107 protein-coding genes and 2 pseudogenes (1 of these 109 cut by a window edge) are annotated in these 113,188 nt (G+C 70.1%); 57 read left to right on the top strand and 52 right to left on the bottom strand.

Going from position 1 to position 113,188, the window contains the following annotated elements:
* The 6 genes in view from G6038_RS05130 to G6038_RS05105 are tightly spaced (at most 16 nt apart) and all read left to right on the top strand, a layout consistent with a single transcriptional unit that may run on beyond the window.
* Window positions 1–943: the 3' portion of an OB-fold nucleic acid binding domain-containing protein gene (locus G6038_RS05130; protein ID WP_165036242.1), read on the top strand. Its footprint begins 35 nt before the window's first position; the window shows 943 of its 978 coding nt (coding positions 36–978); the start codon falls outside the window, past its left edge; it ends in the stop codon at window positions 941–943.
* Window positions 944–959: 16 nt separating this feature from the next.
* Complete coding sequence (locus tag G6038_RS05125; protein ID WP_165036240.1) at window positions 960–2,021, top strand: thiolase domain-containing protein; 1,062 nt, start codon at window positions 960–962, stop codon at window positions 2,019–2,021.
* Window position 2,022: 1 nt separating this feature from the next.
* Window positions 2,023–3,198, top strand: a complete 1,176-nt coding sequence (locus G6038_RS05120) for a thiolase domain-containing protein (protein WP_165036238.1) — start codon at window positions 2,023–2,025, stop codon at window positions 3,196–3,198.
* Window positions 3,199–3,210: 12 nt separating this feature from the next.
* Window positions 3,211–4,089 carry a TIGR03619 family F420-dependent LLM class oxidoreductase gene (locus tag G6038_RS05115; protein ID WP_165036304.1) on the top strand — a complete coding sequence of 293 codons (879 nt, stop codon included), beginning with the start codon at window positions 3,211–3,213 and terminating at the stop codon, window positions 4,087–4,089.
* On the top strand, window positions 4,086–4,514 hold the full coding sequence (locus G6038_RS05110) for a nuclear transport factor 2 family protein (protein ID WP_165036236.1): 429 nt from the start codon (window positions 4,086–4,088) through the stop codon (window positions 4,512–4,514). Before G6038_RS05115 ends, G6038_RS05110 begins: the two co-directional genes overlap by 4 nt.
* Window positions 4,515–4,523: 9 nt before the next feature.
* Window positions 4,524–5,123 (top strand): nucleotidyltransferase family protein, encoded by a 600-nt coding sequence (locus G6038_RS05105; protein ID WP_165036234.1) that lies wholly within the window; start codon window positions 4,524–4,526, stop codon window positions 5,121–5,123.
* On the opposite strand, the gene G6038_RS05100 is transcribed toward G6038_RS05105, so the two are convergent.
* From G6038_RS05100 to G6038_RS05090, 3 genes are all read right to left on the bottom strand, one after another.
* The gene (locus tag G6038_RS05100) at window positions 5,104–6,540 is read right to left on the bottom strand and encodes an MFS transporter (protein WP_240918301.1); all 1,437 of its coding nucleotides are present in this window, start codon (window positions 6,538–6,540) and stop codon (window positions 5,104–5,106) included. The two genes, G6038_RS05105 and G6038_RS05100, sit on opposite strands and share 20 nt — an antisense overlap.
* Before the next feature lie 98 nt (window positions 6,541–6,638).
* Entirely contained in the window at window positions 6,639–8,240 is a 1,602-nt protein-coding gene (locus G6038_RS05095) for an FAD-binding protein (protein WP_346772746.1), read from the bottom strand.
* Window positions 8,241–8,619: 379 nt separating this feature from the next.
* Complete coding sequence (locus G6038_RS05090; RefSeq protein ID WP_165036230.1) at window positions 8,620–9,873, bottom strand: cytochrome P450; 1,254 nt, start codon at window positions 9,871–9,873, stop codon at window positions 8,620–8,622.
* Window positions 9,874–10,055: 182 nt separating this feature from the next.
* Here G6038_RS05090 and G6038_RS05085 point away from each other — a divergent pair, with 182 nt between their 5' ends.
* From G6038_RS05085 to G6038_RS05075, 3 genes are all read left to right on the top strand, one after another.
* Complete coding sequence (locus G6038_RS05085) at window positions 10,056–11,219, top strand: steroid 3-ketoacyl-CoA thiolase (RefSeq protein ID WP_165036228.1); 1,164 nt, start codon at window positions 10,056–10,058, stop codon at window positions 11,217–11,219.
* Between the two features lies 1 nt (window position 11,220).
* Window positions 11,221–11,694, top strand: a complete 474-nt coding sequence (locus G6038_RS05080; RefSeq protein WP_165036227.1) for a nitroreductase family deazaflavin-dependent oxidoreductase — start codon at window positions 11,221–11,223, stop codon at window positions 11,692–11,694.
* Between the two features lie 79 nt (window positions 11,695–11,773).
* Window positions 11,774–12,433 carry a GNAT family N-acetyltransferase gene (locus tag G6038_RS05075; RefSeq protein WP_165036225.1) on the top strand — a complete coding sequence of 220 codons (660 nt, stop codon included), beginning with the start codon at window positions 11,774–11,776 and terminating at the stop codon, window positions 12,431–12,433.
* 70 nt (window positions 12,434–12,503) lie between these two features.
* Here the strand turns inward: G6038_RS05075 and G6038_RS05070 are convergent, their stop codons facing one another.
* The gene (locus tag G6038_RS05070) at window positions 12,504–13,418 is read right to left on the bottom strand and encodes an SDR family oxidoreductase (RefSeq protein ID WP_165036223.1); all 915 of its coding nucleotides are present in this window, start codon (window positions 13,416–13,418) and stop codon (window positions 12,504–12,506) included.
* Between the two features lie 149 nt (window positions 13,419–13,567).
* Between G6038_RS05070 and echA20 the strand changes: the two genes are divergently transcribed.
* The 4 genes from echA20 to G6038_RS05050 are packed head-to-tail and all read left to right on the top strand — an operon-like array spanning window position 13,568 to window position 17,100.
* Window positions 13,568–14,329: a (7aS)-7a-methyl-1,5-dioxo-2,3,5,6,7,7a-hexahydro-1H-indene-carboxyl-CoA hydrolase gene (gene echA20, locus G6038_RS05065; RefSeq protein ID WP_165036221.1), complete on the top strand. Its 762-nt coding sequence runs from the start codon at window positions 13,568–13,570 to the stop codon at window positions 14,327–14,329.
* Between the two features lie 19 nt (window positions 14,330–14,348).
* The gene (gene ipdA / locus G6038_RS05060) at window positions 14,349–15,230 is read left to right on the top strand and encodes a cholesterol ring-cleaving hydrolase subunit IpdA (RefSeq protein ID WP_206024290.1); all 882 of its coding nucleotides are present in this window, start codon (window positions 14,349–14,351) and stop codon (window positions 15,228–15,230) included.
* Entirely contained in the window at window positions 15,227–16,003 is a 777-nt protein-coding gene (ipdB, locus tag G6038_RS05055; protein ID WP_165036219.1) for a cholesterol ring-cleaving hydrolase subunit IpdB, read from the top strand. The genes ipdA and ipdB overlap by 4 nt, the downstream gene beginning before the upstream one ends.
* On the top strand, window positions 16,000–17,100 hold the full coding sequence (locus tag G6038_RS05050; RefSeq protein WP_165036217.1) for a nitronate monooxygenase: 1,101 nt from the start codon (window positions 16,000–16,002) through the stop codon (window positions 17,098–17,100). The genes ipdB and G6038_RS05050 overlap by 4 nt, the downstream gene beginning before the upstream one ends.
* Here the strand turns inward: G6038_RS05050 and G6038_RS05045 are convergent.
* The 3 genes from G6038_RS05045 to G6038_RS05035 all read right to left on the bottom strand — a co-directional run bounded on the left by G6038_RS05045 (window position 17,061) and on the right by G6038_RS05035 (window position 20,631).
* Window positions 17,061–17,876 carry an NAD(P)H-binding protein gene (locus G6038_RS05045; protein WP_165036215.1) on the bottom strand — a complete coding sequence of 272 codons (816 nt, stop codon included), beginning with the start codon at window positions 17,874–17,876 and terminating at the stop codon, window positions 17,061–17,063. The two genes, G6038_RS05050 and G6038_RS05045, sit on opposite strands and share 40 nt — an antisense overlap.
* A gap of 129 nt (window positions 17,877–18,005) precedes the next feature.
* The gene (locus G6038_RS05040) at window positions 18,006–18,950 is read right to left on the bottom strand and encodes an alpha/beta hydrolase (protein WP_165036214.1); all 945 of its coding nucleotides are present in this window, start codon (window positions 18,948–18,950) and stop codon (window positions 18,006–18,008) included.
* 31 nt (window positions 18,951–18,981) lie between these two features.
* Window positions 18,982–20,631 carry an NAD(P)/FAD-dependent oxidoreductase gene (locus G6038_RS05035; protein WP_165036213.1) on the bottom strand — a complete coding sequence of 550 codons (1,650 nt, stop codon included), beginning with the start codon at window positions 20,629–20,631 and terminating at the stop codon, window positions 18,982–18,984.
* Between the two features lie 181 nt (window positions 20,632–20,812).
* On the opposite strand from G6038_RS05035, the gene G6038_RS05030 reads away from it, so the two are divergent.
* The gene (locus G6038_RS05030) at window positions 20,813–23,146 is read left to right on the top strand and encodes a LuxR C-terminal-related transcriptional regulator (RefSeq protein WP_206024289.1); all 2,334 of its coding nucleotides are present in this window, start codon (window positions 20,813–20,815) and stop codon (window positions 23,144–23,146) included.
* Between the two features lie 33 nt (window positions 23,147–23,179).
* Here G6038_RS05030 and G6038_RS05025 read toward each other — a convergent pair whose 3' ends face one another.
* Both G6038_RS05025 and G6038_RS05020 read right to left on the bottom strand, forming a co-directional pair.
* Window positions 23,180–23,449, bottom strand: a complete 270-nt coding sequence (locus G6038_RS05025; protein ID WP_165036212.1) for a DUF2277 domain-containing protein — start codon at window positions 23,447–23,449, stop codon at window positions 23,180–23,182.
* A gap of 22 nt (window positions 23,450–23,471) precedes the next feature.
* On the bottom strand, window positions 23,472–24,056 hold the full coding sequence (locus G6038_RS05020) for a TetR/AcrR family transcriptional regulator (protein ID WP_165036211.1): 585 nt from the start codon (window positions 24,054–24,056) through the stop codon (window positions 23,472–23,474).
* An 88-nt stretch (window positions 24,057–24,144) separates the two neighbouring features.
* Here G6038_RS05020 and G6038_RS05015 point away from each other — a divergent pair, with 88 nt between their 5' ends.
* Together G6038_RS05015 and G6038_RS05010 are read left to right on the top strand one after the other, a co-directional pair.
* On the top strand, window positions 24,145–25,542 hold the full coding sequence (locus G6038_RS05015) for a cytochrome P450 (RefSeq protein WP_165036210.1): 1,398 nt from the start codon (window positions 24,145–24,147) through the stop codon (window positions 25,540–25,542).
* Window positions 25,543–25,611: 69 nt separating this feature from the next.
* Window positions 25,612–26,016, top strand: a complete 405-nt coding sequence (locus tag G6038_RS05010) for a hypothetical protein (RefSeq protein ID WP_165036209.1) — start codon at window positions 25,612–25,614, stop codon at window positions 26,014–26,016.
* 66 nt (window positions 26,017–26,082) lie between these two features.
* Here the strand turns inward: G6038_RS05010 and G6038_RS05005 are convergent, their stop codons facing one another.
* The 4 genes from G6038_RS05005 to G6038_RS04990 all read right to left on the bottom strand — a co-directional run bounded on the left by G6038_RS05005 (window position 26,083) and on the right by G6038_RS04990 (window position 29,953).
* A complete protein-coding gene (locus G6038_RS05005; RefSeq protein ID WP_165036208.1) occupies window positions 26,083–27,231 on the bottom strand; it encodes an acetyl-CoA C-acetyltransferase in 1,149 nt (382 codons plus the stop codon).
* Window positions 27,232–27,264: 33 nt separating this feature from the next.
* Window positions 27,265–27,867 (bottom strand): TetR/AcrR family transcriptional regulator, encoded by a 603-nt coding sequence (locus G6038_RS05000; RefSeq protein WP_165036207.1) that lies wholly within the window; start codon window positions 27,865–27,867, stop codon window positions 27,265–27,267.
* 65 nt (window positions 27,868–27,932) lie between these two features.
* Window positions 27,933–28,733, bottom strand: coding sequence for an SDR family oxidoreductase (locus tag G6038_RS04995; protein ID WP_165036206.1), 801 nt, complete (start codon window positions 28,731–28,733; stop codon window positions 27,933–27,935).
* On the bottom strand, window positions 28,730–29,953 hold the full coding sequence (locus G6038_RS04990; protein WP_346772743.1) for an acyl-CoA dehydrogenase family protein: 1,224 nt from the start codon (window positions 29,951–29,953) through the stop codon (window positions 28,730–28,732). Before G6038_RS04990 ends, G6038_RS04995 begins: the two co-directional genes overlap by 4 nt.
* Before the next feature lie 44 nt (window positions 29,954–29,997).
* On the opposite strand from G6038_RS04990, the gene G6038_RS04985 reads away from it, so the two are divergent.
* The 9 genes from G6038_RS04985 to G6038_RS04945 all read left to right on the top strand — a co-directional run bounded on the left by G6038_RS04985 (window position 29,998) and on the right by G6038_RS04945 (window position 38,710).
* Complete coding sequence (locus G6038_RS04985; RefSeq protein WP_165036205.1) at window positions 29,998–31,545, top strand: FadD3 family acyl-CoA ligase; 1,548 nt, start codon at window positions 29,998–30,000, stop codon at window positions 31,543–31,545.
* Window positions 31,542–32,435 carry an enoyl-CoA hydratase gene (locus tag G6038_RS04980; protein WP_165036204.1) on the top strand — a complete coding sequence of 298 codons (894 nt, stop codon included), beginning with the start codon at window positions 31,542–31,544 and terminating at the stop codon, window positions 32,433–32,435. Before G6038_RS04985 ends, G6038_RS04980 begins: the two co-directional genes overlap by 4 nt.
* A complete protein-coding gene (locus G6038_RS04975) occupies window positions 32,435–33,595 on the top strand; it encodes an acyl-CoA dehydrogenase family protein (protein WP_165036203.1) in 1,161 nt (386 codons plus the stop codon). The genes G6038_RS04980 and G6038_RS04975 overlap by 1 nt, the downstream gene beginning before the upstream one ends.
* Window positions 33,592–34,557: an acyl-CoA dehydrogenase family protein gene (locus G6038_RS04970; RefSeq protein ID WP_165036202.1), complete on the top strand. Its 966-nt coding sequence runs from the start codon at window positions 33,592–33,594 to the stop codon at window positions 34,555–34,557. The genes G6038_RS04975 and G6038_RS04970 overlap by 4 nt, the downstream gene beginning before the upstream one ends.
* On the top strand, window positions 34,554–35,603 hold the full coding sequence (locus G6038_RS04965) for an acyl-CoA dehydrogenase family protein (RefSeq protein WP_165036201.1): 1,050 nt from the start codon (window positions 34,554–34,556) through the stop codon (window positions 35,601–35,603). Before G6038_RS04970 ends, G6038_RS04965 begins: the two co-directional genes overlap by 4 nt.
* Before the next feature lie 102 nt (window positions 35,604–35,705).
* Window positions 35,706–36,581, top strand: coding sequence for an aldo/keto reductase (locus G6038_RS04960; RefSeq protein ID WP_165036200.1), 876 nt, complete (start codon window positions 35,706–35,708; stop codon window positions 36,579–36,581).
* 188 nt (window positions 36,582–36,769) lie between these two features.
* The gene (locus tag G6038_RS04955; protein ID WP_165036294.1) at window positions 36,770–37,486 is read left to right on the top strand and encodes an acetoacetate decarboxylase family protein; all 717 of its coding nucleotides are present in this window, start codon (window positions 36,770–36,772) and stop codon (window positions 37,484–37,486) included.
* Between the two features lie 76 nt (window positions 37,487–37,562).
* On the top strand, window positions 37,563–38,189 hold the full coding sequence (locus G6038_RS04950; RefSeq protein ID WP_165036199.1) for a PRC-barrel domain-containing protein: 627 nt from the start codon (window positions 37,563–37,565) through the stop codon (window positions 38,187–38,189).
* On the top strand, window positions 38,186–38,710 hold the full coding sequence (locus G6038_RS04945) for a DUF4190 domain-containing protein (protein ID WP_165036198.1): 525 nt from the start codon (window positions 38,186–38,188) through the stop codon (window positions 38,708–38,710). Before G6038_RS04950 ends, G6038_RS04945 begins: the two co-directional genes overlap by 4 nt.
* 28 nt (window positions 38,711–38,738) lie before the next feature.
* Here G6038_RS04945 and hsaB read toward each other — a convergent pair whose 3' ends face one another.
* From hsaB to hsaA, 4 genes are read right to left on the bottom strand one after another with little or no spacing between them, the layout of a single operon-like run.
* A complete protein-coding gene (gene hsaB, locus G6038_RS04940) occupies window positions 38,739–39,314 on the bottom strand; it encodes a 3-hydroxy-9,10-secoandrosta-1,3,5(10)-triene-9,17-dione monooxygenase reductase subunit (RefSeq protein WP_165036197.1) in 576 nt (191 codons plus the stop codon).
* Complete coding sequence (gene hsaC, locus G6038_RS04935) at window positions 39,311–40,213, bottom strand: iron-dependent extradiol dioxygenase HsaC (RefSeq protein ID WP_100056577.1); 903 nt, start codon at window positions 40,211–40,213, stop codon at window positions 39,311–39,313. Before hsaC ends, hsaB begins: the two co-directional genes overlap by 4 nt.
* A gap of 1 nt (window position 40,214) precedes the next feature.
* Window positions 40,215–41,126: a 4,5:9,10-diseco-3-hydroxy-5,9,17-trioxoandrosta-1(10),2-diene-4-oate hydrolase gene (gene hsaD, locus G6038_RS04930; protein WP_165036196.1), complete on the bottom strand. Its 912-nt coding sequence runs from the start codon at window positions 41,124–41,126 to the stop codon at window positions 40,215–40,217.
* Between the two features lie 11 nt (window positions 41,127–41,137).
* Window positions 41,138–42,313, bottom strand: coding sequence for a 3-hydroxy-9,10-secoandrosta-1,3,5(10)-triene-9,17-dione monooxygenase oxygenase subunit (gene hsaA, locus G6038_RS04925; protein ID WP_165036195.1), 1,176 nt, complete (start codon window positions 42,311–42,313; stop codon window positions 41,138–41,140).
* 191 nt (window positions 42,314–42,504) lie between these two features.
* Between hsaA and G6038_RS04920 the strand changes: the two genes are divergently transcribed.
* On the top strand, window positions 42,505–43,647 hold the full coding sequence (locus tag G6038_RS04920) for a Rieske 2Fe-2S domain-containing protein (RefSeq protein WP_165036194.1): 1,143 nt from the start codon (window positions 42,505–42,507) through the stop codon (window positions 43,645–43,647).
* Between the two features lie 2 nt (window positions 43,648–43,649).
* Window positions 43,650–43,988 carry a hypothetical protein gene (locus G6038_RS04915; RefSeq protein WP_165036193.1) on the top strand — a complete coding sequence of 113 codons (339 nt, stop codon included), beginning with the start codon at window positions 43,650–43,652 and terminating at the stop codon, window positions 43,986–43,988.
* A 120-nt stretch (window positions 43,989–44,108) separates the two neighbouring features.
* On the opposite strand, the gene G6038_RS04910 is transcribed toward G6038_RS04915, so the two are convergent.
* Window positions 44,109–44,411: an MGMT family protein gene (locus G6038_RS04910; protein ID WP_165036192.1), complete on the bottom strand. Its 303-nt coding sequence runs from the start codon at window positions 44,409–44,411 to the stop codon at window positions 44,109–44,111.
* 14 nt (window positions 44,412–44,425) lie between these two features.
* Entirely contained in the window at window positions 44,426–44,635 is a 210-nt protein-coding gene (locus G6038_RS04905) for a DUF2945 domain-containing protein (protein ID WP_165036191.1), read from the bottom strand.
* Window positions 44,636–44,693: 58 nt separating this feature from the next.
* Here G6038_RS04905 and G6038_RS31790 point away from each other — a divergent pair, with 58 nt between their 5' ends.
* Both G6038_RS31790 and G6038_RS04900 read left to right on the top strand, forming a co-directional pair.
* Window positions 44,694–44,828 carry a hypothetical protein gene (locus G6038_RS31790; RefSeq protein ID WP_276613807.1) on the top strand — a complete coding sequence of 45 codons (135 nt, stop codon included), beginning with the start codon at window positions 44,694–44,696 and terminating at the stop codon, window positions 44,826–44,828.
* Between the two features lie 32 nt (window positions 44,829–44,860).
* Window positions 44,861–45,067 (top strand): zinc-ribbon domain-containing protein, encoded by a 207-nt coding sequence (locus G6038_RS04900; protein WP_346772742.1) that lies wholly within the window; start codon window positions 44,861–44,863, stop codon window positions 45,065–45,067.
* A gap of 256 nt (window positions 45,068–45,323) precedes the next feature.
* On the opposite strand, the pseudogene G6038_RS04895 reads toward G6038_RS04900, so the two are convergent.
* Window positions 45,324–45,419: pseudogene (locus G6038_RS04895) on the bottom strand (IS5/IS1182 family transposase); the annotation flags it as partial.
* Between the two features lie 209 nt (window positions 45,420–45,628).
* Here G6038_RS04895 and G6038_RS04890 point away from each other — a divergent pair.
* A complete protein-coding gene (locus G6038_RS04890) occupies window positions 45,629–46,273 on the top strand; it encodes a dihydrofolate reductase family protein (RefSeq protein WP_165036189.1) in 645 nt (214 codons plus the stop codon).
* 281 nt (window positions 46,274–46,554) lie between these two features.
* Here G6038_RS04890 and G6038_RS04885 read toward each other — a convergent pair whose 3' ends face one another.
* From G6038_RS04885 to G6038_RS04875, 3 genes are all read right to left on the bottom strand, one after another.
* The gene (locus G6038_RS04885; protein ID WP_165036188.1) at window positions 46,555–48,063 is read right to left on the bottom strand and encodes a protein adenylyltransferase SelO; all 1,509 of its coding nucleotides are present in this window, start codon (window positions 48,061–48,063) and stop codon (window positions 46,555–46,557) included.
* A gap of 195 nt (window positions 48,064–48,258) precedes the next feature.
* Window positions 48,259–48,744, bottom strand: a complete 486-nt coding sequence (locus G6038_RS04880; RefSeq protein ID WP_165036187.1) for a hypothetical protein — start codon at window positions 48,742–48,744, stop codon at window positions 48,259–48,261.
* A 153-nt stretch (window positions 48,745–48,897) separates the two neighbouring features.
* Window positions 48,898–49,299: a DUF6223 family protein gene (locus G6038_RS04875; protein WP_165036186.1), complete on the bottom strand. Its 402-nt coding sequence runs from the start codon at window positions 49,297–49,299 to the stop codon at window positions 48,898–48,900.
* A 230-nt stretch (window positions 49,300–49,529) separates the two neighbouring features.
* On the opposite strand from G6038_RS04875, the gene G6038_RS04870 reads away from it, so the two are divergent.
* Entirely contained in the window at window positions 49,530–50,786 is a 1,257-nt protein-coding gene (locus G6038_RS04870; RefSeq protein ID WP_165036185.1) for a sensor histidine kinase, read from the top strand.
* On the top strand, window positions 50,783–51,475 hold the full coding sequence (locus G6038_RS04865; RefSeq protein WP_165036184.1) for a response regulator transcription factor: 693 nt from the start codon (window positions 50,783–50,785) through the stop codon (window positions 51,473–51,475). The genes G6038_RS04870 and G6038_RS04865 overlap by 4 nt, the downstream gene beginning before the upstream one ends.
* Window positions 51,476–51,795: 320 nt before the next feature.
* Here G6038_RS04865 and G6038_RS04860 read toward each other — a convergent pair whose 3' ends face one another.
* Window positions 51,796–52,329 carry a hypothetical protein gene (locus G6038_RS04860; RefSeq protein WP_165036183.1) on the bottom strand — a complete coding sequence of 178 codons (534 nt, stop codon included), beginning with the start codon at window positions 52,327–52,329 and terminating at the stop codon, window positions 51,796–51,798.
* Between the two features lie 447 nt (window positions 52,330–52,776).
* Between G6038_RS04860 and G6038_RS04855 the strand changes: the two genes are divergently transcribed.
* The 4 genes from G6038_RS04855 (at window position 52,777) to G6038_RS04835 (ending at window position 56,228) form a co-directional block, all read left to right on the top strand.
* Window positions 52,777–53,004 (top strand): hypothetical protein, encoded by a 228-nt coding sequence (locus G6038_RS04855; protein ID WP_165036182.1) that lies wholly within the window; start codon window positions 52,777–52,779, stop codon window positions 53,002–53,004.
* A gap of 61 nt (window positions 53,005–53,065) precedes the next feature.
* Window positions 53,066–53,344, top strand: a complete 279-nt coding sequence (locus G6038_RS04850; protein ID WP_165036181.1) for a hypothetical protein — start codon at window positions 53,066–53,068, stop codon at window positions 53,342–53,344.
* Window positions 53,345–54,705: 1,361 nt separating this feature from the next.
* On the top strand, window positions 54,706–55,434 hold the full coding sequence (locus G6038_RS04840; protein ID WP_165036180.1) for a hypothetical protein: 729 nt from the start codon (window positions 54,706–54,708) through the stop codon (window positions 55,432–55,434).
* Window positions 55,435–55,538: 104 nt separating this feature from the next.
* Window positions 55,539–56,228: a ceramidase gene (locus G6038_RS04835; RefSeq protein WP_165036179.1), complete on the top strand. Its 690-nt coding sequence runs from the start codon at window positions 55,539–55,541 to the stop codon at window positions 56,226–56,228.
* Window positions 56,229–56,372: 144 nt separating this feature from the next.
* Here the strand turns inward: G6038_RS04835 and dmpG are convergent, their stop codons facing one another.
* Genes dmpG through G6038_RS04820 form a run of 3 tightly spaced genes read right to left on the bottom strand, consistent with a single transcriptional unit; the run spans window position 56,373 to window position 59,190 of the window.
* Window positions 56,373–57,440, bottom strand: a complete 1,068-nt coding sequence (dmpG, locus tag G6038_RS04830) for a 4-hydroxy-2-oxovalerate aldolase (RefSeq protein WP_165036178.1) — start codon at window positions 57,438–57,440, stop codon at window positions 56,373–56,375.
* 5 nt (window positions 57,441–57,445) lie between these two features.
* Complete coding sequence (locus tag G6038_RS04825; RefSeq protein WP_165036177.1) at window positions 57,446–58,375, bottom strand: acetaldehyde dehydrogenase (acetylating); 930 nt, start codon at window positions 58,373–58,375, stop codon at window positions 57,446–57,448.
* A 29-nt stretch (window positions 58,376–58,404) separates the two neighbouring features.
* Complete coding sequence (locus tag G6038_RS04820) at window positions 58,405–59,190, bottom strand: 2-keto-4-pentenoate hydratase (protein WP_165036176.1); 786 nt, start codon at window positions 59,188–59,190, stop codon at window positions 58,405–58,407.
* Between the two features lie 131 nt (window positions 59,191–59,321).
* On the opposite strand from G6038_RS04820, the gene kstD reads away from it, so the two are divergent.
* The 3 genes from kstD to G6038_RS04805 are packed head-to-tail and all read left to right on the top strand — an operon-like array spanning window position 59,322 to window position 63,748.
* Complete coding sequence (gene kstD, locus G6038_RS04815; protein WP_165036175.1) at window positions 59,322–61,034, top strand: 3-oxosteroid 1-dehydrogenase; 1,713 nt, start codon at window positions 59,322–59,324, stop codon at window positions 61,032–61,034.
* 50 nt (window positions 61,035–61,084) lie between these two features.
* A complete protein-coding gene (locus G6038_RS04810) occupies window positions 61,085–61,945 on the top strand; it encodes a MaoC/PaaZ C-terminal domain-containing protein (RefSeq protein WP_165036174.1) in 861 nt (286 codons plus the stop codon).
* Window positions 61,946–62,002: 57 nt separating this feature from the next.
* A complete protein-coding gene (locus tag G6038_RS04805) occupies window positions 62,003–63,748 on the top strand; it encodes a cholesterol oxidase substrate-binding domain-containing protein (protein WP_165036173.1) in 1,746 nt (581 codons plus the stop codon).
* A gap of 145 nt (window positions 63,749–63,893) precedes the next feature.
* On the opposite strand, the gene G6038_RS30890 is transcribed toward G6038_RS04805, so the two are convergent.
* Window positions 63,894–64,349, bottom strand: a complete 456-nt coding sequence (locus G6038_RS30890; protein ID WP_206024287.1) for a hypothetical protein — start codon at window positions 64,347–64,349, stop codon at window positions 63,894–63,896.
* A gap of 176 nt (window positions 64,350–64,525) precedes the next feature.
* Here G6038_RS30890 and G6038_RS04795 point away from each other — a divergent pair, with 176 nt between their 5' ends.
* Entirely contained in the window at window positions 64,526–65,134 is a 609-nt protein-coding gene (locus G6038_RS04795) for a TetR/AcrR family transcriptional regulator (protein ID WP_165036172.1), read from the top strand.
* On the opposite strand, the gene G6038_RS04790 is transcribed toward G6038_RS04795, so the two are convergent.
* Together G6038_RS04790 and zapE are read right to left on the bottom strand one after the other, a co-directional pair.
* Entirely contained in the window at window positions 65,126–67,744 is a 2,619-nt protein-coding gene (locus G6038_RS04790; RefSeq protein WP_346772741.1) for an AMP-binding protein, read from the bottom strand. The two genes, G6038_RS04795 and G6038_RS04790, sit on opposite strands and share 9 nt — an antisense overlap.
* 9 nt (window positions 67,745–67,753) lie before the next feature.
* Window positions 67,754–68,320: an AFG1/ZapE family ATPase gene (zapE, locus tag G6038_RS04785; protein WP_240918299.1), complete on the bottom strand. Its 567-nt coding sequence runs from the start codon at window positions 68,318–68,320 to the stop codon at window positions 67,754–67,756.
* 51 nt (window positions 68,321–68,371) lie between these two features.
* Here zapE and G6038_RS04780 point away from each other — a divergent pair, with 51 nt between their 5' ends.
* Together G6038_RS04780 and G6038_RS04775 are read left to right on the top strand one after the other, a co-directional pair.
* Window positions 68,372–68,986: a TetR/AcrR family transcriptional regulator gene (locus G6038_RS04780; protein ID WP_165036291.1), complete on the top strand. Its 615-nt coding sequence runs from the start codon at window positions 68,372–68,374 to the stop codon at window positions 68,984–68,986.
* A 9-nt stretch (window positions 68,987–68,995) separates the two neighbouring features.
* Window positions 68,996–69,775, top strand: coding sequence for an IclR family transcriptional regulator C-terminal domain-containing protein (locus G6038_RS04775; protein WP_165036171.1), 780 nt, complete (start codon window positions 68,996–68,998; stop codon window positions 69,773–69,775).
* Between the two features lie 247 nt (window positions 69,776–70,022).
* On the opposite strand, the gene shiA is transcribed toward G6038_RS04775, so the two are convergent.
* Entirely contained in the window at window positions 70,023–71,387 is a 1,365-nt protein-coding gene (gene shiA, locus G6038_RS04770; protein ID WP_165036170.1) for a shikimate transporter, read from the bottom strand.
* Window positions 71,388–71,633: 246 nt separating this feature from the next.
* On the opposite strand from shiA, the gene ligD reads away from it, so the two are divergent.
* Window positions 71,634–72,605 carry a non-homologous end-joining DNA ligase gene (ligD, locus tag G6038_RS04765; protein WP_165036169.1) on the top strand — a complete coding sequence of 324 codons (972 nt, stop codon included), beginning with the start codon at window positions 71,634–71,636 and terminating at the stop codon, window positions 72,603–72,605.
* 87 nt (window positions 72,606–72,692) lie between these two features.
* Here the strand turns inward: ligD and G6038_RS04760 are convergent, their stop codons facing one another.
* The gene (locus G6038_RS04760; RefSeq protein ID WP_165036168.1) at window positions 72,693–73,409 is read right to left on the bottom strand and encodes a MerR family transcriptional regulator; all 717 of its coding nucleotides are present in this window, start codon (window positions 73,407–73,409) and stop codon (window positions 72,693–72,695) included.
* Window positions 73,410–73,522: 113 nt separating this feature from the next.
* Between G6038_RS04760 and G6038_RS04755 the strand changes: the two genes are divergently transcribed.
* On the top strand, window positions 73,523–74,740 hold the full coding sequence (locus tag G6038_RS04755; RefSeq protein ID WP_165036167.1) for an erythromycin esterase family protein: 1,218 nt from the start codon (window positions 73,523–73,525) through the stop codon (window positions 74,738–74,740).
* A gap of 194 nt (window positions 74,741–74,934) precedes the next feature.
* Here the strand turns inward: G6038_RS04755 and G6038_RS04750 are convergent, their stop codons facing one another.
* The 7 genes from G6038_RS04750 to G6038_RS04720 all read right to left on the bottom strand — a co-directional run bounded on the left by G6038_RS04750 (window position 74,935) and on the right by G6038_RS04720 (window position 81,047).
* Window positions 74,935–75,441 carry a hypothetical protein gene (locus G6038_RS04750; RefSeq protein ID WP_165036166.1) on the bottom strand — a complete coding sequence of 169 codons (507 nt, stop codon included), beginning with the start codon at window positions 75,439–75,441 and terminating at the stop codon, window positions 74,935–74,937.
* The gene (locus G6038_RS04745) at window positions 75,441–76,187 is read right to left on the bottom strand and encodes a flavodoxin family protein (RefSeq protein ID WP_165036165.1); all 747 of its coding nucleotides are present in this window, start codon (window positions 76,185–76,187) and stop codon (window positions 75,441–75,443) included. The genes G6038_RS04750 and G6038_RS04745 overlap by 1 nt, the downstream gene beginning before the upstream one ends.
* A gap of 511 nt (window positions 76,188–76,698) precedes the next feature.
* Window positions 76,699–76,989 (bottom strand): hypothetical protein, encoded by a 291-nt coding sequence (locus tag G6038_RS04740; RefSeq protein ID WP_165036164.1) that lies wholly within the window; start codon window positions 76,987–76,989, stop codon window positions 76,699–76,701.
* 491 nt (window positions 76,990–77,480) lie between these two features.
* Window positions 77,481–78,077 carry a DUF3618 domain-containing protein gene (locus tag G6038_RS04735; RefSeq protein WP_165036163.1) on the bottom strand — a complete coding sequence of 199 codons (597 nt, stop codon included), beginning with the start codon at window positions 78,075–78,077 and terminating at the stop codon, window positions 77,481–77,483.
* A complete protein-coding gene (locus tag G6038_RS04730) occupies window positions 78,074–78,493 on the bottom strand; it encodes a phage holin family protein (protein ID WP_165036162.1) in 420 nt (139 codons plus the stop codon). The genes G6038_RS04735 and G6038_RS04730 overlap by 4 nt, the downstream gene beginning before the upstream one ends.
* Window positions 78,490–79,386: a hypothetical protein gene (locus tag G6038_RS04725; protein WP_165036161.1), complete on the bottom strand. Its 897-nt coding sequence runs from the start codon at window positions 79,384–79,386 to the stop codon at window positions 78,490–78,492. Before G6038_RS04725 ends, G6038_RS04730 begins: the two co-directional genes overlap by 4 nt.
* Before the next feature lie 227 nt (window positions 79,387–79,613).
* Complete coding sequence (locus tag G6038_RS04720; protein WP_165036160.1) at window positions 79,614–81,047, bottom strand: DUF4038 domain-containing protein; 1,434 nt, start codon at window positions 81,045–81,047, stop codon at window positions 79,614–79,616.
* A gap of 260 nt (window positions 81,048–81,307) precedes the next feature.
* On the opposite strand from G6038_RS04720, the gene G6038_RS04715 reads away from it, so the two are divergent.
* The 6 genes from G6038_RS04715 to G6038_RS04690 all read left to right on the top strand — a co-directional run bounded on the left by G6038_RS04715 (window position 81,308) and on the right by G6038_RS04690 (window position 86,563).
* Window positions 81,308–81,544, top strand: coding sequence for a hypothetical protein (locus G6038_RS04715; RefSeq protein WP_165036159.1), 237 nt, complete (start codon window positions 81,308–81,310; stop codon window positions 81,542–81,544).
* Between the two features lie 102 nt (window positions 81,545–81,646).
* Window positions 81,647–83,212: an FAD-dependent oxidoreductase gene (locus tag G6038_RS04710; RefSeq protein WP_165036158.1), complete on the top strand. Its 1,566-nt coding sequence runs from the start codon at window positions 81,647–81,649 to the stop codon at window positions 83,210–83,212.
* Window positions 83,209–84,246 carry a DUF5914 domain-containing protein gene (locus G6038_RS04705; protein ID WP_165036157.1) on the top strand — a complete coding sequence of 346 codons (1,038 nt, stop codon included), beginning with the start codon at window positions 83,209–83,211 and terminating at the stop codon, window positions 84,244–84,246. The genes G6038_RS04710 and G6038_RS04705 overlap by 4 nt, the downstream gene beginning before the upstream one ends.
* Window positions 84,247–84,422: 176 nt before the next feature.
* On the top strand, window positions 84,423–85,496 hold the full coding sequence (locus G6038_RS04700) for a patatin-like phospholipase family protein (protein ID WP_165036156.1): 1,074 nt from the start codon (window positions 84,423–84,425) through the stop codon (window positions 85,494–85,496).
* A 112-nt stretch (window positions 85,497–85,608) separates the two neighbouring features.
* A complete protein-coding gene (locus G6038_RS04695; protein WP_206024286.1) occupies window positions 85,609–85,956 on the top strand; it encodes a hypothetical protein in 348 nt (115 codons plus the stop codon).
* 205 nt (window positions 85,957–86,161) lie between these two features.
* Window positions 86,162–86,563: a TIGR02611 family protein gene (locus G6038_RS04690; RefSeq protein WP_165036155.1), complete on the top strand. Its 402-nt coding sequence runs from the start codon at window positions 86,162–86,164 to the stop codon at window positions 86,561–86,563.
* A 30-nt stretch (window positions 86,564–86,593) separates the two neighbouring features.
* On the opposite strand, the gene otsB (G6038_RS04685) is transcribed toward G6038_RS04690, so the two are convergent.
* Window positions 86,594–90,553: a trehalose-phosphatase gene (gene otsB, locus G6038_RS04685; protein ID WP_165036154.1), complete on the bottom strand. Its 3,960-nt coding sequence runs from the start codon at window positions 90,551–90,553 to the stop codon at window positions 86,594–86,596.
* Between the two features lie 342 nt (window positions 90,554–90,895).
* Entirely contained in the window at window positions 90,896–92,503 is a 1,608-nt protein-coding gene (locus G6038_RS04680) for a DASS family sodium-coupled anion symporter (protein WP_165036153.1), read from the bottom strand.
* Window positions 92,504–92,636: 133 nt separating this feature from the next.
* Here G6038_RS04680 and G6038_RS04675 point away from each other — a divergent pair.
* A pseudogene (locus tag G6038_RS04675) lies at window positions 92,637–92,990 on the top strand (pyruvate kinase alpha/beta domain-containing protein); the annotation flags it as partial.
* 111 nt (window positions 92,991–93,101) lie between these two features.
* Here the strand turns inward: G6038_RS04675 and G6038_RS04670 are convergent.
* The 10 genes from G6038_RS04670 to G6038_RS04625 all read right to left on the bottom strand — a co-directional run bounded on the left by G6038_RS04670 (window position 93,102) and on the right by G6038_RS04625 (window position 103,669).
* On the bottom strand, window positions 93,102–93,905 hold the full coding sequence (locus tag G6038_RS04670) for an ABC transporter permease (RefSeq protein ID WP_010594538.1): 804 nt from the start codon (window positions 93,903–93,905) through the stop codon (window positions 93,102–93,104).
* Complete coding sequence (locus G6038_RS04665; RefSeq protein ID WP_165036152.1) at window positions 93,902–94,885, bottom strand: ATP-binding cassette domain-containing protein; 984 nt, start codon at window positions 94,883–94,885, stop codon at window positions 93,902–93,904. The genes G6038_RS04670 and G6038_RS04665 overlap by 4 nt, the downstream gene beginning before the upstream one ends.
* A 77-nt stretch (window positions 94,886–94,962) precedes the next feature.
* On the bottom strand, window positions 94,963–95,781 hold the full coding sequence (locus G6038_RS04660) for an SDR family NAD(P)-dependent oxidoreductase (protein WP_165036151.1): 819 nt from the start codon (window positions 95,779–95,781) through the stop codon (window positions 94,963–94,965).
* Between the two features lie 57 nt (window positions 95,782–95,838).
* Window positions 95,839–96,558, bottom strand: a complete 720-nt coding sequence (locus tag G6038_RS04655) for a TetR/AcrR family transcriptional regulator (protein ID WP_165036150.1) — start codon at window positions 96,556–96,558, stop codon at window positions 95,839–95,841.
* 81 nt (window positions 96,559–96,639) lie between these two features.
* Complete coding sequence (locus G6038_RS04650) at window positions 96,640–97,812, bottom strand: lipid-transfer protein (protein ID WP_165036149.1); 1,173 nt, start codon at window positions 97,810–97,812, stop codon at window positions 96,640–96,642.
* The gene (locus G6038_RS04645) at window positions 97,809–98,216 is read right to left on the bottom strand and encodes a MaoC family dehydratase (protein WP_165036148.1); all 408 of its coding nucleotides are present in this window, start codon (window positions 98,214–98,216) and stop codon (window positions 97,809–97,811) included. The genes G6038_RS04650 and G6038_RS04645 overlap by 4 nt, the downstream gene beginning before the upstream one ends.
* Window positions 98,213–99,250, bottom strand: coding sequence for a bifunctional MaoC family dehydratase N-terminal/OB-fold nucleic acid binding domain-containing protein (locus G6038_RS04640; RefSeq protein ID WP_165036147.1), 1,038 nt, complete (start codon window positions 99,248–99,250; stop codon window positions 98,213–98,215). The genes G6038_RS04645 and G6038_RS04640 overlap by 4 nt, the downstream gene beginning before the upstream one ends.
* A gap of 14 nt (window positions 99,251–99,264) precedes the next feature.
* A complete protein-coding gene (locus tag G6038_RS04635) occupies window positions 99,265–100,416 on the bottom strand; it encodes an acyl-CoA dehydrogenase family protein (RefSeq protein ID WP_165036146.1) in 1,152 nt (383 codons plus the stop codon).
* The gene (locus tag G6038_RS04630; RefSeq protein ID WP_165036145.1) at window positions 100,401–101,459 is read right to left on the bottom strand and encodes an acyl-CoA dehydrogenase family protein; all 1,059 of its coding nucleotides are present in this window, start codon (window positions 101,457–101,459) and stop codon (window positions 100,401–100,403) included. The genes G6038_RS04635 and G6038_RS04630 overlap by 16 nt, the downstream gene beginning before the upstream one ends.
* Window positions 101,460–101,524: 65 nt before the next feature.
* On the bottom strand, window positions 101,525–103,669 hold the full coding sequence (locus tag G6038_RS04625) for an acyl-CoA dehydrogenase family protein (RefSeq protein ID WP_165036144.1): 2,145 nt from the start codon (window positions 103,667–103,669) through the stop codon (window positions 101,525–101,527).
* A 92-nt stretch (window positions 103,670–103,761) separates the two neighbouring features.
* Between G6038_RS04625 and kstR the strand changes: the two genes are divergently transcribed.
* Both kstR and otsB (G6038_RS04615) read left to right on the top strand, forming a co-directional pair.
* Window positions 103,762–104,424, top strand: a complete 663-nt coding sequence (kstR, locus tag G6038_RS04620) for a cholesterol catabolism transcriptional regulator KstR (protein WP_100057622.1) — start codon at window positions 103,762–103,764, stop codon at window positions 104,422–104,424.
* Between the two features lie 94 nt (window positions 104,425–104,518).
* Window positions 104,519–107,113, top strand: coding sequence for a trehalose-phosphatase (gene otsB, locus G6038_RS04615; protein ID WP_165036143.1), 2,595 nt, complete (start codon window positions 104,519–104,521; stop codon window positions 107,111–107,113).
* Here otsB (G6038_RS04615) and G6038_RS04610 read toward each other — a convergent pair.
* The gene (locus G6038_RS04610; protein ID WP_165036142.1) at window positions 107,101–108,210 is read right to left on the bottom strand and encodes a LacI family DNA-binding transcriptional regulator; all 1,110 of its coding nucleotides are present in this window, start codon (window positions 108,208–108,210) and stop codon (window positions 107,101–107,103) included. The two genes, otsB (G6038_RS04615) and G6038_RS04610, sit on opposite strands and share 13 nt — an antisense overlap.
* Window positions 108,211–108,385: 175 nt before the next feature.
* Between G6038_RS04610 and G6038_RS04605 the strand changes: the two genes are divergently transcribed.
* The 4 genes from G6038_RS04605 to G6038_RS04590 all read left to right on the top strand — a co-directional run.
* Complete coding sequence (locus tag G6038_RS04605; protein ID WP_165036289.1) at window positions 108,386–109,408, top strand: zinc ABC transporter substrate-binding protein; 1,023 nt, start codon at window positions 108,386–108,388, stop codon at window positions 109,406–109,408.
* A 135-nt stretch (window positions 109,409–109,543) separates the two neighbouring features.
* Window positions 109,544–110,356, top strand: coding sequence for an ABC transporter ATP-binding protein (locus G6038_RS04600; RefSeq protein WP_206024294.1), 813 nt, complete (start codon window positions 109,544–109,546; stop codon window positions 110,354–110,356).
* A complete protein-coding gene (locus G6038_RS04595) occupies window positions 110,353–111,267 on the top strand; it encodes a metal ABC transporter permease (protein ID WP_165036140.1) in 915 nt (304 codons plus the stop codon). Before G6038_RS04600 ends, G6038_RS04595 begins: the two co-directional genes overlap by 4 nt.
* A 52-nt stretch (window positions 111,268–111,319) precedes the next feature.
* Window positions 111,320–113,188 (top strand): hydantoinase/oxoprolinase family protein (locus G6038_RS04590; RefSeq protein ID WP_276613806.1); only part of this gene is annotated, 1,869 nt, incomplete at its 3' end.

Raw genomic sequence — 113,188 nt, 5'->3', positions numbered from 1 at the left:
GCTGAGCGCACCGCTGAACCTGAAATTCGACTACACCCGATCCACGGGGCCGACCGTCGGCGCGTTCGTCACGGGCCTGCGCGACGGACGCATCCTCGGCGCCCGCGGCTCGGACGGGCGTGTCCTCGTACCGCCCCCGGAGTTCGACGCGGTCACCCACGAACCCCTCACCGACTTCGTCGAGGTCGGCCAGTCCGGCACGGTGCGGAGCTGGACGTGGAACCCCGAACCACTGCCGGGCCAGCCGTTCGACCGGCCGTTCGCGTGGGCGCTGATCCAGCTGGACGGGGCCGACACGACGCTGCTGCACGCGGTCGACGTCCCCCACCCCGAGGACATGAGCACCGGAATGCGGGTACGCGTGCGGTGGGCCGACGACCGCATCGGTCACATTCGTGACATCGCAGCCTTCGAACCGGGCGAGGCCGAGACCGTCACGATCCGGACGGACGCCGCCGGCGAGCCGGTGACGATGATGATCACGCCGCTGGATCTGCACTACACGCACAGCGCGTCCTACGAGGAGTCCTACTACCTGCGCGCACTGGCCGAGGGCAAGCTGATCGGCGGGCGCACCGGACCGGGCGGCAAGGTCTACATCCCGCCGCGCGGCGCGAACCCCACCGACGGCATCCCCACCCGCGAGCAGGTCGAGGTGTCCGACAAGGGCATCGTCACCACCTTCTGCATCGTCAACGTGCCGTTCCTCGGGCAACAGATCAAGCCACCCTACGTCGCGGCCTACGTGCTGCTCGACGGTGCCGACATCCCGTTCCTGCACCTGATCCTCGAGTGCGACGCGTCCGAGGTACGCATGGGCATGCGGGTGGAGGCGAAGTGGCGCCCGCGCGAGGAGTGGGACTACACGCTGCGCAACATCGAGTACTTCCGGCCGACCGGCGAACCGGACGCCGACTACGAGACCTTCAAACACCATCTGTAAGGGAGCCGCGCCCACCATGACAGACATCGCAGTCGTCGGCTTCGCGCAGGCACCCCACGTGCGCGAGACCACCGGCACCACCAACGGCGTCGAGATGCTCGTCCCGTGCTTCCGGGAGCTCTACGACGAGCTGGGTATCACCAAGTCCGACATCGGTTTCTGGTGTTCGGGATCGTCGGACTACCTGGCCGGCCGGGCGTTCTCGTTCATCTCGGCCGTGGACGCGATCGGCGCGGTGCCGCCGATCAACGAATCCCATGTCGAGATGGACGCCGCCTGGGCGCTCTACGAGGCGTGGGTCAAGCTGATCACCGGCGAGGTCGACACCGCGCTCGTGTACGGCTTCGGCAAGTCCTCGGCCGGCACGCTGCGCCAGGTCCTCGGCCTGCAGCTCGACCCGTACCTGGTCGCCCCGCTCGGCCTCGATTCCGTCTCGCTCGCCGGGCTGCAGGCCCGGTTCGGGCTCGACGCCGGCAAGTGGACGGAAGAGGACATGGCGCAGGTCGCGGTACGCGCGCGGGCCGCCGCCAAGGACAACCCGAACGCGCAGATCAGCGGCGACGTCACGGTCGAGGCGCTGCTCGACCGGCCCTACGTCGCCGACCCGTTGAGGAGGCACGACTGCGCCCCGGTGACCGACGGCGCCGCCGCGATCGTGCTCGCCGCCGGCGACCGGGCCCGCGAGCTGTGCGAGAACCCCGCCTGGATCACGGGCATCGAGCACCGCATCGACACCCCGAACTTCGGCTCGCGGGACCTGACGCAGGCGCCGTCCGCCGCGGCTGCCGCCGCGGCGGTGACCGGCGGGGACACCGCGTTCGACGTCGCCGAACTGCACGCCCCGTTCACGCATCAGGAGCTGATCCTGCGCGAGGCTCTCGGCCTCTCCGACGCGACGGCGGTCAACCCGACCGGCGGCCCGCTCACGGGTAACCCGATGTTCTCGGGCGGCCTCGAGCGCATCGGCTGCGCCGCGCGGGCGATCATGGCCGGGCGGGCCGGGCGCGCCCTCGCACACGCGACGAGCGGACCTGTGCTGCAACAGAATCTGGTAGCCGTTCTGGAGGGACGTAACTGACATGGCCAAGCAACTCGCGGCTGTCCTCGGCACGGGGCAGACCTACTACGTCGCCAAGCGGCACGACGTGTCCATGTCCGGCCTCGTCCGCGAGGCGATCGATCGCGCCCTGGCCGACTCGGACGTCGGCTGGGACGACATCGACGCCGTCGTCATCGGCAAGGCCCCCGACCTGTTCGAGGGCGTGATGATACCCGAACTGACCATGGTCGACGCGATCGGCGCGACCGGCAAGCCGATGCTGCGGGTCCACACCGCCGGCTCGGTCGGCGGGTCCACCGCCAATGTCGCCGCCAGCCTCGTCCAGGCCGGCGTGCACCGGCGGGTGCTGGCCGTGGCGTGGGAGAAGCAGTCCGAGTCGAACGCCATGTGGGCGCTGTCCACCCCGGTGCCGTTCACCATGCCGGTCGGGGCAGGCGCCGGTGGCTACTTCGCCCCGCACGTGCGCTCCTACATCCGCCGATCGGGCGCCCCCGAGCACATCGGCGCGATGGTGGCCGTCAAGGACCGGCTCAACGGCGCGAAGAACCCGTACGCGCACCTCAAGCAGCCGAACATCACGCTCGAATCGGTGCAGGCGTCGCAGATGCTGTGGGATCCGATCCGCTACGACGAGACGTGCCCGTCGTCGGACGGCGCGTGCGCCGTGGTGATCGGCGACGAGGACTCGGCCGCGGCGGTCGAGGCGCAGGGCCGGAGGGTGGCGTGGATCCACGCCACCGCGATGCGTACCGAGCCGACCACCTACGCGGGACGCGACCAGGTCAACCCCGAGGCCGGCCGGATGGCCGCGGCGGCACTGTGGCAGGCCGCGGGCATCACCGACCCGCTCACCGAGATCGACTGCGCCGAGATCTACGTCCCGTTCTCGTGGTTCGAGCCGATGTGGCTCGAGAACCTCGGCTTCACGCCGGAGGGCTCCGGCTGGAAGCTCACCGAGGCCGGGGAGACGGCCATCGGCGGTCAGCTGCCGGTCAACATGTCCGGCGGTGTGCTGTCCTCCAACCCGATCGGCGCCTCCGGCATGATCCGGTTCGCCGAGGCGGCGATGCAGGTGATGCAGCGTGCCGGGGAGCATCAGGTCGACGGCGCGCGCAAGGCCCTCGGGCACGCGTACGGCGGTGGCTCACAGTACTTCTCGATGTGGGTCGTCGGCGCGGACCGACCGGAACGATAGGCGCGGACCGTGGTGGACTTCACCGTCGGCGTCGCGATGACGCCGCTCGACCAGCTCACCGGCCTCGCCCGCACCGCCGAGGAGTGCGGGTTCCGGTCGATCGCGCTGCCCGACTCCCTGTTCTACATGGAGAAGCAGACCGTCGACTACCCGTACACCCCCGACGGGTCGCGGATGTGGACCGAGGACACGCCCTGGGCGGACCCACTGATCGCCGCGGCCGCGATGGGGGCGGTCACGTCGACACTCCGGTTCTACACCCAGGTCCTCAAGCTCGGCTCACGCAACCCGGTGCTGCTGGCCCGGCAGGTCGGCTCGGTGGCCAACCTGACCGGGAACCGCTTCGGCTTCGGAGTGGGAATCGGCTGGGCCCCCGAGGAGTTCGAGTGGTGCGGGGTGCCGTACGCGCGGCGCGGCAAGCGGGTCGACGAGATGATCGACGTCATCAAGCTGATCCTCGGCGGCGGCATGGTCGAGCACCACGGCGAGTTCTTCGACTTCGACCGGCTGCAGATGAGCCCCGCCCCCAGCGAACCCGTGCCGTTCTACATCGGCGGCCACACCGACGTGGCGCTGCGCCGGGCGGCGCGCGTAGGCGACGGCTGGACCTCGGCGATGATCCGCTTCGACGACCTCGTCGACGTGATCGCCCGGCTGCGGGAACTGCGCGCCGAATACGGCCGCGCCGACGAGCCGTTCGAGATCCAGGCCGTGTGCGTCGACCGGTTCGGCGGCGCGGGGTACGCCGAACTCGAGGACGCCGGGGTCACCGACATCATCGTGGTGCCGTGGATCTTCGACGGGCACGGCTTCGACAGTCCCCTCGAGGCGAAGCAGGAGTCCCTGCACCGTTTCGCCGACAGGTACATCCACGGAAAGGCATCGGCATGAGCGAAGAGCACCCGGCCCGGGTCGCCGCGCGGGCGTCGCAGGCGGCGGCGAGCGGCAGACGCAAGGACGAGTGGCTCGCCCTGTTCGCCGAGAACGGCGTGGTCGAGGACCCGGTCGGTCCGTCCGGATTCGACCCGGAGGGCAAGGGTCACCACGGCCGCGAGGCGATCTCGCGCTTCTACGACATGACCATCGCGAACACCGACAAGCTCGAGTTCCTCGTCGACGACGTGCTGGTATGCGGCGACGAGTGCGTCAACATCGGCACCATCCGCACCACCCTCGGCGGCAACGTGATCGACGCCGAAGGGGTGTTCGTCTACCGCGTCGACGACGCGGGCCGGATCATGTCGCTGCGCGCCTTCTGGGAGGTCGAGCGGGCCATGAAGACGGTTCGTCCCGCGGCCGAGGAAGCACGCGGCTAGAGTCCGGCCATGACCGTCGCCGGGATCGTCCTCGCGGCAGGGGGCGGCACGCGGCTGGGCGGGCGCGCGAAAGCGCTGCTCCCCCACCGCGGCCGCCCCCTGTTGCACACCGTGGTGGCCGCGCTCACCGACGGCGGCTGCGACGAGGTCACGGTCGTCGCCGGCGCCTACGCCGGCGACGTGGTCGCCGCGTGTCCGCCCGGCACCCGCGCGGTCGTCAATCCGCGCTGGTCCGAGGGGATGTCGACGTCGCTGCGGTGCGGGGTGGACGCCACGACCGGCCACGACGTGATCGCGCTGACGGTCGTCGACTTCCCCGGCATCACCGCCGAACTCGTCCGTACCGTGCTGGCCGCGCACCGCCCCGGCACGATCACCCTGCCGGTGTTCGGGGACCGCCCCGGGCATCCCGTGGTGTTCGACCGCCGCGATGCCGAGGCGGCGGCCCGCGAGGCCGTCGGCGACGAGGGTGCCCGGCGGTTCCTTGCCCGCAACCGCGACCGGGTACGACGGCTGGACTGCACGCTCCTTGCCGATCCCGGGGACATCGACGCCCCAGAGGATCTGAGGCTGCTGGACGGGCCGGACGTCACGCCCGCCGATATCTGATCGCCGCGCCCAGCCCGATCGTCACGGCGCAGGAGAGGACCAGCATCGCGCAGACGGCTCCGAGCGCGGCCACCGTCGGTGTCGCCGTCCCGGGCAGCACCAGGGACGCGAGCAGGAGGGAAGCCACCGAGGTACCCACCGCCGACGCCGCGGTGCGCAGCACCGTCTGGCTGCCGGCCATCTCGCTCGTGTTGTGCTCCGGGACGGACTCGACGAGCAGGTTCGGCAGCGCCGTGTACGCGAACGCCGTCGCCACCGAGACGGCCACGACCAGCAGCGTCATCCCGATCACCGAGGCCCGGAAGAAGAAGAATCCGGCGCACGCCACGAGGAACACCACGCTGCCGAGCAGCAACGACGACCGTGCCCCCACCGCGGTGGCGATCCTGCCCGCGACCGGGGTGAAGGCCATGCCGATCATCGCGCCGACGAACGACAGCGTTCCGGCGTAGGTAGGCGAGAGTCCCAGGCCGAACGGCGCGGTGGCAGGGCTCTGCATGATGATCGGGATGATCATCGTCCCGACCCCGATCGGTCCGACGCCGAGCGCGACCCCGGCAAGCATCGTCAGCGCGACGTTGCGTTCGGCGAGCAGGCGCAGGTTCACGATCGGGGACGGCCGGCCGAGCTCCCACCACACCCACCAGGCGAAGATCGCCGCACCGACGACGATCGGCGCGAGGACGCGGCCGTCGCTCCAGCCCCAGGCGCGGCTCTGGGTCAACCCGAACAGGACGGCGGCCACGGCCGTCGCCAGGCCCACCGCGCCCACGACGTCGATCGGCTGCCGATGGTGGTTGCGGCGTCGCCACGGCAGCACGGCCTCGACCAGGAAGATGCAGACGACGGCGTACGCCGCGGCGACGACGAAGATGTACCGCCAGTCCCCGACGTCGATGAGAATGCCGGCGACGAGCAAGGATGCGGCCCCGGCCGCGACGGCGGACCCGGAGATCAGTGCGACGGCCATCGGGACGCGTTCCGCGGGCAGGTGCTCACGGGCGAGTCCGATGCACAGCGGCAGGATTGCGCCCGCCACCCCCTGGATCGCCCGGCCGGCGATGATGGCCTCGAGGGTCCCGAACGCCATGCTGACGACGGAGCCGGTGGCGGCGCAGGCCAGCACGAACATCAGCACCCGTTCGCGGCCGTACATGTCGCCGAGCCGGCCGCACACCGCCGCCGAGGCCGCCGCCACCAGCAGGAACGCCGTCACGGTCCATCCGACCGCGGAGGCGTCCGCCTCGAAGACGCGGGCGAACGTCGGCAGCGCCGCGTACATCATCGACGTCTCGAATGCGCTGATGATCTCGACGGCGATGAGGATCGCCACTACCGCCCACACGGGCCGGGTCCGCTCGTAGCGGCGTTCGGCACGGGTCGAGGGTGATCGTTCGGGTGCCAACGATGTACTCATGAAAACTCCTACGGTTCGTCGGATGTGAACCGTACTGACGGAGCGACACGAGTGTGACGCAGGACCCACTGAGCGGGACCGGCCGGCCGGCGGCGTCCTTACGCTCCGGCCATGTGCCGGACCGCCAGATGGGCGAACAGCGCGCTCGTGCCGATCGGGTTCCCGCCGCCGGGGTAGACCGTGCCGCTCGGCGCGGCCATCGTGTTGCCCGCCGCGTACAACCCGGCGATGGGCGTCCCGGCCGTGTCGAGCACGCGCCCGACGGTGTCGGTGCGCAGGCCGCCCTTGGTACCGAGGTCCGAGATCCCGAACTGCGCGGCGTGGAACGGCCCCTTCTCGATCGGGACCAGCGCCGAACCGCCGCCGGTGAACGCCACGTCGTACGGTTCGTCCCCGCGGCCGAAGTCCTCGTCGACGCCGCCGGCGGCGAGGCGGTTGAACCGCGCGACGGTCGCCTCGAGCGCCTCGGCCGGCACCCCGATCTGGCCGGCGAGCTCGGCGAGCGTGTCGGCGGTCTTCCACAGTCCCGCCGCCTCGTACATCTCGGTCGCCACGAGCGGGACGTTCGTCGCCGCGATCGGCGGCACCACCCCGCCCCGGTCGTCGTAGATCATCCAGAACGGCAGCGTCAGCTCGTCCTTGTCCATCCGGGCGATGATGTCGCGGCCGAGACGGTCGTAGGGCGCGTACTCGTTGGTGAAGCGGTGGCCGTCCTGGTCGACGAAGATGCCGCCGGTGAAGCACAGCGCGAAGGCGGACCGTCCGTCGGGGTGGGTCAGCCCCGGCGACCACCACGCCTCGCTCATCAGGTCGACGTCGGCGCCGATCGCGATGGCCGCCCGGTGGGCCTTGCCGAGGTTGGACCAGGGCCCCATCGAATCGCGGGCCGCGCCGGGGACGCCGTACTGCGCGCGCATCTCGTCGTTGTGGTCGAATCCGCCGGCGGCCAGCACGACGCCCTTGCGAGCGCGGACGGCGCGGCGCTCGCCGCCGTGGGAGACGACGGCACCCACCACGGCACCGTCCTCGACGACGAGTTCCTCGAGCGGGGTGTTCCGGTGCAGCTGCACGTTCGGGTACTTGCGCATGGCGATCAGGAACCGGCCGATGAGGGCGCGTCCGCCGATCAGTTTGTCCGGCAACGGATCCCCGTTGCGTTCGCGGCCCAGCGGTCCGCGGACGGACTCGTTGAGTTCCGGATCGTCGGCGACGGGCCGCGGGGTCGGGGCGATGTGCCGGCCCTTCGCGCTGGCCTTGGGAGCCTTGCCGAAGTAGTCCGGCCAGGGGTAGGCCGTGAACTCGATGTCCTCGTCGGCCTCGAGGTAGTCGATCAGGGGTGCGCCGCCGCGCACGTAGGCGTCCTGCAGTTCGCGGGGGGTGCGATCGCCGACGACGGCGTGGTAGTAGGTCAGGGCGTCGTCGAGGGTGTCGTCGTCACCGGCACGTCGCAGCACCGCGTTGGTGGGGAACCAGACCCCGCCGCCGCCGGAATAGGCGGTGGTGCCGCCGAAGTACTCGGACGCCTCGACCAGGACGACCGACAGTCCCTCCCGGGCGGCGGTGTAGGCGCCGCAGCAGCCGCCCGCGCCGGATCCCACGACGAGGACGTCGCATTCCTCTGCCCAATCCACCATGCTCGAAGCCTTTCGCCGATTCCGTTCCGGGGAGCACGTGACACTATTTCCGCAACCGCGGCGCACGGGAGAAGACGTCCCGCTGGGTGGAACAACAGGCACGGGCCCTGCTGCACGCGAGATCTCCGCGTACCGTCGTTCGGCACGCCCGGGCCGGCCCGGCACCGGCGGGGTCGGACGGACCGGTCCCGGTCAGCAGGACCGGACGCCGCGGGCACCTCGGCGGCCGAATACCGTGGGCGAGCACCCCGCCCTCACCCCCAATTTCGGCGGGGTGCACCCATGTCGCCGGCTCCTGCAGCATCCCACTCACCCCGCTGTCCGGAATCCACGGGTTCCGCGCGTCGATCCGTGAACGGCGGCCGGATCCGCAGAGTGCCCGGATCCTACTGAAAGCACCGCGGCGCCAGGTGATTCCCGATCTCCCGGCGCCGCCCCACCCGGGTCAGTGCTCGACCGGGCAGCCGCCCTGCGTCTGGTAGTCCACCCGGAACTCCTTGATGCCGTTGAGCCAGCCGGACCGCAACCGCTTCGGGTCGGCGACCTTGGTGATGTCGGGCATGTAGTCGGCGATCGCGTTGAAGACGAGGTCGATCTCCATCCGCGCCAGGTTGGCGCCGAGGCAGTAGTGCGCACCGGTACCACCGAAGGCGAGGTGCGGGTTGGGATCTCGCAGGATGTCGAACGTGCGGGGGTTCTCGAACACCTCCTCGTCGTTGTTCGCCGACGCGTACAGCATCACGACGCGGTCGCCCTTGTGGATCGTCTGCCCGCCGAGTTCGGTGTCCTCGAGCGCGGTGCGCTGGAACGAGGTGACCGGCGTGGCCCAGCGGATGATCTCGTCGGCCGCGGTCTTCGGCCGGTCCCGCTTGAAGATCTCCCACTGCTCCGGGTTGTCGAGGAACGCCGCCATGCCGTGCGTGATCGCGTTGCGGGTGGTCTCGTTGCCGGCGACGGCGAGCACGATGAAGAAGAAGCCGAATTCCTCGGGCGAGAGCTCGTCACCGTCGATGTCGGCCTCGATCAGGGTGGTGACGATGTCGTCGGCCGGGCACTCCTTGCGGGCGGCGGCCATCTGGTACGCGTAGCCGAGGACCTCCATCGACGCGGCCGCCGGGTCGGCGGTGTTGTCCGGGTCGTCGTAGCCGGTCATCTGATTCGACCACTCGAAGATCTTGTCGCGGTCCTCCTGCGGGACGCCGATGAGTTCGGCGATGGCCTGCAGCGGCAGCTCCGCGGCGACCTGGGTGACGAAGTCGCCCCCACCGGCCCGGCAGGCCTCCTCGACGATCTTCTTCGCACGGGCGTTGAGCTCGTCGCGAAGGCCGTTGATCGCGCGCGGGGTGAACCCGCGGGCGACGAGCTTGCGCAGCTTGGTGTGCTCGGGCGCGTCCTTGTTGAGCAGGACGTGGCGCTGCAGTTCGATGGCCTCGCGCGGGATGTCGTCGTTGAACCGCGGGATCGCGGTGTTCTCCCAGTTGGAGAACACGTCGCTCCGGCGGGAGACCTCACGGACCTCCTCGTGCCGGGACACGACCCAGAATCCCTCGTCGTGGAATCCGCCGACGTCGGGGGACTTCTTGTTCCACCAGACGGGGGCCGTCCTACGCAGCTCGGCGAATTCCTCGAACGGCATCCGCTCGGCGTAGAGATCCGGATCGGTGAAGTCGATGTCTTCGGGGATGTTGGGCTGCGCCACTGAATTCTCTCCTACCCTGACGAGTGCACCGGGTCGTGATGTGGAACACGTTCTAAAAGCATTCAAGCACAGGGCGGCCCGGAGGCCAAGGAATCGCCAAGTCCCGATCATTCGGACCACGTCTTGTCCGCCACGACAACCTGTTCTACTTTGCGAGGACAAGGACCAGAAAGGAGCCCACCGTGGGCACACCAGTCATCGTCGAGGCGGCACGCACCCCGATCGGCAAGCGCGGGGGCTGGCTCGCCGGCCTGCATGCTGCCGAGCTTCTCGGAGCCGCACAGAGCGGACTGATCGAGCGCGCGGGGCTCGATCCCGCCCTCGTCGAGCAGGTGATCGGCGGGTGTGTCACCCAGGCCGGCGCGCAGTCCAACAACATCACCCGCACCGCGTGGCTGCACGCCGGCCTGCCGTGGCAGGTCGGCGCCACCACCGTCGACTGCCAGTGCGGGTCGGCTCAGCAGGCCAACCACCTGATCGCCGGACTCATCGCCACCGGTGCCATCGACGTCGGCATCGCCTGCGGTATCGAGGCGATGTCGCAGGTGCCGCTCGGTGCGAACGTCGGCGAGCTCGCCGGCCCGCGGCGGCCCGGGTCGTGGAACATCGACATGCCCAACCAGTTCGAGGCGGCCGAGCGCATCGCCCGTCGTCGCGGCATCACCCGCGAGGACGTCGACGCGCTCGGCGTCCGGTCGCAGGCGCTGGCCAAGCGGGCGTGGGACGAGGGCCGCTTCGACCGCGAGGTGCTGCCCGTCGTCGCGCCCGTCGTCGACAAGGAGGGCACGCTCACCGGAGAGAAGCAGACCGTCGCCCGCGACCAGGGCCTGCGCGAGACGACCACGGAATCGCTCGCGAAACTGAAGCCGGTCCTCGACGGCGGCATCCACACCGCCGGCACCTCGTCGCAGATCTCCGACGGCGCCGCTGCGGTGCTGCTCATGGATTCCGACCGCGCCGCGGCGCTGGGCCTGAAGCCTCGGGCCCGGATCGTCTCGCAGGCCCTCGTCGGCGCCGAGCCCGAGTTCCATCTCGACGGCCCGGTGCAGGCGACGAGCCGCGTCCTCGACAAGTCCGGGATGACGATCGGCGACCTGGACCTGTTCGAGGTCAACGAGGCGTTCGCGTCGGTGCTGCTGTCGTGGGAGCGGGTGCACGAACCCGACATGGACAAGGTCAACGTGAACGGCGGTGCGATCGCGCTCGGCCACCCCGTCGGCTCGACCGGCTCGCGGCTGATCACCACCGCTCTGCACGAGCTCGAACGGCGCGACGGCTCCACCGCGCTGATCACCATGTGCGCAGGCGGCGCGCTGGCCACCGGCACGATCATCGAGCGGATCTGACATGAGCGGAGCCGCCGCCCCGAAGGGCCTCGACTCGAAGTGGACCGTGCCGATCATCAAGTGGATGTCGCGCGCCAACGTGGCGGTCTATCAGGCCACCGGCGGCCGGATCGGTGGAAAGTGGCGGGTGGGCAGCGCCTTTCCGTGGGGCATCCCCGTCTGCCTGCTGACCACCACGGGCCGGAGGACGGGACAGCAGCGGACCGTTCCGCTGTTGTTCCTCGAGGACGACGAGCGGGTGGTGCTCGTCGCATCCCAGGGCGGCCTGCCCCAGCACCCGCTGTGGTTCCGCAACATCCAGGCCGATCCGCGGGTGACCGTGCAGGTCCGGTCGCGGGTGCGGCAGATGACGGCACGGGTGGCGACGCCCGAGGAGCGGGCGCAGTACTGGCCGCGGCTGGTGGCAATGTACGCGGATTTCGACAATTATCAGTCCTGGACGGATCGGGTCATCCCGGTGGTGGTGTGCGAGTGACCCTCGCGGGAGCCGGCACGACCGGGCACGAACCAGTGGGGTGCCCGGTCGAGCTGCTCTCGAGAAGGGATGTCACCCGATGACAACCGCGAACCACGATCAGGTACTCGACAAGCGGGAGATCGCCGCGGCACTGCTGCGCGCGCTCGAACGCCGGCACGAGGTCCTCGATGCCATCGTCGAGAGCAACGACAGGGCCGAGGCCGTCGCGACCGTGGCGCAGCTGCTCGACACGAACGAGTTCTGCGCCGAAGCGGTGCTCAACCTTCCGTTCCGGCGGCTGACCAAGGCGGAGCGCAAGAAGATCCGTGAGGAGCTCGACGACCTCGACGCGGTACTGAAGTGGACGCCCGCCGAGCGCCCCTACGCCACCGGCGCCCACTTCCGGCTGCGTCAGTTCAGCGACAGCGAGCCGGACCGCGAGCTGTTCCGCGCCCGGTGCGAGGAGCAGCTCGACGACGCCGGCGCGGCGCGGGTCGAACAGGAGCGCGCCGCCGGCCTGTCGCGCATCGACGACGAGTCCGCCGTGTGGCTGGTCGCCGAGGACCTGTCCGGCACCGAACCCAAGCCGGTCGGCTTCGCGTTCGGTGAGCTGCAGGGCCATGAGGTCGACGTCGCGATCTGGGTCCAGCCCGAGCTGCGCAAGCAGGGCTACGGCACCGCGACCCTCAAGCACGCCCGCACCGAACTGGCCGCGTACTTCCCCGGGACCACCATCATCGTCCGCTCGCCCGCGTAGGCGGCTGCGCCGCCGGTGCGTCCTTCGGGTTGTTCCCGCCGCCCAAAGGACGCACCGGCAGCTTCGCTGCCTACGCGCCGTAGACGGGGGTCGGGGGCTCGCTGCGTGCGATCAGCTTCTCCACCACCGGGCCGAGTTCCTTCGGATCCCAGCGCTCCCCCTTGTCGGTCGCCTCGCCGTGCCGCCAGCCGTCGGCGACGGAGACCTTGCCGCCCTCCACCTCGAACACCCGGCCCGTGACGTCCTTCGACTCGGCGCTGCCGAGCCACACCACCAGCGGTGAGACGTTCTCCGGGGCCATCGCGTCGAAGCCCTCCTCCGGGGCGGCCATCGACTCGGCCATCGCGCCCCCCGCGCCCACCGTCATGCGGGTCCGGGCGGCCGGCGCGATCGCGTTGACGGTGACGCCGTAGCGGGCGAACTCGGCGGCCGCCTGGATCGTGAGGGCCGCGATTCCGGCCTTCGCCGCGGCGTAGTTGCCCTGGCCGATGCTGCCCATCAGGCCGGCGCCCGAGCTGGTGTTGACGATGCGCGCGTCGACCGGGTTGCCGGCCTTCGCCTCCCCGCGCCAGTACGCCATCGCGTGCCGCATCGGGGCGAAGTGACCCTTGAGGTGCACCCGGATCACCGAATCCCATTCCTCCTCGCTCATGTTGGCGAGCATGCGGTCGCGCAGGAATCCGGCATTGTTGACCAGGACGTCGAGCCGTCCGAAGGTGTCCAGGGCCGTCTGCACCAGGTTCTGCGCGCCGGCCCAGTCGGCGACGTCGTCACCGTTGACGACGGCCTCGCCGCCGGCCGCCCGGATCTCCGCGACGACCTGCTCCGCGGGGCTCTCCCCCGTCGCGGAACCGTCCGCGCCGGCCCCGATGTCGTTGACCACGACCTTTGCGCCCTCGGCCGCGAAGGCCAGCGCGTGGGCCCGTCCGATGCCGCGCCCCGCGCCGGTGACGATCACGACGCGCCCGTTGACCAGTCCACTCACTTGTCTTCTCCTCGAATAGATGTCGTTGTCGGGGAATCCGGGCGACACACTCGCCCCGCCTCCACGATTCCGCTCCCTGGGGTCTGCGCCCCGCATGTGCTAACTTACCAAGCAATCGCTTGGTTCGGTACAGACGTTAGGAACCTGCCATGGGCATCACCTCGACCACCGACGGCGCGGGCATCACCACGGTCACCGTCGACTACCCGCCTGTGAACGCCATCCCCTCCCAGGGCTGGTTCGAACTGGCCGACGCGGTCCTGGCCGCAGGCAAGGATCCGGCCACGCACGTGGTGATCCTGCGCGCGGAGGGCCGCGGCTTCAATGCCGGCGTCGACATCAAGGAGATGCAGGCCACCGACGGCCACGACGCCCTCATCGCCGCCAACCGGGGCTGTGCCGCCGCCTTCGCCGCCGTCTACGACTGCGCCGTGCCCGTCGTGGTCGCCGTGAACGGTTTCTGCGTCGGCGGCGGAGTCGGCCTCGTCGGCAACGCCGACGTCATCGTCGCCTCCGACGACGCCGTCTTCGGCCTTCCCGAGGTGGACCGCGGCGCGCTCGGCGCGGCCACCCACCTCGCGCGGCTGGTGCCGCAGCACATGATGCGCACCCTGTACTACACGGCGCAGAACGTCACGGCCCAGCAGCTCGAGCACTTCGGCTCGGTGTACAAGGTCGTCCCGCGCGCCGAACTCGACGCCACCGCCCGCGAGATCGCCGAGAAGATCGCGGCGAAGGACACCCGCGTCATCAGGTGCGCCAAGGAAGCCATCAACGGCATCGACCCGGTGGACGTGAAGCAGAGCTACCGCTTCGAGCAGGGTTTCACCTTCGAACTCAACCTCGCCGGCATCGCGGACGAGCACCGGGACGAGTTCGTCGCCACCGGCAAACCGCGCGCCAACCACTGACCAGGAGACATGAAACACCATGCGTGACAAGAGGATGTCGCTCGACGACGTGGTCGGCGAGCTGCGCAGCGGCATGACGATCGGCATCGGCGGCTGGGGGTCGCGGCGCAAGCCGATGGCGCTCGTCCGCGCGATCCTGCGCTCGGATGTGACGGACCTGACGGTCGTGACCTACGGCGGCCCGGATCTGGGACTGCTGTGTTCTGCCGGGAAGGTGAAGAAGGCGTACTACGGGTTCGTCTCCCTCGACTCGGCCCCGTTCTACGACCCGTGGTTCGCCAAGGCCCGCACGAACGGCGAGATCGTCGCGCGGGAGATGGACGAGGGCATGATCAAGTGCGGCCTCGAGGCGGCCGCCGCCCGGCTGCCGTTCCTGCCGATCCGCGCCGGCCTGGGCTCCGCCGTCGTCGACTTCTGGGAGGGCGAGCTGCGGACCGTCACCTCGCCGTACACCGACGAGTCGGGCGAGGCCGAGACGCTGATCGCGATGCCGGCGCTGAACCTCGATGCGGCCCTGGTGCATCTGAACCTCGGCGATGCGCACGGCAACGCCGCCTACACCGGCGTCGACCCCTACTTCGACGACCTGTACTGCCTGGCCGCCGCGAAACGGTACGTCTCGGTCGAACGCATCGTCGAAACCGAGGAGCTCGTCAAGTCCGTTCCCCTGCAGTCCCTCGTCCTCAACCGCATGATGGTCGACGGGGTCGTCGAGGCACCGAACGGCGCCCACTTCACCCTCGCCGGCGACAGCTACGGCCGCGACGAGAAGTTCCAGCGCCACTACGCCGAGGCGGCGAAGGACCCGCAGACGTGGCAGGCATTCGTCGACCGGTTCCTCTCCGGCAGCGAGGACGACTACCAGGCCGCAGTGCAGGCCTTCAGCGAGGAGCAGGCATGACCGAGACGACCACCCCGCAGATCTCCGGCACGGTGACCCGCGCCGAGTACTGCGCCATCGCCTGCGCCGAGATCTTCACCGGCGCCGGCGAGATCATGGCCAGCCCGATGGCGACGCTGCCACTGATCGGCGCCCGCCTCGCCCGGCTGACCACCGAACCGGACCTGCTCATCACCGACGGGGAGGCACTGATCCTCGCGGACACCCCCGCGCTCGGCGCGAAGGGCCCGATCGAGGGCTGGATGCCGTTCCGCAAGGTGTTCGACGTCGTCGCCTCCGGCCGCCGCCACGTGGTGATGGGCGCCAACCAGATCGACCGGCACGGCAACCAGAACCTGTCGGCGTTCGGGCCGCTGCAGCATCCGACCCGGCAGATGTTCGGTGTGCGCGGCGCCCCCGGCAACACGATCAACCACGCGACGAGCTACTGGGTCGGCAAGCACAATTCGCGGGTGTTCTGCAACCGGGTCGACATCGTCTCCGGTGTCGGCTACGACAAGGTCGATCCGGCCAACCCGGCCTTCCGGTTCCTGCACCTGCACCGGGTCGTCACCAACCTCGGCTCGTTCGACTTCGGCGGTCCCGACCACACGTTCCGGGCGCTGACCCTGCACCCGGGTGTCACCGCCGAGCAGGTCGCCGAGAACACCTCCTTCGAGGTGGCCGGCCTCGACGAGGCCGGCCTCACCCGGGAGCCCACCGCCGAGGAACTGCGCCTGATCCGCGAGGTCCTCGATCCGCGTGGGCTGCGAGACCGGGAGGTGGCGGTATGAGCCCGCGCCTGACGACGGCACTGACCGACCTCGTCGGCATCGAGCACCCGATCGTCCAGACCGGCATGGGCTGGGTATCCGGCCCCCGGCTGACCGCAGCCACCGCCAACGCGGGCGGCCTCGGCATCCTGGCCTCGGCGACGATGACGTACGAGGAACTCGAGGCCGCCGTCGCGAAGACGAAGGCGGCGACGGACAGGCCCTTCGGCGTGAACATGCGGGCCGATGCGTCCGACGCCGCCCGGCGCATCGACCTGCTCATCCGCGAGAACGTCAAGGTCGCGTCCTTCGCGCTCGCACCCAAGAAGGACCTGATCGCCAAGCTCAAGGACCACGGCATCGTGGTGATCCCGTCCATCGGCGCCGCGAAGCACGCGGTGAAGGTGGCCTCCTGGGGGGCCGACGCGGTGATCGTGCAGGGCGGCGAGGGCGGCGGGCACACCGGACCGGTGGCCACGACGCTGCTGCTGCCGAGCGTGCTCGACGCCGTCGACATCCCGGTCGTCGCGGCGGGCGGGTTCTTCGACGGCCGGGGCCTGGCAGCGGCGCTCGCCTACGGGGCGGCCGGCGTCGCCATGGGCACCCGGTTCCTGCTCACCAGCGACAGCGCCGTGCCCGACTCGGTGAAGCAGGAGTACCTGCGGCGGGGCCTGCAGGACACCACGGTCTCGGTCAAGGTCGACGGCATGCCGCACCGGGTGCTCAACACCGACCTCGTCGACCGCCTCGAACGCGGCAGCTACGCGAAAGGTCTCGTCGCCGCCGCCAGGAACGCGGCGAAGTTCAAAGCCATGACCGGGATGAAGTGGTCGACGCTCGTCAAGGACGGCATCGCGATGAAGCGGGCGAGCGACCGCACCTGGCAGCAGATCATCATGGCGGCCAACACCCCCATGCTGCTCAAGGCCGGGCTCGTCGAGGGCAACACCGACGCCGGTGTGCTCGCCTCCGGGCAGGTGGTCGGCATGCTCGACGACCTGCCGAGCTGCCGGGAGCTGATCGACCGGATCGTGGCCGAGGCCGTGGAACGGATCGACGCGGTGGCTGCGCTGCGTGGTCAGGACCAGGCCCCGCGTTCCGCCGCGTCGCGCGCGTAGGTCTCGAAGGACACGGGCGGCCGGCCCGCCACCTCGGCGACGACGTCGTTCGGGGTGGCGTCGCCGGTCGCCCGCAGCGCCACGAAGGCCTCGATCTCGGCGAGCACCTGCGCCCGGTCCAGGCCGAGTCCGGTCATCGCCTCGAGGTAGGCGTCCGGTTCACCGCGGTAACGGATCTCGCGTCCCGACGCGCGGGCGAGCACGGCCGCGGCCTCGCCCCACGACAGCGCGTCCGGCCCGCTCAGCTCGTAGGTCCGGCCGGCGTGGCCGTCCCCGGTGAGGGCGGCGACGGTGACGGCGGCGATGTCCCCGGCGTCGTTGAACGCCTGACGCATGTCACCCAGCGGCAGGACGATCTCGCCCGCGAGCACGGCATCGCGCAGGAAACCCTCGTCGAAGTTCTGATCGAACCAGTCGGGGCGCACCACGGTCCACTCCGCGCCGGACGACGTGACGGCACGCTCGGCGGCCAGCAGGCGCTCGTCGCCCATCACGTCGACCGCCTTGCTCGACAGCAGGACCAACCGCGAAACCCCCTCGGCGACAGCCACCTCGACGAATCCGTCCGCGACCGGCACGCCGTCGGGAGCCATGACGAACACGGCCCCGGCACCGGACACCGCAGGTCTCCAGGTGTGCGGGCCGAACCAGTCGAACGGCACGTCGCCCGAGCGGGAGGCGGCACGGACCGCGTGCCCGCGTTCGCGCAACTGCCGGGTGACCCGTCGCCCGACGGTGCCCGTGGAACCGAGAACCAGCACCGGTCGTTCGTCCATGCCGGCATCCTGACATCCGGCACCGACACGGTCACCGGTGCAGCCGACCGGTTCGCACGTCCGTCGCGTCCGGCGGACTCGACACCGCGCCCGGCGGACTCGGCGCCGCGCCCGCCGGGCGGAAGACCGTCAGGCCGCCGACGTGGTGACGAAGACGCTCTTGACGAAATCGGCGACGGCGGCGCGCAACTCGCGGCTGCGGGGAACAGCGCCGGACATCCAGTACACGCCGTGCACCAACCCGTCGAATCGGACGGTACGGACGTCCACACCCTCGGCGCGCATCCGATCGCCGTACTGTTCGGCCTCGTCGCGGGCGACCTCGTTCTCCGTCGTGAGGATGAGGGCCGGCGGGAGTCCGTCCACGCGGGCCGCCCGGGTGGGGACGGCATACGGGTTGTCGGCGTCCTCCGGTGCGGACAGGTACTGCTCCCAGAACCAGTCCACGGCCGCGGCGGTGATGAGGTAGCCGTCGGCGTAGTCGATTCGGGACGGAAGCTGAGCGTTCGGGTCGATCACCGGGTAGATCAGCACCTGTCCGCGAAGGGCCGGCCCTCCCCGGTCTCGGGAGCGCAGCGCGGTGACGGCCGCCAGATTCCCCCCGGCGCTGTCGCCCATCACCACTATGCTGCCCGGGTCCCCGCCGTGCTCGGCGATGTGCGCGGCGACCCAGTTCAGCGCGGCCCAGGCGTCGTCGGCGGCCGCCGGAAACCGATGTTCGGGGGCTCGCCGGTAGGCGGCGGTCACGACGACCGCCCCCGTCTCGTTCGCGAGTGCCCGGGCGGGTTCGTCGACCACCTCGAGATCACCGGCGACGAACCCACCGCCGTGGAAGTAGAGCACCACCGGACGCGGACCGGCGCCTTCGGGAATGTGGATCCGCAGCGGAAGCTCGGTGGTGTCGCTGACATAGTGGAGGTCCTCGATCCGGGCGACCGGTTCGGGCGGGGCCTGCAAGCCGGTGAACGTCGACACGACGGCCCGGGCTTCGTCGACGGACATGTTCTCGAACGATTTCAGTCCTTGCGCCTGCAGTCCCGCGAGCAGTTGCTCGACGTGAGGGTCGAGTGTCATGGCATTTCCTTCCGGGGAATGGACGGTGGGGTCAGGAGACGGCGGTCGCGACCACCGCGCGCGAACTCGTCGTGTCGAAGCCGGTGTAGCCGCCGGCGACGACCTCGGCGCAGGTCTGCCGGTAGGTCGGGGCACCGCCGAGGTAGACCATGCAGGCCCTCGGCTTGCCGGGGATGTTGGCGCCCATGTACCACGAGTTGGTCTGCGGCAGCAGGGTCTGTCCGGCGATCTCGTTGGTCAGGTGCAGCCAGTCGGTCTCGGCCTGCGCGGTCGGCTCGATCACGTCGAGGTCGTGTGCGCGCAGGTAGTCGATCGCGTCGGTGGCGAAGTCGACGTGGTCCTCGATGGCCAGCGGCATGTTGTAGAGCACCGACGGCGACTGCGGCCCGGTGACGGTGAACAGGTTCGGGAACCCGTGGATCATGATGCCGAGGTAGGTCCGCGGCCCGTAGGCCCATTTCTCGGCCAGCGTCTGTCCGCCGCGGCCGCGGAGGTCCATCGCCAGCAGCGGTCCGGTCATGGCGTCGAAGCCGGTGGCCAGCACGATGGTGTCCACCTCGTAGGTGCGCTCTCCCACCCGGACCCCGGTGGCGGTGATCTCGTCGACCGGAGTGTCCTTCACATCGACGATGTGCACGCTCTCGCGGTTGTAGGCCTCGTAGTAGTTCGTCTCGAGCGGGGGACGCTTGGTGCCGTAGGCGTAGCCCTCGGGTGCGAGCTTGTCGGCCTTGGCCGGGTCCTGCACCCGCTCGCGGATGCGTTCGCGGATGTACTCGGCGATGGTGTCGTTGGCCTTCTTGTCGAACAGGATGTCCTGGAAGCTGTCGATGAACAGCCGGAACCCGCCGGCGTTCCAGCGCTCGTCGAACACCCGGCGGCGCTCCTGCGCGTCGACGGCCAGTGCCGAGGGCTGGACCTGGTCGAACGGGACGCCGAGGAAGTGATTGCGGGCTGCGTCGCGCAGGCTCCGGTAGTTCTGCTTGGCCTCGGCCGCCGCCTGCGGGTCGAGCGGCCCGTTGCCCAGCGGGGTGGCGAACTGCGGGGTGCGCTGGAAGACGATCAGCTCCGCCGCCTGCTCGGCGATCAGCGGGATCGCCTGGATGCCGCTGGCGCCGGTGCCGATGACCGCGACGCGCTTGCCAGTGAAATCCACCCCGCCGTGGGGCCAGTTGCCGGTGAGCAGGACCTCGCCTCGGAAGTTCTCGATGCCGCCGAACTCGGGAGTCTTCGGGACCGAGAGGTTGCCGGCGCCGGAGATGAAGTACCGGCTGCGCACGCTGCGGCCGTCGTCGGTGTGCACCGTCCACATCGAGTTCTCGTCGTCCCAGTGCACGCCGGTCACACGGGTGTGGAAAGTGATGCCCTTGCGCAGGTCGAAACGGTCGGCGACGTGCTCGAGGTACCTCAGGATCTCCGGCTGGCCGGCGAACTTCTCGCTCCACCGCCACTCCTGCTGCAGCTCCTCGTCGAAGGAGTACGAGTAGTGGATGCTCTCGATGTCGCACCGGGCGCCCGGGTAGCGGTTCCAGTACCAGGTGCCGCCCACGTCGGCGCCGGCCTCGAACACCCGCACCGACAGGTTCATCCTGTCGCGCAGCTTGTGCAGGGCGTACAGGCCGGCGAAGCCGGCTCCCACGACGACGACGTCGACGTCGGGAGCGGAGAAATCGGTTTCGGTCATGGTGCGGGCTCCTCACGATCAAAGGGATGTCGGCCCCGTCCGGGGCGCTTCGATGCCTGACCACGACAATGACCCGCGTCACATCACCCCCACGCGGGGGGAATCACCCCTTTCGATACCTGTGTTGGGCGTCACACCACATTCGGGTATGTTCTGACCACTATCTCTGGGAAGCGTGAAGATGGAGTCCCCCCTGCCCCGCACCAAAGGACTGACCCCCTCGCTGACCAGCTTCGTCGGTCGTCGCCGGGAGATCGACGAGGCTCGGGCCCGCCTGCAGCAGGCCCGGCTCCTGTCGTTGCTCGGTCCGGGCGGGGTCGGCAAGACCCGGCTGGCGGAGGAGATCGCCCTCCGCTCCGCCCGCGCCTTCCGCGACTCGTTCTGCTGGATCGACCTCGCCGTGGTCCGCGATCCCGAGGCGCTCCCGTCGGCCGCGGCCGCGGCGCTCGGCGTCACCGACCAGTCCACCCGTCCCGCGACGGACAAGATCCTCGATCACCTGCGGGACCGCCACATGCTGATCGTGGTCGACAACTGTGAGCACCTGCTCGACGCGGCGGCCGCGTTCGTCACCACGGTCCTCACCGGCGCACCCGAGGTGCGCGTGCTGGCGACGAGCCGGGAGCCGCTCGGGGTCGGCGGCGAATTCACCTACGTGCTGCCGCCGTTGAGCACCCCAACGGAATCGACGGGCAACCGCGCCGCCGACCTGGCTCTGTTCGAATCGGTCACGCTTCTCGTCGAGCGCACCCAGAGTGTGGTCGCCGAATTCCGGATCACCGACGCCAACGCCGACGCCGTCGCCCAGCTGTGCATCCAGCTCGACGGCATCCCCCTGGCCATCGAACTCGCCGCGACGCGGTTGCGAACCCTGTCCCCCGCCCAGCTCGTCGAACGGCTCGACCGGCGCTTCGCCCTGCTCACCGGCGGCAACCGCGCGGCCGTGCCCCGGCAGCAGACGCTTCGGGCGCTGATCGACTGGAGCTACGAACTGTGCTCCGCACCGGAGCGCACGCTGTGGGCGCGGCTGTCGGTCTTTCCCGGCAGCTTCGATCTCGAAGCCGCCGAGTCGATCTGCGGGGACGAAGACCTTCCACCGGAACAGGTGATGGACCTTCTCGACGGCCTGGTGTCGAAATCGCTTGTCGCGGTTGATCGTTCCGCGGATACCTTCCGTTACTCGCAGCTGATGACCGTGCGCGAGTACGGGCACGAGCTGCTCGACGCCGGTGGGCACAGGAACGATCTGTACCGGCGGCACCGGGACCACTACCTCGAGCGGGCACAGCGTTACGCGGCGGACTGGTACGGGCCGAGGCAATCGGAACTGTTGTCGCGGTGGCGGATCGACCATCCGAACTTCATGGCTGCGCTCGACTGGTCGCTACGGGACGACAGCGACCTGCCGGCCGCGGCCGCCCTCGCCGTGGCGCTGCGGTATCACTGGATCGCAGGAGGCAACCTCTCCAACGGCCGCACCCGACTCGAGCGACTTCTGCAACGACTGCCCCGGTCCACTCGCGACCGGGGCAACGTCCTGTGGGTGACCGCGTGGACGGCCCTGATCCAGGGGGACCGGGAGGGAGCCGCACTTCGTCTTGCCGAATGCGGATCCATCGCAGCCGAACTGGAAGATGCCGAGTTGCAGGCGCATCACGACCACTGGGCCGCCCTGCACGCCTTGTTCTGCGGACGAACAACCGACGCGATCGATCTCTACGAGGCGGCGATCGCCGTTCATCGCACCCGAGGCGATCGCGCGGCAACCCTCACCGCCTTGTTCCAACTGGCCATGACCCAGACCTACGACGGCCGGGTCGACGACGCACTCGCCACGTGTGCACACGTGATCCACGCGGCAGACGAACACGGCGAGCAGTGGAACAAGGCGTACGCCCTGTGGGTTTCGAGCCTGGCCTACTTCCACCTCGGCCGGATCGACGACGCCGTCGACGCCGCGGAACAGGCACTGCACATCCAGCGCGACTTCAAGGACAAGATCTGCACCGCCCTGTCGATCGAACTTCTCGCCTGGGCGGCGGAAGCCGTCGGCCACACCGAGCGGTCTGCCATGCTCTTCGGCGCGGCCGGGGCCGTGTGGCAGCGACTCGGCACTTCCGTCGCGGCCTTCGGTCCCCACATCACAGGTGATTCGGCGCACTGGGAACAGCGGGTCCGACAGTCGCTCGGAACGAAGAAGTACGCGCGCCTGTCGGCACCGCCGGCACACCTGACCATCGAGCAGGCTGTCGACACGGCTCTCGGAACGCCTGCAGACCCGTCGGCGACCGCGTCACCCAGTGCCTCCCCGTTGACCCGCAGGGAAGTGGAGGTGGCCGAACTCGTCGCCCGGGGCCTCAGCAACCGGGAGATCGCGGATCGGCTCGTGATCTCGCACCGGACGGTCGACGGGCACGTCGAACACATCCTGGACAAGCTGGGCGTCGGATCCCGCACCCAGGTGGTCGCCTGGGTGCACGCCCGCGCCGCGGGAACGGCACCCGCGTCCGGCTGACCGCCGCCGTGGGACACGGAGGGGCGACGTCGTTCAGCCGTGCGCCGCGATCCGCGCCTGCACCTCCGGCCGGCGCAACGGCGGAATCGTCGGCGGCGGCTGCCGGCGCGGCGGGAGCCGGTCGAGCAGCCGCATGGTGACGGCCGTGACCTCGGCGACGGCCTCCTCGAACGGTTCGCGGGTGGCGTCGGACAGTTTGTGGACGCCGCTGACCTTGCGCACGTACTGGCGGGCGGCGGCCTCGATCTCCTCGGCGGTCGCTGCCGGCTCGAGCCCGCGCAGCTCCGTGATGTTCCGGCACATGGACCGAGGGTAACCCGGGTTCTCAGCCGAGGCGACCGCCGAGCATGCCGCGCAGCGCATTCAGGCACAGCTCCCGCAGCTGCGTCCCGGTGACGGCGGGGTGGTCGTGCCAGTCGACGCACACGCTGCGCACGAGGGCGATCCATCCCTGCACGGCCACCGCGACGAGTTCGCGTTCGCCGTCGGGCGGTGCGAGCGCGTCGAGGATGCGTTCCTGCTGAACGCCGAGCTCGGCATCGACGATCGCGCGGATACCGGCGTCGGCGGAGTCCGCGGCCCTGTTGACCGCCGCGACGCCCTGCCGATGCGACGCGACGTAGTCGAGGTAGGCGTCGAGACCCGCGGTGATCCGCTCGGCGACGGTGAGCTGCGGATCCGGTTCGGTGACGGCAAGCAGCCGGTCGGACTCCCGCTGGACGACCGCCGCCATGAAGTCTCGTTTGGTCGGGAAGTAGTGGTACATCAGGCCGCGCGAGACCCCGGCGAGTTCGGCGACTTCCTCGATCCACACGTCCTCGTAGGCGCGCTCGGCGAACAGGCGCGCGCCGATGTCGAGCAGCTGCGCGCGGCGCTGCTCGGGATCGAGTCGTCGGCGGGGTTGGGCCACGGACCCAATCTAGTTCTTGACACGCGTCCGTCCCGGCGTAGCGTGACTACTGTACACGGATTCAATAACTGGGGGTCGGAGCATGGTCATGGCCACGTCGCGGGTGTTCGACACGGAAATTCCGCGCCCGCCGAGACGTCTCCCCCTCGCCGGCGACGTTCTGGGCATGTCGCTGAAGACCCCGGTGCAGAACTCGATGGCAATCCACAAGACCCTCGGCCCGGTGTTCGAGCGCACGGCCTTCGGCCGCCGCTTCGTGTTCGTCTGCTCGGGCGAGCTCACGGCCGAGCTGTCCGACGAGAAGCGCTTCGCCAAGCACCTCGCGCCGGGTGTGGAGGCCCTGCGCGCGATCGGCGGCGACGGGCTGTTCACCGCCTTCAACGAGGAACCGAACTGGCGGCGCGCACACGAGCTACTGATGCCGGCGTTCACCCAGCAGGCGATGCGCCGGTACCACGCCACGATGCTCGACGTCACCACCCAGCTCGTCGCGCACTGGGACCGTACGGAGCACGGCGGCGGCGACGTGGACATCGCCGCGGACATGACGAAGCTGACGCTGGAAACCATCGGCCGCACCGGATTCAGCTACTCGTTCGAGCCGTTCGAGCGTGCGGAGCGGCATCCGTTCGTCGAGGCGATGGTCGGTGGACTGTCGTTCTCGCAGCGCAGCATGCTGCGCACCGTGCCGGTCGTCGGGCGCTTCCTCTTCCCCGCCGCCAAGCGGCAGTACGACCTCGACCGGGCGCACATGCACGACATCGTCGACGCGGTGATCCACAGCAGGCGCGACGCCCCCGGCCCCGCCCCCGACGACCTGCTCGAGCTGATGCTGCGGGCGGCACGGGAGGACGATCCCAACAGGCTCGACGAGATCAACATCCGCAACCAGGTGCTCACCTTCCTCGTCGCCGGTCACGAAACAACTTCGGGTGCATTGTCGTTCGCTCTCTACTATCTGATGCGCGACCCACAGGCCTACGCGCGGGCCCGGGCGGAGGTCGAGGAGATCTGGGGCGACGGCGAGCCCGCATTCGAGCAGATCGCCAAGCTGCGCTACGTCCGCCGGGTGCTCGACGAAGCGCTGCGCCTGTGGCCCACCGCGCCGGCGTACGCGCGGGAGGCGAAGGTCGACACCACCCTCGCCGGCCGGTACCGGATGCGTGCCGGCGACTGGGTGCTCGTGCTGCTGCCCGCGGTGCACCGCGACCGGGCGGTCTGGGGCGACGACGCCGACGAGTTCGACCCCGACCGCTTCCTGCCCGAACGGGTCCGGGCCCGGCCCGCGCACGTGTACAAACCGTTCGGCACCGGCGAACGCGCTTGCATAGGAAGGCAGTTCGCGCTGCACGAGGCCACTCTCGTGCTGGGAACCCTGTTGCGCCGCTACGACCTGGCGATAGACCCCGCCTACCGGCTGAAGGTGGCCGAGCGGCTCACCCTCATGCCGGAGGGACTGCACGCCCGGGTGTCCTTCCGACCCTGAGCCGGTGCCCCACCCGTGTCGTACGCTGAGCCGGACGGGTGGGAGAGGCCCGCACGGGAGGGAGAAGCCATGAGATTCGGTTATGCAGGCGCGACGGCGGTGGCACTGTCCACGGTCGTTGCGGCAGTGGTTGTTCCGGCGACGGCGCAGGCAGCGCCCGCCGCCGACGTCGTCGCGGGCCGGGAGCGGGTGAAGGTGACGGTGCACGGTGTGCCCGTCCACCCGGAGAGTTGCCGCGTCGATCCGGACGCGGACGGTAACACCCGCAGCCTGCCCGTCGAGCCATCCGGGTCGATGGTCGCCCACCAGGTGGCGCCCGGGCCCCGGCGGGTGGTCGTCTGGTGCCCGGACGGCGGCATCGTCCACCAGCAGATCGTCCACGTCCTGCCCGCCGATCCGCTCGCCGACCTCGCCGACCACGCATTCCGCACCGCCGGCAGCAGCGACCGGGTCACCGATCCGACCCTGCGCTGACGCGCCGGTGTGTCTTTTGGGCTGTCAGGGCAGCCCAAGAGACACACCGGCGGCGCAGCCGCCCGGCTACACCCGCTCGATGATCGTCACGTTCGCGGTGCCGCCGCCCTCGCAGATCGTCAGGAGGCCGTAGCGACCCTCGCGGCGCTCGAGCTCGTTCAGCAGGGTCGCCATCAGCTTGGTGCCGGTGGCGCCGAGCGGGTGGCCCAGCGCGATGGCGCCGCCGTTGACGTTGACCTTGGCGGGGTCGGCGCCGATCTCCTTGATCCAGGCCAGTACGACGGGGGCGAAGGCCTCGTTGATCTCGATCAGGTCGATGTCGTCGATGCTCAGGCCGGCCTTCGCCAGCGCGTGCTGCGTCGCCGGGATGGGCGCGCTGAGCATGAAGATCGGGTCGTCGCCGCGGGCGCTGAGGTGGTGGATCCGCCCGCGAGGCTTCAAACCGTACTTGCGGACGGCCTCGCCGGAGGCGAGCAGTACCGCCGAGGCACCGTCGGAGATCTGGCTGGCGACGGCGGCGGTGAGCCGGCCGCCCTCGACGAGCGTCGCGAGGGACGCCATCTTCTCGAGGCTCGTCTCGCGGGGCCCCTCGTCGACGGTGGCGTCGCCGAGCGGGACGATCTCGCCCTCGAACCGGCCCTCGGCGATGGCCGCCTTGGCCCGCTCATGGCTCTGCAACGCCCAGCGCTCGAGATCCTCGCGGCTGAGATCCCACTTGTCGGCGATCATCTCGGCGCCGCGGAACTGCGAGACCTCCTGGTCCCCGTAGCGCTCGGTCCAGCCGGCCGAACCGCCGAACGGGGTGTCGAAGCCGTACTGCTGCCCGACGATCATGGCCGCGGAGATCGGGATCTGCGACATGTTCTGCACGCCGCCGGCGACGATGAGGTCGGCGGTGCCGGACAGGATGGCCTGCGCACCGAAGTGCAGGGCCTGCTGGCTCGACCCGCACTGCCGGTCGACGGTGACGCCGGGGACGTGCTGCGGGTAGCCGGCGGCGAGCCACGCGGTGCGGGCGATGTTGCCGGCCTGGCCGCCGATGGCGTCGACGCAGCCGAAGACGACGTCGTCGACGTCGCTCGGGTCGATGCCGGTGCGGTCCACGATCGCCTTGATCACGTGCGCGCCCAGGTCGGCGGGGTGGACGGCGGACAGGCCGCCGTTCTTCCTGCCGATCGGGGTGCGTACCGCGTCGACGATGTATGCCTCGGTCATGAGGGACTCCTAGTCGGTTCCGGGAAGGTCGGTTCAGGGATTGGCAAGTCCGTCGAGCACGATGGACAGGTACTGCTGCGCCACCTTGTCGGCGGTGAGGGTGCCGCCGGGCCGGTACCAGCGCACGGCCACCCACACGGTGTCGCGCAGGAACCGGAAGACGAGTTCGACGTCGACGTCCGGCCGGAACGTGCCGTCGGCGATGCCGCGCTCGATCACCCCCACCCACAGGTCGCGGAATTCGGTGTTGAGGTCGGAGATGTAGGAGAACCGCTCGTTCTCCACGAGCCGCTTGGCCTCGTCCTGGTAGATCGCGACCGCGGCGTGCGACTTGTCGATCGATTCGTACGACGCGGTGATGAGCGCCTCGAGGGTGGCGCGGGAGTCCGGACCCGAGGCGACGATCTCGCGGTAGCGGCCGAACAGGTCGTCGAGGAATCCCCGCAGGATCTCGTCGACCATCGACTCCTTGGAGTCGAAGTGGTGGTAGAGACTGCCCGACAGGATGCCCGCGGCGTCGGCGATGTCGCGCACGGTGGTGGCACGCACCCCGCGGGAGGCGAACAGCTCCGCGGCGATGTCGAGCAACTCGGCGCGACGCCCGGACTTGGCAGCATCGTCTCTGGGAGGAGTCATGGAGGCATCCTTTCAGGCTGCCGTGAGCGGTTCCGGTGGCGGCGGCTACCGGAACCGCGCACGGGTCAGGCCCGCTGCGAGGAGATCGAGACGACCTCGCCGGTCAGGTACGTGGTGTAGTCGCTGGCGAGCATGGCTATGGTCGCGGCGATCTCCCAGACCTCCGCGGCCCGCCCGTACGCCTCGTCGGCGGCGAGCCGGTCGAGCAGGTCCTCGCTGGTGACCTTCGCAAGGAAGGCGTGCCGCGCGATCGACGGGGCGACGGCGTTGATCCGGACCCCGTACTCGGCGGCCTCGATCGCCGAGCAGCGGGTCAGCGCCATCACGCCGGCCTTGGCGGCCGCGTAGTGCGCCTGCGAGTGCTGCGCGCGCCAGCCGAGCACCGAGGCGTTGTTGACGAGAACGCCGCCGTGGCCGGCCGACCGGAAGTAGCGCAGCGCCGCCCGCGTCGCGCGGAAGGTGCTGGTGAGCGTGATGTCGAGGACGCGGTCCCACTGCTCGTCGGTCATGTCGACCACCGGGGTCTCACCGCCGAGGCCGGCGTTGTTGACCAGCACGTCGATGCGCCCGAGCCGGTCGGCGGCGCCGGTGACCAGCGCGTCGACCTGCTCGGTGGAGGAGACGTCGCACACGAGCGCGTCGACCTGCTGCGACGGGAACTCGGCGGCGAGCTTGTCGACCGTCTCCCCGAGCCGACGCTCGTGGAAGTCCGAGACGAGCACGTCGCCGCCCTCGAGCAGGGCGCGACGGGCGGTCGCGAAGCCGATGCCGGTGCCGGCGGCGGCGGTGACGACGACCTTCTTGCCGGCGAGCAGGCCGTGGCCCGGGGTCTCGACGGGCGGCGTGGCGAGGGGGGAAGTGGTCACGGTCGGGCCTCTCGGGGAAGGCCGAGCACGCGCTCGGCGATGATGTTGCGCTGGACCTCGTTGGATCCGCCGTAGATGGTGTCGGCGCGGGTGAACAGGAACAGCCGCTGCCACTCGGCGAGCTCGAGATGCTCGGGGTCCGAGAGCACCGACGGGGTGCCGGCATGGTCGTGATCCGGTCCGACGAGCGAGGCCGGACCCTGCACGTCCATCGCGAGCTTGCCGAGGTCGCGGTGCCAGTTGGCCCACAGCAGCTTTGCCACCGATGCCTGGCCGGGGTCGGCCTCGCCGAGGGTGCGCACGGCGTGGGCTCGCATCACGCGCAGGCCGATGCGGGCACGCGCGATCCGCTCGCGGATGTGCGGATCCTCGGCGGCACCGTTGGCTGCGGCGAGGTCGGCGACGTCCTGCAGCTCACGGGCGAAGCCGATCTGCTGGCCCAGGGTGGAGACGCCGCGTTCGAAGGTGAGCAGCCCCATCGCGACCTTCCACCCGTCGCCGGGGGCGCCGACGACGAGGTCGGCGTCGGTGACGGCGTCGTCGAAGAAGACCTCGTTGAACTCGGAGGTGCCGGTGAGCTGCTGGATGGGCCGGACCGTGACGCCGGGCTGATCGAGCGGCACGAGCAGGAAGCTCAGGCCGTGGTGCCGGGACGAGCCGGGTTCGGTGCGGCAGACCACGAACGCCCACTGCGCGACGTGCGCGAGGGACGTCCACACCTTCTGGCCGTTGATGATCCACTTGCCGTCCTCGAGCCGGGCGGTGGTGGAGACGTTGGCCAGGTCGGAGCCGGCGCCGGGCTCGGAGTAGCCCTGCGCCCACAGTTCGGTGACGTTGCGGATCCCGGGCAGGAAGCGGCGCTTCTGTTCCTCGGTGCCGAAGGCGATCAGGGTGGGGCCGAGCAGTTCCTCGCCGAGGTGGTTCACGCGCGCCGGTGCGTTCGCCTTCGCGTACTCCTCGTGGAAGATCACCTGCTGTTCGAGGGTGGCGCCGCGTCCGCCGTACTCGGCCGGCCAGCCGATGCAGGTCCATCCGGCGGCGGCGAGATGCCGGTCCCAGGCCAGGCGCTGCTCGAAGTACTCGTGCTCGCTGCCCGGGCCGCCCTTGCCTCTGAGCCCGGCGAACTCGCCGGTCAGGTTCTCCTCCAGCCACCGGCGGACGGTCGCGGCGAATTCGGTCTCGGCCAAACCCGTGTCGTCCAGTCTCTCGCTCTCATGCACGTCTGTACGATAACCTACCAAGCACTTGCTAGGTAGGGAGCTCCGTGACTGCACAACCGAGAACCACACCGGCCGCCCTCGAACGCGCCGCATCGGCGCATGCCGACCGGACCGCGATCGTCGACGGCGACGTGCGACCGACGTTCGCACACCTGCGCGACCTCGTCCGCGATTTCGCCGCGGCCCTGGTGGCCCGCGGCGTCGAACCGGGCGCACGCGTGGCGATCTGGTCGCCCAACACCCATCACTGGATCGTCGCCGCGCTCGGGATCCACTGGGCCGGCGGCGTCGTCGTCCCCGTCAACACCCGATACACCGGCAACGAGGCGCACGACATCCTCGACCGGATCGACGCCGGCGCTCTCGTCGTTGCCGGGGACTTCCTCGGCACCGACCGGTACGCGGCCCTGCGCGCGGTGGCGCCGGACCTGCACATTCCCACCGTCGTGCGAGTCCCACTGGGTGGGACCGACGCCCCCGCCGACGACGTGGTGGACTGGGACGAGTTCCTGGCCTCGGCGACGGCGGACGCGCGCGCCGAGGCCGACGCCCGCGCGCGGGCGGTCTCCCCCGACGACGTCTCCGACATCCTGTTCACCTCCGGCACCACCGGACGCAGCAAGGGTGTGCTCAGCGCCCACCGACAGCTGATCGGTGTCGCCCAGGCGTGGGCCGACTGCGCCGAACTCACGCCGGACGACAACTATCTCGTCATCAACCCGTTCTTCCACAGCTTCGGTTACAAGGCCGGTTTCGTCGCGGCGCTGCTCGCGGGCAGCACCGTCGTGCCGATGGCGGTGTTCGACGTCGAGAAGGTGATGGCCACCGTCGCCGACCGGCGGATCAGCGTGATGCCGGGAGCGCCGACGATCTACCAGAGCATCCTCGACCACCCCCGGCGCGACGAATTCGACATGTCGTCCCTGCGGATCGCGGTCACCGGGGCCGCACCCGTGCCCGTCGCGCTCGTCGAACGCATGCAGCACGAGCTGAGCTTCGACGCCGTGCTTACCGCGTACGGGCAGACCGAGGCCGTGGTCGCGACGATGTGCCGCACCGACGACGATCCCGTCACCGTGTCCACCTCCTCCGGCCGCGCCGCCGCCGGCTTCGAGGTCCGCATCGGCGACAAGGGCGAGATCCTGCTGCGGGGCCCCAACGTGATGCTCGGCTACCTCGACGACCCGGAGGCCACCGCCAAGACGATCGACGCCGACGGCTGGTTGCACACCGGCGACGTGGGCACCCTCGACGAACGCGGCTACCTCGACATCACCGACCGGCTCAAGGACATGTACATCAGCGGCGGGTTCAACGTCTATCCCGCCGAGATCGAGGCGGCGCTGATGCGCCTGCCCGGCGTGCACGAGGTCGCGGTCATCGGTGTGCCCGACGACCGCATGGGCGAGGTCGGCCGCGCGTACGTCGTCGCCCTCGAGGGCAGCGGCCTGACCGAGGAGGCCGTGATCGCGTTCTGCAAGGAGAAGCTGGCCAACTTCAAGGTGCCCCGCTCGGTCCGCTTCACCGGGCACCTGCCCCGCAACCCGTCCGGCAAGGTTCTGAAAAACATTCTGCGTGAGGAGAAGTCATGACCGTCCCCTACGAACCCGACGTCGTCACCTACGAGGTGCGCGACGGCGTCGCGATCGTCACCCTCAACCGGCCGGACTACCGCAACGCGCAGAACTCCGTGATGACCTACGCGCTCGATGCCGCCTTCGAACGCGCCGTCGAGGACGACGAGGTGAAGGTGATCGTGCTCGCCGGCAACGGAAAGCACTTCTCCGCCGGCCACGACCTGGGGACCCCCGGGCGTGATCACCACGTGCACTACGACAACAAGGCCGTCATGTGGTGGGACCACGTCGACAAGCCCGGTGGCGACCAGCGCTACGCCCGTGAGATGGAGGTGTACCTGGGCATGTGCCGCCGATGGCGGGAGATCCCCAAGCCGACGATCGCGATGGTGCAGGGCGCGTGCATCGCCGGCGGCCTCATGCTCGCCTGGGTGTGCGACCTGATCGTCGCGTCGGAGGACGCGTTCTTCTCCGATCCCGTGGTGCGCATGGGCATTCCCGGGGTGGAGTACTTCGCCCACCCGTGGGTCCTCGGCACCCGCTTCGCCAAGGAGATCCTCTACACCGGCGACCGCTTCGGCGCCCAGCGCGCGTACGAGGTCGGCATGGTCAACCGCGTCGTGCCGCGCGAGAAGCTCGAGGAGGAGACCCTCGCCCTGGCCGCGCGTATCGCCGAGATGCCGCGGTTCGGCCTGGCCCTGACCAAGCGCGCCGTCAACCAGTGCGAGGACCAGATGGGCATGCGAAACGGCATGGACTCGGTGTTCGGCCTGCACCACTTCGCCCACGCCCACAACGCCGAGGTCGGCACCGACTCCCTCGGCGGCATGAACGCGAAATCGATGGCCGCGAGCGCACGCCCGGTGAGCGGCGGGAACTCCGCCGCGCAGGAAGGAACGAAGTAGTGGATCTGCAACTCGACGACGCGACCCTCGCCTTCCGCGACGAGGTCCGCGCCTTCCTCGCCGAGAACGTCCCGTCGAGCCCGCTGAAGTCCATGGACACGGCCGAGGGCTTCGAGGAACACCGCAAGTGGGAACGCATCCTCGCCGACGCCCGGCTGTCCGCGGTGTCCTGGCCCGAGGAACTCGGCGGCCGCGACGCCTCGCTGCTGCAGTGGGTGGTGTTCGAGGAGGAGTACTACCGCGCCGGGGCACCCGGACGCGTCAGCCAGAACGGCATCTTCCTGCTCGCCCCCACCCTGTTCGAGCACGCCCACCCCGACCAGCTCGCCCGCATCATGCCCCGCATGGCGCGCGCCGACGACATCTGGGCGCAGGCCTGGTCCGAACCCGAGTCCGGCAGCGACCTCGCGTCGCTGCGCTCGACGGCCACCCGCGTCGACGGCGGCTGGCGGCTCAACGGGCAGAAGACGTGGAGCTCCCGGGCGTCCTTCGCGGACATGGGCTTCGGCCTGTTCCGCTCCGACCCGGAAGCGCAGCGGCACAAGGGCATCACGTACTTCATGTTCGACCTGCGCGCGGAGGGCGTCACCGTCCGGCCCATCGACCAGCTCGACGGCGAGCCCGGTTTCGCCGAGATCTTCCTCGAGGACGTGTTCGTGCCCGACGATCCCGCCGACCCCGGCGCGTCCGGGGTCATCGGCGACGTGAACGAGGGCTGGCGGGTCGCGATGAGCACCGCCTCCAACGAGCGCGGCCTGTCGCTGCGCTCCCCCGGGCGGTTCCTCGCGACCGCCGACCGGCTGCTGCAGCTGTACAAGTCGTCGGACCTGCGCGGCGACGCGGCCCTGCGCAACCGCGTCGCCGACACCTGGATCGGCGCGCGCGCCTACGAGTTGTCCACCTGGGGCACGGTCACGCGGTTGCAGGACGGCGGGCAGCTCGGCGCGGAGTCGTCCATCAACAAGGTGTTCTGGTCGGAGTGGGACATCGCCGCCCACGAGACGGCGCTCGACCTGCAGGGCGCCGCCGCCGAACTCGTCGACGGCTGGACGGACGGCTACCTGTTCTCGCTGTCCGGCCCGATCTACGCCGGCACCAACGAAATCCAGAAGAACGTCATCGCCGAGCGCCTGCTCGGCCTCCCGAAGGGCGACCGATGAGATTCGCGCTCGACTCCTCCCACGAGGACTTCGCGTCCAGTATCGATGCGCTGCTCGCCAAGTCCGACATGCCTGCCGCGATCCGCGCGTGGAGCGCCGGCGACACCGGCCCCGGCCTGAAGGTGTGGCAGCGGCTCGCCGAGATCGGGCTCGGCGGCCTGCTCGTCGGCGAGGACCACGACGGCGTGGGTGCCGACGCGGTCGACCTCGTCGTCGCCGTCGAACAACTCGGCCGCCACGCCGTGCCGGGCCCGGTCGTCGACACCGTCGCCGTCGTCCCGGTGCTGCTCACGGCCGCGGCGCCGGACCGGTTGCCGGCTCTGGCCTCCGGCGCGCTCGCGACCGTCGCCGCGGCGCCGGACGTGCCGTTCGCGGTCGACGCCGACGTCGCCGACCTGGTGCTGCACGTCGACGGCTCGGCCGTGTCCGTCGGCACCCCGGGGCAGCCGCGCGAGTCCGTCGACCCGGCCCGTCGGCTTTTCCCCGTCGCGGCGGGAGAGTCTTTGGGCGAAGCCGACTTCGGTGCCGCGTTCGACCTCGGCGCGCTGGCCACCGCGGCGCAGCTGCAGGGGCTCGGCCGGACGCTGCTCGAGCGCACCACCGAGTACGCGCAGCAGCGCCGGCAGTTCGGCCGGGCCATCGGCTCCTTCCAGGCCGTCAAGCACCACCTCGCCGAGGTGGCCGTCGCGCTGGAGATGGCCCGGCCGCTGCTGCACGGCGCGGCGCTGTCGGTGCGCGACGGGCTGCCCCAGGCGTCGCGGGACGTCTCCGCCGCCAAGGTCGCCTGCGGCGACGCCGCCTACCGTGCGGCCCGGACCGCGCTGCAGGTGCACGGCGCCATCGGCTACACCCGGGAACACGACCTGTCGCTGTGGCTGACGAAGGTCCGCGCCCTCGTCACCGCGTGGGGCACGCCCGACGTGCACCGGGCGCGGATCGTCGACGCGCTGGAGGCGTCGTGACGTTCGAAACCGAGGACCGCGCCGCGCTGCGCGAGTCGGTGCGCAACCTGCTCGGCAAGCACTCCGACTCGTCGACGGTGCGCAAGGCGATCACCGCGCCCGAGGGTTACGACGCCGCCCTGTGGGAGCTGATGGTCGAGCAGATCGGGGTGGCGGCGCTCGCCGTGCCCGAGGACTACGACGGGGTGGGCGCCTCGCTCGCCGAGACCCACGTCGTGCTCGAGGAACTCGGCCGGACGCTGACGCCGTCGCCGATGCTCGGCTCGGCGGTACTCGCGGCGCAGGCGCTGCTGCTGTCCGGCGACACCGAAGCGTGCGCGCGGCTGCTGCCGGGCATCGCCGCCGGGGAGATCGCGGCCGTGTGCTGGGCCTCGGCGGCGGGCTGGTCGTCGCCGGGGGTGACCGCCACCGGCGACCGGCTCGACGGCACCGCGCACTACGTGCTCGGCGGAGACGTCGCGCGCACCCTGCTGGTGCTCGCGCGCGACGGGGACGCCGTCGCGCTGTTCGAGGTGGATCCGGACGCGACCGGCGTGACCCGGCGCCGGGTGCCGACGATGGACCCGACCCGCACCCTCGCGCAGGTGCGGTTCGACGGGGCGCCCGGACGGCCGCTCGCGTGCCCGGCGGATCTCGTGGACCGGTTGCGCACCGTCGCACTGATCGCGCTGTCGGCCGAGCAGGTCGGTGCGGCACAGGCCGCGCTGGAGCTGACCGTGGAGTACACGAAGAACCGCAAGCAGTTCGGCCGCGTCATCGGGTCCTTCCAGGCGCTCAAGCACCGCATGGCCGACATGTACGCGCTGGTGGAGACCGCGCGCTCGATGTCGTACGCGGCGGCGTTGTCGCAGGATGCGCAGGACGCGTATGCGGCGAAGGTGTACTGCTCGGAGGCGTTCGAGCAGGTGGCCGCGGAGACGATCCAGTTGCACGGCGGCATCGCGATCACGTGGGAACACGACGCGCAGCTGTACTTCAAGCGCGCCCACGGCACCGCCCAGCTGTTCGGGCAGCCGCGCGAGTTCCTGGCCGCGATCGGAATGTGACGCCCGCGTGCCCGAGCGAATGGACCATCGCGTCGACCTGATCGAGTGAGGGGTACATTCGCTCGGGCCGCGGGGCGATCCCCCAGTCGTTAGCCTGGGACGATGAGCACTCCCGTGATCACGCTGAATTCCGGAACGACCATCCCGCAGCTCGGCCTGGGAGTCTGGCAGGCCACCAACGAGCAGACCGAACACGCCGTGCGCTTCGCCCTCGACGAGGCCGGCTACCGGCACATCGACACCGCCGCCGCGTACGGGAACGAGGAGGGCGTCGGGCGCGGTATCGCGGCCTCCGCGGTCCCGCGGGAGGACGTCTTCCTCACCACGAAGCTGTGGAATGCCGACCAGGGCTACGACCGGGCGCTGACGGCGTTCGACGAGAGCCTCCGCCGCCTCGGCACGGACTACGTCGACCTGTACCTGATCCACTGGCCGTTGCAGGACAACGACCGGCTGCTGCGCACCTGGGACGCACTCGAGAAGATCGCCGGGTCCGGCCGGGCAAAGGCGATCGGCGTGTGCAACTTCGAGCCGCACCATCTGCAGTTGCTCGTCGATCGCGGCGGCATGCTGCCCGCCGTCGACCAGGTGGAGTTGCACCCGCATCTTCCCCAGCAGGAGATCCGCGCCTTCGCGGCCGACCACGGGATCGCCGTCGAATCGTGGAGCCCACTGGGCGGTACCAGCAATTCCGGCTGGGGCCGCGACTCCAAGCCGAACACGCTGCTGATCGATCCGATCATCACGCGCATCGCGGACCGGCACAGCAGGTCCGCGGCCCAGGTGCTGATCCGCTGGCACCTGCAGAACGGCCTGATCGTGATCCCGAAGTCGGTCCACGACGCGCGGATCGCGCAGAACTTCGACGTGTTCGACTTCGAACTCGACGACCTCGACCTGAGCGAGATCGCGACCCTCGACGACGGCACACGTGTCGGCATGCACCCGGACGAGATGGACCTCGGCGCACCGAGCTGACGAAGCCACCGTGCACGGGCGGCCGCGCCCATCCGGCGCGGCTGCCCGCTCTTCGGACACATTCGCCGACCACCCTTGCGCTCCCAGCACGGACCACGAATAGTAGAACACGTTCTCATCAGCAACCCGGCCGGCCACCGCCGGGTTCGCGATCGGTCCGTGCAGAGGGGCAGGGCGTGACGACACACATGATCTCGGGCACCGCAATCGAGATGCCGGTGCGGGTCCGGACCGCGACGGCATTCACGGCGATGTACTCGGTGCCCGCCGCGCCGGCTCAGGCGCTGATCGACCACACGGGACTCGAACTGCTGCACCCCCGCCCGGGTCGCGGAGTCTGCATCCTGGTGTTCGTGGACTACGTCGACGGAGATCTCGGACCCTACAACGAGTTCGGCGTGTGCTTCCTCGTCCGTGACCATCGCCGGCGCGGCGGCACCGTGCTGCAGGATCTGCGGGAACTCGCCCGCGGCGGCGCCGGTGCCCTCATTCATCAACTGCCCGTCGACGGCGAGTTCACCCTGGCGGGAGGACGGGGAATCTGGGGGTTCCCCAAGATCCTCGCCGACTTCGACGCCGACCACGCCGGCGCCGTCAAGCGCGCGTCGGTGAGCCGGGACGGGCAGCTGATCGCGGAACTGTCGGTGCGACCGGGCCTCGCGGTTCCCGGACGTGGTGCCGCCGCCTCCGTCACGGCCTACGCCCATCTGGACGGGATCACCCGGCACACCGGATGGGCGATGAATCCCGCCGGCGTGCGCAGCCGCGTCGGCGGCGCCACCCTGCGCCTCGGAACCCACCCCATCGCCGGCGAACTGCGCGCGCTGGGGCTGCCCCGGCGCGCGCTGCTCACATCGTCGATCCCCCGTCTGCAGATGACCTTCGGAGACGCCGAACCGATCTGATCCGGCCTTCGGGTTTCGACGCCCGTCGCAGCGGGCACTCACCGGGTCGAAGACACAATCGATCGGTGAGGTCACCATGATCAACAACAGCGACATCGATGCACTTGTCGGCGCCACCGTCTACGGACCCGGCGGCGACAAGCTCGGCAAGGTCGGCGAGGTCTACCTCGACAACCGCACCGGGAACCCTGCCTGGATCACCGTCGTCACCGGCCTGTTCGGCACCCGTCGGCATTTCGTGCCGATCGACGTCGCCGACCTGGACGGCAAGGACGTCCGTCTGCCGTTCGACAAGGACACGGTGACCGGCGCCCCGAACATCGACGAGGACGGCCGTCTCACCCCCGAGGAGGAGACGCAGCTCTACCGCTACTACGACAGGGCGGATACCGACACCGATACCGGTCGCTCGCCGGACGCCGACCGGACACCCGACGCCGATCGGGTGCGGGACACCGACCGGACGCCGGATACCCATCGCACCCCGGACACCCAGAGGCCGCCGCAGGGAGGCGTACCGGGTGTGGCCACCTCGGCTCCGCCGTCGGCCACACCGTCGCATCCGGGCGGTGGTGCCGGTGGCACAACACAACACGACGCCCCCTCGTCCGGACCGCGACTCCACAAGCGGGTCGTGACCACCGAGTACTACGTCGACGAGGGCACCCCCGGCCAGCATCCCGACCAGGAGGACCGACGATGATCGAACGCGAGCCCGCCGGCGCCAGCGCAGCCGGCCGAGACCCCGTTCCGGGCCGCGACCCCCTTCCCGGCCGCGATCCGGTTCCCGGCCGCGACCGCGTGGTGGCGGACGACCGGGTGACGGACCGCACCACCACCGCCGCTCCCTTCGAGGAGCGGGTGACGACGAAGCCGGCCAAGACCAGCGTGGCCGCCGCCCTCGCGCTCGCCGTCGGCACCGCCGCCCTGGTGTGCGTGCTCTCGCTCGTCCTCTCTCCCGTGGGTCTGGTGCTCTCCCTCCTCGGGCTCGTGCTCGGCATCGTGGGTCTGCGCGCGGCACGTCGCCTGGGCGTGACCGGGCGCGGCGTCGCCATCGCGGGCATCGTGCTCAGCATCGTCTCGCTCGTGCTGTCGATCGCCTACGTGGCGGGCGTGGTGACGGTGCTCAACAACGACCGCATGGTCGAGCAGCTCGAACAGCAACTCGACCGGGCCCGGGACCAGCTGCCCGACAGCATCCAGGTGCCCCAGCCCAGCGAGTAACCGTCCGTCCGTCCGGCCGTGCCGGCCCTCAGAGCCAGGTGTCCTCGGAGGTACTGGTGAGAAACGCCTCGAGGTCGTCCCGCCAGGGGGCCGGTACGGTCTTGTCCGGCTCGATGCCGGTGTACTGGCCGCGATAGAACAACAGCGGCCGCTCCTTCTCGTCGCGCACCTCGCTGAGCGAGGACACTCGACCGAACACCACCCAGTGGTCGCCGCCGTCGTGCACGGTCTCGACGGTGCAGTCGATGTGCGCCAGGGATCCGGTCAGGACGGGCGAGCCGATCGGTGACGGACTCCACCCGACGCCGGCGAACTTGTCCGGCTCCCGGGATCCGAACCGGGCGCACGTGTCCTGCTGCTCCTCCGCGAGCACGTTGACGCAGAAGCGCCCGGATCGTTCGATCGCGGTCCACGACCGCGACGTTTTCGTCGGGCAGAACAACACCAGCGGCGGGTCCAGCGACAGCGCCGCGAACGACTGGCAGGCGAATCCCACCGGCTCGCCCGCGTCGACGGTGGTGATGATCGTGACCCCCGTGCAGAACTGGCCCAGCACGTTCCGGAAGACCCGGGGGTCGATCACACCGTCGTCGGGGGTGGTCACGGCTGCATCCCCACGCTGAAGTCGTGACCCCACAGGCTGACAGCCGTGGACTCCCGGGCGATCCACTCCTCGTCCTTGACCTGCCTTCCCTCGCAGCCGAATTCGACGTCGAAGCCGCCCGGGGTCTTCATGTAGAACGAGAGCATGAGGTCGTTGACGTGCCGGCCCAGCGTCGCCGACATCTTCACCTTGCGGCGCAGCGCCCGGTCCAGGCACAGCCCGACGTCGTCGGCGTTCTCCACCTCGATCATCAGGTGCACGATGCCACTCGGCGTGGGCATCGGCAGGAACGCCAGGCTGTGATGCCGTGGGTTGCACCCGAAGAAGCGTAGCCAGGCCGGTTTCCCGTCGGCCGGACGGCCTACCATCTGTGGCGGCATGCGCATCGAGTCCCGCAACCGGAAGCCGAGGACGTCGCGGTAGAAGTGCAGGGCCTCCTCGTCGTCGCGGGTGGACAGGACGACGTGCCCGAGTCCCTGCTCGCCGGTGACGAACCGATGCCCGTACGGGCTGACCACGCGGCGGTGCTCGAGCGCCACCCCGTGGAACGCCTCGAGGGTGTTGCCGGACGGGTCCTGGAACACGATCAGCTCGTCCACACGACGGTCGGCGAGCTGTTCGGCCGTGCCCTCCTTGAACGGGACCCCGGCGGCGGCGAGGTTGTCGCGGACCTCCTGCAGCTCGGCGGCGTTCGCCGTCTCCCAGCCGGCGACCAGCAGCCGGTCGCTCTCGTGCGGCTCGATGACCAGCCGGGCCGGGAAGTCGTCCATTCGCAGGTACAGGGCGTCCGGGTGGACACCCTTGCCCTCCACCATGCCGAGCACCTTCAGCCCGTATTCGCGCCAGGCGCCCATGTCGGTGGCGCCGATGCGCAGATACGCGAGGGATCGGATACCCATGTCAGACACTCCCGTCGCTTCGCTCGCCCCGACCGCTCCGGTCGGTCAGGAAATCGATTGTCAGGCGGTTGAACTCGTCGAACTTCTCGAGCTGGGCCCAGTGTCCGCAGCCCCCGAAGACGTGCAGTTGCGCCCGCGGGATCAGCTTGAGTGCGACGAGCGCCCCGTCGAGCGGGTTGACCCGGTCCTCCCGCCCCCAGATCAGCAGCACGCGCTGCCGCAGCTTGTAGGCGTCGCGCCAGAGCATGCCGAGCTCGAAGTCCGGACCGGAGAACGACTTCCCCATCGCACGGGCTGCTGCGAGCGACTCGGGGGTGCTCGCGGCGGCGAAGCGTTCCTCGATCAATTCGTCGGTGATCAGCGACTGGTCGTACACCATCACCCGGAGGAACGCCTCGAGCTTCTCCCTGGTCGGGCCCTCCGGCGGCGCCGCGAACCGGCCGAGGTGCTTCACACCCTCGGTAGGATCGGGCGCGAAGAGGTTGACGCTCAATCCCCCCGGTCCCATCAACACGAGCCGTCCGGACCGGTCCGGGAAGTCCAGCGCGAACCGCACCGCGGCACCGCCGCCGAGCGAGTTGCCGAGCAGGTGCACGCGCCCGTCGACGCCGAGGTGGTCGAGCAGGTCCTTCAGCGCGGTGGCGCTGTGCACGAAGTACTGTGGATGCTCGGTGGGCTTGTCGGACTTGCCGTAACCGGGCTGGTCGACGCAGATCACGTGGAAGCGCTCGGCCAGCACGGGGATGTTGCGGGCGAAGTTCGACCAGCCGGAGGCGCCCGGCCCGCCGCCGTGCAGCAGCACGATCGTGGTGTCGTGGCCGACCCCCGCCTCGTGGTAGTGCAACCGCAGGTCGTCGCGTACCTGAGCGAACCGGGACGTCGACTCGTAGGTGATCTCTTCCGTCACAGTCAATTCGATCTCCCCTACACCATCGTGTCGGTGATCGGGAGGCCGAACTCGCCGGCACCGAACATCACATAGGCGCGCTCGGCGTCGTTGGCGGCATGGACACGCCCGGCGTGGGCGTCGCGCCAGAACCGTTGGATCGGGGTGCCGTTGGCGAGGGCGGTGGCACCGGAGTTCTCGAACAGCAGGTCGATGGACGCAATGGCACGGCCGGTGGCGCGGACCTGGTCGCGACGCGCGCGCAGCCGCAGTTCCATCGGGACCTCCTCGTCGGCGACGAGGTGCGCGTACTCGTCGGCGACGTTTCCGGACAGCTGGCGCCACGCGGCGTCGATGTCGCTCGAGGCCTCGGCGATCCGCACCTTCGAGAACGGATCGTCCTTGGCCTTCTCCCCCGCGTAGGCGGCGCGCACGCGCTTGCCCTGATGCTCGACGTGTGCCCGGTAGGCGCCGTAGGCCATGCCGACGATCGGCGTGGAGATCGTGGTGGGATGGATGGTGCCCCAGGGCATCTTGTAGACCGGCGCGATGTTGCGCTCGAGTCCGGGGGCGGTGAGGTTGCTCATCGCCTTGAAGCTGAGGAAGCGGTGCCGGGGCACGAACACGTCCTCGACCACGATCGTGTTCGACCCGGTGCCGCGCAGGCCGACCACGTTCCAGACGTCGTCGATCGCGTAGTCCGCGCGCGGGATCAGGAAGCTGCCGAAATCGACGGGGCGGCCGTCCTTGAGGACCGGGCCACCGACGACGACCCACGTGGCATGGTCGCACCCGGAGGACCAGGCCCACGCGCCGTTGACCTTGTAGCCGCCGTCCACGACCTCACCGGCACCCATCGGGGCGTAGGAGGACGAGATGCGCACGTCGGTGTCCTCGGCCCACACGTCTTCCTGGGCCTGCTGCGAGAACAGGGCCAGGTGCCAGTTGTGGACACCGATGATCCCGGACACCCATCCGGTGGAGCCACACGCGCTCGCGATGTTGCGGACAGCCGTGTAGAACAGCACCGGGTCCGCCTCGTAGCCGCCCCACTGCTTCGGCTGGAGCAGCCGGAAGAACCCCGTCTCCTGCAGCGCCTTGATGGAGTCGTCGGGGATGCGGCGAAGATCCTCGGTCTCCTGTGCACGTTCCCGCAGGGCGGGCAGCAGCGCGTCGATCCGCTGCAGTACCTCGTGGCTCTCGTGGTCGCCCACTGGACGCTCCCGTCTGTTCCGGAAATGATCGCTTGCTTCGAGACTAGAACACGTTCCCATTCATGTCGAGACCGCGGAATCACCGCACGTCGGCGTCTTTTCTGTGGGACGAAAGTCCCGGTTCGCTTCCGGATCGCCGCATTATTCTATAACGTGTTCTACTAGACGAATCGAAGGGAAGTGAGGGGACAATGGCACAGATTCGCGAGATCGACGTCGGAGAGGTCCGCACGCGGTTCGCGCGGGGTTGGCACTGCCTCGGGCTCGCCAGGACGTTCAAGGACGGCAAGCCGCACGCCGTCGAGGCGTTCGGCACGAAGCTCGTGGTCTGGGCCGACAGCCAGGGCGACCCGAAGGTCCTCGACGCCTACTGCCGGCACATGGGCGGCGACCTGTCGCAGGGTGAGGTCAAGGGCGACTCCGTCGCCTGCCCGTTCCACGACTGGCGGTGGGGCGGCAACGGCAAGTGCACCGACATTCCCTACGCCCGGCGGGTGCCGCCGCTCGCCCGCACCCGCTCCTGGCTCACGATGGAGAAGAACGGGCAGCTGTTCGTCTGGAACGACCCCGAGGGCAACCCCCCGCCGCCGGAGGTCACGATCCCCGACATCGAGCAGTACGGGTCGGGCGAGTGGACCGACTGGACGTGGAACTCGATCCTCATCGAGGGCGCCAACTGCCGTGAGATCATCGACAACGTCGTGGACATGGCGCACTTCTACTACATCCACTACGCGTTCCCGACCTACTTCAAGAACGTCTTCGAAGGGCACGTCGCCGCGCAGTACCTCAACACCCGCGGCCGGCCCGACAAGGGCATGTCCACCCAGTACGGCATGGAGTCGCTGCTGAAGTCGTTCGCGGCATACTACGGTCCCTCCTACATGATCAATCCGATGACCAACAGCTACGGCGGCTACGAGGTCGAGTCGGTGCTGATCAACTGCCACTACCCGGTCACGCACGACTCGTTCGTGCTGCAGTACGGCATCATCGTCAAGAAGCCGACGGGGATGTCCGACGAGATGTCGGCCAAACTCGCCGCGAAGTTCACCGAGGGCATCGGCGAGGGCTTCCTGCAGGACGTCGAGATCTGGAAGAACAAGACCAAGATCGACAACCCGCTGCTCTGCGAGGAGGACGGCCCGGTCTATCAGCTGCGACGCTGGTACGAGCAGTTCTACGTCGACGTCGCCGACGTCACCGAGAAGATGACGCAGCGCTTCGAATACGAGGTGGACACCACCAAGGCCAACGAGGCGTGGCAGGCGGAGGTCGCCGAGAACCTCGCGCGGCAGAAGGCCGACCAGGGCAAGCAGGAAGCGGAGGTCTGACGATGGATCCCTCGACCCGGGCGCGCAGGTGGGCGAAGGCCCCGGACTTCGCCGGCCAGCCCGCGCGGGTCGAGGCGGTCCGTGCCCAGACCGCCATCGACAAGATCAACTATCTCGATTCGGGCCTGCACGAGGTGCAGTGCCGCGAGTGCGGCACCTGCGTCCTGGTGCGCAAGAACAGCTTCGACCACACGAGCGTGCAGTGGTGCGAGGACCCCGCGTCGGTGTGCCCGAACTTCCGGGACGACGCAGCCCCGGGTGCCCTGCGTGACGGCTGCCCGCAACTGCGCGCGAGCATCGAGCAGGCGGTGCTCGACGGCCGGATCACCGTGCCGGATTGACGTCGCCACGCCGCGGAGCGGCCCGAGTTGTTCGAGCGAATCGAGCACCGCCGCCGTCGCCGACACCCGATGGATGTGCCGCACCCGGCGCTTCTCGAGCCGACCTACCGTCAGGGCTCGTCAGTCCGTCCATCGTTGCCGCGCCCGTTGCATGTCGACCCGCTTCCCGGACACGGGGGTGCCCTCTTCGAGCAGGAGTGCCGGTGCACGACCGCCGTGACACGAGGCGGTTGTTCCGTCGGCGTGGACGACTCGCCACCAGGGCACGTTGTCGTCCAGCAGGCTCATCGCTCGGCCCACCTGCCGTGGACCCGCCCCGATTCTCTTGCCGATATCGCCGTAGGAGGCAACCGAGCCCGGAGGGATGGCGACGACTACCTCCCGGACCGCGTCGATGATGCTCGTCTCGTCTCGAGTGACCATCCGGATTCCGCCCCCTAGAGCTTCGTCAGCGCGTCGCCTTTGTGCATCGCGATGTGCTCGGTCTTGTCGCTCTTGATCTCGTACTGAGGGTGGCTCTCACTGCAATGCCGTGTGCGCCCCCTGAACTCCACGTCCTTCGTGTGCTTCCTGATGATGACGCCCTCGACGTATCCGGCTTCGGAGTTCCACCGGACATGGTCGCCGACGGAGAAGTCAGTCGCCATAGCCTCTTCCTCCACTCGATGCTCGTTCTCGTGAGGCTACCCGGCTCGCGGCTTCCGCATGCCGGCGGAAGAGGCGACAGCAGATCCCCGGCAGGCGGAGTTGGCTGGCGAGTCGGTCTTCGGGCAACTGGTGCCGATCGATATCGTCGGCTGTGGTCATCGCGTGAACTTCCTCGAGACCGTTGCCAACTGATGACCCTCTACCGAGGATCGCTCTATGCTGGCGTGGTGTTCCTTCTATTCGGCATCGGCACCAAGCGGCAACACCTCGGCTCAGGGCAGACCCGAACGTGCCCGCACTGCCACAACACCACACAGTGGGCACGGATCCGGGAATTCAACCAGTTCACGTTGTTCTTCGTTCCGGTCGCGCGATGGAAGCGCCGGCAGCTGGAGGAATGTGGCATCTGCGGCACCGCCGTCGAAGTCTGAGCGCCTTCAGTCCGGCGACGGGCACCGACGGAGCGTGCGTCGGCGCACTCAGCCGATACAGGGATCGACGAATGGAATCGAGCACCGGAGCTGCTCCAACGACATAGCACTATTTGCTGCCCAACGAAAATCGTTGAGCAACAGACCCTTTCACAATCATGTCGAAAACTCCGTCACGGGCGCTGTCTCCCGGACGCGCAACTGTTTCCACAAATCCACCCACATCGACCACCAGACCGGCTACCAGGCCCGAGATGACAGAACCGATTTTCTTGGGGCACAGGGTGATTCTGCCGAGTGCCATCCATCGGGTGGTGAGCAGCGCAGCAGCACGTTCGCCGAGGCACCGCAGACTGGTCGGCAGCATGTTGCAACACACGGTGTCGGCGCCCGGACTGCCGGGCACCGCACGGACGCCCACCGCAGAACCGGTGGTGACCGATGCACCGCGCGAGGCCGGTCGAGGAGGACGAAGTTCGATGCCGTCACAGCGATGAGTCCGCCGACGCCCGCGGGTCTACCTTTACGACCGAGACACACCACTTCACCGGGAGCCAAGCCATGGGCCTGATCGACATCGAACTGTTCACCACCCTCGACCTCGTCGGACAGGCACCGGGCGGCCCCGACGAAGACCCTGAAGGGTTCCCGTTCGGCGGCTGGCAGGCACCCCTGCTCGACGAGGTCACCGGCGCGCAGATCGGGGCCGCCTACGAAGGCACCGACGCCTTGCTGCTCGGCCGCCGGACCTACGACATCTTCGCCGCCTACTGGCCGTACCAGGACAGCGGCGAGGACAACGACATCGCCACGCTCTTCAACAGTGTCCCGAAGTACGTGGCCTCCCGCGGCCGGCCCGACCTCTCCTGGGCCGGATCCACGCAGCTCGGCCCGGATCTGGCCGGTGCGGTGCGCGAAATCCGGGACCGGCACGAGCACGTCAAGGTCGTCGGGAGCCTGGATCTGGTCCAGACCCTGCTGCGCGAGAAACTCTTCGACCGGCTCGACCTGTGGGTGCACCCGATCGTGCTCGGCGTCGGGAAGAAGGTGTTCGACGCCGGCGCGGTGCCCACCAACCTCACCCTCCTCGCACCGCCGGTAGCCGGCCCGACGGGCACCGTGTACCTGCGCTACGCGCTCGCCGACGGCATACCCGGCACCGGGGACATGAGCGCCCCCGACCGCGGCGCCGGGCGGGACGGCTGAACCCGCCCCGCACCAGCTGGGGCCGTGTCCTCGGCGGTGCCTCCGCCAGGTCTGCCATCGTCTTTCACGGCGACGACGGCGCCGCCGAGTACCACGACGCTCTGATCCATATGCCGCAAACCGCCACAGACCTCCCGCGCGGCCCAATCGGAAGGTTGACGACACCACGATCCGGGCGGACAGGAACAACGACGATACCGCCGTCGTTCCCGGCGGCGCATCACCGGCGAGGGAGTCCCCCGACACGAACACAGCAGTGCCCAGCGGCGTGTACTCGGACGTTATGTGCCGCAGAAGGTTCGGAAGGTCGCGCTGAACGACGGCGGGGCGGGTGTGGTGTAGTCGGACCACTCGTCACGGCGGTCGAACGGATGCGTGACGACCTCGAGCAGCTTCTCGAACGCAGCGAACTCACCGTCGGTCGCGGCACGCAAGGCGGCATCGACCTGATGATTGCGCGGGATGTACAGCGGGTTCACCCGGTCCATCGCGTCCGCGGTCGCCGCCGCTCCGCACCCCTGCGCGGTCAGGGCGCCGCGCCAGCGCTGCACCCAGGGCCCGATGCGCTCGCGTGGGACCAGGGCGTGCAGCGGTGCCGAATGTCCCCGCAGTTCGTCCGCGAGCGCACGGAAGCTGCCCGTCCAGTCGGCGCCGTGTTCGGCCATCAGCCTCAGCAGGTCGTCGACGAGCGCACGGTCGAGGAGCGTGCCGGCCGCCCCGAGTTTGGCCGCCATCCCGGCCGCGTAGTGGCCCTCGTACCGCTCCTCGAAGGTGTCGAGGACTGCCGACACCGCCGCAATCGCGTCCTCCGGTGTGGAGTCGATCAGCGGCAGCAGCGTTTCCGCGAAGCGCGCCAGATTCCACTTCAGGACAGCGGGCTGGTTGCCGAACGCATAACGGCCGCCGTGATCGATCGAACTGAACACCGCCGCCGGGTCGAACGCATCGAGGAAGGCGCACGGACCGTAGTCGATGGTCTCCCCCGAAATGGTCGTGTTGTCGGTGTTCATCACCCCGTGCACGAAGCCGGTGAGCGTCCACTGCGCCACCAGTGCTGCCTGTGCCTCGACCACCGCCTCGAAGAACGCCAGGTAGCGACTGCCCTCACCCGTCGCCGGCAGCTCGGTCGCCTCCGGATAGTGGCGGGCGATCGCGTAGTCGGCCAGCCGCTGCAGGACCCCCTCCTGCCGGGCCGCGAATTCGAAGGTGCCGACCCGCAGGTGACTGGCCGCGACCCGGGCGAGCACGGCACCGGGCTGTGCGCCGTCTCGGCGTACGCGGCGGCCCGTCGAGACCACCGACAGCGCGCGCGTCGTGGGAATACCGAGGGCATACATGGCCTCGCTGACGAGGTATTCGCGCAGCATCGGGCCGAGCACCGCGAACCCGTCACCGCCCCGAGAAAAAGGCGTGGGCCCCGAGCCCTTCAGGTGCAGGTCCACTCGCCGACCGTCACTGCCCACCACTTCGCCGAGCAGCAACGCCCGGCCGTCCCCGAGCAGGGGTGCGTACCCGCCGAACTGATGTCCCGCATACGCCATCGCGACCGGCGTGGCCCCGGCCGGCGCCGTCGAGCCGGACAGCACCCCGATCCCGACCTCGCTCCGCAGCACCTCCACGTCCCACCGCAGCGACACCGCGAGCTGCTCGTTGAGCACCAGCAACGTCGGGTCGGGGGCATGAGCGCCCTGCCACGGCACCGCGAGGGCGGCCAACTCGTCGGCAAAGGTGCTTTCGAAGCCGGCCACCGCCGAGTTCGTGCTCACCGTGGACTCCGGGAATGCAGTCATCAATCGAGGGTAGCCACCGCACCACCTGTCCCGCCGCTCACGACCGAGAACACACCCGGCCGCCAGGTGCTCGACGGTCTGTACCCGCGCACCGGCAGCCCAGGTCAGTGGCCTGTTCATGTCTCATGATCACCCGGCAGAGGACAGCGCCTTTCCACCGTGCGGAGCGGGTGCCGTTCTCACGTCCTGACCGGATCACCTGCGACGAGAAAACAAGCCCCGCCGACGGCGCGAGTAGAACAACGCATCGTCCAGCGGCTCGTCGACCGCAATAATCCGCAGGTCGAGATCGACGGTCGGCGCGTCGTACAGATGGCGGATCCAGACACACACCCCGGTCCCGACGTCGAGGCGCACCACGGACTCGACCTCAGGAACCCAACCTGGTTCGTCGCTGCCGTAATCGAACCGGCCGGTCAACAACGCACAACAGTCACACCGCGGATCGTAGAAGCGGGTCGGCCCCACCCTCGCCTGCCAGGTGGGCCGACCGTAATGCTCGACCTCGGTCAGCTCGGCCGGCCGTACCGGCAGTTCGGGATGTGCGCACCGGTCGCTGTCGGCCAACTCGACGGGATTGAGCATTGCCGCCCAATGATATTCGGTGAAGAACGGCGCGACATAGTCGACGTCCGAGCGTGCCGGCAACGCGGTGACGAGCCCGTTCGCACCGAGGGACACCGCAGCGCCACGGTGACGACCGCGCCAACGCCCTAAACCGGTCGACGGTCGGGGCCACAGAAGACGAACCCACACTCATATGGTGGCAGGTCGAACCCGCCACGGTTCGGCTACCGCGCACCGGCACCGCGGGTGCACGCTGAAGGACGGGGGTCACGATGCGGGCACCGGCCTGGAATCGTGGCCGGCTCGGCTGGTGCGACGAGAGCGGGCCAGAGCCAGCCCGCCGAGGACCGTGCCGATCAGCCCGAGCGCCACGGCGAGGACGGCGCCGGCGAGCCCGTTGCCGGTGCCGAGTCCACCGGCGGAGTTGACCCCGTGCACCCCACCGGCGATGACGCTGATCGGTCCCAGCACCAGGGCCACGATCGTCCGGGCACGTCCGGTGCCGGTGCGTCGGGCTCGGGCCAGAGCCAGCCCGCCGGCGACGGCGCTGATCAGCCCCAGCACGGCTGCCGCGGTAGGCACGGTTCGCCCGACGCCGAGCTCGTAACCGGCGGCGACAACGGAGACGGGCGTGATCGCCGGTGCGGCAAGCAAATCGAGGACAGGCATTGCGGATCCTTTCGGTCGAACGACGGGTTCCGGCCGCGCTCGTGGAGGCCTCCGTCGTTGAGCGGACGCATACGATCGTCGCGTCTCGGCAACGGGATGTCCTCGGACGGCGGGCGACAGCGGATACGAAGTTCGACGTAGGTGGCTCGCGCGCAACCACGCTCCTCGACGTAGGCGGCCGCGCAGTTCACGGGAGTTGTTTTCCTCACCCGGAACCCTATGATCGCGCCATGCAGGATCGCGTCACGTTGTTCCGCCCGCCCGCCTGGGCGCAGGATGTGCTGCTGGCGGTATTCATCACTGTGATGCAGGTCCAGGGCACCGTCGTCCGCAACAGCGGGGAGCCCGAAGCAGTGCTGCGCTCCCTGTCCGACCCCGGGAACCTCGGCTACCTGCTGTTGATCGCCGGTGGCGCGGTCCTGGTCCTGCGCCGCCGCTGGCCCGTCGCAGTGTTCGCCGTGACCGCGCTCGCCAGCATGGTGTACTACACCCTCGATTTCCCGGACGGCCCCGCATGGCTGGGCCTGTTCGTGGCCCTCTACACCCTCACCGCCCGCGGCGACGGACGTCGCTCGCTGGCGATCGCCGGGGTGGGCATTGCAGCGCTGGCCGCGGTCTGGCTGATCGCCGCGACCGACATCGAACCCCCCGCCGCCATCGGCTGGGTGTACTTCCGGATCGGCGCCGCGGGCATGAGTGCCGCCCTCGGGGAGAGCGTCCGCTCGAGGAGAGTGATCGCGGAGGAAGCGCTCGAGCGCGCCGAACTGGCAGAGCGCTCTCGTGAGGACGAAGCCCGCGCGCGGGTCGACGAGGAACGACTCAGGATCGCGCGCGAGGTCCACGACACCGTCGCGCACGCCATCGCCATCATCAACGTCCAAGCCGGAGTCACCGCACACGTGCTGGACAAGCGACCCGAACGAGCACGCCAAACGCTCGAGGCCATCGAGCAGACCAGTTCCCGGGCCCTGCAGGAGATGCGGGCCATCCTCGGAGTCCTTCGCGACGACCACGACGGCCGCCTCCCACCCCCAGGGCTCGGACAGGTCGACGAACTCACCACCAGCGCACGCGAAGCCGGGCTCGACATCGAACTGGAGACGACATCACCCCCACCGCCCGTACCCAGCGCGGTAGGCAGCGCCGTGTACCGGATCCTGCAGGAGTCGATCACCAATGTGATTCGCCATGTCGGACCGACCCGGGTCGCGGTCGCACTGAACTACGGCCCCGACGTCGTGGAAGTCCGCGTGACGAACGACGGCCCGCGTACCGATGGGGACACCGACAAGGCGGCCGGCCGCAGGGGCGCCGACCGTGCCGGCGCCGGGTTCGCCGGCACGGGCACACGCGGCCGCGGGATCGTGGGGATGCGCGAGCGTTGCCAGCTCTTGGGCGGAGACTTCGACGCCGGCCCGCTCCCGGGCGGTGGCTTCGCCGTCACCGCCCGGCTGCCCTTGGCCCCGACCGCAACGATGAAGGTATGAACCCGGTGACAAGCGCATCCGGCCGCGGCACTCCGATCAAGGTCCTACTCGTAGACGACGAGCATCTGGTGCGGTCCGGCTTCAAGATCCTCCTCGAGGTCGAGGACGGCATCACGGTGGTCGGGGAAGCCGCAACCGGCGCCGAAGCCGTGGAGCAGGCCCGTGCTCTGCGCCCGGATGTCGTGCTCATGGATATCCGTATGCCGAAGATGGACGGCATCGAGGCCACCCGACAGATCGCCACCACCAACGGGCTCCAACACGTACGCATCCTCATCCTGACCACCTACGACACCGACGCCTACGTCTTCGAAGGCCTGCAGGCCGGCGCCAGCGGCTTCCTGCTCAAAGACGCCGGCCCGGCCGAGCTCCTGCACGGTATCCGCGTGGTCGCCGCCGGAGAAGCTCTGCTCGCACCGCGCATCACGCGCCGCCTCATCGCCCAGTTCACCGCCCAGCGCACAGCCGACAAGGCCGCCGATCATCGGCTTGCGGCCCTCACCGACCGGGAACGTGAGGTCCTGAAGCTGGTAGGTATGGGCATGAGCAACAACGAGATCGGCGCCGAACTCTGCCTCAGCCCGGCCACCGCCCGCACCCACGTCAGCCATGCCATGGTGAAACTCGGCGCTCGCGACCGCGCGCAACTGGTCGTCATCGCCTACCGGACAGGACTTGTGAAGCCGTAAGCGATCGGCCCGTCGACCCACGATCGGCGCGCCTGGCCACTACGCTCGGTCCCCCTTCGGTTCTGGATCCTCCACCGACAACACCTCAGGCCGTCATCACTCGGGGCGTGGGATGCCTCGCCCCGGCATGCCGCAGCCACGACATGCGACGGTCGTGATCGACCAGGAACCACACGCGGCCGCCGGCAGTGATCTCGTACTACCACTGCTCCGTCACCACACCGTTGTGCGTCCCGCTCGCCAGGTTTCCTTTCAACCGGTGACGCCAGGACGCAGACGCCAGACTCCTCGCCCGAGATGGCAGGTGGACGCCCGTCGCATCACGTGCCGTGGCCGGCAGTGGCAGCGATAGTCCGCACGGTGGCACGCATGATGTGACCGACGAAGGGCCGGATCAGCCACCAATACCGCAGCATTTTCCTCCGGGATTGCGGATCGGTGGTGGCCGTGCGGCATTCGTAGCTGAGCACACTGCGGCCGGAGCCGTTGGGCCGGATCAGGAAATGACAGCCGATCTTGCCCCAACCCGGCTCGTCGAAGGCGGCGAAACGGTCGAGTGGAACGTCGCGCCATTCGATGTCGGTCTGCCAGAACTTGCCGACAGCGCCGAAGGCGATCTCTCGAGGCGGCACTTCTCCGAGAACAAGCCAGCCGGGCAACCCGGCCGACGACGGGTCCGCGAACATGCGCAGTTCGGGCAGCCGCGGCGACGGCTTGCGCGCCAGACGTGCGGGCAGACTGCGCACGAAGAATGCCGAGGTCAGCAGCGGTGTGCGCACGCTGAGAAAATCGAGGTCGTGGGCCGCCCGGAAGGTGGCGGACACGTCGGCCTCGACCGCCACGTGTTCGGTCAACGCGACGTCGTAGATCGGCAGATGGACATCGAGCAGATCGCGGGGGACGGTGTCGTCGCCGGAGCCGGCTCCTGTCATTCCTTCACCATACGGGCCGAGCGCTCACCGGACAGCGCCTTTCCCGCGACGATGTCACCGGTGCGACGTTTGCCCGGTACCGTAAGCCGGACAACCCTGCCCGCCGCGGAAACGTCGACGAAGAGCACGTGCCCGTGGCCGGATGCCCGCACGTTCTCGCCCCGGCATCCCGAGAGGATCCTCACCGTTCGGGGCATCACGTACCCGTGGCGACGGCGACGCCGCCGGCGGTCGACTCCACGCAGGTGTCGGCCCGTCACGGGTGCCCGGTATCCGTAGCCTCGACAGCCACCACTCGGCCGCGAGGGCATCCGAGATCCCCCGGAACGACGCCAGGGCTTCTCCCACCGTCTTCCGGATCGCGGTCCTGTGCCGTTCTACGCGGACATCGAGACCGCAACCCACGACCCCGCCGCGGCGCAGGAATTGTTCGACGAGCTTGCCGCCGAGGGGAAGCCTGTGTCCTTCACGTTCCTGGCGTACACCTCGGTCGAGAACAAGGCGGTCGCCGAAGCAGTCCATGCGCACCTGCGCGCGTTCGACCACGTCGATGTCCGACTCGAGGTCATAAATTCGCCTCGGCTCTGCCGCGGCTGAACAGTCACGATTTCGATGTCGCGATCACGTCGGCGACAATTCTCGACCTCGATACCGCGCTGTGGGCCAACTTCCACAGCGATTCGACCGGCAACTTCACCGGTATCGAGGACCCCGAGCTGAACGCAGTCCTCGACGACGGCCGAAGGGCCCCGAACTCGACGACCGCATCGCCGCGTACGAGATCGCGCAGGAGCGGATCGTCGAGCTGACCCCCGTCGTGTGGTACATCCGCACAGCACCGGCCGCTGTGATCGGCAACGGCGTCCAAGGCGTGCAGATGTACGGGATGGGCTCGATCCGGCCCGAGCTGCTGTGGACGACTGACAGCAGCAATTGAGTCGATCGGTGGGGGTCATGCCGGTACGGGCCGCCCAGGAACTTGCCCGAGGGCCATCTCCAAGTCCTCCTCACCGGGCTGCGGGTGCACGAGGTCGAGGTACTCGGCCATGTGCATGGCGTTGTGCGGTCGGCCTGCGTTCTCCAGGGTTGCCAGAGCTCGGCCATGCTGGGGGTATCCGGCTCTCTGGGTGGCGAGCTCGCCTATCGCTACGGGGGTGTGTGCGGCCGGCGAAGCGACCCAGGTTCACCTCGCCGTCCCCCACCTGAGAGACGCAAGGAGATCCTCACTGCGTTGACCACAAGAGAGGACATGGATCTCGCTGCACTGGTGACCTGGCTTCTGACCGCCGGCGGTGGTTTCGTTCTTCGCCACCTGGATCGTCAAAGGCGGAGCTCGCCAGCCCCGAGCGACCCGGTTCCCGCCGGCTGTCGGCTGCGGTCACTTCGCTCTGGCCGTCGTAGCCGCCCACGGCGTCTTCGCTGTGGCAACCGTGGTGCTGGTCTTCCTCACCGCGCTGGAGACAGGAGGTAGCTGAGACCGCGATCGACGCCCGGCCCGCCAGAACTCCGTGCTCTTCTTCACCTCCGGACTGAGCAAACGGGACCTTTCCCCGAGGCAGCGGCGGGTCTGCAGGAGCTGGCCGCCAACGTCACCTCCGCAGTGCGCACGATGCGTCCCGAGACCTTCGGCAAAACACTCACCGCCGCCGAAACCGCCCTCGAGGCCGTACTGCTCGCACCGTTCGTGCCCTCCGCCCTGGCCGGGCGCTCTGGTCGCGTTCAGCGGTGGACTGCTGACCATGTACTGAAAGACCTCGGGCATGCACGAAAACGGCTGGGTCCGGCCCACCCAGAACGGCCCCGCCGTCGCCGAGGACGTCTGGATGCTCGGCATCGGTACCGCACTCGTGGTCGATGGTCCCAGCCTGCGTGCACCGCGAGCGGTCCGAACGGAATGTGGTTTCGCAGGCGCACAAGTTTTGTCGAGCCTTGAGGTGATGCATCCGTCGGCGATGATGCGAGGGACGCACCCGCCGAGCCAAAGCAACCCGATGCTTGCTCAACCGAGTTGCCGGTATGAACCAGCACCCCCTCGCGCGGCATAGGCCACACCGACGCCGCCTCACGCGGACCTTGCCGGGTCCGCCACTACGAACGACAAGATCGCTGGGCGTCGTTGCAGTACCGGGGAGTTCTGGCCGACCTCCCGACCGACCCACTCTTCATCCGCCGAATTCGGCCGGCCCGTCTCGGTAACCCGTGACGGGAGCCTCGGCGTGGTGCCTGCGCCCCGGAGACGAGACCTACGACGGTGCGGTGTGCCGGCGACCGCCCGAGCACTCCGTAGACTGGCGAGGCATGAGTGATGCGGACATCCACTTCTACTTCGACCCGGTGTGCCCGTTCGCCTGGATGACCAGCAAATGGGTGCGCCTGGTCGCGGCCCAGCGCGAATACCGAGTCGACTGGCGGTTCATTTCGCTGCGCCTGATCAACGCGCACGTCGACTACGACGCTCACTTCCCGCCCGAGTACGAAGCCGGTCACACGAGTGGGCTGCGGCTGCTCCGGGTCGCGGCGCGAGTGCGGACCGAGCACGGGCGCGAGGCGGTGGATCCGCTGTACCGGGCGCTCGGTGCGCGGATATTCGAGACCGCGCCGGACGCCGACAACACCGCCGGACCGGAACAGCAAGGAACACGGGCTTTCCTCGAGCCGATCCTGGCCCGGGCGGGCCTACCCGTGCAGGTGGCGGACGCGCTGGACGATCCCTCGCTCGATGCGCTCATCCAGGCGGAGACCGACGAGGCACTGCGCCTGACCGGCAAGGACGTCGGCACGCCGATCATCCACTTCCAGCCGCCGAACGGCGTGGCCTTCTTCGGGCCGGTGATCAGCCGGCTACCCGACGAAGAGGATGCCCTCCGCCTGTGGGACCACGTCGTCGGGCTGGCGAGCTTCCCAGGCTTCGCGGAACTCAAACGTAGTCTGCGTGAGCTACCGCAGCTGCCGGGTCTCGGTGTCGCTCTCGACGAGGTCGGAGTGGAGCAGGACTGGCACGGTGGAAGTCGACGAACCGAGAGATGAGCAACCAGCGCCGGCCACTCCGGCACCGTTCGGCCCGACAACCAGGTCGAGACGACTTCCGTTGTGTATATCCGACGCGGACCGGTAACGGATAGCCTCGAGCCATGATGCTGGCGAACGTCTGCGAGCTCTCTCGAGACGCAGGCTTTCTCGGGCAGCCAGCGGCCGCCGTCACCAGCCTGGCCTTCGTGATCGCCGGCCTGGCCGTGCTCGCACGTCGTCGGCACGGCACGCCGACGGTGACCTACGGTCTCCTCGTCATCGCGGTCGGCGTCGGATCCCTCGTAGCGCACGGACCACACCCGCCGTGGCAGGCCTACGCACACGACATACCGATCGCGACATTGCTCGCGTACATAGCCGTCGACGCCGCCTCCGACCGGTTCGACCGACCGCTGTCGCCGCGGTGGTGGCTCGTCGTTCCGCTCGTGATGGTTCCCATCGTCGCAGCCGGCTCGAGCGCCTCCACGATCGTGCAGGCACTGCTCGCCGCGGTCACCGTGGGACTCGCCCTGGAACGCGCCCGCGTCCGTCCGCACCTGCGCCGCACGACGATCGTCGCGGCACTGCTTCTCGCGTCCGGCGCCGTGCTCGGCACCATCGGCGACCGGACCTCGCTCTGCCGGCCGAGTAGTGTCCTGCAAGGCCACGCGCTGTGGCATATCCTCGCCGCCACCGGGCTGTGGCGGCTCTCGCCCACGATCGGTTCACAGTCCCCGCGGATATCGGCCAGGAGATCGTGGCATCGGTCGGGCCGGGCCGGGCCGGCCCGGAGACGGCCCAGTCAGGCTTGACCGCGTCGGTGGCACATGCACCGTCATTCATCCACCCGGCTACGGGCAGAGCACCCCGGGGGGAGCGCGCGAGCGCAGCGACGGTTCCCGGGGCCGAATGTCACATTGCGTCGATCGGATCGACGCCATGTGACATTCGGTCGGTCAGGCGGACTGCTGTTCGCGCTGGAGTTCGAGGGCGATGTCGATCAGCTGGTCCTCCTGACCGCCGATGAGCTTGCGTTTGCCGGCCCGCACGAGCAGCTCCGCGGCGGAGACCCCGTACCGCACGGCCTGGCGCTCGGCGTGGCGCAGGAAGCTCGAGTACACCCCGGCGTAGCCCATCATCAGGGCCTGGCGGTCGAGCAGGCACTCGGCGGGCATGACGGGGCGCACGACGTCCTCCGCAGCGTCCGCGACGGCGAAGAAGTCGATGCCGGTCTTGATCCCCACCTTGTCGCACACACCGACGAACGCCTCGACCGGGGTGTTGCCGGCACCGGCGCCGAAGCGGCGGGCCGACCCGTCGATCTGCTTGGCACCCGCGCGGACCGCCGCGATCGAATTCGCCACGCCCAGGCCGAGATTCTCGTGCCCGTGGAACCCGACCTGCGCGTCGGAACCCAGCTCAGCGACGAGCGCCTCGACGCGTTCGGCGACCTGCTCGAGGACGAGCGCGCCGGCCGAGTCGACGACGTACACGCACTGGCAGCCCGCGTCGGCCATGATGCGGGCCTGCTCGGCCAGCTTCTCCGGGGTGACGGTGTGCGCCATCATCAGAAAGCCCACGGTCTCGAGCCCGCGCTCGCGGGCGAGCCCGAAGTGCTGGACGGACACGTCGGCCTCGGTGCAGTGGGTGGCGATGCGGCAGATCGAGGCGCCGTTGTCCTGCGCCTCGAGAATGTCCTCCTTGATGCCGACGCCGGGCAGCATGAGGAACGCGATCTTCGCGTGCTGCGCGGTGTCGACGGCGATCTTGATCAGTTCCTGCTCGGGCACTTTCGAGAACCCGTAGTTGAACGAGGATCCGCCGAGGCCGTCGCCGTGCGTGACCTCGATGACGGGGACGCCCGACAGGTCGAGGGCGGCGACGACGGCGCGCACCTCCTCCCGGTCGAACTGGTGACGCTTGTGGTGCGAGCCGTCGCGCAGCGACGTGTCGGTCACCCGGATGTCCCACGACGGCTCGAAGAAGATGTCGTCGCGGCGGAGATCGTTGTTCGTAGCGGTCATCGGAGTCACGCCTTCACGGAGGTGTTCGAGGGGAGGGAGTCCGCCGAGAGGAGTTCGCGGGCGATCTCCTCGCCCACCTTGGTGGCGGCCGCGGTCATGATGTCGAGGTTGCCGGCGTACGGGGGCAGGAAGTCACCGGCGCCCTCCACCTCGACGAAGGTGGTCACGGTGGCGTACCCCCCGGACACGACGGTCGGGTCGTCGAACTGCGGTTCGTTGAGCAGGCGGTAGCCGGGCACGTACTCCTGCACGGCGGCGACGACGCGGTGGATGGACTCGGCGATCGCGTCCCGGTCGGCGTCCTCGGGGATCGCGCAGAAGATGGTGTCGCGCATGATCATCGGCGGGTCTGCCGGATTCAGGATGATGATCGCCTTGCCCTTGCGGGCCCCGCCGATGGTCTCGATGCCCCGGCTGGTGGTCTTGGTGAACTCGTCGATGTTGGCGCGGGTGCCCGGCCCGGCGGACACCGACGCCACCGACGCCACGATCTCGGCGTAGGGCACGTCCACCACCCGGGAGACGGCGTGCACGATCGGGATGGTGGCCTGACCGCCGCAGGTGATCATGTTGACGTTGGGCACGTCGAGATGCGCCCCGAGGTTCGCGGGCGGCACGACGGCCGGTCCGACGGCGGCAGGGGTGAGGTCGATCGCCCGGATGCCGGCCGCCTCGTACCGCGGTGCCGCCGCCCGGTGCACGTACGCGGACGTCGCCTCGAAGACGAGGTCCGGCTTCTCGGGCTGTGCGAGCAACCAGTCGATGCCCTCGGCCGACGTCTCCAGGCCGAGCGTGCGGGCGCGGGCGAGGCCCTCGCTCGCCGGGTCGATGCCGATCATCCAGCGAGGCTCGAGCAGGTCCGAGCGTTGCAGTTTGTAGAGCAGGTCGGTGCTGATGTTGCCCGACCCGACGATCGCGACACGTGCCTTGGCCATTGTTTCTCCTTGCAGTCGGGACCGGGTGGTCACGAGAACGTGAGCGAGACGGAGCCCAGTCCCGCGAACTCGGCGTGGAACTCGTCGCCGGGGCGCGCGTCGACGGCCCGGGTGCACGAGCCGGGCAGGACGATGTCGCCCTCCTTCAGCCGCACCCCGAAACTCTCGACCTTGCGGGCGAGCCAGGCGACGGCGGTGACGGGATTGCCGAGCACCGCGTCGCTGCGCCCCTCGGCGATGCATTCGCCGTTGCGGGTGAGCACGGCGTCGATGCCCTTGATGTCGACGTCGGACGGCGCCACCCGTTGCGCGCCGAGCACCCATCCGGCGGACGAGGCATTGTCGGCAATGGTGTCCGCGAGGCCGATCTTCCAGTCCTTGATCCGGCTGTCGATCAGTTCGATGGACGGCGCGAACGCGACGGTGGCGTCGAGGACGTCGCTCTCGGTGCAGTCCGCGCCGGGCAGGTCCTTGCCGAGCACGAAGGCCACCTCGACTTCCACCCGCGGGAAGCAGTACCGCGAGGTGTCGACGGACCGGTCCTCGAAGACCTGCATGTCGTCGAGCAGGTGGCCGTAGTCGGGTTCGTCCACGCCCATCATCTGCTGCATGGCCAGGGAGGACAGCCCGACCTTGTGGCCGACCACGCGGGCACCGGCCGCGAGCCGGCGACGGATGTTGATCAGCTGGATCTCGTAGGCGTCGACGACGTCGATGTCGGGGTGCCGGGCCACGAGCGGGTCGACGGGGGTGCGGTCGCGTTCGGCGGCGTCGAGCTCGTCCGCCAGCCGGGTGCGCAGTTGCGTCGGCAGCATTGCGGTTCCTTCCTGTTCACCGGCGACCGGCATGTTCTGCAACCTGTTTCCGTTCGGCCCGTGGTGTGCGGGTGATTCTTCCTGGCAGAGGGGATGGACTCACCGCGCCATCATTCTATAACGTGTTCTACATGATCAAGCAGGAATACGACATCGTCGTAGTCGGCAGCGGTGCCGGCGGAATGACCGCCGCGCTGACCGCCGCGCACCAGGGCGCGAGCGTCGTCCTGATCGAGAAGGCACCCCACTACGGCGGCTCGAGCGCGCGCTCGGGCGGCGGGGTGTGGATCCCGAACAACGAGGCCCTGAGGGCCGCGGGGGTCACCGACACCCCGGACTCGGCCCGCACCTACCTGCACAGCATCATCGGCGACGTGGTGCCCGCCGACAAGATCGACACCTACATCGACCGCGGGCCGGAGATGCTGTCCTTCGTGCTGAAGCACAGCGCCCTGGAACTGCAGTGGGTGCCGGGCTACTCCGACTACTACCCCGAGGCCCCCGGCGGCCGGCTCGGCGGGCGGTCCGTCGAGCCGAAGCCGTTCGACGGCAAGCGCCTCGGCGACGACCTCGCCCTGCTCGAGCCCGACTACGTCAAGGGCCCGCCGAACTTCGTCATCACCCAGGCCGACTACAAGTGGCTCAATCTCCTCATGCGCAACCCGCGCGGACCGGTCCGCGCCGCGAAGGTCGGCATGCGGTACCTGTGGGCACGCGCGACGAAGAAGCACCTGCTGGTCCGCGGCCAGGCGCTCATGGCCGGACTCCGCGTCGGCCTGCGCGACGCCGGGGTACCGCTGCTGCTGAACACCGCCCTGACGGACCTCGTCGTCGAGGACGGGGTGGTGCGCGGTGTGCGCGTCGAGTCGGACGGGCGGGCGCGCACCATCCGGGCCCGCCGCGGCGTCGTGATCGCCTCCGGCGGCTTCGAACACCACGAACAGATGCGCACGCAGTATCAGCGCGCCCCGATCGGCACCGAGTGGACCGTCGGCGCGAAGGCCAACACCGGGGACGGCATCCGTGCGGGCCAGGCCCTCGGTGCCGCCGTCGATTTCATGGACGACGCCTGGTGGGGCCCGTCCTTCCCGCTCACCGGGGGCCCGTGGTTCGCCCTGTCCGAGCGCAGCCTGCCGGGCTCGATGATGGTCAACGCGGCGGGCCGGCGCTTCGTCAACGAATCCGCTCCGTACGTCGAGGCGGTGCACGCCATGTACGGCGGCCGCCACGGCCGGGGCGACGGACCCGGCGAGAACATCCCGTGCTGGATGATCCTCGACCAGCGCTACCGCAATCGCTACACCTTCGCCGGCATCACGCCCCGCAGCCCCTTCCCCAAGCGGTGGCTGAAGGCGGGTGTGGTGGTCGCGGCCGGAACGATCAACGAGCTCGCCGAGAAGATCGGCGTGCCGGCGGACGCCCTCACCGCGACCGTCGCACGATTCAACGGCTTCGCCCGCGCGGGCCGGGACGAGGACTTCGGACGCGGCGAATCCGGCTACGACCACTACTACGGCGACCCGCGCAACAAGCCCAATCCGAGCCTCGGCGCCATCGACAAGGCCCCCTTCTACGCGATCAAGGTGGTGCCCGGCGATCTCGGCACCAAGGGGGGCCTGCGCACCGACGCCGACGCCCGGGTCCTGCGCGAGGACGGGACCGTCATCGAGGGGCTCTACGCGGCCGGCAACGCCAGCGGTCCCGTCATGGGCCACACCTACGCCGGCCCCGGCGCGACGATCGGCCCGGCCATGACCTTCGCCTATCTCGCGGTCCTCGATGCCCTCGGCCGACCGGACCAGCCCGCCGCGCGGCCGGTCTCCGAGACCGCCGAACAGCACTGAGCCGCAGTCGATCCAGCCGAGCCCCGTCCGCCGAACAGAAAGGGTCCCGCGTGCCCATCGATCCCGCCGTCGCACTCGGCGCCGAACTGTCCGCCCAGAAATTCGCCTGGAGCAGCAGCGACGTCCAGCTCTATCACCTCGGTCTCGGCGCCGGCGCGCGTCCCACCGACCGCGGTGAGCTGCGCTACCTGCGCGACGGCGATCCGCAGGTCCTGCCCACCTTCGCCACCGTCGCCGCGACGTTCCACGCCACCGAGCCGCCGAAGGTCTCGTTCCCGGGCATCGAGATCGATCTGGCGAAGGTGGTGCACGGCCGCCAGGAGGTGACGGTGCACGCTCCCCTACCACCGGAAGGCAAGGGCCGCACCGTGACCCGAATCGCCGAGGTGTGGGACAAGGGCAAGGCCGCGGTGATCGTGCAGGAGTCGACGACCACGGATCCGGCCGGCACCCCGCTGTGGACGGCCCGCTCGTCCATCTTCGCCCGCGGCGAGGGCGGCTTCGGCGGCGAACGCGGACCGTCCGAGTCCGTCGAACTACCGGACCGGACACCCGATTTCGAGGTGGACGTCGCGACGCTGCCGCAACAGGCCCTGCTGTACCGGCTGTGCGGCGACCGCAACCCGCTGCACTCGGACCCGCAGTTCGCGCAGGCCGCCGGGTTCCCCGCTCCGATCCTGCACGGGCTGTGCACGTACGGGATCGTCTGCAAGACGCTCACCGACGCGGCGCTCGACGGTGATGCCGCGTCCGTGCGCGGATTCACGGCCCGGTTCGCCGGCGTCGTCTTTCCCGGCGAGACCCTGCGGGTGCGCGCCTGGCGCACCGGCGACCGGCTGCTCGCGAGCGCCGCGGTGGTCGAGCGCGACCTCGCGCCCGCCCTCACCGACGTGGTCCTCACCATCGCCTGACACCCCCTCCTCCCCCAGCACCGGCCCGGCACGGGCCGGTGAGAAAGCAGTGTGTTCATGACGATTCGCACCGCACCCCTGCGCCTGTCCCGCCGGGGTTTCCTCGCCGCCGGCGCGGGCGCGCTCGCCGCCACCGCGCTCGGCGGCTGGACCCCCGTCCACGCCGTACCGGCCGGCTCGTCCGGCGCCACCCTGACCACCCCGGCCGCGTTTCCCGACGGCATCACCCTCTACCAGCAGGCCTACCAGAACTGGTCCAAGGAGATCATGCTCGACGCGATCTGGACGTGCACCCCGCGCAGTCCCGAGGACGTCGTCCGGCTCGCGAACTGGGCCCACGCTCACGGCTACACCATCCGGCCGCGTGGCGCGATGCACGGCTGGACTCCGCTGACCATCGTCAACGGCGCACCGGTGGACAGGGTGATCCTGGCGGACACGATGGCGCACCTGAACGGGGTGGCGGTGCACTCCGGTTCGGATCCCGCCACCGTCACCGCCGGAGCCGGAGCCACGCTCGACGCGATCACCACGGCGCTGCAGGGGCACGGCCTCGGCTGGGCCAACCTCCCCGCCCCCGGCGTGCTGTCCGTCGCCGGTGCCCTGGCCGTCAACGCGCACGGTGCGGCGCTGCCCGCCGACGGCGAAAAGAACGTCCCGGGACACACGTTCGGCTCCCTGAGCAATCTCGTCACGGAACTGACCACGGTGGCGTGGAACGGCAGCGAGTACGCGCTGCGCACCTACACGCGCGCCGACGCGGACATCACCGCGCTGCTCGCCCACCTCGGCCGGACGTTCGTCACCTCGGTCACCTTGCAGGCCGGCCCGGACACCCGGATGCGGTGCCAGAGCTACACCGACATCGACTGGCGCGAGCTGTTCGCGCCTGCCGGAGCACCGGGACGCACCTTCGAGAGCTTCGTGCGGGCCTGCGGGCGCGCGGAGGCGATCTGGTATCCGTTCACCGACAAGCCGTGGATGAAGGTGTGGTCCCTCGCTCCGCAGAAGCCGGCGACGTCCCGAGAGGTGTTCGGCCCGTACAACTATCCGTTCTCGGACAACGTCCCCGAGCCCGTCACCGACCTGCTCGGGCAGATGACGGCCGGCAACCCCGCCATCGCGCCGGCCTTCGGGCAGGTCTACTACAACACCACTGTCGCCGGCCTCGCCGCCACGAACTCGAGCGACATCTGGGGCTGGTCCAAGGACCTGCAGTTCTACATCAAGGCCACCACCCTGCGGCTCACGGAGGGCGGCGGCGCGGTCCTGACCAACCGCGCCAACATCGCGAACGTGATCCACGACTTCACACAGTGGTTCCACGAACGCATCGAGCACTACCAGGCACTCGGCCGGTACCCGCTCAACGGCCCGGTCGAGATCCGATGCTGCGGACTCGATCAGCCCGACGACGTGCGGGTCCCGTCCGCCGGGGCCCCGACCATCTCCGCGACCCGGCCGCGACCCGACCACCCCGAGTGGGACACCGCGATCTGGCTCAACGTGCTCGGGGTGCCGGGCACCCCCGGCATGTTCGCGTTCTACCGCGAGATGGAGCAGTGGATGCGCGGTCACTACAACAACGGCGACTCCACGTTCCGGCCCGAATGGTCCAAGGGCTGGGCGTTCGGTCCCGAGCTGCCGTACACGGACCAGCGGGTCATCGAGCAGGTCCTGCCCGACACCTACCGGGAGGGCGTGCCCGCGGACGAGAACTGGGACTCCGCGCGGGCGGTGTACAACCGGCTCGACCCGCACCGGGTGTTCAGCAACAGCTTCATCGACCGCCTGCTGCCCTGACGAGAAGGCGCCGGATATCCGCGCCCGCCGGTGCTACCCGCGCGCGTCCTCACGCGCTCGGGTAGCACCGGCGGCGCGCAAGCATGGTGACGGCCGAGGGCCCGGACGGTCATGCGACCGATCCCGGCCGCGACGGCTCGTGCGTTCACCGTCGTTGCCACAGCCCGACAACCGCCACCACCCCGGCCAGGCAGGGAAGCACCAGAAGCCAGCCCAGCAAGGGTGCCAGGCCGACCTCGCCGGAGGTGTCGGTGACCGTGAGCCCGGCAAGTGTGATGCCTGCTGCCGCGACGAAGACGACGGGCGCGGCCCAGCGTATCCAGCCCCTGTCGGCACGTACCGCCCGGATCGTGACGAGCCAGCTGATGAGGCCGAGGCCGCCCACGACGGAGAGGATCACCAGGTACGCCGTGACAGCCGCGTCGACCTCGCCGGCACTGTACGACGGATATCCGTGCCGGATGTGGTCGGCCAGCACATGCGTGGTGGCGCGATCGACGAACGGGTAGAGGGCGGCAAGGACCGTGAAGGCGAGTCCGGTCCACATCGCCGCAAGAACGGTGCGATGTCGCGATCCCTGGGTTACGGCTTCAGAAGTCATGGTGGCTCCCTCGTCGGTGGAAGGCGGTGATCGTCGTGGCAACCTGACCGTCACCATCAAAATGAGAGTAACTTTCCGATGGACACCCACTCTACCGCCCGATGGGTGACATGCAACATCCGAACGACAGCCGCTGGCGGACTGGTAGTAACTCTCCAAGCCGTATGCTCGGCCGAATGGCCGGTCTTCGCGAACAGTGGCGGCGTTCCGCCATGCGCACGATTCAGGAACGAGCTCTCGACCTGTTCGACGAGCGCGGATTCAATGCCGTCACGATCGAGGAGATCGCCGCGGCCGCCGAGGTCTCACCGTCCTCGGTGTACCGCTACTTCGGCACCAAGGAAGGTCTGCTGGTCTCCGACGAGTTCGACGTGATGAGCCAGGAGACGCTCTCCGGCATTCTGGATCCGACGGACCCGATCGGAAGCCTGCTCCAGGTGGTTCGACGATACGAGGCGGCGCCCGCCGGCTCGACCGAACACGACAGCGCGCCGACAAGCAGTAGGAGCCCGTGGCGCCGGGTGCGTTACTTCTTCACCGAGCCGTCCGTGCGCACGGCGGCTCTCGCGGAACTCGACCGCGCTGCGCAGCGCATCGCGCCGCTGCTCGTCACCGACAAGGGGCTCGACCGGACCCAGGCCCGTGTCGCCGCGAACGCGCTCGTATTCGGCTACTTTGCCGCACTCGAACTGTGGTTCGACGACGGCGGCACCCGCCCGATCGCCGACTATGTCGACAAGGGCCTGAGTCCTCTCCACAGACTCTGGGCGACGGACTCACCCTGAGGTCGCTCCGCCGAGCCGGCGGCCGCGGTCGTGGACCGACCCGGATTCAGCCCGCGGCGATTCCGGTCGCGCACTGCTCGGCTTCAGGGGCTTCACGCGGCTCGTTCGAATGCTGTTGCCGAGCGGCCACAGCCGCACCCACAGCTGCCAGTACGCCACACCCACGACGAGCGACGCCGCGAACGCGAGCCACGGGTCGATGTCCCGCAGCAGCGGATAGACCGTGAAGTGGGTCAGGTAGATGTACAGCGACGAGGCGGCGAGCACCTCGGCCGGCCGCACCAGCAGCGCCGGCCACCAGGTCCGCGGCACCCAGATCAGCAGGAGTATTCCGCCGATCACGAGAGCGGTGCGGTCTGTTTCGGCGTGGAAGAAGCCCGGCACCGTCGCCACCGCCAGGACGGACACCACGAGCCGCTGCCACACCGCGGTCGCCCGGGCGGCCGCCCAGCCGAGCGGGAACAGCCAGAACACCACGTACGACGCCAGGATCTGACTGGTCGGCATGTCCGGCCCGAGCACCTCGTACCGGGTCAGCAGGCCCACGCCCACCAGTGCGAGCGGGAACGCAAACGGGAACCGTCGTTCGTGCCGGTCGAACCACGGCACCGCGAGCAGCGCGGCGACGGCGAGCAGCGCGTACACCAGCGCCTCGATGAACCAGTACCGCCATTCCTTCGTCCACGCGGGCGGTCCGAGCACCCCGTTGAGCAGAAACACACTCGACCAGCGGTACTCGCCGGTGAGCGCGTGCACCGCGCCGATCCACACGACGGCCGGCGCGGCGATCCGGGCGACGCTGAGCAGGGTGGTGCGCAGTCGCTCGGCGCGGGGCTTGGGCAGCTGGAATCGCGCGTAGTTGTAGCCCGCGGCCGCGAGCAGCACGTGCGCCCCACCGACGAGGGCGAACAGGTGCAGGTGCGAGCCGACGATGAACACGATCGCTACGGCGCGAATGAGCACGTTGGTCTCGACGATCCGCCAGCCCCACGGCGTCCGGCGCGACGACGGGCTCAGCTCACGCAACGGCGTCGTCGGCCAGTCCGCGGGCAGATGCCCGAGCAGCCGCTCGAGCCGCACCGACATGCGCACGTACGACAACGAGTCGCCACCGAGGTCGACGAACGTGCTGTCGTCGGTGACGTCGTCACGGCGGAGAACGTCCGCGTACAGCTCCCGCAGCTCCCGTGGGTCCACGGCCCGTGCCGCGGGCGCCGGCTGCGGCGGTTCCGGGGCGGCGCCGAGCGCGGCGACGGCGCGGTAGTCCGGTTTGCCGTTGGGGGTGCGGGGCAGCTCGGCCACGACGCACACCCGCACCGCGGACTCGGGCAGCCCGCTCGCGCGGGCCGCGATCGCCCGCACATGCGCGGCGTCGGCTTCCTCGACGGCGACGATCAGTTCGTCGTCGCCGCCGGCGCAGCACGCGACGAGTTCGTGGCGCGCGAGGACGGATTCGATGCGCTGCAGGTCGATGCGCAGGCCGAACAGCTTCGCGAAGCGCGAGCGGCGGCCGACGATCCGGTACAGCCCGGCGTCGGTGCGGACGGCGAGGTCACCGGTGCGCAGTTCGTCGACGACGCGCCCGAGGGCCAGCTCGGCGGGGTCGGTGGCATAGCCGAGCATGACGTTGGGCCCGGTGTAGACGAGTTCGCCGGCACCGTCGCCGGCCTCGGGCACGGGGTCGATGCGGAAAGCGCCGCCGGGGACGGGGACGCCGATCGTGCCGGGGTGCTCCGCGGCGAGGTGCGGGGGCAGGTAGGCCATGCGGGCGGTGGCCTCGGTCTGGCCGTACATGACGAAGAACTGCCACCCGTCGCGGCGGCCGACGTCGACGTAGCGGCGGACGCGGTCGGGGTCGAGACGGCCGCCGGCCTGGGTGACGTAGCGCAGGTTCGGCAGGTCCATGTCGGCGAAGCCGACGCGGTCGAGCAGGTCGAACGTGTACGGCACGCCGGCGAGGGCGCTGACCCGGTGCCGGCGCACGAGGTCCCAGAATCCCCGGTCGGTGACGGACCGGTCGGTGAGCACGATCCCGGCGCCCCGCAGCAGGTGGCTGTGCAGCACGGACAGGCCGTAGCAGTAGTGCATCGGCAGGGTGGTGATCGCGCGGTCGGTGTCGCGGATGTCGAGGTAGTCGGCGATGGCCTCGGCATTCGCCTGCACGTTGCGCTGCGACAGGCGCACGAGCTTGGGCGAGCCGGTCGAGCCGGAGGTGCTGAGCAGCAGCGCGAGGTCGGGATGCAGGTCGTGGGTGGTGCCGTCGGCGAGTTCGTCGATCCGGTCGCCGTCGACGACGACGTCGGGCCGGTAGGCCCCGATCGTCGCGGCGAGGGCCTCGGGCCGGTCGCCGGGCACGAGCAGCACGGGATGACCGGCGGTCAGCGCCGCCAGGTAGGCCACGATCGGGTCGACGGCGTTGGCCCCGGCGACGAGGACGAGACGCCGGGTGGTGCCGAGGCGGTCGGCGACGGCGGCGACCCGCTCGGCCAGGTCGCGATAGGTGATCTCGGTGCCGTCGCAGACGAGTGCGGTCCGTTCGCCGTGTTCGGCGAGATGTCGGACGAACGGAACCGTCGGACAGTCGACGAGCTCGGAAGAACGTGGTACCACCGCGGCAGTCTATAAGGTTTGGCTGTCCTGAATCCAGGCCCGGGCGGGTTCGCGGAGCAGGGCGAGGCGGCTGAGCAGCCGGTCGACGTCGGGTTCGGCGGGGACGGACGTCGCGAAGTCGGCGCGCGTGACGGTGGCCGACACCGTGAGCCGGACGTCGGCATCGCACAGCACGTCGACGACGTTGCCGAAGCGGCGCAGGGCGTCCGGGTCGAGCTCGCGCAGCGGCGGAACGCCGGTGACGATCCACTCGCGGTGGGCCCGGAGGACGGCGAGGTAGTCGGCGGGCGCGGTGGGGGCGCGGCACAGGTCGGCGAAGTCGAACCACACGACGTCGCCGCGCACGGCGAGTGCGGGTAGCGCGCGGCCCGACGGTCGCAGGGTTCGCCGCTCCCCCGGGTCCGGAACGTCGAGGGCGCCGGGCGGGAGGAACTCGCCCGACGCGAACCCCTCGCCCGGGGTGGCCGTGCCGGTGCGGCGACGGTCGATCGGCCCGCCGACCTCGACCACCTCGAGCCGGCCTTCGAGCAGGGCGATGGTGGGCTCGAACAGGTGGTGGAACAGGGGGTTGGGCAACAGGCCCGACGGTGGCTAGTTGGAGGTGGCGACGAGCGCGACGCCCTCGACCTGATCGCCCGCGACGGACTGCGCGCGCTGACCCACCGCGCCGTCGACCGCGCCCTCGCCCTGCCCGACGGCTCGTGCTCGTACTACTTCCGCACCCGCGGAGCCCTGCTCGACGCCGCAGTGCACCGGCTCGCCGAGCGATCGCGCGACGCGTTCGAGCACTCCGGTCTCACCCGCCCGCCGACCCCGCCCGACGTCGACGCCGCGGCGCGAGCGGTCGCGACGGCACTCGACCGCGACCTGGCCCACCGCCGCCGGGATCTGCTCGTGCGGTACGCCCTGGCCACCGACCCGACCATCGGCGCCGAGCAGCGCGCCGGCCTTGCGACCGCCCTGTTCTCCCGCGCCGCCGCGCGCGACCTCGTGGCCGCCTGCGGCGCCGACGACGCCGACTCCGCGGCCGCCGATCTCGTGAGCCTGGTCGAGGGACTGACCGCAGACCGGCTGCTCGGCGCCCGGTCGCTGGACGGATTCGTCGCCGGCACCGCCGCGAGCGTCGCGCAATTGACCCGACCGATCGCGGTGTACCTCCGGGGCCTCGACGGGGGCGGCGGCACCGGCCTGCCTCCCGGGAGGCCCATCCGTGAGTCAGGTGAAGACACGTGGCGTGCCTAGGATTGGCTCATGCGATCGGCCGCCGGTGAACGGTACTTCCTCGAGTCTCTGGACCGTGGGCTCGCGGTGCTCGAGTGCTTCGACGAACAGCACCGGGAGCGCACTCTCAGCGAAGTGGCCCAGGTTGTGGGGATCACCCGATCGACAACGCGGAGAATCCTGCTGACCCTCGTCGATCGCGGATTCCTGCGGCAGGAGGGCCGTCGCTTCATGTTGACCCCGCGCGTTCTCCGTTTCGGCTTCTCCTACCTGTCGGGTCTCGCGCTCCCGCAGCTGGCCGAACCGCACCTGGCGAAACTCGCCGCCGAACTCGAGGAAACCGTCTCGGTCACCGTGCTCGACGGATCGGACGCACTCTACGTCGCGCGGGTCCGTTCGCCGCGGATCGTGCGGATCGCGATCTCGGTCGGCATGCGCTTCCCGGCGTACGCGACCTCGCACGGCCGGGTCCTGCTGTCCGGCCTTACCGCCGAGGAACTCGACCGCTACCTGGAGACGACGGAACTGCGGGCGTTCACCGACCAGACCCTCGTAGACCCGGACCGGCTGCGCGCCGAGATCCTGGCCACGGCCGCGCGGGGATGGGCGCTGTCCGAGGACGAACTGGAACTGGGGGTTCGCGGCGTCGCCGTGCCCATCCGGGACCGAACCGGCCGGATCGTCGCCGCCCTCACCTCCTCCCTGCAGAACATCGCGCATTCCGGCGCGGACGTCGAGGCACGAGTGGTCTCCCGATTGCAGGAAGCGGCCCAGCGGATCGGGGCCGATCTCGCGATCAGCGGACCGTGAGCCGTGCGCGGTGTCGGCGGTTCCCGTTCCGTGCTCGGCCGCACCCGGCCCGGCGAGGCGGATCAACCGGTCCGTGCAGCATGGTGTGATCGAGAATCCCTTGTACGTAAGGGATTTCGAGCGCTCGGCTCTCCGGCTGGTGGAGCGGCGGAGCGAACGATCCTCCGATCGCCCCTCCGTCCGCCCCGCACGCAATGGTGTCCGCGCCCCGGGCCCCGTCCGTCGCCGCCTCCGGTCGATCCGCGTCTCAGGGCGCGGTCGCGACAGTCGATGTCCGTGACGCCCGGGCGGTCCGGCCGGCGTCACCGTGGTCGTGTCCGAGCCGCCAGGCGATGACCCCGGAGATCACGCATCCGCCGGCGAGATAGACCGCCACCAGGTGCCACGATCCGCCGGAGACGGTGACCAGGGCCGCCGCGACGAAGGGGGTGAAGCCACCCCCGACCGCGCTGGCGACCTGGTAGCCCACCCCGGCGCCGCTGTAGCGGTACTCCGCGCCGAACATCTCGGTGAACAGCGGCTGCTGCACGCTGACCACCATGTCGTGGGCGATGTTGACCAACAGCACCGCGAAGATGACGGTGCCGATCATCGAGCCGCCCTCGAGCATCGCGAAGAACGGGAAGGCGCAGACGGCGCCGAGTGCGGAACCGAGCATGTACACCCGGCGACGCCCGTACCGGTCGGACAGCCACGCGAACAACGGGATGGTCACCATTCCGAGGGCACCGACGAGCAGGCCGACGTTGAGCATGAAACTGCGTTCCATGCCGAGTTCGTTGGTGGAATAGCTGAGCGCAAAGGTCGTGACGATGTACATCGAGAACAGCTCGACGAAGCGCAGACCGATGATCTGCAGAAAAGCCTTGGGATGCTTGGTCAGTGCTTCCACGAGGGGGATGCGCTTGCGGCTCTGCCCGCCGAGCTCCGCGTCGAGCTTCTCGACCTTCTCGGTGAACTCCTGACTCTCCTCCACGCTCGAGCGCACCCACAGGCCGAAGGCGACGAGCACGATGCTGGCGACGAACGGAACACGCCACCCCCATTGGGTGAAAGCCTCGTCGGTCGTGACGCTGCTCATCAGCATGACGAATCCGGTGGCGAGGATCAGGCCGACGGAGTAGCCGACCTGTACGCCGCTGCTGTAGAGAGCCTTCTTCTTCGGTGGCGCGCTCTCCACCGCCATCAACGCGGCACCACCCCATTCACCGCCGACCGCGAATCCTTGCACAGCCCGCAGCGTGACGAGCAGGACCGGCGCCCACCACCCGATCGACGCGAAGCTCGGCAGCAGGCCGATCAGGGCAGTGGCGCTTCCCATGATCACGATGGTGAGCACCAGCATCCGCTTGCGACCGAGGCGGTCGCCGAAGTGACCGAAGACCACTCCACCGAGCGGCCGGAAGAGGAACCCGACGCCGAAAGTTGCGAACGCGGCGAGCGTGCCGATGGCCGGGCTGACGTTGGGGAAGAACTCCTTGTTGAAGACGAGCGCGGCCACCAGGCCGTAGAGGATGAAGTCGTACCAGTCGATGACGGCGCCGACGAAGCTGCCGAAGGCTGCGCGCCGAGCCCGAGACTCGCCTGGGCCGGCGGGGTGCCGATCGTTCATACCCGATCCTCGATCCGTGTGTTCGTAATGCGAACGCGTGTCCGCTGAGTGGATACGCGTGACGGTAGACACCTCCCCGGAGTGTCGTCAAGACGAGCGGCGGGTGGCGACACCGGATCGAGAACGGCGGCGATGCACCCTCACCACCGGACGGCAGCGGAATACACGCGTGTAATTCGTTCCGGTGCAGGGTGATTCCGAACCGTTACCCTGCAGCCGGGCACGGCGCACCGGATAATTCGACCCATGCCCGCCTCCCGCTCCGCGGTACCCGCACCGATGCTGGCCACGCCCGGCCGGCCACCGATCGGCACCGGCTGGGCGGTGGAGATGAAGTGGGACGGCGCCCGCACGGTGGCGGTGTGCGACGGCGAGCGGTGCCGGCTCTACAGCCGCAACAGCAAGGACGTCTCGGCGGTCTACCCGGAATTGACGATCGCGCTGTCGGCGGTGTCGCGAGGCCGGCCGATGGTCCTCGACGGGGAGATCGTCGCCCCCGATCCGCGGTCCGGGGCACCGTCGTTCGCTCGGTTGCAGAGCCGCATCCACGTGGTGAAGCCGACGGCGGCCCTGATCCGGACCACCCTCGTGGAGTTCTATGCATTCGACCTGCTCGCGCTCGACGGTGCGCCGACGACCGGGCTGCCGTACCTCGAACGTCGCCGCCGGCTGGTCGACCTGTCGATGTCCGGCCCCCTGGTCCGCACGCCGCCGCACTGGGTCGGCACCGACACGAAGATCCTCCTCGATCTGGCCCGCGATCACGGCCTCGAAGGCATCGTCTGCAAGCGAACCGACTCCGTCTACCAACCGGGACGCCGCTCTCCGGCATGGATCAAGACCGCCCTGCGCAAGAGCACCGAGGCCGTGCTCGCGGGATGGCTGCCGGGCACCGGCATGCACCGCACGACGTTCGGGTCCCTCGTCCTCGGCGCCCACGACGACGACGGCCGTCTCGTCCACATCGGTAACCTCGGCACCGGCTTCACCACCGCCGGCCGGCGCGCCCTGTGGGAGCGGCTCGACGCACTCGAGCGGCCCACCGATCCGTTCGACGTGACGCCCCCGACGCCCGTCGTCCGGGCCGCCCGATGGACCGAGCCGGTGCTGGTCGGGGACGTCGAGTATCGCGAGTTCACCGGCGACAGTCTGCGCCACCCGAGTTGGAAGGGACTGCGGCCGGACAAGGAGCCGGACGAGGTAAGAGCGCCGAAATAGGATTGGATGCGACATTGCCGTGGTGGACGAGCCCCCGGCTCGGCGCGACGGGTTCCGGCACGCAACGTCGCGCGGACACTGCCCTCACTACGTCGTCGGCCACCCCTGCCGTGTCCGATCGAGCACGGTGAGGTAGGTATCGAGCTGGGCCGCACCGGCGAGAAGGTTGCGGCTGCGCGTGGTCAGGCGGTCCTGCCACGAGTCGAGGAAGGCGGTCGACGCGTCCGCCCCGCCCGCCGTGCGCAGCGATTCGAGGAACCGGGCGACCTGGGACAGCGGGTAGCCGCCCTGGCGCAGTTGCCGTGCGATCTCGGCGTCGCGCACGCAGTCCGGTCCGTATTCGCGATAACCCGTTGCCCGGTCGCGTTCGGGGCGCAGGATGCCCTGGGTCTCCCAGGTGCGCAGCGTGGCCGGGTGCACGCCGAGCCGGCGGGCGAGTTCGCCCACGGTCGGCGGTCGACCGTGGACGGGGGCCGGTGCCGTAGTGGACAGGGCGCCCAGGGCCGTTGCGACCTCGGTGCGGGTGCCGCGTTCGGCGAGCAGCGCGACGTGCGCGGCATCGATGAGCCGGTAGGCGGACTCGGTGTCGCCGCGGTTGACTGCGCGCATGATGTCCGTTGCCTGCTGGTGCCCGTGGCCACGGCGCAACGCCAGGAAGGCGCGTAGAGCCTGCGCGTGCAGGGGCGTGTATCGCCGGTAGCCGCTCTCGCTGCGCTCGGTCGGCGGGAGGATGCCCGCGTCGTCGTAGTTGCGGATCGCCTGTGCGGACAACCCGTGTTCCCGGGCGAGGTCGATCGGTCGCAACGTCCACCTCCGATTGAGGCTTAACACTCTGGATCCCAGTTCGGAGTCGCAGAAGTTTCACTCGATTCTTCAACGATATCGTCGAGGGCAGTTCCTTCCGACAAGGGGTGTTCATGTCTACTGCCGCAGCACTGCGTGGAATCGGCCGCCAATTCGACGACCCGGCAAGCCTGGGCCGCGCCCTCGACGAACTGCTCGCCACGCGGCCCGAGCCGCCGGCCCTGCTCGCGCTCGGCGAGCCGACCCACGGGATCGAGGCGTTCCCGTTACTGCGCAACGAACTCCTCGGTCACCTCGTCGAACGGGGGTACCGATCGGTCGTGCTGGAGACCGATGTCTTCGCCGCGTCCGTCGTCGACGACTACGTGGCCGGGGGAACGGCGGAGATCGACACGGTGCTCGCGACCGGGTTCAGCCACGGGTTCGGCGCGGTGCCGGGCAACCGCGAACTCGTCGAATGGCTCCGCGCGCACAATGCCGGCCGCGCGCCGCAGGATCGGGTTCGCTTCCACGGCTTCGACGCGCCGTTGGAGTTCTCCGGTGCGCCGAGCCCGCGACGCGCACTGTCCTCGACCAACGACTACCTGCCCACGGCGCTGCGGCCCGCATCGGTCCGCGACCTCGACGCGCTGCTCGGCGAGGACGCGGACTGGACGAACCAGGCGGCCATGTTCGACCCGGCAGCGTCCGTCGGCGACTCCGATCGCGCTCGCGCCCTGCGCATCGTCGCCGACGATCTCGCCGGCGCGCTGCGGCGCGCGGCACCCGGCCTGCGCCCCGCCGACCCGACCGGCTACGACCACGCCGTCGCGCACGCGCGCACCGCCCAGGGCCTGCTGCGCTATCACGCCGCCATGGCCAGTCCCGCACCCGACCGCATCGCAACCCTGCTCAGCCTGCGCGCCGAGATGATGGCCGAGAACCTGCTCGCGATCGTCGCCCAGGAGCAGCGACGCGGGCCGAGTCTGGTGTTCGCGCACAACGTTCACCTCCAGCGTGCGCAGTCCCACATGCCGGTCGGCGAGGACGAGGTGAGCTGGGGGAGCGCCGGCGCGCTCGTCGGGCTCAGCCTCGGCGCGCGCTATGTGTTCCTGGCAACCGACGCCAACCCCGACAGCGATCCGGGCACCCTCCAAGGCGTGTTGGCCGAGGCGACCACCCGCCGCGCCCTGTTCCCGGCACCGGCCCTGCGCGCCGCGCTTCCCCCGTCGATCGGCACGGGCGAACCGATCGTGCCCGGCCACATCCCGCTGGGTCCGGCGGACCTGGACGGCGCCGACGCGGTCATCTTCGTCGCCGACACCGACGGAAAACGGCATCAGTACTGGTAGCCGCACTCGACGCGGAGGCTGCGGTCCGCGGAAGCCCCTCACCGAACGAGGACCGTCGCGCGAGTTATGGTGCGCCACAAGACAACTTGTGCGGATCCCGATATCGCAGGCTCGAATGGTGCGCATCCGCCACTCCTGGTACCCGTTCGCGTTCGCCCGGGCGCCGGTAGAACACCACCGGGCGGTCATCCCGGTCACGGGAGAGGCACGCCGGCCTCGTCGATCGCCAGCCACAGGCCGCCGAACTCCTCGACCTTGTGGCACAGCACCTGTCCGGGCTCCTCGTCGGCATAGAAGTACAGCGGGTGACCGGCGTACGTGACCTGGGTGGTCCCGTCGGAGCGCGACGTGGTGCCCAGCAGCCCCTGGTTGGCGTCGCCGGTCGCGACGGGAGCACCCTCGGTGACCACCGGCGGCCACGCCACGGCGCAGTCGCCGTAGCAGTCCGGGACCGTGCCTGCCTCGCGGTCGAAGATGTAGATCGCCTGGTCCCTCCGGTCGAAGAGCATTTCACCGATGGGACCGTTCGCCGTGGTGATCACCGTCGGCTCTCCGGCCGTGGTCACCGCAGGTTCCGACGCCGGGACGACATCGTAGGAGTTCTCACCCGTCGCCCCACAGCCGGTGGCGACGAGCACCGCGAGCGGGAGGAGCGCGCACCACACGGCCCCCGGGCCACGCTCGCCGATCTGCGCCGGCATCACCGGTGCTCGGGGTTCTCGAACGACGGATGACACCCGGCGTCCCACAACGATCGTTGATTGCCACCCACGGGAAAACCACCGGCCCGCACGAGCAGTGCGGCGGTGTGCATGAGGTTGTAGGTCATGAACGTGGTGTTGCGATTGGTGAAGTCGTTCTCCGGGCCGCCCGACCCCGGATCGAGGTACGAGGGACCCGGACCGGCCTCCCCGATCCAGCCGGCGTCGGCCTGCGGCGGGATCACGTATCCGAGGTGCTGGAGGCTGTAGAGGATGTTCATCGCGCAGTGCTTGACGCCGTCCTCGTTGCCGGTGATCAGGCAACCGCCCGCGCGGCCGTAGTACGCGTACTGGCCGTGCTCGTTGAGCAGCGAAGAACAGCCGTAGAGACGTTCGACGACCTTCTTGGTGACCGACGAATTGTCACCCAGCCAGATGGGCCCGGCGATGACGAGGATGTGGGCGGCGAGGATCCGCTCGAACAGCTGCGGCCATTCGTCGCTCGGCCATCCGTGCTCCGTCATGTCGGGGTACACGCCCGTCGCGATGTCGTGGTCGACGGCCCGGATCTGGTCCACCGTGACGCCCTCGCGTTCCATCAACGCCACACTGCGATCGATCAGCCCCTGCGTGTTGCTGGTCTCGGGCGAGCGTTTGAGCGTGCAGTTGACGAACATGGCGCGCAGTCCCCCGAACTGTGGCGGTCCGCCCGCGCCCTGCGACTCCTCGAACACCGGTTCGGCCATGGGTCCTCCCATACGAGATCCGCACGCCTACGATAGGCCGCGACGACGCTCCGCGGAGGCGGTTCCGCCCCCCTCTCCTGCCGAGAGTTCCCCGGTAACCGTCGGAACATCGCGGCCGGGGAGGAGATCGGCACCCGTAACCGACGAACTCGGCGTAGCTTCCCACCGCGGCCGGATCGCCGACGCGCACCCACTCTCGATCCGTCCCCCGTGACGCATCCGTCTCCGGACGCCCAGTGTGCCGCGGCCGCAGTCTCTTTCCGACACTCCGGATCCGTCCCGGGTGGCGGGTCGTTCGACTCGCAGGGGCCGGATGCGTGAACACCTCGTGCGGGTGCGGTACATCGACGGAACCGGAGCACTACGGCGAATCATGTACGCCTGCAATGAATACGGGGTGTCGGTCGAAGGACCGTACTCGGCGGCGGTCCGTCGTTCCGGAACCGGTGAAGCGGTTTCCGGACCGCGAGGACATCATGAGCGTGCGCCTCGAACCCGCCGGGACCGAGCGTCAGGCCGCCTGTGCGGCCTCGACCGGGACGTCCGTCGCCACCGGGATGGACGTCCGCCTTTCCGGCTGCGTGACCGCGGAGTGCGAGGCTGCACCGCAGTGCCCCGTCGCCCGGCACAACAGGTGCGTGGCGACGCAGAACATCCCGCCGAGTGCCGCCCACAACAACGAACCGAACATCCACATCCCCACCACGGCCACGGCCAGCACCAGCATGCCGTCCAGCACGAAAGCCATCGCGGGGTGTGCGACCAAGGGCTCGTCGTTGCCGCCCTGTCGTTGCGTCTCCATCCGCCCGTCTCCTTTCCTGCCGACTCCGTATCCGATACCCAGCCCGGACGGAATTCACACCCCCGGTGCACGAACACGGGACGAGAGGAGCACCTCGACGACCCGGATACGCGTTCCACTGGCGAAATCGTTTTGTGATGCGATACAAATAAGGGCATAATGTGAGAGCGATCACACTGTGGTACGGCAGGGGGTACATCAGTGGTCCATACATGCGAGGGTCGGCACCGGTTACGGACCGATATCGACGACGAGGCCCGTGAGTCCTACTCGCGCCTCCGGCACACGTCCGGCACGGCGGCAGGCGCGTGCGCGGTGGCGGCAGCCATGGCGGTCGCCGTCACCGGTTCGGTGCTTCTCGGACTGGCGGTCGCAGCGTCCGTTCTGGTGGCCGTAGCCATCGCCGCCGTCATGATCTGACGCCACGACGACCTGTCCGCCGACGCCGAGAATGTCCCGCCCCTCGCCGGGGCGGGACATTCTCGGCCTGCTCAGCGTTGTTCGCGGACGGTGTGCGCGGCGTCGCGCGCGTCGCCCTGCACCGAGCGCGCGGCGTCGGTGCCCTCCTCCCTGACGGTGGTCGCGGCGTCCCGAGCCGTGTCGGCGACGGCGTGCGCCGCCTCCTGCGCCGGCTGCGCAAGCCGCTGAGCCGATTCCTTGGCGGCGTCGGTCGCCTCCCGCAACGCGGGCTCCGCGGTCTCCTTCAGCGTGACGGCGGCCTGCTGTTCGGACCGGCTGGCGGGCACCAGGGCGGCGGCGACGAGGCCCGCGCCGAACGCGATGAGCCCGACCGCCAGGGGGTTGCCCTGTGTCTGCTGCTGCACGGTGGCGGGCACACCTCGCGCCGCATCGGTCGCCGACGACACGGCCGAGCGGCTGCTGTCCGACAGCTGCGACGTCGTGTCCTGCGCCGTGCCCATGACTCTGTCCCGCATCCGGGACAGCGAGCCGCCGATCCCGCCGACCTTGCGGCGGGCGATCGTCGACGGCCGCGCCCGGTCGGCGAGGGTGTCGACGTCGGCGCTGAGACTGCGTCGGGTGCGGTCGATTTCGGCGCGGATCCGATCCGGATCGTCGGTGTTCGTCATCGCTTCTCCTGAGGATGAGGGGCAAGTGCTCCGGGCACCTGGGAAAGGGTTTCGGTGGTACGGGGAAGTCCCTTGGCGCGAGCCAGTTCCGAGCGGCCGAGCACAGCCAGCAGGGTCGCGACGACGGCCCACACGAGGGTCACGACGAGCGCCGACCAGCCGCGGCCGATCGCGTTGCCCAGTGCCCACCACGCGGCGATGGACAGGAACAGCAGCACGAAGTGTGCCGCCACCGCGGCACCGGCGAGCATGCCGGCGCCCTTGCGGGCACGGGTCGCGGTCTGGGTCGCCTCGGCCTTCGCCAGTGCGAGTTCCTGCCGCATCAGAGTGGACAGGTCACCACTGACATCGGAGAGCAACTCGCCCAGGGATCGCTGGTCGCCGGCTCGATTGTGGTCTGCGGGAGGAAGAGTCACGGCCGCACCTCACCACCGGGATGCGGCGGCGCGTATCCGCCGGGCGGCGGGGTGCCCATCCCCGGCGACGAGTAACCGCCGGGCATCGGCGTGCCCGTCGCGGGTCCCGGAGGATACGTTCCGGGCATCGGCGTGCCGGGCATCGTGCCGGGTCCCTGCGCCGGATAGGAGTAGCCGGCGGGGCCGCCGGCGCCGGGATCGGCGCCGGTGAACTCGGGGCGGGGGTTCGCCACTCCCGGCGCCTGCGGTGCGGGAGGAGCGGAGGTCGAGGACGCGGACCCGGTGTCCGCGTCCTTCAGTCCCCGGCCGAGCCGCCCGAGGACGAATCCCGCACCGGCGGCAAGGGCGATGAAGGTGCCCGGCCGGCGGCGGGCGAAGCCGCTGACCTCGTGCAGGACTCCACCCGGCTCGCGCTGTTCGAGCCAGGAGGCGACGGTGTCGGCCCGGTCGGCCGCCTGGCGGACGAGATCATTCGCCATCCCCGGCCGGTCGGAGTCGCGCGCCATGGAGCCGAACTGTTCCCCGAGCGTGCGCAGCCCCTCGGCGACCTTCTTCTGCTGCTGAGCGGCCTGCTCGGTCAGTTCGTCCCGGGTGCGCCGCAGCACGTCCTGGGCCTGCCCCACCGCTTCGTTCTTCACGCGGGCGGCCTGTTCGCCGGCCGTTCCGGCCACATCCCTGCCGGCCTCGGCCGCTTGACCCGCGACCCGGCCGGCTTGCTCCTGTGCGACCTGCGCCGAAGACGCACCGTCGGGCTGGCGGGTGTCGTGGCCCGTCCGGTACTCGGCGATCCGGTGCCGGGGCTCCGGGGGCGGACCGCCCGGCGGGGTGAAGGATTGCTCGGCGAGCGGGTCGGTGCTCCGTCCGCCCGGGTCCGGGTATCCGCTGTATGTCATCAGTGTGTCCTTCCGAGGGGATCGGGAATACGGCCGGCACTACGTCCACACGTGCCCGGGCCGTCCCGCCCTGTCACGGGCGGTCGCCGATGGTTTGGCGATCTCCACCAGCCGTACTCCCCCCGCTTACCCGGGGTCCCGAGGGTCAAACGTGTCGCAAATCCGGCATTACCGACGCTTCGGGCAGTTCGGCCGGAAAACGCGGATTCCCTGTCCCGGCGCCCGCTTCACGCGGTGATCACCAAGAGCCAATCCTCGTCACCACCGACGTTCACCCCCGGGGTCGCCACGTTTCCGTCCTGATCGATCTCCGCCGGCAGCGAAGGCGCAGCGGCATCGGCGGGATCGATCCAGCCGAGTCTCGCCCCCTGCGGAATCAGCGCACGGTCGAGCCGGATCGTGCGCTGCGTCGGCACGTAGACGACGGCGAGCGAGCCGTCCGGTGTGCGGGCAGCGGTGACATAGTCGTCGGCCAGGACGTCCACCATCTCGTCGACCGTCGCCCGGGTGCCGCGCCCGTCGAGGACGAACGGCTCGTCGACGTCCGGCACCAACTGCCACCAGGCCCACGAGGCCCACAGATCGCGAATGGCCTCGAGTTGCGTGACGGCGGGTGTATCGAGGCGCGATTCCCAGCCCTCTCGGAACTCCCAGTCGTCGGAGCCGCGGAATTCCCCCGGCGATCCGGAGGTCAGCGCCCACAGAGCTTGGCGCCGAAGCGTCTCGTCGGTCGTCGGCGCCGTGTCGGACTGGTTGTTCTCGCCCTCGTAGTTGCCCTCCGAGAATACGGCGGGACGTGGATCCCTGACGCCCGCCGGTCGCTCGTACCCGTCCAGCACCGCCTTGTACGTCGGCAGATATGTGTAGACGAAGTTCCAGTCCGCCAACGGTTCCCAGAACGGGTTGTCCGTCGAGAGCGATTTCTGGGGTCCCAGCTGTATCGAGAACGGCCTGTCCGAGCCGGCCGCCCTGATCCCTTCGAGCATGCCGCGCAACACGTGGTCGGATTCGGAACCGGCAGCGGGATCGTCCGTCTCGGGAGAATAGTCCCCGCCGGTCATCCAGACGATGTTCGGAAACCGAGCGTATCGCTGGGCGAACATCCGGCCGTAGACGGCGGCCTGTTCGGGAGTTGCCGACGCGAACACGCCGGAGATGTTCCACCCGTCCATCGGGTAGAGGAACAGCGTGTTCCCGTGCCGGCAGGCGATCCGCAGGTACTCGTCGACACGCGCCCAGTACCGCTCGTTCCACGCCGTGATGTCGCCGTCGACGAACGGTCGGATGCCGTCGAAGGTCGCTCCCTCCTCGCTCGGCCCGCCGTTGTCGGGGACGGCGACCGCAGAGATGATCGAGGCGTTGAACCCGTGGGCCTCACGATTCGCGAAGTACGCTTCGGCTTGCTCGGGCGACCAGTCCGCCAGACCGGACCACGGCGAGTCCCCGCGAATCAGGATCGGGTCGCCGTGCTGATCCTCGAAGCAGCGACCGTCGCGACCGACAGAGGAGATGTAACGGTGGCCGGCACTGTCGGTGCCGCCGCACGCCGCGGCCGCCGGGACGGTCGCGGGCGACGACGGCCGAACCTGCGACCCGCCGCCATCCGAACAACTCGCCAGGCAGAGCAGGATCAGGAGAGAGAGGCCGGAGGTTCTCTTCATACCTTCTCCCACCCGGTGTCGGCTACGCGTCCCGGAGAAGTCCACGCCCTCCGGGACTTCAGCCGTTCCGCTGCCGTCGTCTTCACCCGGTTGCCGCATGCGCTCGCCGACACACGCGCACAGTCGAGCCTATCTCGTGACGTCACTTCCCGGACCGCCCGTTCCGCCTCGAATGTCCCCGGTTCCGGCTTACCGTGAGCGTGCGGCTGTAGGTTCGCGTCCGGACGGTCGCCGGCCGCACAGCACGGGGAGGGAGCACGATGAACGATCTTCTCCGGCAGGTCGCCGAATTGCGCACGGATCTGCAGGCCCTGGACCGGCGCGTACGTTTCCTCGCCGACGCGTTCGACCTGGTGGATCCGGTACCGGACGACGCCGTTGCCGAGGCCAACCTGCGGGAGGTCATCGACGGCCTCAGCGACGCCCACCTGGATCTGAGCACCGCGGACAAGCATCTCGAGACCGTCGCGGCGCACGCGGCCCGGCTCGGTGCCTGACCGCGTCGGCCGTCGCCGGGGGCCTTGCCGCGGTAGGCTCGGCCTCGCCACTGTTCGACCAGGACGGCCGGATTCGGACCGGCGCCGCAGGAGGGCAGCTATATGAACGGTGCCGTCGGCAGCGATCGGCGGATCGCCCACCACGCCGCCTCTCGGGGTGCGCCGGACACGGGGCATCTGCCGCAGCGGCCCCGAGTGGTGGTCGTCGGCGCGGGCATCGCGGGTCTGACCGCCGCCACCGCCCTCGCCGAGCGCGGCGTGGAGGTCGACGTGCTCGAACGCGAGGCATACCTCGGCGGGCGGGTCGGCGGATGGCGTGAGCAGCTCGACGACGGCACCGGGATCGCGATGAACCGCGGATTCCACGCCTTCTTCCGGCAGTACTACAACCTGCGCCGGCTGCTGCGCCGGACCGACCCGGATCTGCAGCGGCTGACGGCGGTCGACGACTATCCGCTCATCGACGGCGAGGGCCGGCGCGACACCTTTCGCGGGATCCCGAACACCCCTCCGTGGAACGCACTGGTGTTCGCGTTGCGCAGCCCCACGTTCCGGCTGCAGGACCTGGTACGCATCGACGTGCGAGCGGCGGCCCCGCTGGCGACCGTGTCCGTGCCGGAGATCTACGACCGGCTCGACGACGTCGACGCACAGGCATTCCTGCAGCGCATCCGCTTTCCGAAGGCAGCCAACCATCTGGCGTTCGAGGTGTTCTCGCGCAGCTTCTTCGCTCCCCCGACCGGCATGTCGGCCGCCGAGCTGGCCACGATGTTCCACATCTACTTCCTCGGCTCCGCCGAGGGACTGCTCTTCGACGTGGCCACCGGCAACTTCGACACCACCCTGTGGGGGCCGCTCGGCCGGTACCTCGCGGGACACGGCGCGCGCGTCCGTACCTCCACCGCGGTGGCCGGCGTCGAACTCGGAGGTACCCGGACCTTCCGCGTCCACGACGACACCGGCGGCAGCATCGACGCCGACGGCCTCGTCCTCGCGCTCGATGTGGCCGGACTGCGCGCCCTCGTCGACGCCTCACCGGATCTCGGCGATCCCGGATGGCGTTCGCGGGTGGACGGATTGCGTTCCGCGCCTCCGTTCCTGGTGCAGCGCCTGTGGCTGGACCGTCCCGTCGCCGCGGACCGCCCGGCATTTCTCGGCACCGGCGGCCTGCGCCCGCTCGACAACGTCAGCGTGCTCGACCGCTACGAGGAGGAGGCCCGGGCCTGGACTCGCCGCACCGGCGGCTCGGTTGTGGAACTGCACGCGTACGCCGCGACGGGAGACGCTGTCGACGGTGCACATTCGCCCGACGACGTGCGCGCCCAGGTGCTCGCGCGCCTGCACGCGATCTATCCCGAGACCGCCGCGGCCCGCATCGTCGAGGAACGCACACTGTGGCGTCAGGACTGCCCACTGTTCGGGGTGGGCGATTTCGCGCGACGGCCCACCGTCCGCACCCCGCACGAGCGGCTGATGCTCGCCGGCGACGGCATCCGGATCGACCTGCCGGTGGCCCTCATGGAACGCGCGGCCACCACCGGGTGGCACGCCGCGAATTCCCTTCTCGCGCAATGGGGTGTGGCCGGCCACGACCTGTACACGGTGCCCACGCAGGGCCGTTCGCCCGTCCTGCGCCGGCTCGCCGCCCTGGAAAGGCACCCCGCATGAGCGTGCTCGATCCGCTGTACCGGCGCTGGCCCGACACCTGGCCGGTCCGGCCCCTCGACCCGGACCGCTGGGCCGCGCAGCAACCCACCTACCGGGGTGCCCGGCCCGAGCTGATCTCCGCCGTCCTCGACCGCGCCCAGCGCCGGCCGTCCGGCAACTGGTACGTCGTGGCGGCCAGCCGTGAGATCGGCGCGGACCGGCCCTTCGGCATCACGATCGCCGGCATCGAGCTCGTCGCCTGGCGCCACGGCGACCGGGTGCTCGTCGGCCCCGGCGCCTGCCCCCACCTCGGCGCCCCGATGGCGCTGGCCGCGGTGGACTGCGGCGCGCTGGTCTGCCGCTGGCACGGGCTGCGCCTCGACGCCGACGGCGCCTACGGCTGGAAGCCGTTCCCCAGCCACGACGACGGGGTGCTCGTGTGGGTCCGTCTCGATCACGTCGGCGGCGAGGAGCCGACGGAACTGCCGATCGTCCCGACGCGCCCGACGGCCGATTCCCGCATCGCCGCGGTGGCAACCCTCGTCGGTGTGTGCGAGCCCACCGACATCGTCGCCAACCGCCTCGACCCGTGGCACGGCGCCTGGTTCCACCCGTATTCGTTCGCCCGCCTGGAGGTGGTCGAGGCTCCCTCCACCCGCGGCACTGCGGACGGCGAGGACCGGTTCCTCGTCGATGTCACCTTCCGGGTCGCCGGCCGGATCGGTGTGCCGGTACGCGCCGAATTCACCAGCCCGGAGCCGCGCACCGTCGTCATGCGGATCGTGACGGGCGAGGGGGTGGGCAGCGTGGTCGAGACCCACGCGACGCCCCTCGGCCCCGGACCGGACGGGCGGTCCCGGACCGCGATCGTCGAGGCCGTCGTCGCCGATTCCCCACGCCCCGGGTTCGGCATCGCCACCCGGCGGGCCGCCGCCGCCCTCCGACCCCTCATGCGGCACACGGCCACCCGGCTGTGGCGCGACGACCTGGACTACGCCGAACGGCGCTATCAGCTCCGCACCGCGGCACAACCAGGCCGCGTTCCCGGCCGGTAGCCGCTCCGCGGCCGTCCGCCCACCGCCGCACCGCGGCCGTCCGCCCACCGCCGCACCGCGGCCGTCCGCCCACCGCCGCACCGCGGCCGTCCGCCCACCGCCGCACCGCAGCCGACCGCCCGCATTCGGGACCGAGGACCCTGGTCCGCGGTGTGGCACGCGCGCACAGTCGATGCATGCTCGACACCGTCCTCGACATCTTCCGGGTGCGCCAGTACTTCGACCTCCTCTCCCGCGGTCGTGACGTGGTCGACGGCGTGCGCAACGACGCCGGTTTCCTCGTCGACGTCGCACGGGCGGCCCTGCAGCGGCCGTCGGGCACGCCGGACCGGGAACTGCACCCGTTTCCCCGGTTCGAGTCCTTCCGGGTCCGGCTGCAGGAGGACGATCGGATCGCGGTGGCCGCGACGGGGGGCAGCGGAGCGCTCGCGTCTCTGGTCGGTGTGGCCCGGGCGATGGAGGAGGGCGGCATCGGGCCGGCGGTGATCTCCTTGTGCTCCGGGTCCGCACTGTTCGGCTTCCCGATCGCGGCGGGAGTCCCCGCCGAGGAGGTCGCAGAGTTCACCCTCGCGCTGGATCCCGAGGACTATCTCGACGTCGACTGGCGGCGGCTGCTCGCCGTCGCACCGACCGTGGGCCGCGGCTTCGCCGGCATCCTGCGCGGCGATGCGATCGAGGCCACGTACCGGCGCCTGCTCGGCGACATGACGCTCGCCGAGATGCCCGTACCCGCGTACGCGCCGATCTGGAACATCGAGCAGAACCGGCTCGAATACCTCGGGCCACGAACGTATCCCGAGCTGCCCGTGGCCCGGGCCGTGCACATGGCGGTCGCGCTGCCGCTGTTCGTCGCGCCCGTCGAGCTCGGCGGCTTCCACTGGTGTGACGGCGGGATCGTCGACATCTTCCCCGTCCATCCGCTGCTCGACCTCGAGCAGCCGTGCGAGGTCACCCTCGCGGTCAACGGCTTCTATCCACCCGGCTTCCGAGGCGAGGACGCCACCGGCTGGGCCGAGCGCCGCGCGAGCATCCTCTACATCGCCGGTCAGGTGCGCACGTCCCAGCAGGTCGAGCTGGCGCGGGAGAACCTGGCGCGGCTGCGCTCGGCGTCGCGGGTCACGATGATCGAGCCGGTCCGGTACGAGAAGGTGCGGGGCGTCGGCTTCTACCGGCAGTTCATCGGCACCCGGGACTGGCCGGAGTTCATGCGGGCCGGACGTGCCGATGCCCGGCGTGTCCTGGCGGCGTGACGAGTCGCTCGCCGGCAGCGAAACTTGTCGGTCCCCTCGGGCACTGTGTACAGCGGGCCCGCACGGGTACCACTCGACAGAACGGCTCGGGAGATTCCACGGGAGGTTCGACATGGCGAACGTAACGATGTTCCGTCGGGTGATCGCTCCGGCTGCGGTGGCGTTCCCCTCCTCCGCGCTGGCGGACGCCCTGATCGCCGTGGCGGCCGCGGTGCCGCTGCACGGATCGGTGGTCTGCGCGGTGGAAGGCAGCGTGGACGACGCGGTGCGGGTGCTGACCGCCGACGAGGGCGGGTTGTTCCCGTCGCAGGCAGCGGCCATCGTCTACGAGTCCTTCGTGGCGGCGATACGGGGGCTCGACACGATCGAGACCGCGGTCGCCCTCGGCACCGTCTTCACCGCCTACCTGGACCGGCTCACCGCCGCGGATCCCGCCCCGACGGACGCCGCGGCGGCCTGACCACGCGGATCGGACCGGCCGCGACGTGCGGCTCCGCGTTTCCGGGGCCCGCCGTACCCGTCGGGCGTCGGTAGACTGGAAGACGACCCTGCCGTGCACGGCACCCAGGTATGACGAGAAGCAGGCTCGGTAGATCGTGAGTGAAGGACGGATTCGGCACGCGGTTGCGCCCGACCGGGTCGGGGCCCGGACCCGCATATCCCCGTTGCGGCGGCTGAAGCAGCGGTGGCTCCGCTGGCGCCGGCGCATCGAGACGCGCCCGTCGCTGAATCTGACGTACCGCATCACCGTCGGGACCTTCGGAACACTCGTGTTCCTGGCCGGCATCGTGGCCATCCCCTACCCCGGCCCGGGCTGGCTGATCGTCTTCGCCGGCCTGGGGATCCTGGCCTCGGAGTTCGCCTGGGCGCACCGTCTGCTGCACTTCGCGCGCGGCCGCTACGACCGGTTCATGCACTGGTTCGGGCAGCAGTCGCTGGTCGTGCGGGGCGCGGGAGCGCTCACGACCGGCGCGATCGTGGTCATGACGCTGTGGCTGCTCGGCACGCTCAGCCTGGCCGGCGGTTGGGTCGGGGTCGACTACTCGTGGCTCGAAAGCCCGCTCTAGCCGAGCCCGCTCCAGCCGACTCCCGGACCGTCAGAGCATCCGGACCGTGTCGCCCGGGTGCAGGCGTTCGACCCGGCCGCGGCATTCGATCTCGATCGGTCGCTGGATGCCCGCACCCGCGCTGACCTCGACCTGCCGACCGGAGATCCGCACCTGCAGGTGGTGCCCCCGATAAAAGATCGGGAATTCGAGCACGCCGAGTTCCTCCGGCCACTCCGGGCCGAAGACCAGGCGGTCCCCCCGCGCCTCGAGCCCGGAGAAGCAACGCTGCAGCAGGTCGACGCTGCCGGCCATGGCCGCAAGATGGATCCCCTCCGAGGTGGTGCCGCCCTGGATGTCGGCGATGTCGGACGCCAGCACCCGGTCGAAGAACTCCATGGCCTGACCGCGATGCGCCCGGGCCAGTACCCACGAGTGGACTACCGCGCTCAGCGTCGACCCGTGTGACGTCCGAGCCATGTAGTAGTCGATCGTCCGCGGGATGGTTTCGCCCGTCAGCTGGTAGCCCAGCCGCTCGAACAGCTCCCGCAGCTCGTCCGCCGACAGCAGGTAGAACAGCATGAGCACGTCGGCCTGCTTCGACGCGCGGTAGCGGTTGACGTCGTCGCCCTCGGCCTCGAGGAGCCGGTCGAGGCGCTGGATGTCGCCGTGCCGGCGCCGGTATCCCTCCCAGTCGAGTTCGGCCAGGTCCCCGTACCCCTCGAACTGGCTGATGACCTGATCGTGGAAGGGCACGAACATGCGGCGGCTGACATCCTCCCAACGCGCCGTCTCGCGAGCGGTCAGGCCGAGGGTGTCGACCAGTTCGGTGCGGATCCGCAGCGGGATGATCTCCAGCGCCTCGAGCGCGCGCAGGATCACCCACACCGCCATGACGTTGGTGTAGGCGTTGTTGTCGATCCCGTCGAACGGGGCGTCGGGATAGCCGGAGTGGAACTCGTCGGGGCCGATGACGCCGCGGACGACGTACCGGTCGCGGGCGCGGTCGTACGTGGCGAGATCGGCGAAGAACCGGGCGATCTCCACCAGCATCTCGGCCCCGTACTCCGCGAGGAATCCGAGGTCGCCGGTGACCTGGTAGTACTGCCACACGTTGTGCGCGACCGCGATCCCGATGTGGTGCTGGCGCCAGCTCGCGTCGGGATTCCACCGTCCCGACTTCGGATTGAGGTGCACCTGCTGGCTCTCCTCGCGGCCGTCGCTGCCGGACTGCCACGGGAACATCGCGCCGCTGTGACCCGCCTCCCGCGCCGCACGGCGGGCCTCGTCCAGGCGGCGGTGGCGGTAGCGCAGGAGCGAACGGGTCAACCCCGGCAACCTCAGGTTCAGCACCGGCAGCACGAACAGCTCGTCCCAGAAGATGTGCCCGCGATACGCCTCGCCGTGCAGGCCACGCGCCGGAACGCCGACGTCGAGATCCGCGGTGTTCGGCGACAGTGTCTGCAGCATCTGCAGCAGGTGCAGCCGCACTATCCGCAGGCCTTCGCCGTCGCCCCCGAGGAAGATGTCCACGCGGTCCCACAGGTGCACCCAGGCGAGTACGTGCCCCTCGAGCGTTTCCTCGAAGCGCCCCGTGCGGGCCAGCCAGCGCGCGGCCTCCTCCGACGGCTCGGACACCGCCTGGTCCCGCCCGGTGAACAGGGTGGCCATCTTCTCCAGGGTCACGGGCTCCCCGGTCGCGACATCGAGCGCGATGACGTGTCCGACCCGCCCGCCCGAGTCGAGGAGGGTGTACTCGGCGGGGATCCGTTCGTCGTCGCGCCAGAGCGTGCTGCGGGCCGCCACGGCGACGGGGATGCGGGACTGGTTGGTCTGCACCGTCAGGCACACCGAGTCCTCGGACAATCGGGCGGTGTGCACCAATCGGAGATGATCACCGGCCAGGTGCCGGTAGCGCTCGACGAGCGTGTTGCGGACCGCGCCGTCGACCTCCGACCGGATCTCGAGCCGCCCCGACCAGTCCTCCGGGACGATCGTCGTCTCGAGGCCGCACACGTGCGGCTGGTGCATCGCGACGAACCGTCGCTGCACGACCGTCGTGGTGCGGTCCGCACCGTCGCGGAATCGGAACCGCCGGGTGAGCACGGCCCGACGCAGATCGAGATACTGGCAGTACTCCCGCACTTCGACGCAGTCGATGTCGAACCACTCGCCGCCGTCGATGCGGAAGGTGACCGGCAGCCAGTTCGGCAGGTTCACCATGCTCTCGTTGTCGATGGTGCGGCCCGCCACCTCGTCCGTCAGGCGGTTGAAGATCCCGGCGGCGTACGTGCCGGGGTAGTGCACGGCACCGGCGCGGGATTCGGGGGCACAGCCACGAGTGGCGAAGTACCCGTTGCCGACCGTGCACACGGCCTCGCGCAGTTTCTCGGCCGGCGGATCGTAGCCCTCGAAGTACAGGGTCCAGGCGTCGTGGCGCGGGCCGGCTTCCTGGTCCTCACCCCACAGCTCGGCGAGCCGCTGCAGCAGCCGCCGGATCTGTTCGGGACCGTCCACCGAGAACTGTGCCGCCGAGCGACGATCGCCGTCCTCGGTGTGGCGCACCACGATTCCGAGTCCGGTGCCGGCAAGCGCGTCGAACGCGTCCTCGTCGGTGATGTCGTCACCGATGTAGACCGGGATCGGGTTGTCCTCGTCGCGCACGTGCTCGAGCACCCATTCGAGAGCCCGGCCCTTGTCCCAGTCGACATCGGGGCGGATCTCGACGACCTTGCGACCGGTCGTGACACGGAGGTGGTCCTCGGCGGCGGCGACCTCGCGCACCGTGGCGACGAGTCCCTCCTCGTGGTCCGCGGCGACGTTGCGGTAGTGCACGGCGACGGTGAACCGCTTGTGTTCGATCATCGCGCCCGGTACGTCGTCGAGCCGTTCCTGCAGAGCGGCGGCGGCCCGCTCGAGATAGGGCACGGCGGCCAGGGCCGCGTCGTTCTGCTGGTGCTGCCCGTCGGGGCCGATCAGTTCGAAGCCGTGGCTTCCCGCGTACCACAGACCCGGAAGACCGACCCGGGTCTGCACGTCGGCGAGGTCGCGTCCCGAAATTACGGCGACGGTGCATTCGCTCGCCAGGGAAGACAGGACCGCCGCCGCACCGTCGACCAGCGTGGCGGCCGCGGGATCGTTCACGATCTCGGAGAGCGTGCCGTCGAAGTCGAGGAAGACGGCGGGCCGGCGCTTGCCGAGCAGGGCGGTCATCTGCTGGAACGATGCCAACGCGTCCGGGATCTCCGACATGCGCCGGTCACCGGTGCGCACTGCCAGCTCGGAGAGGTCGTCGACCACCACGTCGGCGCCCCGGCGCCGCAGTTCGTCGCGATGATGGACGCGGTCCACGCCGACGACGAGACCGAACCCGCCGTGCCGGCCCGCGGCGACACCCGCTTCCGCGTCCTCGACGACGACGGACCGGGCCGGGTGGACCCCGAGCCGGTGGGCGGCCTCGAGCATGGCCGCCGGATCGGGCTTGCCGGGCAACCCGAGTTCGTCGGAAACCACGCCGTCGACCCGGACGCTGAACAGGTCGGCGAGCCCGGCGGCCTCGAGCACAAGCGTGCAGTTGCGGCTCGAGGTGACGACCGCGGTGCCGAGCCCGAGACTCTGCACCCGGCGCACGAGATCGACGCTGGACTCGAACACCGGGACACCGTCGCGGTGGATGCGCTCGCGGAACATCTCGTCCTTGCGAGCACCGAGTCCGCACACGGTCTCGACGTCCGGGCCGTCCTCGGGGTCACCCCACGGCAGCGTGATACCGCGCGAGGCAAGAAAATCCGCGACACCGTCGACGCGCGGCTTGCCGTCGACGAACTTGCGGTAGTCCTCGTCGGTGAACGCGCGGTGGTCCTCGCCCTCGCGTTCGGGACGACGTGAGAGATACCGGTCGAACAGTTCCGTCCAGGCGGCGGCGTGGACCGCCGCGGTGTCGGTGACCACCCCGTCGAGGTCGAAGATCACCGCGTCGTGGCGGCGGGGGTCGATCACCGGTCCACTCATCGTCATCTCCCGGTCGATTCGTGCATGTGGGCCTGCTCCCTGTACTCGCTCGACAGGCCCACTATCCCACGGCGACCGGCATCGCTCCGGTCCGTTCACTCAGGCTCTTTCGGGTGGAAGGGCCGCGGCACGCAGCGATCGCCTCCCTCGGCAACGACGACCCGACCTCCTGAATGAGGTGCGAGCGCTGCCCAACCGAAGTTGCACGCCAACGTCATCCACGTCCACCGCATCGGCGCCGACGACTACACCCACGGACCCGCAACCGCATCGCGACATCGATGACCACCACCGTCGCGTGCAGCCTCCGGACGTCAACCTACGCGACGACGGTGTGATCGATCATGTAGCGCCGAGGCCGACCAGGGCGATCGTCAAGGGCAGGAGAACGATGATCAGGATCGCACCTACGACGTCGAAAACCACCCCGCTTCGAATCATCGTGGTGATCGGGACGGCCCCGGAGCCGTAGACCACGGCGTTCTGCGGCGTCGAGACCGGAAGCATGAACCCGAACGACGCAGCGAACGTGGCCGCGAGCGCCGGCACGAAGGGGTTGACACCGGCCGCTACCGCCACCGGAATCACGATCGGCACCACGACCGCCGCCGACGCCGTGTTGCTCGTCGTCTCCGATACGGCGATGGCCAGCACGACGGCGAAGACCGTGATGGCGACGACGCTCGTCAGGCCCAGCGAGTTCGCGACGGATGTGCCGATCGTCTCGGCGAGGCCGGTGTCGGCGAGCAGGGAGCCGAAGATGATGCCTGTGCCGAACAGCACGATCGTGCCCCAGTCGATCTCCGCAGCGTCTCGCCAGCGCAGCGTGAACTCGCGATTCTCCCAATCGGTCGGCAGAAGGTAGAGCAACGCCGCTCCGAAGACCGCGACCATGCCCTCGTCGAGTCGGTCGCTGACCGTGCTGTAGAGGTCCGAGTCGTTACCGGTGATCACCGCGACGACACCGGGCAGGATCCACAGCGTCACCGTGACTCCGAAGGCGATGAGCGTGTTCTTCTCGGCACGAGACAGCGGACCCATTTCCGCGCGCTGCTGCGCCAGGTAGTCGGCGACGCCTTCGATACGTCGGATCTCGGGCTTGTTCAGGCGCAGCAGGATGACGGCGAGCGCGATGAACATCGACAGACAGATCGGGATGGCGATCACCATCCACTGCCCGAAGCTGATCCGCTCCCCCGTGGCCTCCTCGATCAGACCGCGGCCGATGAGGTTGGGTGGGCTCCCGACCGGCGTCAACAGGCCACCCACGCTTGCTCCGTACGCGAGCATCAGCATGATCGCGGCGCCCACCCGGACGCGCAGCGGGTCGAAGTCCGGTGCGACGACGCCGCGGTTCTGCATGAGCTTCGCGATGACGCCGAGGATGCCCAGCGCCGTGGGCAGCAGCATCGCGACGGTCGCGGTGTTGGATACGAAGGCCGAGAGCCCGCACGTGATCGCGCCGAATGCGATGATCACCCCGGTGGTGGACTGGCCCACACGCGGCAGGGTCAGGATGCGGAACGCGAACCGACGCGCCACGCCGTGTTTGAGCATCGCCTGAGCGAGGATGAACGCTCCGATGAAAGTGAAGATCGTCGACGACCCGAACGCTGCGAGGACTTCGTCGGCCGGCGCCACCCCCAGAAAGACCACGACCGCCACACCGAGCAGCCCGGTGATCGGGATCGGCACCGCCTCGCTCACCCACAGCAGGATGACGCCGAGCAGCACGCCGGCCAACGTCTGCTGTTGCGGCGGTATGCCGAGCGGCAGGACGAGGAAGACGATCGCGATCAGCGGCGCGAGAAACAGCCCAATCGTGCGGCGGCCCTTCTCGAACCGCTCCTCGGCGGGTGAGAGCCGCTGTTCGCCGAGGCTGCGATAGGTGGCGTGCCCGAGCAACGCCTTGTCGACGTCGGTTCGGTCGCCCTGGTTCTCAGCTGTCATGGCCCCTTCCCCACGACATGGATCGGTACGGCCGGAGTACCCATCCCCGAGCGCGCTAGTCGTACTGCGGCATGATTTTCCGAGTCCATCAGGTGCGTGCGGGTGGCGTGAGGTGCGTCCGCCGGACGACGTCCGCGACATCGGGGAGCGATTGCACACGAAAGCCCTCGTCGCGTTCACACAATCCGGGGACACCGTCCGCAGCCTCGCCCGCCTGCACACCCCGCTGCCACTACTGGCCTTCACCCCGCTGCCCGAAGTGCGCAACCAACCCGCCCTGACCTGGGGCACCGAAACCGTCCTCGTCGACCTCGTCCGCACCACCGACGATATGATCCGCCAAGTCGACACCGCCGTCCTCCGGCTCGACCGCTACCGGCACGGCGACCTCGTCGTCATCGTCGCCGGATCACCCCCGAACACCATCGGCTCGACCGACCTCATCCACGTCCACCGCATCGGCATCAACGACTACACCTCCCACTGACCATCGGGTCAGGGGGCAAGTGCACCAGTCCGGCCACGATCACCGCATAGGCGCGTTCGACGGCTGGGGCCGCGGCCCGTGCGCGACCCCAGCGCGGTCGACCAAGGTCCCTCAGCGGCTGACGGCCTTCTGGTAGCGACGGATCGCGAAGGGCACGAACACGATCAGCATCGCGGCCGTCCACAGCAACGACGCCAGGATCGGGTTCTGCAGCGGCCACGCATCCGACACGGGCATCGTCGGATTGGTGTTGCCGAACAGCTCCCGCACCGCCTGCGTCAGGGCCGACACCGGGTTCCATTCCGCGATCGTCTGCAGCACCGGCGGCAGCGAGGAGATGTCGACGAACGTGTTGGCGACGAACGACAACGGGAAGATCACCATGAAGCTCGCATTGTTGAACACCTCCGGCGTGCGGATCCACATCCCCACCACCGCCATCACCCAGGACAGCGCGTAGGCGAACAGCAACAGCAGCGCGTATCCGGCAAGGGCCTCCCCGAACGACGAATGGATCCGCCACCCTACGAGCAGGCCCGTCAGCGACATCACCACCAGGCTGAGCACGTTGATGAGCACGTCGGTGGAGGTGCGGCCGACCAGCACCGCGGACGGCGCCATGGGCAGCGAACGGAACCGGTCGATGATGCCCTTCTGCAGGTCCTCGACCATGCCCAGACCGGTCCAGGTCGCCCCGAAGATCACCGTCTGGGTGAAGATCCCGGCGATGAGGAACTCCCGGTAGGACATCCCCGGAACCTGGATCGCGCTGCCGAACACGTACGCGAACAGCAGCACGAACATGATCGGCGAGAGCATCGTGAAGACGATGAGATCGGGCACCCGCTTGATCTTGATGACGTTACGCTTGGCGATGGTGACCCCGTCCGACACCATCATCTGAGCCGTGTTCATCCCACCGCCTCCTCGATCTTCTCGTCCGCCTCGTGCCCGGTGAGGGCGAGGAACACGTCGTCCAGTGTCGGTTTGCGCAACGCCACATCGGTGACGCGGATGCCGGCCGCGGACAGGCGGCCGAGCGCCGTGGCCAGCGCATCGGCGCCGCTGCCTGTCGAGCCGGTGTCGCTGAGCGGCACGGTGACGCGGCCGGATCCCGCATCGACCTGGATCCCGCCGACCGCGAGGTCGTCGAGCTCGCGACGCACGGTCGGGATCGTGGCGGCGTCCGCGACCCCCAGCTCGATGCGTTCCCCGCCGACGAGGCGCTTGAGTTCGTCGGCGGTGCCGCGGGCGATCACGACGCCCCGGTCGATCACCGCGATCCGGTCCGCGAGCCGCTCCGCCTCCTCCATGTACTGGGTGGTGAGCAGCAGCGTCGTCCCCCGCGCGACGAGCTGGTCGATGACCTCCCACAGCTGGAGCCGGGCCCGCGGGTCCAGACCGGTGGTGGGTTCGTCCAGGAACAGCACGGGTGGTTGCGCCACCAGCGCACCGGCGAGGTCGAGCCGGCGCCGCATGCCGCCGGAGTAGCCCTTGACCGGACGGTCCCCGGCCTCGACCAGGTCGAACTGTTCGAGCAACTCACGCGCCCGTTCGCGGCTGCGCTTGATTCCCAGATGGTAGAGGCGCCCGACCATTTCGAGATTCTCGAACCCGGTGAGATACTCGTCGACCGCGGCGTACTGGCCCGAGGCGCCGATCTGCGAACGCAGAGCGCGCGCGTCGGCGACGACGTCGAGTCCCGCCACGGTGGCCCGGCCCTCGTCCGGTACGAGCAGGGTGGTGAGCACCCGCACCGTGGTCGTCTTGCCGGCGCCGTTGGGCCCGAGCAGCGCCGTCACCGTCCCTTCCGGGACTCGCAGATCGATTCCGTCGAGGGCCGTGACCTGTCCGTACCTCTTGATCAACCCCTCGGCGACTATGGCGTCGGCCATGAGTCCTCCCCGTCGTCGGATGTGCGCCCCAGTGTGCTACAGACCTCCGACAGGTTTCGAGCGGTTTTCCCGGCTCGTCAGATGCCGGCCAGCAGCCGTTCCTGATAGCGCCGCATTCCGGCGAGCCAACGCTCGTAGTCGGCGCCCTTCATCCGGTACATGTCGAGGACCTCGGGGTGCGGCAGGATCAGGAACTGCTCGGCCTCGACCCCCGCGAGCACCACCTCCGCGACGTCGGCCGGCTCGAGGACCGCCCCCGCGGAGGTGACGGCCCGCGCGGCCGCCACGCCCAGGCCCTCGCCGGAGGTCTCCCCCTCGTGCAGCAGCTGGGTGTTCACCCCCATGGGGCACACACAACTGACGCGAATACCCTTGTCGCCGTAGGTTACCGACAGCCATTCGGCGAATCCGACGGCGGCGTGCTTGGTGGCCGAGTAGGTCGCCGAGCCGATCTGGGTGAGCAGCCCGGCAGCGGACGCGGTGCTCACGAAGTAGCCCTCGCCGCGCTCGAGCCATCGCGGCACCATCAGCTGCGCGGCCCGCACGTGTGCGCGCAGGTTCACATCGAGCGCGAGGTCCCAGGCCGACTCGTCGGCGCCGAGCCCCGCCGCCCCGGCGACTCCGGCGTTGGCGAAGTACAGCGCGACGGGACCGAGTTCGGCCTCGGCCCGGTCGACGATCGCGCGGATGCGTTCGGGGTCGGCGACGTCGGCCCCGACCCCGAGGGCCAGGCCGGTGCCGTCGGGATCGAGCTCGCGGGCCACGCGCTGCGCGGCGTCGCCGTCGAGGTCGGCGACGAGAACCCGCGCTCCCGCGGCCACGAGCCGGGCAGCGAGTGCGGCGCCGATTCCGTTACCGGCTCCGGTGACAACGGCGACCTTGCCTTCGACGTGCACTGGCGTTCCTCTCGTCGGGAATGATGCCTCCCTGTTTAGTTGAATCAGACCTCGAGTTCAAGTGGTTGCCGCGGCGGCGCGCTCCGGGATCCGCAGCGCATTGGCCCACAGCCGCGTCAGCGTGGTCACCAGGACGTCGAAATCCACCGCCTCGGCGTCGCCCAGCGCGAGCGTCGAGTAGGCCAGGCGGCTGACCATGCCCGACAACGCCCGCGAGGCGAGCATCGGATCGAGTTCCGGATCGGCGATGCCCCGTTTCTGCAGTTCCGCGATGCTGCGTGCGTTGCGCCGGATGAAGGTCTCGCCGCGCCGGCGCCGCAGCTCGCGGAAGCGTGGATCGATGCTCGCGACCTGCTCGAGCAGCACCATGAGGCGGGCGTTGCGGCGATACGCCTCGAGGTACGCCCGGTTGCTGGCCTCGAGCACCGCGTAGGGGTGGTCGGTGCCCGCAACCCGGCCCATCCCCGGGTGCAGCATGTCCTCCTGGGCCTCCTGGAGCACGGCCGCGAACACCTCCTCCTTGTTGTTGAAGTAGGTGTAGAAGGACCCCGTCGAGCACTTCGCCTCACGCGTGATGTCGGTGAGCTTGCTGTCGAGGAACCCGGACCGTTCGAAGACGACCCGGGCCGCCGCGATCAGCTCGGCGCGGCGGCGCGCCCCGCGCTGGGTGACCGGCGGGTCGTGCAGCAGGTCCGCCGGCGCCATGGACGGCGCCGGTCCGTCCCAGTCGGCGTCGCGGCCCGCGTCGCCGCGGCCTGGGTGTGAGGCGGAATTCATGTCCTACTTATACCGTCCCGGTCGGCTCGTGGCCGTGATGTCCTGCCGGATCCTCGCGGGTCCGGGCGGACGCCTCCGCCCTCAGCTCCTCGCCAGCACCAGTCCCGACGTCGGCACCCCGGTGCCTGCGGTAACCAGTACGTTCTCCACGTCGGAAACCTGATTGACGGATGTGCCGCGAAGCTGGCGCACCCCCTCGGCGATGCCGTTCATGCCGTGGATGTACGCCTCGCCCAGCTGGCCGCCGTGGGTGTTGAGGGGCAGCCGGCCGCCGAGCTCGATCGCCCCGTCGGCGACGAAGTCCTTCGCCTCGCCGGGCCCGCAGAACCCGAGTTCCTCGAGCTGCATGAGCACGTACGGCGTGAAGTGGTCGTAGAGCACCGCCGTCTGCACGTCCTGCGGACCGAGGCCGGACTGCTCCCACAGCTGGCGGCCGACGATGCCCATCTCGGGCAGTCCCGTCAGGCCGTCACGGTAGTAGCTGGCCATGATGTACTGGTCCGGCCCGCTGCCCTGGGCGGCGCCCGCCACCACGGCCGGCGGCTGGGGCAGGTCCCGCGCCCGTTCGGTCGTGGTGACGACGAGCGCGACGCCGCCGTCGGACTCCTGGCAGCAGTCGAGCAGGTGCAGCGGTTCCGCGATCCACCGCGAACTCTGATGGTCGTCGAGGGTGATCGGCCTGCCGTGGAAGAAGGCGTGCGGATTCGTCGCGGCGTGCCGGCGGGCCGCGACGGCGACCTTCCCGAAGTCCGCGCTGGTGGCGCCGGTGTCGTGCATGTAGCGCCGGGCGGCCATCGCCACGAACGAAGCCGGAGTGCCAAGACCGTGCGGATAGGAGAAGGCGTAGTCGGTGCCGGAGGAGTTGACCTGTGCCGACAGCGCGGTGTTGACCTGGCCGTACCGTGCACCGGAGCGCTCGTTGAACGCCCGGTACACCACCACCACGTCGGCGACGCCGGTGGCGACGGCCATCGCCGCCTGCTGCACGGTGGCACATGCCGCGCCGCCGCCGTAGTGGACGCGGGAGAAGAACTTCAGGCTCGGGATCCCCACCGCACGTGCGACGGCGATCTCGGTGTTGGTGTCCATCGTGAAGGAGGTCAGGCCGTCGACGTCCGCCGGGCGCAGACCGGCGTCGGCCAGCGCCGCCCGCACCGCCTCCGCGGCCAGGCGCAGTTCGCTGCGGCCGGAGTCCTTGGAGAAGTCGGTGGCGCCGATGCCGACGATGGCGGCGCGACGGGACAGTTCGCTCATGCGGTGCCTCCGATCACGAGGACGGCCTTCGCGGTGATGTGGTCGCCCAGACCGTTCTTCCCGGCGATGTCGACGGTGATGCGGCCGTCGTCCTCGACGGCGGCGACGGTGCCGGTCAGGGTCAGCGAGTCGTACGCGTACCAGGGCACCCCCAGCCGCAGCGAGACCGACTTCAGCACCGCGCGCGGACCGGCCCAGTCGGTGACATAGCGCTGCACCAGCCCGGTGTCGGTGAGGATGTTGACGAAGATGTCCTTCGACCCGCGCTGCTGCGCCTTGTCGCGGTCGTGGTGCACGTCCTGGAAGTCCCTGGTGGCCAGGGCCGTCGAGACGACGAACGTCGGATCGGCCCGGATCGTCAACGGCGGCAAGGATTGTCCGACGGTGACCGTTCCCGCGTTCATGCGCGCTCCTCGCTCGGCTGCCAGGCGTACAGGGTCCAGGGGTCGCCGCCGGTCTCGTCGTCGCCCGGGAAGTCGAGAAAGATCGCCTCGACCGGCATCCCGATGCGTACGTCGCCGGGGTCCACCCCGCGCAGTTCGCCGAGCATACGGACGCCTTCGTCGAGTTCGACGAGGGCGACGACGAACGGCACCGTCCGCCCGGGCACCTTCGGCGCGTGGTGCACCACGTAGCTGAAGACGGTGCCGCGGCCCGACGCGACGACGTACTCGGTCGTCTCGCCCTTGTCCAGCCACAGCGCCGGCACCGGCGGGTGCTGCAGCGTGCCGTCGGGGCGCCGCTGGATCCGCAGTTCGTGCGCGGTGACACCGTCCCAGAAGAACTGCGTGTCCTGCGACGCCGACGGCCGCAGCATGCGGGTGGGGTCGAGGTCCGCCGGGACCGTGGGGGCCGAATGTGACACCGGTTCGGTTGAACCGCCGGAATGTGACATTCGGCCGGTCCCGCGGGTGGGCGGCGCGAACTTGAGGATGCGGAAGAGCATTTCGGCGACCACCTCGTCGCCGACCTTCCACACGCTGCGGGTGGTGAAGAACCAGCCCTCGCCGAGGCCGGTCTTCTTGGGTCCGGCGAGGTCCTCGAGGGTGGACTCGATGGTCACCTCCTCGCCGTGGCGCAGATAGCGGTGGTAGACCTGATCGCAGTTCGTGGCGACGACCGACGTGTAGCCCGCCTCGTCGAGGATCTCCGTCATCCGGCGGAGCGGATCGTCCTCCTCGCGCTTGGCGCCGAGGCCCCGCATGGTCCACACCTGCGCCATCGCGGGTGGCGCGACGAGGCCGCCGTGCCCGGCCGCGATCGCGGCGGATTCGTCTGTGTAGATCGGGTTCTCGTCGCCGATCGCCTCGAGCCAGTTGCGGATCAGCGGCAGATTCACCCGGTCGCGGCCCGCACGCGGCTTGGACGGCCCCTCGGCGCGGACGCGTTCGGCGGCCGCGCGGATCTCGCCGTGGGGGTCCGGCACGCCGGCGCTCATCGACACGTCCTCCTTCACCGCGGGACCCGGGGCATGGCCAGGCCCGCCGTCGCGATCAGCTCCCGCATCACCTCGTTGACACCGCCGCCGAAGGTGATCACCAGGTTCCGCTTGACCTGCATGTCGAGCCAGCGCAGCAGGTCCGCGGTCTCCGGGTCGCCGGGATCCCCGAACCGGCCGACGATCTCCTCGGCGAGCCGGCCGACGCGCTGGATGCGTTCGGTGGCGAACACCTTGGTGGCCGATGCGTCCGCGATGTCGACCGCCTCGGACTCGCTGGCGGCGACCTGCCAGTTGAGCAGTTCGTTGAGCCGGAAGGTCGCGTGGATCTCGCCGAGCCCGCGCCGCACGTCGGGTTCGCCGAGCAGGTCCCGGGAACGGGCCCAGGCGAACACCCGGTCGTAGAGTCCGCCCACGCGGCCGGCGGGGCCGAGCATGACGCGTTCGTGGTTGAGCTGCGTGGTGATCAGCCTCCAGCCCTCGTTCTCCTCGCCGACGCGCATCTCGACCGGGACACGCACGTCGCTGTAGTACGTGGCGTTGACGTGGTGCGCGCCGTCGCAGGTGATGATGGGCGTCCAGCCGAAGCCGGGGTCCTTGGTGTCGACGATGAGGATCGAGATGCCGCGGTGCCTCGAGTCGGCGCTGCCGGTGCGCACCGCGAGCCAGATGTAGTCGGCGTCGTGGCCGCCGGTGGTGAAGATCTTCTGCCCGTTCACCACGTAGTGGTCACCGTCGCGCACGGCCGTGGTGCGCAGCGCGGCGAGGTCGGTTCCGGCGTCGGGCTCGGAGTAGCCGATCGCGAAGTGGACCTCGCCGGCGAGGATGGCGGGCAGGAACTTCCGCTTCTGTTCCTCGGTTCCGTAGACCTGCAGGGTCGGCCCGACCGTCTGCAGGGTGACACTGGGCAGCGGCACGTCGGCGCGCACGGCCTCGTTGACGAAGATCTGCTGCTCGACCTCACCGAAGCCGCGGCCGCCGAATTCGACGGGCCAGCCGACGCCGAGCCGGCCGTCCTTGCCCATCCGGCGCACGACTTCCCGGTAGGTGGGGCCGTGGCGCTCGGTGCGCATGATCGCGGCCTCCTCGGGGGAGATCAGGTCCGCGAAGTACCGTCGCAGTTCCGCCTGCAGCGCGCGCTGCTCGTCGGTCAGATCGATGAACACCGGGCCCCCACGAGGTCGAGTCGGTACGAGGCGCCGCCGAGCAGGCGCGCCAGATCCTTTGCGGTCGAGGAATAGCGGTGCAGCGGATAGGTCTCGTCCACGCCGAGACCGCCGTGCAGGTGGTGCAGCACACGCACGGCGGGCGGCAGCTCCGTGGCGATCCAGTACGCCGTGACGTCGAGGTCGTCGTCCGCGGCGGCGCTGCGGGCGTCCTGCGCGACGCGCCAGGCCGCGGCGAGCGCGGCGACGTGCAGGGTGCGGGAGGTGACGTAGACGTCGGCGATCTGCTGGGCCACCGCCTGGAAGGTGGCGAGCGGCTTGCCGAACTGGTGCCGGGTGCTCACATGCCGAGCGGTGAGTTGCGTTGCGCCCGAGAGTAATCCGTCCGAGTAGGCGCCGACGGCAGCGAGGGCGAGACGGTACAGGACGGCGACGTCGGCGGCCGGGTCGGCCCCGTCGCCGAGGAGCAGGCCCGGCGCGGACTCGAGCCGCACGGAGCACTCGGGGGCGTGGGCCGACGACGGGCTCTCGGTCAGGGTCACGCCCGGCGCCGTGGGCTCGACGGCGATCACCCCGGTGTCGGTGGGCACCAGGATCTTTCGCGACGTCGCCGCGTAGGGCACGCCGACGAAGTACCCGGTGACGGCGTGGCGTTCCCCGTCGGGTACCGCCGTGGCGGCGGGGGACGCCGGGAAGGCGCGGCCGACCTCGGCGAGAGCGGCGGTGAGGACGGCACCGTCGGCGACGCCCGTGAGCAGTTCGTCCTGCTGCGCGTCGGTGGCGAGGGTCCGGACGGGCAGCACACCGAAGCCGAGGGTGGCCAGGGCCGGGACGGGTGCGGCGCGTCGCCCGATCTCGGTCAGCAGTGCGGTGACCTCGGCGATCCCGAGGTCGTCGCCGCCGAGCCGCGCGGGCAGGGCGAGGGAGAGCAGGTCGGCGTCGGCGAGGGCGCGCCACAGTTCGTCCGGGCCGAGGTCGCGGGCGAGCAGGTCGACGGCGACCTGGGCCACGGCCTCCTGCGTGTCGTCACGAGCGAAGTCCACGTTTCCACCTTCGATTAGAACGTGTTCTAGTTGTATCACCTCGACAGGGCGGGCGGAAGCACCCGTCAGCCGCGCGGCAGGCCCAGCAGGCGCTCCGCCGCGAGGGTGAGCAGGATCTGCTCGGTGCCGCCGGCGATCGTCAGGCAGCGCGTATTGAGGAACTCGCGCGTCAGCGGCCCCTCGACCCAGCCGGCCGCACCGGCGAGATCCATCGCGAGCTCCGCGGTGTCCTGGCGCTGCCGCACGCCGATCAGCTTGCGCACGCTCGACGCCGGGCCGGGGTCCTGACCCTCGAGCTGCGCCAGGGTGGTCCGCAACTCGAGCAGCGAACCGGCCGTGGCCTCGGCGACGAGCCCGCCGATCCGGTCCTCGGCGACCGGGTCACCGGGTGCCACCAGCTCCAGCAGTTGTTCGACCGCCTTCCCCAGCGACGATCCGCCGCTCATCGCGACCCGTTCGTTGGCGAGCGTGGTGCGCGCGAGCTTCCACCCGCCGCCGAGCGGGCCGACGACGCACTCGTCGGGGACGACCACGCCGTCGAGGAACACCTCGTTGAAGAGCGCGTCGCCGGTGATCTCCCGAAGCGGCGAGACGGCGATGCCCGCGGACTTCATGTCGACGAGGAAGTAGGTGATGCCCTTGTGCTTCGGGGCGTCGCGGTCGGTGCGGGCCAGGCAGATCGCCCAGTCGGCCTCCTGGGCCAGCGACGTCCACACCTTCTGCCCCTGCAGGCGCCAGCCCCCGTCGACCTTCTCCGCGGTGGTGCGCAGCGACGCCAGGTCGGATCCGGCGCCCGGCTCGGAGAACAGCTGGCACCAGACGATCTCACCGCGCAGGGTCGGCAGGGCGAAGCGTTCGATCTGCTCGGCGGTGCCGTGCTCGAGGATGGTGGGCACGGCCCACCATCCGATCACCAGATCGGGCCGGTCCACGCCGGCGGCCGCGAGTTCCTCCTCGATGAGGATCTGCTGCGCGGCGTGCGCGCCCCGGCCGTACGGCGGCGGCCAGTGCGGGGCCAGGAATCCGGCCTCGGCGAGCGCGGCCCGCCGCTGCGGTCCGGGCCGGTCGAGGAGCTGCGCGATCTCGGCGCGGATGCCCGCGCGTTCGTCGTCGAAGGCGCTCAGGTCGACGGTGAGGTGACGGCGGGCGCCGGAACGGGCGAGACCGGCGACCCGGGCCCGCCAGGCGGTGGAGCCGCCGAGCAGCTGACGGGTGACGACGGCGCGGCGCAGGTACAGGTGGGCGTCGTGCTCCCATGTGAAGCCGATACCACCGAGCACCTGGATGGCGTCCTTGGCGTTCTGCACCGCGGCGTCGAGGGCGACGGCGGCCGCGACGGACGCGGCCAGTGGCAGTTCGTGCGGAGCCGCGTCGGCCGCCACGGCGGCGTCCCAGGCCGCCGCGCGGATCTTCTCGGTGCGGCAGAGCATCTCGGCGCACAGGTGCTTGATCGCCTGGAACGAGCCGATGGGCTTGCCGAACTGTTCGCGGATCTTGGCGTACTCCACGGCCGTGGCCAGGGCCCAGCCGGCGACGCCGGCCAGTTCGGCGGCGGCGAGCGTGGCGGCGAGGTCGCGCACCTGGCCTGCCGGGAGGCAGACGACCCGGTCGGTGGTGACGGCGGCGCCGGCGAACCGCACGCGGGCGAGCGCCCGCGACTTGTCGAGGGTGTCGAGGGGTTCGAGGCTCAGTCCGGGGGTGTCGGCCTCGAGCAGCGCCCAGCGTTCGGTCCCGCCGTCGGTGCCGATGCGGACCAGGACCGCGACGCCCGGCTCACCGCCGAGCGCCGGGCCCGCGTCGCCGTCGAGGTCGTACCCGCCCTCCCGCGTCGTCGCGGTGAGCGCGCCGTCCAATGCGACGGCGGTCGGCAGGGCGCCCTCGGCCAGGAGTTCCGTCCACTTGGCGCCGTCGGTGCCGGCGGCGCGGCCGAAGACGAGTGCGGCCAGGGCGGTGGGAAGGACGGGGCCGGTCGCGAGGTGGTGCGCAGCCTGTTCGAGCATCGTCGCCAGGTCGACGACGCCGGCGCCGGCGCCGCCCGCGGCCTCGGGCACGGCGACGGCGAGGATTCCGAGTTCGGCGAGCGATTCCCACCCCGGTCGCCACACGGTCGCCGGTCGTTCGCGTAGGTTCTGGATCGGCGCTGTGGCGCGCGCCCAGGCCTGCACAGAGGCCTGCGCGGCCTGCTGTTCCTCGGTGGTGGCAATGCTCACAGCGGGTTTCCGCCTTTCGGGAATGACACGATGCCTAGAACGTGTTCTAATATGACAGCCGGTTCAGAGTCAAGGCAGAGGAAGACATCTCGATGACGACATCGTCCCGCTCACGTTCCACCGGCGGCGGAACTCTGACCGCCCTCACCGAGGACGATCTCAGTTCCAACGCCCAGAAGGAACGGCGCAAGCGGATACTCGACGCCACCCTGGCACTCGCCTCCAAGGGTGGGTACGAGGCCGTGCAGATGCGCTCCGTCGCCGAGAAGGCCGACGTGGCCGTCGGCACCCTGTACCGGTACTTCCCCTCGAAGGTGCACCTGCTCGTCTCGGCCCTCGGCCGCGAGTTCGCGCGCATCGAGGGCAAGGGCAAGATCCCGCCGGGCCACACGCCGCTCGAGCGGATGCAGCTGATCCTGAGCCTGATCACGAAGGCGATGCAGCGTGACCCGCTGCTCACCGAAGCCATGACCCGGGCATTCATGTTCGCCGACGCCTCGGCCGCCGCCGAGGTCGATCAGGTCGGCCTGCTCATGGACCGGCTGTTCGCCCGCGCGATGAACGAGGGCGAGCCCACCGAGGAGGAACTGGCGATCGCCCGCGTCATCAGCGACGTGTGGCTCTCGAACCTCGTGGCGTGGCTGACGCGGCGCTCGTCCGCGACCGACGTCGCGCGCCGGCTGGAGCTGACCGTCGAGCTGCTGCTCGGCGACGGCTCGCAGCGTCCGGCCTCGATTCCGGTCCAGGAAGGCTGACCTGCGCCGCGAGGCGCGGAACTGTAACGGGAAACACGTCCCGAACCGGACAGGGGAGACGACGCCGGGCGCCGGATCACCTACCTTTGAGTGAGTGAGCGCCCAAGACCTCCCGATCGACCTGCGCCGCGCCCTCGTCGCGCTGGCGCGGACCCCGCGGCTCCTCGTAGCCTCCGACTACGACGGGACCGTCGCGCCGATCGTCTCGGATCCGGACAAGGCGTTCCCGAACGCCGAGTCGGTCCGCGCCCTGCGCGCGCTCGCCGGCCTGCCGTCCACGGCCGCAGCCGTGATCTCCGGTCGCGCCCTGAAGGATCTCGCGGCCCTGTCCCGCCTGCCCGCCGAGGTGCAGCTCGTCGGTAGCCACGGCTCGGAGTTCGACATCGGCTTCGTCCACGCCATCGACAGCGACGCCCGGCAGCTGCTGCGCGACATCGTCGCCGAACTCGAGGCGATCGCCGCCCGTTACGACGGCGTGCACGTCGAGGCGAAGCCGGCGAGCGCCGCGCTGCACGTGCGCAACGCCGACCCGGCCGACGCCGAGCAGGCACTGTCGCTGGTCCGCGGCGACCTCGCCCGGCACCCGGGTGTGCAGGTCACCGAGGGCAAGGCCGTCATCGAACTGGCGGTCGTGCCCACCGACAAGGGCCACGCGCTGGACATCATCCGGCACCAGGAATCGGCGAGCGCCGCGGTCTTCTTCGGCGACGACGTGACGGACGAGAAGGCCTTCGCCTCCCTCCACGGCCCGGACGTGGGTGTCAAGATCGGGGACGGCGAGACCGCCGCGCAGTACCGGATCGGCACGGTCGAGGACGTCGCGACCGCGCTGGCGTTCCTGCTCGACCAGCGCCGCACGTGGCTCTCGGGCGCGGAGGCCTGCCCGATCGAGCGGCTGACGATGCTCGCGAGCCCGCGCACGAAGGCCCTGCTGACCCCGGACGGAACGGTGACGTGGCTGTGCCACCCCGAGCCGGATTCCGCGGCGGTGTTCGCGCATCTGCTCGGCGGCGAACCGGCCGGGCACTTCACCATCGGCCCGAGCCGGGAGGCCCTGCCCCTGAGCCAGCGCTACATCGACGGCACCATGACGGTGGTGACCCGCTGGGCGAGCCTCGCGGTGATCGACTACCTTCCGCACGACGTCGAACCGGGCCGCACCGACCTGACCCGGGTCATCACCGGCAAGGCCAAGGCGGTGGTCACGTTCGCCCCGCGCCCCGAGTTCGGACAGGGCCAGGTCGGGCTCGAGCCCGTGGCCGACGGCCTGCGGGTGCTCGGATTCAACGAGCCGTACGTCCTGCGCTCCCCCGGCGTCGAGTGGAACATCACCACGGACGGCGCCCATCAGACCGCGCACGCCGTCGTCGATCCGTCCGACGGCGACATCATCCTCGAATTCCGTTGCGGCACCGATGATATCGGCCCGCACCCCGTCGCCGAGGTGCAGCGGCGCGCGTCCGCGGAGGAGTACTGGTGGAAGTGGGCGGCGGGCCTGGACCTGCCGCCGCTCAAGCGGGACCTGATGAAGCGGTCGGCGCTGACCCTGCGCGGCCTCGTGCACGCACCCACGGGATCCATCATGGCGGCCGCGACCACGTCGCTGCCCGAGGAGATCGGCGGCGTCCGCAACTGGGACTACCGCTACTGCTGGCTCCGCGACGCCGCCCTGACCGCGCATGCCCTGGTGAGCGTCGGGTCGGTCGCCGAGGCGGACGCCTATCTGGACTGGGTGCACCGGGTGCTCGACACCGTGCCGGGCCCCGAGCGCCTGCACCCGCTGTACACGCTGGCCGGGGGCGCGCTGCCGCCCGAGGCGGTCATCGACACGCTGCCCGGCTACGCCGGCTCCCGGCCCGTCCGGGTCGGCAACGCCGCGAGCCAGCAGGTCCAGCTCGACGTGTTCGGCCCGATCGTGGACCTGATCTCGGCGCTGGCGCACCGCCGCGAGGAGCGTGGCGTCCCGCACGATGAGGCCCTCACCGACCGGGACTGGGAGCTGGTGTGCGCCATGGTCACCGCCGTGGAATGCCGCTGGTTCGAGCCCGACCACGGTATCTGGGAGATCCGCGACAACCCGCGCCACCACGTGTACTCGAAGGTCATGGGCTGGCTGACCGTGGACCGGGCGCTGACGCTGGCCGAGAAGTTCGGGCGCACCGCCGGCGACAACTGGGCCGGCCTGCGCGCGGAGATCGCGGAGGAGGTGCTGGAGAAGGGCTGGAACGAGGACGTCTGCTCCTACACCGCGGCCTACGACGGCACCGATCTCGACGCGGCGACGCTGTTCATCGGCCTGTCCGGGCTCATCGACCCCGACGACCCGCGGTTCCACGCGACGGTCGTCGCGACGGAGGCGGAGCTGCGCAGCGGTTCGACGGTGTACCGCTACCTGCACGACGACGGCCTGCCCGGAACCGAGGGCGGCTTCCACCTGTGCGCGGCGTGGCTGGTGGAGGCATACCTCCTCGTCGGTGCCCGTCCGCAAGCGGAGGCACTGTTCGCCCAACTCGTCGACGCGGCGGGGCCCACAGGGCTGCTCAGCGAGGAGTACGACCCGGTGGCGGAGCGGTCACTCGGCAACCATCCCCAGGCGTACAGCCACCTCGGGCTGCTGCGGTGCGCCCAGCTGCTGGCGGCGGCGCCGGCGGCGGATCGGACGCTGTCGGCCGTCGATCACTCGGCGTAGATCGACGTCTCGTCGTGCACGCCGGTGGTCTGGCCGATGAGCAGTTCGGTGGCAAGGGTCTCCGCCGTCGCGACCCCGGAGTGTGACGGTGCGGCCATGAGCAGGGCACCGGTGCGCCGGCCCTTCTCCTCCTGGGGCTGGCGCACGGTGGTCACGCCCTCGCGCAGGGCCTCGCCGATCCCGTCGAAGCCGGTGATCGACAGCCGTCCGGGGACCTCGAGGCCGGTGCTGCGTGCCCACGCCAGCGCGCCGAGCGCGAGGACATCGGTGGTGCACATCAGGGCGGTGATCGCCGGGTTCGCCGCCAGCGCCTGCGCGGCGGCGGACGCGCCGTCCTCCGCGGTGTGCGCGTAGCGCTCGACGACGGTGAGGCTCGCGGGGTCGAGGCCGGCCGCGCGCAGGGCCTCCTGCACCCCGAGGATCCGCTCGTGCTGGACGTGGAAGCGGTCGGACTCGAAGCGGGTGGGATCGACGACACCGTCGTGCCGGTCGCGGCCGAGTCGCATGCACAGCACCCCGATCCGGCGGTGGCCGAGGGCGATGAGGTGCTCGGCGAGCCTGCGCATCGCGCCTCGGTCGTCGATGCCGACCAGGGGCGCGCTCGCGATACCGCGGGGCTGGTCGCACACCACCAGGGGCAGGTTCCGCTCGAGGACGGCGGCGAGATACAGATCGTCGGACGGAACCGAGTAGACGACGAAGCCGTCGACCGCGGCGCCGTGCACGACCTGAGCCGCCTCCTCCTCGTCGCGTTCCGGTCCGGCGGGGATGAGCAGAAGGCCCTCGCCGGCGGCCTCGCAGGATTCGGAGAGGCCGGACAGGAAGCTCATCGCGGCCGGGTCCCGGAACGAGTAGCTCAGCGCCTCGGTGAGCAGCACGCCCACGGCCCCGGCCCTGCGGGTGCGCAGGGAACGGGCCATCGGGTCCGGACCGGCGTAGCCGCGACGCTTGGCGACCTCGAGGATCTGCTCGCGAAGCTCGGCGGACAGCTGGTCCGGCCGGTTGTAGGCGTTGGAGACGGTGGTGCGGGAGATCTTCAGCTCGGCAGCGATCGACGCCAGGGTGGCCTGGGGACGCGGCTGACGAGACCTGGGCATGAACGGACGGTAGCGGGTCCGCGCCGTCCCGACGAATCGGGCCGGATGGGCGCCGATCCGGACATCCGCTAAAGTGGAACGGTAACGGTTTCCAATAAGGTGGGAACCGCGCACATCCCCGGCCGTCCGGCCGACCGTGATCACAGGAGATGGAACAGTGCGACTGCCCCGCCGAATGCGCGCCGCCACCGCGACCGTGGGCTTGACCTGCGCCGCCGCGCTCACCCTCGCCGCCTGCGGCAGCGACTCGGGGGGCGGGGCGGGCACCGACGCCGGTGAGATCCGCATCGTCGCCTCCACCAACGTGTGGGGCGCGGTCGCGCAGGCCGTCGCCGGGGACCGCGCCCAGGTGCAGTCGCTGATCACCGAGCCGTCCGCCGACCCGCACTCGTACGAGGCCAGCCCCGCCGACGCCGCCGCCGTCAGCGACGCCACCCTCGTCGTCTACAACGGTGGCGGCTACGACCAGTTCGTCGACGACATCCTCGAGTCCACCGGAACCGACACCGCCACGGTCGACGCCCTCGCGCTGTTCGAGTCCGGCACCGGAAGCGACCTCGAGGACGGCCACGACCACTCGGCCGGCACCGCACCCGAGGGCGACACCCACGAGGGTGAGACCCACGAGGGTGAGGAGGGCGACGCGCACGCCGGGCACGACCACAGCGGCATCAACGAGCACGTCTGGTACGACCTGGCCGCCGCGGACGCCGTTGCGCACACCGTCGCCGACCGTCTGGCCGAACTGGATCCGGCCGGGGCCGACACCTACCGCGCCAACGCCGAGGCCTTCCACTCGCAGCTGCACGAGGTCACCGACGTGACCGCCGAGATCGCCGCCGCGCATGCGAACACCCCCGTCGCGCAGACCGAATCCATCGGCTACTACCTCGTCACGTCCGCGAAGCTCGAGGACCGGACGCCCGCCGACTTCACCAACGCCGTCGAGAACGGCACCGACCCGTCGCCCGCCGCGATCGCCGCGACCCGGCAGCTGCTCCTCGACAAGCAGGTGCGGATCCTGCTCCACAACCCGCAGACCGAGGACAAGGTCAGCCGCGACATGCGGGCGACCGCCGAATCCGCGGGTATCCCCGTCGTCGAAGTTACGGAGACCCTGCCCGCGGGCGTGGACTACATTCAGTGGCAGAAGCAGACGGCCGAGGCGCTCGCCGCCGCCCTCGACGCCGCCCGCTGACCCTTCGAGCAGGGCAAGGACATCACTCCCGTGACCACACCGGCCGACGTCACCCCGGGCGGCACCGCCGCGGCACCGGACGCACCCGCGACGCCCGCCGGCCGCACTGCCGCGGTCGAGCTCCGCGACGCCCGCATGGCCTTCGGCGACCGCGTCCTGTGGCGGGGCCTCGATCTCACCGTCGAGCCCGGCGAGTTCGTCGCGGTGCTCGGCCCCAACGGGGCGGGCAAGTCGACGCTGCTGAAGGTCCTGCTCGGTCAGCTACCCCTCAGCGGTGGCACCGCGACGATCGCCGGCGCGCCCGCCCGCACGGGCAACTCGCACGTCGGCTACGTGCCGCAGCAGAAGTCGCTCGACGAGGGCGTGCCCCTGCGCGGCCGCGACCTCGTCGGGCTCGGCGTGGACGGCCATCGCTGGGGCACCGGCCTGCGCTACTGGAAGACCCGCCGCAGCGCCGTCGACGCCGCGATCCGGCAGGTCGGCGCCGAAACCTACGCGAACGCCCCGATCGGCTCCCTCTCCGGCGGCGAACAGCAGCGGCTGCGCATCGCGCAGGCCCTCGTCGGCGACCCGCGGGTCATGCTCTGCGACGAACCGCTGCTCAGCCTCGACCTGGCCAACCAGCACCTCGTGTCGTCCCTCATCGATCGCCGCCGCCGCGAACACGGCACCGCCGTCCTGTTCGTCACCCATGAGATCAACCCGATCCTGCCCCTGGTGGACCGGGTGCTGTATCTCGTCGACGGGCAGTTCCGCATCGGCACCCCCGCCGAGGTGATGACCTCCGAGATGCTCTCCGAGCTGTACCGCACCGACGTCGAGGTCCTCGAGATCCGGGGCCGGCTCGTCGTCGTCGGCACCGGCGACGCCATCGACGCGCTCGGCAGCGCCGGCGGGCTGCGCCCGGGTGAGGGTGTCCACCACGACCATCACGAGGATCAGCATTGAGCAGCAAATTCACCGACGCGATGGGCCGGATGTTCGACGTGCAGGCCACCGTCGACCTGCTCCAGTACGACTTCGTGCAGCAGGCCCTGCTCGCCGGCGCGATCCTCGGCCTGCTCGCGGGCGTGATCGGGCCGCTGGTGATCAGCCGTCAGATGGCATTCTCCGTGCACGGCACCTCCGAGCTCTCGCTCACCGGCGCCGCCGCGGCCCTGATCGTCGGCGTCTCCGTCGGGCTCGGCGCCGTGTTCGGGGCCGTGGTGGCGGCCGTCCTCTTCGGTGTCCTCGGCACCCGCGCCCGGGAACGCGACTCCGTCATCGGTGTCGTCATGGCATTCGGGCTCGGTCTGGCCGTGCTGTTGCTGTGGGCCTACGACGGCCGCACCGGCGCCGCGTTCTCCCTTCTCACCGGCCAGATCGTCGCGCCGGGCGGCACGGGCATCGCGCTGCTCGCCGCCTGCGCCGTCGGCGTCATCGGCACCATGCTGTTCATCTACCGCCCGCTGCTGTTCGCCAGCACCGACCCCGAGGTCGCCGCCGCGCGCGGGGTGCCGGTGCGGGCACTGTCCATCGTCTTCGCCGTGCTGGTCGGAATCACCGCCGCCCTCGGCGTGCAGATCGTCGGTGCCCTGCTGGTGATGGCGCTGCTCATCACCCCGGCCGCCGCAGCCGCGCGCGTGGCGAGCGGGCCGCTCGCCGCGACGGTGCTGGCCGTGATCTTCGCGGAGGTCTCCGCGGTCGGCGGGATCCTGCTCGCCCTCGCGCCCGGCGTGCCGGTCTCGGCGTTCATCACGGCGATCGCGTTCGTCATCTATCTCGCGTGCCGGGGAATCGGCGCGGCCCGCGCCCGGCGCGGCACCGGACGCGGGGCGCCCGCGCCGGCCCCGGACAGGGCCGCGGCCGTCACCGCCTGAGTCCGGGTGCGGCGGTCTGGGCCGTCCCGGTCGCGGTGGCTAACCTGCTGTCATGGCGACAGCGGAGCAGGCGAGCGAACGAGACCGGACACCCGGGCGCTGGGAGTTCTGGGTGGACCGCGGCGGCACCTTCACCGATGTCGTCGCCCGCCGGCCCGACGGCGCCCTGGTCACCCACAAGCTGTTGTCGGAGAACCCGTCCCGGTACCGGGACGCGGCCGTCGCCGGGATCCGGGAGCTGCTCGGGGTGCCCGCCGGCGAACCCGTCACCGCCGACCTCGTCGAGCAGGTACGCATGGGCACCACCGTCGCGACCAACGCGCTGCTCGAGCGCAAGGGCGACCGGACCGCCCTGGTGATCACCGCCGGTTTCCGCGACGCGCTGCGCATCGGCTACCAGAACCGGCCGCGGATCTTCGAGCGCAACATCGTGCTGCCCGAGCTGCTGTACGAGCGGGTGATCGAGGTCGACGAACGCATCCGGGCCGACGGCACGGTGCTGCGTGCCCCCGACCTGGACCGGCTCGAACGGGACCTGAGGCAGGTACGCGACGACGGCATCGACTCCGTCGCCGTGGTGTGCATGCACAGCCACCTGTATCCGCAGCACGAGCACGCGATCGGTGAGCTCGCCGAGCGCCTCGGCTTCGGGCAGATCTCGCTGTCCGCGGTCGCCAGCCCGCTGATGAAACTCGTGCCGCGCGGCGACACCACCGTCGTCGACGCGTATCTCTCGCCCGTGCTCCGCCACTACGTGGACCGCGTGGCCGCGGAACTGCCGGGCGTGCGGCTGATGTTCATGCAGTCCAACGGCGGGCTCACCGAGGCGATGCACTTCCGCGGCAAGGACGCGATCCTCTCCGGTCCGGCCGGGGGCATCGTCGGCATGAGCCGGATGTCGGCGCTGGCCGGTTTCGACAAGGTGATCGGGTTCGACATGGGCGGCACGTCGACGGACGTGTCGCACTTCGCCGGGGAATACGAGCGCGTCTTCCACACCGTCGTCGCCGGGGTGCGGTTGCGTGCCCCCATGATGGACATCCACACCGTCGCCGCCGGCGGCGGCTCGATCCTGCACTTCGACGGCAGCCGGTACCGGGTGGGGCCCGATTCCGCCGGCGCCGACCCCGGCCCGGCCTGCTACCGCGGCGGCGGGCCGCTCACCGTCACCGACGCCAACGTCATGCTCGGCCGCGTGCAGCCCGCGCACTTCCCGCACGTGTTCGGTCCCGGCGGCGACGAACCGCTGGACGACGAGACGGTGCGGGCCCGGTTCGCTGCCCTGGCCGCCGAGATCCGCGAGGCGACCGGCGACGACCGCAGCCCCGAGGAGGTCGCCGCCGGCTTCCTGCAGATCGCGGTCGCGAACATGGCCAACGCCGTCAAACGCATCTCGGTGCAGAAGGGACACGACGTCACCGAGTACGCGTTGACGACCTTCGGCGGCGCCGGCGGGCAGCACGCCTGCGCGGTGGCCGACTCGCTCGGCATCCAGACCGTCCTCGTGCCGCCGCTGGCCGGTGTCCTGTCCGCGCTCGGCATGGGTCTCGCGGACACCACCGCGATGCGCGAGCAGTCCGTCGTCGTCGAACTCGACGCCGAAGCGATGCCGCGGCTGCGCGACGTCGCCGCCGAACTCGAGGCCGCGGCGCGCGCGGAACTGCTCGACGAGGACGTGCCCATCGAACGCATCGACGTGGCCTTCCGGGCGCACCTGCGCTACGACGGCACCGACACGTCCGTGCCCGTCGCGCTCGCCGACCCGGCGACGATGACCGCGGAGTTCGAGGCCGTGCACCGGCGCACCTACTCCTTCCTCATGGACCGGCCGCTGATCGTCGACGCCGTCGCGGTCGAGGCCGTCGGGGCGACGCGCCGGCCCGGCCTGTCCGGGCTCGGCCGCGGCCGCAGCGACGACGAC

The organism is Rhodococcus sp. 14C212, from assembly GCF_011058195.1.
GTDB classification, from domain to species: domain Bacteria; phylum Actinomycetota; class Actinomycetes; order Mycobacteriales; family Mycobacteriaceae; genus Rhodococcus; species Rhodococcus aetherivorans.
The sequence above is the reverse complement of the archived record's forward strand: the minus strand, read 5'-3'. Positions and strand labels throughout refer to the sequence as shown.

Bases quoted from the DNA above. Each gene is read 5' to 3' on its own strand.
- G6038_RS05125 (WP_165036240.1), top strand. From the start codon at position 960: ATGACAGACATCGCAGTCGTCGGCTTCGCGCAGGCACCCCACGTGCGC.
- G6038_RS05120 (WP_165036238.1), top strand. From the start codon at position 2,023: ATGGCCAAGCAACTCGCGGCTGTCCTCGGCACGGGGCAGACCTACTAC.
- G6038_RS05110 (WP_165036236.1), top strand. From the start codon at position 4,086: ATGAGCGAAGAGCACCCGGCCCGGGTCGCCGCGCGGGCGTCGCAGGCG.
- G6038_RS05105 (WP_165036234.1), top strand. From the start codon at position 4,524: ATGACCGTCGCCGGGATCGTCCTCGCGGCAGGGGGCGGCACGCGGCTG.
- G6038_RS05100 (WP_240918301.1), bottom strand. From the start codon at position 6,540: ATGAGTACATCGTTGGCACCCGAACGATCACCCTCGACCCGTGCCGAA.
- G6038_RS05080 (WP_165036227.1), top strand. From the start codon at position 11,221: ATGAGCGGAGCCGCCGCCCCGAAGGGCCTCGACTCGAAGTGGACCGTG.
- G6038_RS05075 (WP_165036225.1), top strand. From the start codon at position 11,774: ATGACAACCGCGAACCACGATCAGGTACTCGACAAGCGGGAGATCGCC.
- echA20 (WP_165036221.1), top strand. From the start codon at position 13,568: ATGGGCATCACCTCGACCACCGACGGCGCGGGCATCACCACGGTCACC.
- ipdA (WP_206024290.1), top strand. From the start codon at position 14,349: ATGCGTGACAAGAGGATGTCGCTCGACGACGTGGTCGGCGAGCTGCGC.
- ipdB (WP_165036219.1), top strand. From the start codon at position 15,227: ATGACCGAGACGACCACCCCGCAGATCTCCGGCACGGTGACCCGCGCC.
- G6038_RS05050 (WP_165036217.1), top strand. From the start codon at position 16,000: ATGAGCCCGCGCCTGACGACGGCACTGACCGACCTCGTCGGCATCGAG.
- G6038_RS05045 (WP_165036215.1), bottom strand. From the start codon at position 17,876: ATGGACGAACGACCGGTGCTGGTTCTCGGTTCCACGGGCACCGTCGGG.
- G6038_RS05040 (WP_165036214.1), bottom strand. From the start codon at position 18,950: ATGACACTCGACCCTCACGTCGAGCAACTGCTCGCGGGACTGCAGGCG.
- G6038_RS05035 (WP_165036213.1), bottom strand. From the start codon at position 20,631: ATGACCGAAACCGATTTCTCCGCTCCCGACGTCGACGTCGTCGTCGTG.
- G6038_RS05030 (WP_206024289.1), top strand. From the start codon at position 20,813: ATGGAGTCCCCCCTGCCCCGCACCAAAGGACTGACCCCCTCGCTGACC.
- G6038_RS05025 (WP_165036212.1), bottom strand. From the start codon at position 23,449: ATGTGCCGGAACATCACGGAGCTGCGCGGGCTCGAGCCGGCAGCGACC.
- G6038_RS05015 (WP_165036210.1), top strand. From the start codon at position 24,145: ATGGCCACGTCGCGGGTGTTCGACACGGAAATTCCGCGCCCGCCGAGA.
- G6038_RS05010 (WP_165036209.1), top strand. From the start codon at position 25,612: ATGAGATTCGGTTATGCAGGCGCGACGGCGGTGGCACTGTCCACGGTC.
- G6038_RS05005 (WP_165036208.1), bottom strand. From the start codon at position 27,231: ATGACCGAGGCATACATCGTCGACGCGGTACGCACCCCGATCGGCAGG.
- G6038_RS05000 (WP_165036207.1), bottom strand. From the start codon at position 27,867: ATGACTCCTCCCAGAGACGATGCTGCCAAGTCCGGGCGTCGCGCCGAG.
- G6038_RS04980 (WP_165036204.1), top strand. From the start codon at position 31,542: ATGACCGTCCCCTACGAACCCGACGTCGTCACCTACGAGGTGCGCGAC.
- G6038_RS04970 (WP_165036202.1), top strand. From the start codon at position 33,592: ATGAGATTCGCGCTCGACTCCTCCCACGAGGACTTCGCGTCCAGTATC.
- G6038_RS04960 (WP_165036200.1), top strand. From the start codon at position 35,706: ATGAGCACTCCCGTGATCACGCTGAATTCCGGAACGACCATCCCGCAG.
- G6038_RS04955 (WP_165036294.1), top strand. From the start codon at position 36,770: ATGATCTCGGGCACCGCAATCGAGATGCCGGTGCGGGTCCGGACCGCG.
- G6038_RS04950 (WP_165036199.1), top strand. From the start codon at position 37,563: ATGATCAACAACAGCGACATCGATGCACTTGTCGGCGCCACCGTCTAC.
- G6038_RS04945 (WP_165036198.1), top strand. From the start codon at position 38,186: ATGATCGAACGCGAGCCCGCCGGCGCCAGCGCAGCCGGCCGAGACCCC.
- hsaC (WP_100056577.1), bottom strand. From the start codon at position 40,213: ATGGGTATCCGATCCCTCGCGTATCTGCGCATCGGCGCCACCGACATG.
- G6038_RS04920 (WP_165036194.1), top strand. From the start codon at position 42,505: ATGGCACAGATTCGCGAGATCGACGTCGGAGAGGTCCGCACGCGGTTC.
- G6038_RS04915 (WP_165036193.1), top strand. From the start codon at position 43,650: ATGGATCCCTCGACCCGGGCGCGCAGGTGGGCGAAGGCCCCGGACTTC.
- G6038_RS04910 (WP_165036192.1), bottom strand. From the start codon at position 44,411: ATGGTCACTCGAGACGAGACGAGCATCATCGACGCGGTCCGGGAGGTA.
- G6038_RS04905 (WP_165036191.1), bottom strand. From the start codon at position 44,635: ATGGCGACTGACTTCTCCGTCGGCGACCATGTCCGGTGGAACTCCGAA.
- G6038_RS31790 (WP_276613807.1), top strand. From the start codon at position 44,694: ATGCCGGCGGAAGAGGCGACAGCAGATCCCCGGCAGGCGGAGTTGGCT.
- G6038_RS04890 (WP_165036189.1), top strand. From the start codon at position 45,629: ATGGGCCTGATCGACATCGAACTGTTCACCACCCTCGACCTCGTCGGA.
- G6038_RS04885 (WP_165036188.1), bottom strand. From the start codon at position 48,063: ATGACTGCATTCCCGGAGTCCACGGTGAGCACGAACTCGGCGGTGGCC.
- G6038_RS04875 (WP_165036186.1), bottom strand. From the start codon at position 49,299: ATGCCTGTCCTCGATTTGCTTGCCGCACCGGCGATCACGCCCGTCTCC.
- G6038_RS04870 (WP_165036185.1), top strand. From the start codon at position 49,530: ATGCAGGATCGCGTCACGTTGTTCCGCCCGCCCGCCTGGGCGCAGGAT.
- G6038_RS04865 (WP_165036184.1), top strand. From the start codon at position 50,783: ATGAACCCGGTGACAAGCGCATCCGGCCGCGGCACTCCGATCAAGGTC.
- G6038_RS04840 (WP_165036180.1), top strand. From the start codon at position 54,706: ATGAGTGATGCGGACATCCACTTCTACTTCGACCCGGTGTGCCCGTTC.
- G6038_RS04835 (WP_165036179.1), top strand. From the start codon at position 55,539: ATGATGCTGGCGAACGTCTGCGAGCTCTCTCGAGACGCAGGCTTTCTC.
- dmpG (WP_165036178.1), bottom strand. From the start codon at position 57,440: ATGACCGCTACGAACAACGATCTCCGCCGCGACGACATCTTCTTCGAG.
- G6038_RS04825 (WP_165036177.1), bottom strand. From the start codon at position 58,375: ATGGCCAAGGCACGTGTCGCGATCGTCGGGTCGGGCAACATCAGCACC.
- G6038_RS04820 (WP_165036176.1), bottom strand. From the start codon at position 59,190: ATGCTGCCGACGCAACTGCGCACCCGGCTGGCGGACGAGCTCGACGCC.
- kstD (WP_165036175.1), top strand. From the start codon at position 59,322: ATGATCAAGCAGGAATACGACATCGTCGTAGTCGGCAGCGGTGCCGGC.
- G6038_RS04805 (WP_165036173.1), top strand. From the start codon at position 62,003: ATGACGATTCGCACCGCACCCCTGCGCCTGTCCCGCCGGGGTTTCCTC.
- G6038_RS30890 (WP_206024287.1), bottom strand. From the start codon at position 64,349: ATGACTTCTGAAGCCGTAACCCAGGGATCGCGACATCGCACCGTTCTT.
- G6038_RS04795 (WP_165036172.1), top strand. From the start codon at position 64,526: ATGGCCGGTCTTCGCGAACAGTGGCGGCGTTCCGCCATGCGCACGATT.
- G6038_RS04775 (WP_165036171.1), top strand. From the start codon at position 68,996: ATGCGATCGGCCGCCGGTGAACGGTACTTCCTCGAGTCTCTGGACCGT.
- shiA (WP_165036170.1), bottom strand. From the start codon at position 71,387: ATGAACGATCGGCACCCCGCCGGCCCAGGCGAGTCTCGGGCTCGGCGC.
- ligD (WP_165036169.1), top strand. From the start codon at position 71,634: ATGCCCGCCTCCCGCTCCGCGGTACCCGCACCGATGCTGGCCACGCCC.
- G6038_RS04755 (WP_165036167.1), top strand. From the start codon at position 73,523: ATGTCTACTGCCGCAGCACTGCGTGGAATCGGCCGCCAATTCGACGAC.
- G6038_RS04750 (WP_165036166.1), bottom strand. From the start codon at position 75,441: ATGCCGGCGCAGATCGGCGAGCGTGGCCCGGGGGCCGTGTGGTGCGCG.
- G6038_RS04745 (WP_165036165.1), bottom strand. From the start codon at position 76,187: ATGGCCGAACCGGTGTTCGAGGAGTCGCAGGGCGCGGGCGGACCGCCA.
- G6038_RS04740 (WP_165036164.1), bottom strand. From the start codon at position 76,989: ATGGAGACGCAACGACAGGGCGGCAACGACGAGCCCTTGGTCGCACAC.
- G6038_RS04735 (WP_165036163.1), bottom strand. From the start codon at position 78,077: ATGACGAACACCGACGATCCGGATCGGATCCGCGCCGAAATCGACCGC.
- G6038_RS04725 (WP_165036161.1), bottom strand. From the start codon at position 79,386: ATGACATACAGCGGATACCCGGACCCGGGCGGACGGAGCACCGACCCG.
- G6038_RS04720 (WP_165036160.1), bottom strand. From the start codon at position 81,047: ATGAAGAGAACCTCCGGCCTCTCTCTCCTGATCCTGCTCTGCCTGGCG.
- G6038_RS04715 (WP_165036159.1), top strand. From the start codon at position 81,308: ATGAACGATCTTCTCCGGCAGGTCGCCGAATTGCGCACGGATCTGCAG.
- G6038_RS04710 (WP_165036158.1), top strand. From the start codon at position 81,647: ATGAACGGTGCCGTCGGCAGCGATCGGCGGATCGCCCACCACGCCGCC.
- G6038_RS04705 (WP_165036157.1), top strand. From the start codon at position 83,209: ATGAGCGTGCTCGATCCGCTGTACCGGCGCTGGCCCGACACCTGGCCG.
- G6038_RS04700 (WP_165036156.1), top strand. From the start codon at position 84,423: ATGCTCGACACCGTCCTCGACATCTTCCGGGTGCGCCAGTACTTCGAC.
- G6038_RS04695 (WP_206024286.1), top strand. From the start codon at position 85,609: ATGGCGAACGTAACGATGTTCCGTCGGGTGATCGCTCCGGCTGCGGTG.
- otsB (WP_165036154.1), bottom strand. From the start codon at position 90,553: ATGAGTGGACCGGTGATCGACCCCCGCCGCCACGACGCGGTGATCTTC.
- G6038_RS04680 (WP_165036153.1), bottom strand. From the start codon at position 92,503: ATGACAGCTGAGAACCAGGGCGACCGAACCGACGTCGACAAGGCGTTG.
- G6038_RS04670 (WP_010594538.1), bottom strand. From the start codon at position 93,905: ATGAACACGGCTCAGATGATGGTGTCGGACGGGGTCACCATCGCCAAG.
- G6038_RS04665 (WP_165036152.1), bottom strand. From the start codon at position 94,885: ATGGCCGACGCCATAGTCGCCGAGGGGTTGATCAAGAGGTACGGACAG.
- G6038_RS04655 (WP_165036150.1), bottom strand. From the start codon at position 96,558: ATGAATTCCGCCTCACACCCAGGCCGCGGCGACGCGGGCCGCGACGCC.
- G6038_RS04650 (WP_165036149.1), bottom strand. From the start codon at position 97,812: ATGAGCGAACTGTCCCGTCGCGCCGCCATCGTCGGCATCGGCGCCACC.
- G6038_RS04645 (WP_165036148.1), bottom strand. From the start codon at position 98,216: ATGAACGCGGGAACGGTCACCGTCGGACAATCCTTGCCGCCGTTGACG.
- G6038_RS04640 (WP_165036147.1), bottom strand. From the start codon at position 99,250: ATGAGCGCCGGCGTGCCGGACCCCCACGGCGAGATCCGCGCGGCCGCC.
- kstR (WP_100057622.1), top strand. From the start codon at position 103,762: ATGACGACATCGTCCCGCTCACGTTCCACCGGCGGCGGAACTCTGACC.
- G6038_RS04610 (WP_165036142.1), bottom strand. From the start codon at position 108,210: ATGCCCAGGTCTCGTCAGCCGCGTCCCCAGGCCACCCTGGCGTCGATC.
- G6038_RS04605 (WP_165036289.1), top strand. From the start codon at position 108,386: ATGCGCGCCGCCACCGCGACCGTGGGCTTGACCTGCGCCGCCGCGCTC.
- G6038_RS04600 (WP_206024294.1), top strand. From the start codon at position 109,544: ATGGCCTTCGGCGACCGCGTCCTGTGGCGGGGCCTCGATCTCACCGTC.